Origin of the sequence: Rothia mucilaginosa (assembly GCF_001548235.1) — a bacterium.
GTDB classification, from domain to species: domain Bacteria; phylum Actinomycetota; class Actinomycetes; order Actinomycetales; family Micrococcaceae; genus Rothia; species Rothia mucilaginosa_B.
Window position 1 is genome coordinate 1,960,831 of record NZ_AP014938.1, and the last position, 115,343, is coordinate 2,076,173.

The following is a 115,343-nucleotide window of genomic DNA, read 5'->3' on the forward strand; positions in this document are numbered from 1 at the left end:
TGACGGCGATATTGCTAAGGCTCAGCGCGGCATCATCTACATTGACGAGATTGACAAGATTGCCCGCAAGGGCGGCGAGAACCTCTCCATCACCCGTGACGTGTCCGGTGAGGGTGTGCAGCAGGCGCTGTTGAAGATTATTGAGGGCACCGTGGCGACCGTACCACCGGAGGGCGGACGCAAGCACCCGGCACACGCGAACATTGAGATTGATACCTCGAACATTCTCTTCATCGTGGCCGGCGCCTTCGACAATATTGACGACCGCATCGCAGCCCGCGTGGGTGCCGGCGGTATCGGTTTCGGCGCTGAACTGGGCGGTTCCGTGAAGAACCCGCTGGACCAGATTATGCCCGAGGACCTGGCGCACTACGGCATTATCCCCGAGCTGATTGGCCGCTTGCCGGTCATCTCGACCCTGAGCGAGCTCAACGAAGAAGAGCTGGCTCGCGTGCTGACCGAACCGAAGAACGCGCTGCTCAAGCAGTACCGTCACCTCTTCGCCCTGGACGGCGTGGAGCTCATCATCGACGACGCAGCAGTCGCGGCTATTGCGCGCCTCGCCGCTGAGCGCGGTACCGGTGCCCGCGGCCTGCGTTCCATGATGGAGCAGATTCTGCAGCCGATTATGTTCGACATCCCGGACCGCACCGATGTGGTGTCCATCGTCATTGGTGAGGACACCGTGCTCAACGGCACCGAGCCCCGCTACGTGCTGCAGGCACCCGACCCTGAAGCGGAGACCACCCGCGCTGTGAAGGGGGAGGCGAAGGCCGCCTCCGTGAAGGACGCGGACCGTCAGGCGGCATAACCGAATACTTCCAGCCGACAGGCTAGGGAATAAAGAAGCCGTCGCCCCGGTTATGCGGGGTGACGGCTCACTAGCAGGTACCGCTCTTGTTGGCATGCCCTGAAGAGTGTGTGCTGAAGAGCGTGTACCGAAGAATAAGCGCCGGCTCATAGAAGCGGCTGGCGCAACCGTATGAGAGAGGAACACTCATGGCTGAGAACGCACCCGCACAGGTTGATTTCTGGTTCGACCCGATTTGCCCCTGGTGCTGGATTACCTCCCGCTGGATTGGTGAGGTGCAGAAGGTCCGCAACGTTGAGGTGACCTGGCGCCCCTTCTCCCTGTCCATGCACAACCAGGGCCGTGACCTGCCCGCCGACTACCAGGCAATGATGGACCAGTCCTGGGCGCCGACCCGCCTCATCACCGCTGTGCGCGAGCTGCACGGCGACGAGGTCATCAAGCCCCTCTACGATGCTCTGGGCGAGCAGATTCACCACAACAGCAACAAGGCTGATTCCTACCGCGATGCAATCGTCAAGGCACTGGAAGAGGTCAACCTGCCCGCAGAGCTGGCGGATGTCGCCTTCACCGATCAGTACGATGAGCAGATGCGCGCCTCCCTGGACCTGGCGCTGGAGACCGTGGGCGGCACCGACATCGGTGTTCCGCTGATCTCTATTAACGGCACCGCTTTCTTCGGCCCGGTTATCTCCCCGAGCCCCGCCGGTGAAGAGGCAGGTAAGCTCTTCGACGGTGCCCTGGCGCTGGCTTCCTACCCCGGCTTCTTCGAGCTGAAGCGCCCCCGTACCGTGGGTCCGATTTTCCACGGCGAAAACGGCGAAGCCTAAGAACCCTGCACTGCGCGCAGGCTCGGTAGAGTCTGCGGATGCAGAGCATAAAAGTACCGCCCGGTCATGTACTGACCGGGCGGTACTTTTCTATTTACTCTGTTGCCCTGAGGCGTGTAAGCCCTGAAGCATGCAATCCCTAAAGCGTGGATTCTATGCGCGGTGAGTGCGGCCCGCAGCGGTAGCCTTGCGTGCCTACTGTGCTTTCTGTGCCTTCTGCACTTTGTGCGCCTTACGCTGAGCCCTGTGCTCGAGAACCTTCGGGTGCGTTGCCCGCTGCACAATCTTCGTATCACGCATATGGAAGGTGCGGGTTGCCGTGTACTGAACCGCCGCGTCCGAGGTGAACGCCAACATAGCAAACACGGCAACGCCCAGCTGGAAGAAAATCGTGGACAGCGGCAGGGACTGGTGCCCCCACAGCACGCCGCCGGTAATCGCCGCGAAGTTCAGTGCCGTCAACAGCAGAGCCAGTCGGCGCGCCTTCGACGAGCCTCGCAGCGTACTCCACAGCAGGAACAGATGCACCGCCGAATAAATCGCCACAAAACCAACCAGCACCGTACCGGTAATGGTCAGCAGCACGTCGCTATCTGCCTGATCGAAGAGGTTCAGCAACTCAATGTCGTTGCCGGAGCCATCCTCCAACAGCTCGGCGCGCAGTGCTGGGCGGCTGAGCGCCAGAATGACGCTGTTGATAATGTCTGCGAGGGTCACGGCAATGAGCATACCCGAACCGACCAGCAGACTCAGCGGCATGCGGTACGCCAGGTCGTGCGCGCTAGAGAGGTGAATTTCTTCCTGCTTCTGCGGCTCTAACCCCTCATTGTTCAGCACGATGACCGGGAGCGCGCCGTCCGTGCGAATCGCGTCACCGCCTCCGTTGCGGGCGTGGTAACCGGAAGAAAAATCGTGCAGAATCTCAACGTGAGTTTCCGGGTGAGCGTACTGAATGGACTCCACAATGTAGTCGCGTTCAAAGTCGGTTTCAGCGTCAATGCGGTGCGTGACCTGCAGGGTGAAGAAGCTGAAACCCACACCGGAGTCGTACGTGCCCGCCGCCAACCAATCTACTCGGTGACCGCCCGGCAACAACCAGCCGTCAGGGGTTTTCCAGAAACGCACGTGGTGGCGTTTCTCGGGGTTGCCGTCCACTTCCTGTTGGTAGGCGAAATCCTGCGTCCTACCAAAAATTTTCAGCGGGGAGACCGGCGCCTCCGCGTAGGAACGGCGGGTGATGGTGGAGAGAATAATTTTCCAGGAGGAGACGAGGGTGACGCCGTCAGCGCGGGTCCATCCCGCATTCTGCATGACCTGGTGAATCTGCTCCTCGGTACCAATCAGACCGATATTGACCGGGTCGCCGAGCAGGCCGTCCGGGGTGCGGGTGCGCCCAATAAAGTAGTCGGGCACGTAGATGCGGGTCATGATGGCGTGAAAACGCGGTAGCGTCAGGTACGCGGTGACCGCCCAGAAAATGAAAGCGATGGGGACGCCCCAAAAAGAGTGGCCGACCGTATTCACCAGAATCATGAAGGTCAGCACGAGGGCCGCGACGCCGGCGAAGATGAAGAAGAGAGTGTCCCAGAAATTGACCCAGAAGCTGCGCGGGACGAGGTCTTGCGACTCGCCGCGCGTGTCAATATCACCACGGTAGACCGGTGGCGAGGTAACTGGGGGAGCGACGTCGCTACGTATAGGCCGCAGGACGCGTTTTTGGTGGGACATTCCCGCCCTTTCTGCAACATAGTGAGGGTCTTTGAATATCCATAACTATAGCAAGGGGCAGAATGTGCGAAGTATGCATTCCGGGCAGGGCTTAATCGCTTGGCTCGATTGCCCTGCCACAGAAAAACCGCAGAAAAACGCGGTACAAACACTGAGTGCTGGCGTTGCCGCGCGAAAGAAATATAGGGTGTGCCCCTACTCGGGGAGGGGCTTAGCCTCAACCGCGGCACGTGCAGCCGCAATGGAGCTTTCGTGGTGCAGCATATCGCGGCCTTCACGCATGAGGCGCACCCACTTGCGGGTCAGCTCTTCGAGCTTCTGAGCGCTCAAAGAGCCGGAGGCGATGCTCGCCTCATCGGTGGCGGCGCTGGTGGAAATATGCTGATGCCATAGTTCGTACACTTCGTTGGTGTAGTTGGCATGTAGCGTCTGGGCGTATTCGCGTGCCTGGCTGATGTATTCGTTCAGGCTTGTGTGGTAGTGCTGAAGCTGGTCGGGGGAAATGTTTGCTTGCGCTCCTGGCGGTGAGCTCGGGGTTGAGCTCTGCCTCGCGTGCGGGTTATCGGGGGAACCGGAAGGTAATGAGTGTGAAGTCATGATGATATAGGGTGCGCCTACTTTGGCGCGGGGTCAGAGTCAGGTGGCATCGCTGCCCCCGGACTGGTTGAGTTCTTGTCGTGCGGTTGGGCGGTTATGTCTATGTTCGTACCGGTGAATTGTCTGTTGCTGAAGTTGAATAGAGGGTTGTTCCTGGCGGTAAAACCCTCGCATCAACAATCATACATAAAGTGACAGTCAATCTCATAAGGTTGATTATGCTCTTTGCACATTGATGAATATAAAAATGGGTTGGGAATTCCGCAGAATACCCACAGGCAAACACGCTAAAACCCACATCGTTGGGGGAGGCGCTGGTGAAGATTCTCAGAGGGCTGGAGCAGGCATCCACGGGCGAAGTTCGGACAAAGCCCATAGTCAGGGCCGTAGCGGCCAACCGCCGGGGTCTCACACCCGGCGAGCTGCAACGAACAACAGGCACAGAAAACGGGGCGGTACCGTCAACCGGTACCACCCCGTCCTCAACGCTCAGGCAGCGTCATAAATTTAAGCGAAGAACGCTCAAAATTAGGCGAAATTATTCAGCTGCTTCTTCCACAACGAGCACAACATCGCGAACCTCCAGCTCGCCCTCGGCCGCCACCAGAGACAGCTCACGAGCGTTACCGGCAGCCTTCAGATCAGCCAAGCCAGCGGCAATGCGATCCAGCTGAGCCTGCGGAGCCGCAATGGTTGCGGACTCAACCTCGGTGCGCTGCTTAACCTTCGCGTCGCTCTTAGCCTTACGCAGACCACCCAGAGCCTCAGCAACATCCGGCAGGATCTGCTTCAGCGACTCGATCTGAGCCGGGTCAGCGTCCGCCAGGACCCACTGAGCAGAAATGCCGGCAGTCGGGTTCTGTGCAGAGTACTCAGCCAGCAGGGTGCCTTCCAGGATGGGCAGTGCCTGCGGCCACTCGGCGCGGTGCACGCTACCTGCACGCCACCAGGACCAAATCTCTTCGGTCACGAACGGCAGGAAGGGCGCGAACAGGCGCAGCAGAGCATCCAGGGTGGTTGCCAGAGCGGCCAGAACAGAAGCCTGCTCCTCCTCGCCGCGAGCACCGTACGCACGGTCCTTAATCAGCTCAACGAAGTCGTCGGTGAAGGACCAGAAGAAGCTCTCGCAAATCTGCAGGGCACGAGCGTACTCGTACTTCTCAAATGCGGCGGTTGCCTCTTCAATCAGGTACGCCAGGCGAGCCAGCAGGGAACGGTCCAGAGCGTTGATCAGCACGCGGCCCTGAGCCTGAGAAGTGATGACGGATTTCTCGGTAGCGCCCAGGTTCAGCACGAACTTGGATGCGTTCAGCAACTTGATGGCAAGGCGGCGGCCAATCTTCATCTGGCCTTCGTCGTAGGCGGTGTCAGCACCCAGGCGAGCGGAAGCAGCCCAGTAGCGCACAGCGTCCGAACCGTACTTCTCCAGAACCTCGTTGGGGACCACAACGTTGCCCTTAGACTTGGACATCTTCTTGCGGTCCGGGTCGAGAATCCAGCCGGAGAGCGCGGTGTTGTACCACGGCACGGAGGAAGCCAGGGTCTCCGCGCGAACAGCGGTGGAGAACAGCCAGGTGCGGATAATGTCGTGACCCTGCGGGCGCAGATCCATGGGGAAGGTCTTCGCGTGCAGGTCCGGGTTCACGCCCCAACCGGTCGCAATCTGCGGGGTCAGGGAGGAAGTAGCCCAGGTGTCCAGAACGTCCGGGTCAGCGATGAAGCCGCCCGCTACGCCGCGCTGATCCTCGGTGTAACCGGGAGCAGGCTGAGATGCGGGGTCAACCGGCAGCATCTCTTCGGTCGGCAGAATCGGGTTCTCGTAGTCCGGCTCACCCTCAGCGTCCAGCGGGTACCAGACGGGGAAGGGAACGCCGAAGAAACGCTGGCGAGAAATCAGCCAGTCGCCGTTCAGACCCTCAACCCAGTTCTCGTAGCGGCTACGCATGAAGGAGGGGAACCAGTTCATTTCACGGCCGCGCTCGATGAGCTTCTCGCGGCGTGCAGCGTCACGGCCACCGTTGCGGATGTACCACTGGCGGGAAGCAACGATTTCGAGGGGCTTGTCGCCCTTCTCGTAGAACTTCACGGGGTGGGTAATCGGCTTGGGGTCGCCGTCCATTTCGCCAGCTTCAACCAGCATTTCCACGACGGTCTTCTGTGCGGTGAAGACGGTGGTGCCTGCCATGCGCTCGTAGCGCTCGCGGCCCTCGGGGGAGGTGATCCACTCGGGGGTTTCGCGGGAGAAACGGCCGTCGCGACCGATGAGGGCGCGGGTGTCCAGCTGCAGTTCACGCCACCAGGTGACGTCGGTGGTGTCGCCGAAGGTACAGATCATGGCGATACCGGCACCCTTGTCGGGCTGTGCCAGCGGGTGCGCCTTGATCTCAACCTCAACGCCGAACAGCGGGGAGGTGACGGTGGTGCCGAACAGAGGCTTGTAACGCTCGTCGTCCGGGTGCGCCACGAGAGCCACACAGGAGGGCAGCAGCTCGGGGCGAGTGGTCTCAATCCAGACCTTCTCGCCGTTGGGGCGGTGGAAGCTGATGCGGTGGTACGCGCCGGGGCGTTCCTTGTCTTCCAGCTCAGCCTGTGCCACTGCGGTGCGGAAGGTGACGTCCCACATGGTCGGTGCTTCAGCCATGTAGGCGTTGCCTGCTTCCAGGTCCTTCAGGAAGGCGAGCTGGGAGACCTTGCGGGAGTGTGCGTCGATGGTGCGGTAGGTGCGCGACCAGTCAACGGACAGACCCAGGGTGGTGAAGAGGTTTTCGAAGACCTTCTCGTCTTCAACCGCGAGCTCTTCACAGAGTTCAATGAAGTTGTTGCGGGAAATGCGCGGCCACTTTGCTTGGCTGCGGTCGGGCTTGGGGGTGCCGTCTGCCTTCCAGGTGATCAGGTCGCGGAAGGAGTCGTTGTCTGCCACGGAGGGGTCGCAGAGAACGCCGTAGTAGTTCTGAACGCGGCGTTCGGTGGGCAGGCCGTTGTCATCCCAGCCGAGGGGGTAGAACACGTTCTTGCCGGTCATGCGCTGGTAGCGTGCAATGACGTCGGTCTGAGTGTAGGAGAACATGTGACCCACGTGCAGGGAGCCGGATGCGGTCGGCGGCGGGGTGTCAATGGAGTAGACCTGTTCGCGAGTGGTGTTCTCGTCGAATGCGTAGGTCTTCTCGTCGGCCCAGCGCTGCGAGAGCTTCTCTTCGAGGCCTTCGAGGGCGGGGCGGTCGGGAACGTTAATCTGTACGGGCGAGTCTGAGCCCAAAATGTTTTCAGCCATAACGGCTATTTTCTCATATTCACGGCATTCTCTCAGCTCCAGGGGAATTCTGCGCTGTGCTGTTCTGTTCGTACTGCTCGATGGCGGCTTCTAGACGCGCCAGGAGGTGCCGGTACCGGCGTGCGAACTGCGCCCTGCGTGCGGCGGCGCGTACCCCGCGGGAGGCGGTGAGTTCCTGCCAGCTGGCGGGGTCCAGGTAGCTCTGCCCGAGTAGTAGGTGCACCTCGGAACTGTAGGGGGTTCCGGTGGCGGCACGGATGCTGCGTGCCCGCTGCTGGAGCGCTTGGCGCTGCTCGTGTAGTGCGGTGATGCGCTGGCGTGGTGTTGCTGTCATGTGGGGGTTCCTATAGGAGGAGTAATCGGCGGTTCAGCGGAAAACTCAGTGGTAAGTTCAGCGGCAAACTCAATGGAAAACGGCAATGGGGGAGAGCCCCTAAAATACTGCCCTCGGTCATCTGCAGTGTAGGCGCGAAAATCTGCGGTATCAACAGTGACAGTATCAATAGTGACAGTATCAACAGCCGGTGAATCCTTCTCAGCGGCGCGGCGGCGGCGTAGACTGAAAGTACACGACCTTTGAGGAGTTGCCATGAGTTCTCTGAGTATTTTCGGTTTGGGCACGTCTGAAACTGTTCTGCTGATACTGCACCTGGTGCTGGTTGCGTTGTGCATCTGGCATTTGACGGTGTGTAGCGGTTACGGTGAGGCGCGCATGCGTTTCGTCCTGCCTCTGATTGTGTTCATGCCGGGCGCCGCGATTCTTTATTTGATGTCGGCGCGTGAGGGTACGGTCCCTCCGGATACGATCAAGACCGGTAGTAGTTCGCCCGTGTATTTTGAGCACCGCCTCGGATTCCGTGACGGTGGTAGGAGCCGCTGGGGTCTGCCTCGCCGCCGCAAGTAGCGGCCTGACGGGGTGCCGGGCGGTTGTGGTACCGGCACCTATCTCACTTCTCACTATCGCACTATCGAAAATTTCAAAATATATGCCCGCGAGTTTGCTTGAACAGAGCACCCGCGGGCATCGCTCTACTAGGATTAAAGTATGACTGAGAACACCCACATTCCTGCATCTCCTTTTCTGCCTCATACTGGCGACGGCAAAGTTGCCGTGGTGACCGGTGCATCCAGCGGTATTGGTCGTGCCACCGTACAGCAGCTGGTAGCAACCGGCTGGACCGTCTACGCTCTGGCGCGTCGCACCGATCGCCTGTACACCCTCTATGCGGAGACGGGCGCTCACCCGGTGACCTGTGACGTGACCGACGAGCATTCCGTGCGCTTCGTTGCCGAGCAGATTCTGGAAGAGCAGGGCACCATTGACGCCCTGGTCAATATTGCCGGCGGCGCTATTGGCGTGGATAAGGTTGCCGACGGCAAGTCTGATGATTATCTGAAGATGTACCAGATGAATGTGCTCGGCATCCTGCACATGGTGCGCGCCTTCGCGGAGGCGCTACGCCTGAACGGTCACGGCACGATTCTGAACCTGACCTCCACCGCAGCGGAACATGGCTACGAGGGCGGCGCCGGATACAACGCGGCGAAGTTTGGCGCTCGCGGTCTGACCGAGGCGCTGCGCCTGGAAGAGGCGGAGCATAATGTGCGTGTGATTGAGATTTGCCCGGGCATGGTGCACACCGAGGAGTTCTCCCTGAACCGCCTGGGTTCCAAAGAGGCTGCCGAGCGCGTCTACGCGGGCGTTGAGAAGCCTTTGACCGCCGAGGATGTGGCGCAGACCGTGACTTTTGCTCTGAACGTTCCGCACCACGTGAACCTTGACCGCATTACGATTCGCCCGGTGGCTCAGCCCAGCCAATTCAAGGTGATTCGTAAGGAGAGCTAAGCTTTGCGCTCTTGCGCTCGCTGATGCGGGGGTTATTATGCGTGCCTCGCCCGTATTCCAGATTCTTGGGATGCGGGCGAGGCTTTTTGTGTGCGCGCCCGGTAAATCTGTGGCTTGTGTGGAGCTTTGGTTGGGGTGCCGTGCGGGGCGGGAATAGGTAGGGGAGAGATATCAAGGAGCACTTGATGAAACTATAAAGTGGTACGTGAGACTTTAAGGTTCACCATAGTGAAATGGTTGGGGTGAAATTATCCACGGAAAGTATCATATTTTCTTCAAACGCAATCAAAATGTAGGTTTGCCGGTGCTCATATGTCGACATATGACCGCAAAACACCACAATTGGTCTGTATTAACTCTCAGCTTGAGGGGTGGTTTTATAACGATTTCATTACAGTTGCTTAAAGTGGGCATTAAGAGGATAGAAGACTCAGGGTCGGGTGCTAGCCTTTTAGCAGTCACACCCGCATGTGAATCTGCGCGCCCTTCAAAGACGGAGGCGCACCGTGTAGGTTCACCACCGATAATTCAGAGATCGAGGAAAAATGTCGAAGACTACCCGTCGCGTTTACAAGATCGCAGCTGCGGCAGCCTTTACTGCCGGTTCCGTGGCAGCAATCCCGGCAACCTTTGCGGCAGAAGCACCCGCCGATCAGCAGCAGCAGGTTGTTGATCAGAAGGCAACCGCCCAGGCTTCTTCCCTGCCTGGCGGCAACGCAACCGAGACCCCCAAGGCTGAGGCTCCGAAGACCGAAGCTCCCAAGGCTGAGGCAACCGAGGCTCCCAAGGCAGAGACCCCCAAGGCTGAGGCTCCGAAGACCGAAGCTCCTAAGGCAGAGGCAACTGAAGCACCTAAGGCTGAGGCAACCGAGGCTCCTAAGGCTGAGGCACCGAAGACCGAAGCTCCTAAGGCAGAGGCAACTGAAGCACCTAAGGCAGAGACTCCCAAGGCTGAAGCACCTAAGGCAGAGACTCCCAAGGCTGAAGCACCTAAGGCTGAGGCTACCGAGGCTCCGAAGACCGAAGCTCCTAAGGCTGAGGCAACCGAGGCTCCCAAGGCTGAGACTCCTGCCCCCACCGCTCCTGCAACCCCCGAGCCCTCCACCCCCTCCACTCCGGCACCCGAGGCAAAGCAGGCTGACCCCTCCATCGTTATCGAGGATGCTCGCTTCCCCGGTAACGCACAGCTGAACACCGTGAGCGTTGTTGGCACCGGCTTCTACGGTGAGAAGGTCAGCCCCGGCGTACAGGTCAGCATCTACGCACTGGACGCAGACAACCAGATCACCGGTGAGGCTCTCGCTACCGTTGTGGTACCCGCAGAGCAGATTCAGGACGGCACCTTCAAGGCTTCCATTACCGTTGAGGCAAGCAAGCTGCCTGCTGGCGCATCCTACGCACTGGCTGCTGTCAGCAACCCGCAGGGTCAGCCCAACGAGAAGCTCGTGGCTATCTCCTCCTTCAAGGTCACCGAGTCTACTTCGCCCGAGGCTCCCAAGAACGAAGAGACCCCTGCGCCCGTAACCCCGGCACCCGAGGCTCCCAAGACTGAGACCCCCAAGGAAGAAACTCCTGCTCCGGAAGCACCCAAGGCTGAGACTCCGGCACCCGAGCAGACCGAGACCCCCGCTCCTGAGGCTCCCGCGGCACCCGAGAATGCAACCCTCACCACCGAGGATGCTTCCCTGGATCCGAACGACCAGTACAACGTTCTGACCTTCAACGGCTCCGGCTTCACCCACGAGTCCGTCGCTAACGGTGTCCAGATCGCAATCTACCGTCTGGATGCAAACGGCAACATCACTGGCGAGGCTCTGGCAACCCACGATATTCCCGCTTCTGAAATCGTGAACGGCACCTTCCGCGTCAAGGTCAGCGTTCTTGCTGAGCTGCTGCAGCCCGGTTACGCTTACGCAATGGTGGCAACCAGCGACCCCAACGGCCTGGTACACCAGGTGGCAGTCACCACCGCTACCGTGAGCGATGCGAACAACCCCGCACCGACCCTGCCGGCAGCTACCGAGGGTGACAACACCACCGTTCGCGATAATGGCGACGGCACCACCAGCGTCTTCACCGCTGAAATGCGCGAAGACGGTTCGGTTGTCGTAACCGAGACCCGTATGCCTTCTTCTCAGGCACCCAAGGCTAAGGTTGGCAACGCATCCGCTGCCACCTCCTCTAGCTCCAACGGCCACACTGTAGGTGTCTCCGGCACCAAGGGCTCGACTTCGACCTCTTCTTCGGCTTCTTCGAAGCCGCAGCTGGCTAACACCGGTGCTGAGGGTGTTGCAGGTATCGCAGGCGTTGGCGCCGCAGCTCTGATTGCTGGTGCTGCACTGATGCTCCTGCGCCGCCGCAGCCTCTAATAGCTCAGCCTTATGGGCTAGGCTCTGAAAATCTGATGCTCACCGCAAGGTGAGTGAAACGAGTGCCGCCAATACTCTAGAAAGAGTGTTGGCGGCACTTTTGCGTGTCAGTAGTTATGCGTGCTAGTAGATTTGCGTGCCAGCGGTTTTGCTGAGCTGTTCTGCTGGGCTACTTTGAGTCTGAGCGAGGGCGTGTGCGGCAAAGTGTGTGTTGCAGGCTGGGGGAGGGGTGTGGGTGTTCCCTTCCGTGTTGGGGTGCAGACATGTTGGGGTGCAGGGCGGTGCGGTGGTGTGGTTCTGCGGAGGTTTTTATTGGGCAATTATTGGTATGCACGTTTTTAGTGAATGCGCCGGGAAAAGCGGTGTGACCTGCTATTTTTTCACTTAAAAGAAATAAATTAAATGCATGAATGTGCAGAATATTTTTATCTCAAATCCGTTAAAACTGCATATGCATGCAATAAAACCTTGAGCCTCAAGGGAGAGTTGAGAAATTTTACCTAGTCCATGCAGTTTGAATGCTCTTGATGCTGTTCCGAAGAGTAAAAAATATTCTGTGTGGGTTATTGCACAGGAAAACACTTGGAAGGTAAAGCGGATTTACCGCAATAAACGCAAAAGTATTGTTAGTGTGGAATTACCGATAAATAGAGCGATTCCCTTCGCGGTAACTTCCACCATTACATGAACGTTATGACTAGTCCGTACGTTATAGCGTTCAATCCCGAAGAGGCACCTGTCCACCTTCGATCCGTGGCACCCTCCGGAGGGTATCGTTCACACTCACAGAAAAGGTGTGTTCCATGCCCGAACCCGCTCACTCAAAAACTCGTGCAACAGCCGCTATTGCTGCTTCCGTCCTGTCCGTCACCGGTGTTGGTGCTGCGCACGCAGATGTGCAGGTGCAGAATACTGGAGGGGTGGCTTCAGCGACCACGGTGGAGTCTGATAATCCTCCCTCCGAGGAAGATGTAACCCCCATCGAAAACGTTGCTACCCAGAATTCCCCGCAGGTGTACGTAGAGCAGGGCGTTGTCATTAACCCCGCACGCTCCCAGAGCATCACCGTCAGTGGTGAAGGCTTCACCGGCGGCCCTGTTGAGCGTTACGGCGTGGCGGTCTACGTGAGCGAATACCGCCAGTACCCCCTCTACGCGTTGGCTCGCGGCTCCGCCGTAGCGATGACCCTCGTACCCGAACTCGACGTGGAGGGTGGTCGCTTCAGCACCCAGCTGACCCTGCCCGCAGGCACCCTCGACCCCAACCAGCAGTACGTCGTCGCGACCGCAGTGGTTGACCCCGGCAAGGGCTACGCAACGGAGGATCCCTCCTACAACTCCTCTGCACCCTTGGAGCTGCTGCCTGCAGACACTCAGAATGAGCCGCTCAACGCTCAGATTCTTTCGGGTCAGTTGGAAATCCCGCAGGAAAAGAACCTTGTCGTCTACAAGGTCACCGGTCTGGGTGAGGCGCAGGCTTTCGAGGTGATGACCTATGCCTATGCTCTGGATAGTCAGGGTAACCGCATCCTGCTCGCTGCCTCTCCCGCACGTGCCGACGTTATGAACGGCACCCTCTTGGATGGCATTGAGGTGCCCGGGTCCAGGTTGGAAGAAGTGCAGGCTGTTCACGAAGATCTGCGCTATGTGCTCAGCGTTGAAATCGCGCCCTCTGCGGCTAATGGTTATACCGCCCAGGAAGTTGAGGTTCCCTTCATGAATGGTTGGAATGCACAGAATGGCTCCGCTCCGGTTGCTACCGCTGAGCGCGCAATGGCGGAGCAGGCACAGTCTGAGAAGAAGCAGTCTGAAGAGGATGTACAGTCCGAGCAGAGCGCCCAGGCTGAGTCTGCACAGGTTGAGTCTGGTCAGGCTGCCTCGAATGCCCAGTCTGAGCAGGCGGTTGCCGTGAGCCCCGTCGAGCAGTTCGATCGCGTACTGCCCGAGGATGATCCGCGCCGCCACTACGACCTGCCGCGCAACACCGTCTTTGACCGCGTCCATGACACCACCGAAGAACAGAACAACACCTCTAACCCCGTGATGACCGCCCGCCTGCACGTAGAAGAAACCGTAGTTCCCGAAAACGACTCCGAGAAGGCTCTGACCGTGCGCGGCGAGGGTTTCACTGGCGTCAGCTCGGTACACCTGATGGTTAGTGCTGTCGACGAATACGGTGTGGCACGCGATGGCGTAATTGCCTCGGCTGATGTCTCTGAGATTGACGCCTCCGGTGCTTTTACTGCCCAGGTGCAGATTCCCGGCTCGGAGCTCAAGCCCGGCACTACCTACCGTGTGAGTGCTGTGGCGGAGGATGAGCAGGGCACCGTGCGCATGGTCAACGGTGGCTTCACTGTTGAGCGCGATAGTGTGGATAACGTGCCTGCAACCCCTGAGGCGTCGGAGTCTGAAAGCTCTGCGCCTGAGGTTAATGCGCCTGATGCTACCGCGCCTGCTGAGGCTACCGCTCCTGCGGCAGATCAGCAGAAGGCGGGGGAGAGCGCTACCGACCAGAAGGATGATACTTCGGTTCCGGTTCAGAATACCGGTGCTCAGGATGCGTCCGCTCAGAAGGTCGAAGCTCAGGAGGTTGAACCGCAGAAGAGTGGCGAGCAGAAGGCGCAGGCCTCTGGTTCTCAGAAGGTTGCCGCTGGTGCCCAGCAGAAGCGTGAGCAGTTGGCGGCTACCGGCGCCTCCAATATGCTGGTCATTAGCGCTGCTGGATCGCTGTCACTGCTTGCCGGTATGCGTTTGAGCCGCCGTCGCCGTAGTGAGATGCAGCTCAGTTCTCGCCGCTAAAACAGGTCAATTATTGCCCCACTAGGCAAAACATGCACATAGATGTAGGGATGTCCGAAATGCAAGATTCGGGCATCCCTACATCTTTAACTTTTTCTAAGGTTATACCTATAATTTAGAGTGCTGTCATAGACGGTACTATCACTCTTACCACCCCGTTCACCCGGGGTAGGAGTCGCTGTGAAGCGCCTCCCGGTCACCGATATCAGAGAACCGTTATTCTGCGCCTACTTCCGACCTTTGGGCGCAGGAGTCACACAACGATTCATCACACTCACTCACGAAAATAGGTGACCATGTTTTCCACGCAGCGTTCCTGCCGCGGCGCGGCGCTAGTAGCGTCTGCCGCCCTCGGTTTGGGCGGCTCCGTCGCGCCTGCAACTCTGGCCCCCGCTACCTTCGCATCTGCCGCTTATGCGCAGACTCAGCTGTCTCCGAAGCCTGAACTTCCCATTACTGTTGCCGCCGACGTCGTTCAGCACAGCATCACCTTGGATCTGCTGGCTCAGACTAGCGACTACACTCTCCTGCAGGTCAGCGGTGTAACTTCCCTGGATCAGGTGAAGGTTCGCCTGTCTGCCATCTCCGTTGAGGATGGCATTGTCGCCACTATGACCGTACCTGATGCTCAGCTGACTGCCTCAAAGAATGAAGAAGGCAACATGGAGCTGAGCATTCACCAGCGCCTCAATGTTGAGCAGCCGTACATGGTCGAAATTGAGAATCTAAGCAACGGCGAGACTGTCTCCGTTGAGTTTATGCCTGAGCATGGTGTAACAGCCGATGAGATTATGGCTAGCCGCCAGAACATTTTCTTCCCCGACACCCCCGGTGTTCCCCGCGCTAACCGCGTGGAGGCGAACCCCGCCCCCGAGGTGTCCCTGAGCCCCAGCGCATCCCCGAGTGCCGCGAAGGATAGCCCGCGCCCGACGGTTGCCCCGGCACCTTCTGAGGCGCCGTCTGCTTCGCAGAGCGCTTCGGCACGTCCTTCCGCGAGTGCATCTGCTAGCGCCTCGGCGAATGCGTCGGCGAGTGCATCCGCGAGCGCGTCTGCCAGTGCTTCTGCCTCGGCGAGCTCTTCTGCTGATGATGCGGCGCCTGCTGAGGTGACCGAGGACCGCCTGCTGGTGCACTCCCGCTCTGATCAGGCTCCCGCGGAGACCCGCGAGGCGACCCTGGAAATTTCTACCGCAGAACTGCGCGGTTCGGATGAGGTGCAGCCGATTAGCGTGCGCGCTAAGAACGTGGCGGAGAGCGGCTTGGGTTATGACGTGATGGTCTTTGAAATGCCTGCCGACGGTGGTGCCGTGGGTTCGCCGCTGGCGACCACGCATGTGAGCCCTCAGCAGGTGGCTGATGCTTCTTTCTCTGCTGATTTGAAGGTTCCCGGCACTTCTTTGAATGCGGGTAAGCGCTACCGTGTGGTTGTGGTGGGTGGTGACTCCACTGAGGAGCTGAAGCTCATGGCGACCAGCACTTTTGGTGTGAGCGTGATTCAGCGTGCTGTTCCTGTTGATCCGGCTCCGAGGCATACGAATACTGTTGTTCGCCCGCTGGCCCCGGTGATTTCTGAGGCGAATCAGCGGGTGAGCCCTTCGGCTCCTTCGGGCTATGTGAGCCCTGCGGGCTCTTCAGATGCCTCTGCAGACGCTCAGGGTTTGGTGACTGATTCTGTCGCTAAGATTCCGTCGGCGGATGGCGCTCTGGGCTATATTATGCAGGCGCAGCAGTCTGCGCGTGCGATTACCGCGCAGGCTCGTAGTTCTGTGGCTGAGACTGCGGTGGTTCCTTCGACGCTGGTGATGTCTGGTTATGCGGTGATGCTGCCCGGTCGTACCGTGGTGAACCTGTTGGGTTACCAGCCTCTTGAGGGGGAGACGGTGACTGTTTCTTCGCCGCAGGAGAATGCGGGTGCTGCGGGTTCGGGTAGCTTCTATACGCGTAGCTCGAAGTCGCGCGGTGATTCTTCCGGTTCGAAGCTGGAGGCGAGCGCCCAGGATAACGGCCCTCTGCCGGAGGGTACCTTGCCGCTGAGTATTGCCCTGCTGGGGTCGGTTGCCTTTGTGGGTACTGCTGTGGCGGTTAATGTGTATCGTCGTCGCCTTGAGGGCGCTGAGGAGCTGGGAGCTGAGTAGCCCTGCTTGAGTAGTTCCAGCTTCTGGATCTTCGCGCGTGAGGCGTGTGTGACTCTCTGTGGGGGAGTCGTTGAGTGGGAGGCGCTCTGCCGGGTGCGTGCTGATGGGGTGCGTGTTCGGTGGGGCGCCTTCTGCGTGCCTGGTTGTCTGTGTACCTGGATGTCGACCCTGTTGTGTGGTGGTCTGTTGCGCTTTGGCCTGTTGTGCCTTGGGGCGGTGTAAAAAATCTCTTTTTCGTGCACTTGTGGGAATATTTATGGCATTCGAATTTTGCGTTATTTATATCTCAGTAAAGTATTTAATTCCCTTTTATTTCGGCAATTGTTGCGGCATAAAGTTTTAGCACATGAATGCAATGCAACATTTAGTGCAATATCTATGTTAGGCTGGGATATAACCGACGTACTGGTGCGCAAATACCTGGATAGAAACACCGGCTTGTGGTGAGCCTTCCCTAGTCCACGCTTTGCGTCTACATCGATTGAAATGGCACACATGACTATCACTCGACTTCCGAAACGCATTCATGCTCTTTCGCTTGCTGCCGCTCTAGGCGCAAGCGCTTTTGTGCTTCCTGGCGCCTCCGCAACCGAGGCTGAAGCAATTAATGTGAATGATTGTCTGGCGGCTCTAGTTAATAACGAATTTGATTCGAGTTGCCCTTATGAAGACCTTGAAATTGAGGTCGATACCATCGAAATTCGCGTGCAGTCCATTAAGGATGGCAAAGCGACCCTGAAGCTTGCACCCCTTTACGAGGGTGGCTATGTGGGTGACGCATCCAAGGTCTACTTGGTGTTGCAGTACTACAGCACCACCGGCGCGGTGCTCGGATCTGACACCTACGAGCCGTCTGCCCTGCAGGTCGAGCGCGCTGATGACGGCACAATGCTCGTCACCTTTGAGATGCCGCAGACGCCCCAGGAAGGCTACTACTCCATTAGTGCCATGGATCTGATGACCTCCGACGCGGGTTACGGCGAATTCATGATTTCTGGAGGCTCCCTCGCACCGCACACTATTCCCGTTGAAGATGACTCTGACGAGGTTATGGTGGATAAGGTGGATAAGAAGGAGAGTGCCCACCATGTGCCGACCATTGATGAGCTGAAGGCGCTGGAGAAGCTCCGTGAAGAGGAGCAGAAGAACCAGCAGGCTGCAGATCAGAAGGGTAGCAAGGATAGGGTCAAGGTAGAGATTCCCTCTGATTCTTCTGAGCAGCCGAACCTTGAAACCCACACTCAGAAGCTGGAACAGGTCCCCGGCGGATCGACCTCTTCTCGTGATACTCAGACCCTGAGCGTTTCGGAACTGAAGGTTGCGTATGCTGAGGTTCGCTCTGATAAGGAAACCAAGCCGGTGACCATCAGTGCAGAGCGCCTGCCCGCAAACGCGGCTGGCTACGACCTGATTGTGGTTGAAACCGATATGAGTGGCAACCACAAGGGCGATGCGCTGTCCATTACGCACATCAGCTCTAATCGCATCGTCAATGGCGCGTTCAAGGAAGAGATTGGTATGCCCGGTTCTCTGTTGAAGACCGGCTCGGTGTACACCGCTTACCTAGTCCGTGCGGACGATACTGAGTACGCGGAAGAAGTTGTCTCGGTGCGATTCAAAGTCAGCGGTGAGGCGACCGGTAGCGCAACCTCCTCGACGAAGGATGAGATGCCCAGCCAGGATGCCAACGCATCGCTCACGCCCAGCACTAATGCGGCAGAGTCGACCGGCGCTACTCAGGGTAGCTCCTCCTCGGCTACTAGCTCCGTCTCGACCCGCTCTGATGCAACCCAGTCGGGCTCAGGCCAGTCTGCCACGAGTGCACCCCGCTCCACTCTGGATGCGGTGAGCGCCATGTCCAAGGCAAAGGAAGCGAAGGCGGAGCGTCAGCGTCAGGCCCTTCTGGCTTTGGCTCAGGCACGTACGATAAGTCCGCGTTCGGCTTTTGAACCGACCCGCACTAACCAGATTTCGGCGTACAGCTCGGGGTCTGACCCGGCGTCGATCGCTGTTGCTGCGAACATGGATGCTCTGACGGATGAAGAAAAAGCGGCGTCGGCAGCTTCTGGTAGTGGCAATAAGGGTTTCACTCCCGTGGTTCACTCCGAGTCTAATACTCGTTCCGCGACGGTGAACTCGAACGTCACCCAGGTGCACTCCAACGCGAATGCTGATCGTCAGGATGGCGTGAAGGCTGTAGCTTCCGCAGCATCTCCTGCTGGTGAAGAGGTTGCGCAGCACGGTGTAGCTTTCTGGGTTCTTGGAGGCGCCGGCTTGATGCTGGTGGTTGGTGCCGCGTGGATGGCTCACCGTAGGGGAGTCCTCGGCGGCTAATGCTCCTCATCAGTGCTTTTTGAAGGCTCTGTATATGATGTTCTTTGTTTTATGAGGAATGTTCGCCCCCGCTATCTGTAGACGCAGATAGCGGGGGTAATTCGTATGTTCAGGGTGTTCAAAAAAACTCTACCTCGCATGAATAAACCTTAAGGTTCGTGATAGGGTTGAAATAACCGATAAATAGATGCGAGCTATTGTCAGGTCGTCACCACCTGAAATACGACGCGGAGCGTGGTACGACGAGCCCGGGCGCATGACGCTCCCGAAGGGCTCCCCGCGGCACGTGAAGAACGAGCAGTAGTGCGCACAATTCCACCACGAAAAGACGCATTGCATGAGTATTTATTCAGCGAAGCACCGTATTGTCACCGCAACCATTTTGGTTGCGGGGCTTCAGTGTGGGCTTGTTGTACCCTCCGTCGCAGCGGAAGCCCCCGTCACGACGCACTCTGCTATGCAGAAACCCTCCGCATTGAACGCGGACCAGGCTGAAGACAACCAGAAGGCGCAGAGCGCAGCCTCCACAATCACCATGAAGGCGCAGCTTAGGGATGGCGGCTACCTTCTACGTTGGACGGGCTTCCCTGAAAATCTGGAGGCCTCCAGTGTTCTGGCTGACGTGAACTTCTACACCCCTTCCGGTGAGTACGGTGGCTCCGTGCTGGAAAGCCCGACCCTAACTGAGGGGACCAAGGAGGGGGAGTTCCGCCTGCTGATGAGCCCGGCAACGGACTCTAACGTCGTGTACGTCATTGTTCTGGAAGATACCGTGCACGGCGTCTCCTACGAATTCTTTGTGACCGAGCGGGACAACCGCCTGGTTGAGGCCGCTGACCCACGCAACGGTAAGGCAAAGCCCACCGAACCGCCGGTCGACATTGAGCGCGAAGAAGCCGGAACTGCCGAGGCGACTCCTCAATCAACCCCTGAAACTGTAAACCTGCCTTCGCCCACCGCCATCTCAACTACCGCCACCTCATCCACCGATACGTTACCCACCGATGCGGGCGGTGACACGGTTCGCCGTACCGTAGACAACCGGAAGAACAAAGATTCTGGTCAGTATGGTATCTCCGAAGACACCAGTATGCATGACCCGATGAATCAGCGCGAGGGTAAGGCGCACATGTCCATTCAGGACTCGCAGGGTAACTCTCAGGATGACACAAAGCCCGTCACGGTCCGTGCCACGAACTTCCCTCAGAACGAGAAGGGTTACGACCTGATCGTCATGGAAATCGACTCCAACGGCAACACTGTGGGTGATGCGCTCGCCATCGTGCATGTGGGTCCGGAATCCATTTCTGCCGGTGCTTTCGAGGCTGTGATTGGCGTGCCCGGTGCGTCCTTGCAGATTGGCAAGACGTACCTGGTGGCAGCATTTGACGCCGCCAATGATGGCAACCTTCAGCTGAATACGGTTCGTTTTACGGTGACTCAGGCATCTGTCGAGAATGGTGGCTCGTCGTCTGATTCTTCCTCTAAGAACGAGAGTGAATCGGCTGCGGAACCTTCTGCGAATCCTACGATTACCACTGATTCTGCAGGTGCATCTGGCGCGAGCACACCCGCCGCAGGATCTAGGTCTAAGACCCGCGGTATTCAGGCTGATACCGCCATGGCTCCGGGCACTAAGGACGCCACGATTTCTGTTCCGCGCCCCTCGGGTGGTTCTGTTACCGAGTCTTCCTCGGCTCTGGGGTACCGCACTGAGGAGGCGCAGCCTGTTCAGGTGCCGACCCCCGACTCTAATCTGCCTTCGGGTATCGGCTCGGCGGCGCAGTCTCGCCGCGCCGCGATTCTGAACGGTTCTTCCACTCAGGTTCGTACTGAGCCCGGGCCGCAGAACGGCGTGAAGGCAATGGAGGCGCAGATTACCCGCAATATGGATACGAGCTTGCCTCTTCTGCCGATTTTGGTAATTTTGGGTGGCGGCCTGATTCTTGGCGCCCTGGGTGTGTCGCGTGTGCACGCTCCGAAGAAGGATTAGTTGCGTAGATTAGTTGCGTAGGGGCTGGGGGAGTGGTGGCCCCCGGTGCTTGGGCGGCGTGCTGGTGTGGGCTAGTTGTATCCCCGTCAGTGTGCGGTGGAGTGTTTTGTCATAAAACGGTTCACTTGGTGTGTATCTTGAGAAATACTCATACTGTCGATATAGTAAGCCTGTCCTAACAATGTCGATAGTATGGATACACACCAATGAAGATTTTCACATCTAGCACCCGCTTCTCCAAGGGAGCCTGCGCCCTCGCCGTCGCTGGCGCTGTTGCCCTGCCCCTGGCACCCGTTCTCGCCGAGAACATTAATATCGCCGCCCAGAACGTTGCCGCACAGAACGTCGCAGCAGGCGACCAGGCAACCGCTGGCGCGTCCTTCGGTTGGGGCGTGCGCGCCTCCTTCCTGTCCTATAACGGTATGCCCCGCGAAATGACCGACGGCGCAGCCTGGGACGCAACCGCAAAGCAGTTCACCTTCACCCCGACCTCCACCACCGTCTCTGAAGACGGCAAGCAGGTCACCCTGCAGGCTGCCGGCCGCCTCTGGTTCACCGGCCACTGCGCCGAAGGTCAGGATCCCGAAACCGGTTGTGCCCTGAACCTCACCTTCTCTAACCCCCGCGTGGAACTGAACCTCGCTGACGGCACCGGCTCCCTCTACATGACCGTGCGCACCAAGAACTACGCCAGCGGCAAGTTCGAGGGCCCCATGGAAGTCAAGATGGCTACCCTGAGCACCGGCACCGCCAAGCAGAGCGATAAGGACGGTGTGGTCAGCATTAGCGGCATCTCCGCGAACCTGACCGCCGACGGTAACCACGCCTTCTCCGACTTCTATAACGAAGGCGCCAGCCTCGACCCGCTGAGCATCTCCTACACCGGTAGCGCAGCGAACACCACCAAGAGCGCCTACAGCGTCGCCGAGTCCTACAACACCGGCGCGGGCGTGAACCAGCCCCAGAACACCGCACGTCTGGGCCAGAACCACATCGTGCACGTGGCACCCCCGAGCTTCAGCGGCGACACCACCTACACCGTGCTGAACAGCTCCAACCTGAAGATGACCGACACCGGCGTCCTGAAGGCAATCAAGGGCGTTTTCGCTGTGGACGCTGACGGCAACCGCATGCTCGTCATCGGCAGCGAAAGCAACAAGCCCGAGCTGTACACCGTGACCGCTGAGGGTAAGCTCGTCTCCTCCGGTATCTACTCCGACGCGGAGCTCGGTGCCACCACCGTCAAGGCAATTGGCTACAACCCCGCCAACAACACCTGGGGCATCCTCAGCATTGACGGCCAGGGCGGCGGCAAGCTGACCATTATTGACGCATCCGGCAAGGCAACCTCGCAGGCTCTGCCGAAGCCCGACTCCATCGACCCGCAGGTTGTGAACGCCTACTCGCTCGACGAGTACTACGGCGACTCGTTCTCCAACAACACCGTGACCCTCGCGCCGCTGCCCGACGGTAGCTTCGTGTACGCGCCGTCGACCTCCATCTACGATGCGTCTGGCGAAAAAGTGGTCCAGAAGGGCCACCTGCTGCACCTGAGCAGCAACGGCGTGTCCCTGGTGCCGAACTCCTCGCCCGAGGGCTACACCACCACCCTGTCCTCGACCCTGGTCAGCCCCAAGGGCTACATTTACCGTTGGAACAACTGGTCCGGCGGTAAGGTCCAGGTCCTCAAGTACGAGAACGGTGCTTTCAGCGTGGTCCGCGAGTCCTCAACCCTTGAGGGCTTCGAGAAGACCGAGGTTGCCACCATGTTCCTGACCCGCGCGGGTAACGTGGTCGTGGTGGACGCATCCGGCTCCCGCCTGGTGTTCATGGATGACACCCTGAACAAGGTGAACGAGGTGGTGCTCTCCTCGATGCGCAAGACCGACAAGAGCGGCGGCTACAACGCTCTCGAACTGCCCAACGGCGATATTATCTACCCGACCAGCTTCGAGAACCCGAACACCTACGAGGATCAGCTGTGGCTGAACCGTCTGGCAGTGAACTCGGCACCGGCACCGGCTCCTGAGCCGACCAAGTCTGCTGAACCGACCGTTGCTCCCACCGAGGCACCTACCGCTGAGCCGACTGTTGCCCCCACCGCGGAGCCGACTAAGTCTGCTGAGCCGACCGTTGCTCCCACCGCTGAGCCTACCGTGGCACCCTCTGCAACTGCAGAACCCACCATGACGCCTTCTGTAAGCGCTGAGCCTACCGCGGAGCCTTCGGTAACGGCTGAGCCCACTGCGACCGCAGAACCGACTGCTGAGCCTACCGTGACCGCTGAGCCGACTGTTGCTCCGACCGTGGCACCCTCTGCAACCGCTGAGCCCAGCGTGACCGCAGAACCCACCGCAGTGCCTTCGGAGGAGCCCACCTCGCCGTCTCTGCCGACCGCGTCCGTGGCGCCTTCTGCAACCCCGAGCGCGTCTGTAACCCCGAGCGCATCGGTGAGCGCATCCCCGACCGCGGTTCCGAGCGTTCCCGCCGTGACCCCCTCGGCGACCGTGTCCGCATCGGCGTCCGCTAGCGCGTCTGCTTCTTCGAGTGTTTCTGCGAGCGCGTCGAGCTCCGCAAGCAGCTCCAGCAGCGCATCGGCGAGCGAATCGGCATCTTCGAGCGCCTCTGCTTCCGCGAGTGCTTCCGCTTCTGAGAGCAGCACCGCCGACCAGAACACTGCCGGCCACAAGGGCGGCTCCAACGGTGGTTCTGATACTGGTTCCGGCACCTCCGACAACTTGGGTGTGAGCGGTTCCAACGGTGGTTCCTCTAACGGTGGTTCCTCTAACGGTGGTTCCTCCCTCGGTGGTGGTTCTTCCGCAGGTAGCTCCTCGACCTCCGGTAGCTCCTCCTCGAAGCTGGCTCAGACCGGCGCATCCGGCGCTATGTTCGCCGCAGCAGCCGGTGCCATCACCCTGGCTGCAGGTACCGCACTGGTTGTGGCACGCCGCCGCAAGAGCTAAGATTTAGCCTTCGCGCAACACCCCGCTTCGCCACTCGTGTTTATGAGTGGGGGAGCGGGGTGTTCCTTTCATACAATGGAAATATGACTATTCTGAATGTAATCGCAACCTCGCACGGCACCGACTCGGTCGCCGGTCGCGAGGCTATCACGCTGATTCGTGAGCAGATTAAGTTCCTGCTCGCTCAGCGTAATGACGGTGTGGAGTACCGTGTCCACGCCGCATATGTGGATGTGGAATCTCCCAGCGTTGATGATGCCGCAGCCTCCCTGCCCAATGATGAGCCCTGCGTGATTGTGCCGATTCTGCTGTCGACCGGCTTCCATACTCAGGTGGATTTGCGCCGTGCCGCACGCAATAGCGGTATTGAGCGTATCAGCATTGGCGAGTCTTTGGGCCCGGATGCGCGCCTTGCCGCGCTGACCCGCGCTCGCTTGGAGGAAGCTGGCTGGACTCCCGGCGACGGCCCTGTGGTTCAGGGTGCTGCCGGTTCTTCCCGCCCTGATGGTCGCGCGGATATGAGCCGTGCCGCCGAGCTGCTGGCTGAGGAGTTGCACGTTCCGGTGCATCACGGCTTCATTGCCGCGATTGATCCGAAGTTCCACGAGGTGGTTGCCGAACATCAGCCTAAGTTCGCTGCGACCTACCTGCTGGCGGAGGGTTTCTTCGCCGGTAAGATGCGCCGTGATGCTGAGTCGACCGGTGTGCCGGTGAAGGTTGCCGCGCCGCTGGTGAACGCGCAGGGTGGCGCTTCTGCTGCCGTGGTGGCGGAGTGCTTTATTGACCGCATGGATGCGGCTATTGCCCAGCTGGACGCCGCCTAGCGCGTCCGCAGTTCACCCCGCCTCATCGGGGCTTCTGAAAGAGCAACACAAAAACCTCGGGACGTTATGTTCCCGAGGTTTTTGTGTTGCTTCGTTTGTTAGCCTTCGCCTGTTAGCCGTAGGCGGCTGAGAGTTTAGGCGGTCTTGAGGTAGACGTCGCCGTCGCGGACCTCTACGGGGTAGACCTTGATGGAGTAGGAGGGGTCAGAGAGGCACTCGCCGGTGGTCAGGTCGTAGACCTCCTTGTAGAGGGGGGAGGTGATGGTGGGGTTGCCGTTCTTCTCGCCGACGATGCCGCGTGCGAGGACCAGTGCCTGGCTGTGCGGGTCGAGGTGGTCGCTGGCGAAGATGCCGTGCTTGGTCTTGTAGATGGCGTACTGGTAGCCGTCGACCAGGGCGACTTCACCCCAGTTTTCTTCGAGGTCAGATTCGGCGCAGATGCGTACCCAGTTCTCAGCCATGGGGGTTTCCTTTCGAAGTGGTGGTCTGCGCCGCGCGGGGTGCAGGACACAATAGCGGTTCGTGTGTTCTTTGTTTGGAGTTTACCTTATGAAACCCACATTTGGAAATGGGGCGCGCGGAGGGTGCTAAAGGTTATTTTTACCCTAAAAGATGACCTTGAATTTTATAGATTAGCCTTACCTAAATTAAGTCTAGATAAGGTAAGAATACCCTATTCCAGCCCGGTATTCCGCGGATTTTTTTGGAAAATTTTCCCAAAAAATACGGATTTTCGATACGTCAACCCCGCGCTAGCGTGTACGATAAAAGTCGTAGTTTAAAACGCCTTTTGACTGCCTGAAAAAACAACATAATCCCACACAAAAATGTTTCGTAATTTTCAGATGCATTCTAAAGAAGCGGGCGCTCTAACTACTCGGTACGCATCAGATACGAGCCCAACGGCACGGAAACTAGGAGTTCCAACGCCGGGCATGATTCGGTCGCACACTGAGGGTAGATAAGCGCCATGAACTACCTGCATTACAACTAGGAAGGAAAATCCATGTCGCACACCCCCCGCAACATTCTCGTTGTCGGCGCAGGCCCCGCTGCGTGGCGTTTTGTACGCGCGTACCACGAAGGCGCTGAAGCTGCCGGTCGCGCAGCGGACACCATCACCGTCCTCAACGACGAGCCCTACATCCCCTACGACCGCGTTGCTATCGAGCAGATTTTCAAGGACACCGAGAAGGACCTGACCCTCGGCGATCCCGAACTGTGGAATGCAGAGAACATCAACCTGGTCAACAACTGCCACGCAGAGAAGCTTGACCGCACCCGCCGCGTCGTCACTGACACCGAGGGCAACGAGTACCCCTACGACGTGCTGGTTTTCGCAACCGGTTCCCGCGCGGTTCGTATCCCCATTCTTAACTCGGACGCCGCACACGTCTTCCGCACCATCGACGACGTGAAGAACATGGTCTCCGAGGTCAAGCGCCTGCAGTCCACTCTCGGCCGCGCGCCCCGCGGTATCGTCGTCGGTGGCGGTCTGCTCGGCCTCGAAGCAGCTGAGGGTCTGAAGGACCTGGGCGCAGAGCCCACCATCCTGGACGTGGCTCCCTGGCTGCTTTCCGTTGAGGTTGACCAGGGCGGCGGTTACGCCGTGAACGCCCAGATCAAGGCAACCGGCATTGATATTGAGACCGGCGTGTACATCTCCGGCATCAACAAGGACGCTGACGGCAACGTCGTCTCCGTCTCCATCGCAGACTCTCCCTCCGAGGACGCAGAAATCCGCACCCTGCCCGCCGACATGGTGGTCTTCGGTGCCGGTATTCGCCCCAACGACGAACTGGCACGTGACGCTGACCTGGCACTGGGTGAGCGCGGCGGTATTCTCGTCAACGACGCATGCCACTCCTCCGACGAGCACATTTGGGCTATCGGTGAGGTCGCCTGCGTGCTGGGCCGCACCTGGGGCCTGGTCGCACCGGCAAACGCTATGGCTGACGCTGTGGCAGCTAACCTGCTCAACGACAACGAAGAAGCTCAGGTTGAAGAGTTCGACATCGCAACCAAGCTGAAGTTCTCCGGCGTTCAGGTGGCTGGCTTCGGTGACCGCCGCGGCACCACCGAGGGCTGCCTCGAGGTTCTGTTCGCAGACCCCGCACGCGGCATGTACCAGAAGATCGTGACCAGCGGCGACGCAAAGACCCTGCTCGGTGGCGTGTTCGTCGGTGACACCGCTCCCTTCGACTCCCTCAAGCCCCTGCTCGGTCGCGAACTGCCCGCTGAGCCGAACGTCTACCTGACCGCAGCTGGCGGCGGCGACGGCATCCCCGACACCGAACTGCCCGACGACGCAATCCTGTGTTCCTGCAACAACATCAGCTTCGGTGCTGTCCGTGAGGCAATCGTAGACGGCAACCACGATGTCGCATCCCTGAAGTCCTGCACCACCGCGGGTACCCAGTGTGGTTCCTGTGTGCCGATGCTGCAGAAGACTCTGGAACAGCAGATGAAGAAGATGGGTCTGACCGTCTCCAAGGCACTGTGTGAGCACTTCGACTTCTCCCGTGCAGAGCTGGCTGAGGCTGTGCGCCTGACCAACCTGGACGACTTCGACTCCGTGCTGGCACGCTTCGGTCGCGGCGGCGACGGCTGTGCAATCTGTAAGCCGACCGTTGCGTCGATCCTCTCCTCCTTCCGCAACTCCTACGTCCTGGATGCAGGCCGCGGTGGTATTCAGGAGACCAACGACCGTGCACTGGCAAACATGCAGAAGAACGGTACCTACTCCGTCGTTCCGCGTATTCCCGCAGGTGAGATCCCCGCTAAGAAGCTGGGCGTCATCGCAGAAGTTGCTGAAGAGTTCGGCCTGTACGTGAAGATTACCGGTGCACAGCGTATCGGTATGTTCGGCGCTCGCCTGGAGCAGCTGCCCTACATTTGGGAGCGCCTGGTGGATGCCGGCTTCGAGTCCGGTCAGGCATACGGTAAGTCCCTGCGTAACGTGAAGTCCTGCATGGGTTCGACCTGGTGCCGCTTCGGTGTTCAGGACTCCACCGGCATGGCAATCCAGCTGGAGAACCGTTACCGCGGCCTGCGCTCCCCGCACAAGTTCAAGTTCGGCGTTTCCGGTTGTAACCGTGAATGTGCCGAGGCACAGGGTAAGGACGTTGGTCTGATCGCAACCACCAACGGCTGGAACCTGTACCTGGGCGGTAACGGTGGTGCAAACCCCGCTCACGGTCGCCTCTTCGTCAAGGATGCCTCCAGCGAGGACATCATCCGCTACATTGACCGCTACCTGATGTACTACATCCGCACCGCAGACAAGCTGCAGCGTACCGCTCGCTGGCTCGAGGATCTGGATGAGGAGCACGGCGACGGTCTGGCACACCTGCAGTCCGTCCTCATTGAGGACTCCCTGGGCGTGTGCGAGGACCTGGAACGCGACATGCAGCGTCACGTTGACTCCTACGAGGACGAGTGGGCAGCAACCCTGAAGGACGAGCGTCGCCTGCGCCGCTTCCGTGCCTTCATCAACGAGCCCAACGGCAGCGACGAGGGTTCGCACCTGTACGTGCTGGAGCGCGAGCAGATTCGCCCCGCAACCCCCGAGGAAATTGCGGCGGCAGAAGCTGGCGAGTCCAACACCGTCCTGCTGACCGGTGCCAAGATTCCCGTGGGTAAGCCCAGTGACCTCAACCCGGTCCCGGCAGCATAGTATGTGCCCGAAGATTCCTCCGTTCCCGCCCCGCGAGTTCGCCACTATTGACGAGGTACTCGCGGGCGGGGCGCCCGGGCACACCCTGGACGATAGCGTGACGGAACGCGGAATTCTTCTGCCCGGCGAGCCCGCCGAGAACCCCGGCAAGGTCTACATTGTGGGCGGTGGCCCCGGTGCCGCTGACCTGCTGACCCTGCGTGCGGCACGTGCCTTGAGTGAGGCTGACGTGGTCCTTCTGGATCACCTCGCCCCGCAGGAGTACGGCGAGTATGCACCGAACGCCCTCATCGTTGATGTGGGCAAGGTTCCCGGTAAGCACGCTGTTCCGCAGTCTCGCATTCAGCAGCTCATGATTGATTACGCGCTCTCGGGTAAGACCGTGGTGCGTTTGAAGGGCGGCGACCCGTACGTGTACGGTCGCGGCGCTGAAGAGCTGGATGCGTGCATCGCCGCCGGCCTGGAGGCTGAGGTTATCCCCGGCATTACCAGTGCTATTGCGGTTCCTGCGCGTGCGGCTATTCCGGTGACCCTGCGTAAGGTGTCCTCGATTTTTACCGTCATTTCTGGTCACTCCGGCCTGTCGGAGACCGAAGTGTCGGCTGTTGAGGCGACCCTGCGCGCCCAAGGCACCGTGGTGCTGCTGATGGGCGTTCGTACCCTGCCCGATACGGTGGCGTCTCTGCTCTCTCGTGGGATTGAGGCTGACACGCCGCTGGCAACCATCGAGAACGGTTTCTCTGAGAAGGAGCGCGTGACTGTCACGACCCTTGAGAACGCTCAGGCGGATTGCGCATCGGTCAAGGCGCCGGCTATTACCGTCATCGGTGAGGTCGTGCATTATGCTCGCGATGATCAGAACCGCTTTGTGAGCGAGGTTCACGAGCGTCTGCGTGAGCGTTCCACCTCCTAGAGACGGTGCGCTAGATAGCACGGTGCATTAGATAATATTGCGCAGCCCCGCATCCTTGGTTTTTCCTAGTTGCCGAGGAGCGGGGCTGTTGCTGTGCCGGCTGGTGTTGCTGTGCCGAGTTGTATTGCTGTACTGGGTCATATTGCCGCGCCGGGAAACGATGCGGCACAAAAACACTGGCATAAAAACAGCGGCGCAAAAACATGCGAAAGCGGGGCGGGTATCAGTTGATACCCGCCCCGCTTTGTCGTGGGTGTTGCTCTCAGTGCCTAGAGCCTCAGTACCTAAAGTCTCTGACCCTAGATCTTGAAGTCGTTGCCGCTGCCGGAGCTAGAGCCACTGGAGCCGCTGGACTTGCTGGCAGAAGCCGACGCGGAGGGACCCTCAAAGACCTTGCGGAATTGGTCGCTGTACTGGGATACGAAGTACTCGCGGCTGGTCACGCGCCACTTGCCCTCGGCGTACACCACGTAGATAACGACATCCAGGGTGCTTGCCTTCTGAACCTCACCGGTGCCCTTCTGGTAGATGGTGTATTCCTTGACGACATCCCGGCAGGGGAACGCCACAACAGCCAAATCGGTAGAGGCAAGAGCCTTCCCGTCCTTATCGTCACGGATGCTCAGCTTGCTCTCGTAGTCCTTAGTCCAACCGCCCGCGGCGTAGAGCTTAGCAATAGCCTTCAGGTTGTTGACCAGGCCGCTGTCAGCGCCGTGGACCAGACCCTTGAGGTACTGCAGGTCGCCGTTGTACATCGCGGCAATGTACGCGCTCTGGTAAGCAGCCAGGGTCTTGTAAGCGCCTTCGAGGCTGACGGTACGCTGAGCCACCGTATCAATGACCGGGATCGGAACGTTCTTTGCGGGGGAGGTGTCGGTCGGCTCAACATAGTGCGCAATGGCGGGCTTGTACTCGTACTTGACGTCGCCAATGTACTTCTTATAGTCCTTCAAGAACTCGTCGGACGGAATAATCTTCGCGTTGTTGCGGCTTGCCGAGGACGAAGATGACGACGAAGCGGATGCCGAAGCCGAGGCAGACTCAGAAGGCGAAGCCGAGGCTGAGGGAGAAGCGGAGGCGCTCGGGGAGCCGGAGAAAGTATCGCCGGTACCGGTGGGGCGAATATCCTTGTTGAAAGCGCATCCTGCTAGAGCCAGAGCACCGGCGGTCAGGCCGCCAAAAAGAACGGTGCGGCGGGTCAATCCGTTTCGGTCGTTAGCAGAGAGGCTGGCGTGTGCACTCGGCCGGAAGGACATGGTATCTCCTGAAAAGTGGTTGATCGAGGTAGCTCGCTTCACAACGCTGTGATGCGTACGAAAGGATCCGCCTCATCGTTTTTGTATGGTGCGCGGTACCAAGGGGGTACCGGGATACGAGCGTGCCGGAGCGTGAACTGCGGCGGTATGAAGTATCCACTTCCCACTATAGAAGACAGGTTTTAAAACTTCGTCAAAAAACCCTGGACGTTGTCTTTAAGGCACAATAACCCAAAGTCGGTGAGGTGCAGGGGTGATTGTGCCTCAACGACTTTGGGTTATGGGCTATTGGACTGATAAGACGGGGCTACTCTCAACCGGAGATAAGACCGGGGAAGGGGTGGTAGGCCCCTGCGGTGCTAGACCTTAGTGGAGCCGCGACCCGAGGATGAAGAACCGCTAGAACCGGCAGAGCCGGAACCTCCAGAACTAGAAGAACCGGAGCCAGAAGAGCCGGAAGAGCCCTTGCCTCCAGCAAAACGCTCGTCCAGATAGCCGGTACTAATGCGCCACCACTTACCCTCGGTGTAGAGCATGATGTGCGAAACGGATACCTGAGTAATCGCCGGAACCTTGCGTTCGGTGCCATCCGGCTGATGGATGGCGGTGGCAGAATACTGGGAGTCCACCAAGATTTCTACGTAGCCGTCACCGTCCTTCACTGCACTGTCCGGTTCGGTATTCCGCATGGAAATGCTGCATGTGAACTCCATGTACCAGCCGTTCTTCTCGTACAGTTCCTTGACCGCCTTGACCTCATCAATGGCGCTCTTATCAGCCGGGTAGGTCAGCTCAATCGCCTGATCCGCGTAGCGACCGTCCTTGAGTGCGGCGATCTGGGCGCTGTAGTAGGCACGCAACGTCTCGTAGGCGCCCTGGAAGGTCGGCTCCTCACGGTGCGGAACGCTCTTGAGGGGCTTGGGTACGTTCTTCGCCGGGGAAGAAGCAGTTGCCGGCTGGTACTCGCCCATGTACTCGCCGGTCAGCTTCAGGGGTCCGGGGTACTTCTGCCAGCCCTCGACCAGCGCATCCTCGGAGACGGGTACGCGTGCCGCGCTGGACGAGCTGCTTGTGGCATTTGCCGAAGCACTCGCGGAGGAAGTAGCGGTAGCAGATGCCGAACTAGATGCAGAGGGCGAAGCGCTCGCGGAAGGGGTGGGGGAGCCTACCTTAGCTTTTGCTTCTTCGCTCAGCGGGCGAATATCGGAGGCGCAACCAGCCATGAGGGAAACCGCGCCACCGAGCAGCAGGGTACGGCGGCTTAGGAGGCGGGAAGCGGCGGAACGGGTGCTCGAAGAGGGTGAGAGCATCGGTGAACTCCTTGATCTTTTCCGAGGCGGGCTCGGGGCACCCGGCGGCGGGCGCGTGGTTATATGGCGTGTTAGGTGAGGTCGTGAAAGGGGTAAAAACTTTAGGCAAATGCCGCGGTTTCAGACTCCGTTCCGGAAGTGACCTCGGGTGTACCTCACGCCGTGGGCGAGGGGTACTGGTGAACTCATCGTTGAGACAGCTGTTCTGAGACTGCTGCGTTTACACCCCGGTGAGAGGGTGGATGCTGTCGAATCATCATTGATGTGTTGCACGATTCATTTTAGACTATTTTGAGGTCAAAATGCACGAAAAAGCACCTTAGTAATCCCTGGGAGTCTATAGGGTGCTCAAGATATCAATCACTGTAAAGTATTGCGACCATATCCTATTGACGGGGAGCTATGTGATGGAGAAGGGCGCCCAGTGAAGGGTGCACGCACATGCCAAATTAAGTGATTTCAGTCATATTTATGGCTTGAAAAATGAAAGAGTCACACCTCAGCGCTCCCAAAAGGTGGGGGAGGTGAAGGTGGTTGATTCAGCCTTCTGCCCGCGAGGAAGCCTTCAATACTTCAAAAGAAATACCCGATTCAATAAGGGAAAAACCGCTCAACAAGCCCCAAATATGCACTCTATTCACCCACTATGCATTGCTAGAAAATCCAGAAAAACCGGTTCCCACACGGGATGCCGAGGGGAAGAAAACTTGCAGGGGTGAATATCTAGTGGAATGACATCGGTGTTCACCCCATATCTTGTGGTTGCACTGGGGGTAATCCCGCAGGTTCCCCCAAAAAAATTGAAACCCACTTAAAGCAACACTTGAAGAATGTAAAAACATACATCCTTAAACACGCCCGAGTGCGGGGTGAGGCAAGACCCCTTAAGCCCCCTACTCGCTCTAAATATCGCCGAACGAAGAACCATTCTGTTTTACGCCTCCAGCATTGGCGCATCAGAAAAGTGCTGTTCAAACCCACACCTCGCGGGGTTGCATACAGACACAAAAGCCACATAAACTATTAGTGTTTGCAACGACCCGGCCATCACCGGCGAGCAATTCGGAAGAACGGACCGCACCTGCGGACACCCGCCAATCGCTGCGGCGAGGGTGTCTTAGCGGAAGAGATGTAGTCCCAGTAGAACCGGACGGTTAAGCCCGATATAGCTGTAATAAGCGACTGATACCCGCCCAACGCGCCGCTCTTCCGGTGGCTAGGTATCGCGGACATACGCCGCGGCACCCCGTAGCCCCGGGAGGGTTCGGTGCGTTGAGCTGTTAAATCAGTAAGCAAGGTGGTACCGCGCCGCATCCTGCCCCCGGCACAGCCCGGATCAGTCAGCGATGCCCAGGCGTCCTTGCACCCGTCATGTCAACCCTCACCCGCTGAAACGGTGCGGACGACGAGTGCTACGTACCCTGTCGCCCCGCCTCTCAGCGTTGAGAACAACAGATAAGGGCGCACAAACACATGTCCCATGTATACCCCAAGGCGAGCGCCTTCGAAGCCGCAGGAAGCGGCGTCACCGCATCGCCTAAGTTCCCCGCACTTGAAGAAGCAGTCCTCGACTACTGGAAGAAGGACAACACCTTCGCCGCATCCGTCGAGAACCGCCCCGCAGGCGAAAACGGCGAAAACGAATTCGTCTTCTACGACGGCCCTCCCTTCGCTAACGGCCTGCCCCACTACGGCCACCTGCTCACCGGCTACGCCAAGGACCTCGTCGCACGCTACCAGACTCAGCGCGGCCACAAGGTAGAACGCCGTTTCGGCTGGGACACCCACGGCCTGCCCGCAGAACTCGAGGCCATGAAGCAGCTCGGCATGACCGACAAGCGCGAAATCCTCGAAATGGGCATCGACAACTTCAACGACGCTGCCCGCGCATCCGTGCTCAAGTACACCAACGAGTGGGAAAAGTACGTCACCCGCCAGGCACGCTGGGTCGACTTCGAAAACGACTACAAGACCCTGAACGTCGAGTACATGGAGTCCGTCATCTGGGCGTTCAAGCGCCTCTACGATAAGGGCCTGACCTACCAGGGCTTCCGCGTGCTGCCCTACTGCTGGAAGGACGAGACCCCTCTCTCCAACCACGAGCTGCGCATGGACGACGACGTGTACAAGGACCGCCAGGACCAGACCGTCACCGTCGCATTTCGCCTCACCGCAGACACCGCCCTCGGTGCTGACGAGAAGGTTGCCGCAGAACTCGACGGCGTCGAAGCACTCGCATGGACCACCACCCCCTGGACTCTGCCCACCAACCAGGCGCTCGCCGTTGGACCCGAGATTGAATACTCCGTCGTACCCGGCGCAGGCAAGTTCGAGGGCCGCTCCTTCCTGATTGCCTCCGAGCTGCTCGGCTCCTACGCTAAGGACCTCGGCTACGAAGGCGACCAGCCCGAACAGGACGCAGCTGCAGCCGTCACCGCACGCTACACCGGCTCCCAGCTCGAGCACGTGCGCTACACCCCGCTCTGGGATTACTTCGCAGACACCGAAAAGTGGGGCACCGAAACCTCCTGGCAGATCCTCGTCGCCGACTACGTCACCACCGGTGACGGTACCGGCATCGTCCACCAGGCACCCGCCTACGGTGAAGACGACCAGAAGGTCTGTGAAGGTTACGGCATCCCCGTGATCCTCTCCCTCGACGAAGGCGCAAAGTTCCTGAACCTCTTCGCCGAGCCCACTGCCTCCGGCTCCACCGCCCTGGCTGAGATTGCAGGCGTGCAGGCATTCGACGCGAACCGCACCATCATCAACGCCCTCAAGGCAGATGACGTGCTGATCCGCGAGAAGTCCTACGTGCACTCCTACCCGCACTGCTGGCGCTGCCGCACCCCGCTCATCTACCGTGCAATCACCTCCTGGTACGTGAAGGTCACCGACTTCAAGGACCGCATGTACGAGCTGAACAAGCAGATCAACTGGATCCCCGAAAACGTGAAGTACGGCCAGTTCGGCAAGTGGGTTGAAAACGCACGCGACTGGTCCATCTCCCGTAACCGCTTCTGGGGCTCCCCGATTCCCGTGTGGGTTTCGGATGACCCGAACTACCCGCGCATGGACGTGTACGGCTCCCTCGAAGAGCTCAAGGCAGACTTCGGCCGCCTGCCCCTGAACAAGGACGGCGAACCCGATCTGCACCGCCCGTACATCGACGAGCTGACCCGCCCGAACCCGGACGACCCGACCGGCAAGTCCACCATGCGCCGCGTGGAAGACGTGCTCGACGTCTGGTTCGACTCCGGCTCCATGCCCTACGCACAGGTGCACTACCCCTTCGAGAACCAGGAATGGTTCGAGAACCACTACCCGGCAGACTTCATCGTCGAGTACATCGGTCAGACCCGCGGCTGGTTCTACGTGCTGCACGTGTTGGCGACCGCGCTCTTCGATCGCCCCGCGTTCAAGAACGTCATCAGCCACGGTATTGTGCTCGGCTCGGACGGCCAGAAGATGTCCAAGTCCCTGCGCAACTACCCGGACGTCTCCGAGGTCCTCGACCGCGACGGCTCCGACGCAATGCGCTGGTTCCTGATGTCCTCCCCGATCCTGCGCGGCGGCAACCTGATCGTGACCGAGCAGGGCATCCGCGAGGGTGTTCGCCAGGTCATGCTGCCGCTGTGGAACGTCTACCACTTCTTCGCCCTGTACGCTAACGCCGCCAACAACGGCGAAGGCTACAGCGCAAAGCTCAAGTACGACTCGCAGCACGTGATGGACCGTTTCATCCTCGGCAAGACCCGTGAACTCATCGAGCAGGTCACCGCAGCGATGGACTCCTACGACATTTGGAACGCCTGCGAATCCCTGCGCCAGTACGCCGACGCACTGACCAACTGGTACGTGCGCCGCTCCCGCGAGCGCTTCTTCAACGAAGACACCGACGCATTCGACACCCTCTACACCGCACTGGTGACCGTGTCGAAGGTCGCCGCGTCCCTGCTGCCGCTCAGCAGCGAGGAAATCTACCGCGGCCTCACCGGTGAACGCTCCGTGCACCTGGCTGACTGGCCCGAGGCATCCGCTTTCGCTGACGAGTCCGACCTGCTGGCTCTCATGCAGACCGTGCGTGAGGTCTGCTCCGCCGGTTCGGCACTGCGCAAGGAAAAGAAGATCCGCGTGCGCCAGCCGCTGCAGAAGATGACCGTGGCAATCGCCCCCGAGCAGTTCGCAGCCCTGGGTACCGCTTTCGGTGAGAAGGGCGCGGAGTACTTCGCGAACATCGTCGAGGACGAGCTGAACCTGCGCCAGGTGGAGCTGGTCAGCGCCGACACCGTCGACCCCGCCGACTACGGCATCTCCCAGCAGCTGAAGGTCAACGCACGTGCGGCAGGCCCGCGCCTGGGCAAGCAGGTGCAGGTTGCTATTAAGGCATCCAAGTCCGGTGACTGGACCGTGACCGAGGACGGTACCGTCCTGGTCGGCGTGGCAGCTCTGGACGGCGGCCTGGCTCTGGAAGAGGGCGAATACGAGCTGGCAACCGTGGTTGCCGCTGACGCTGAGGGTGCTGAGCACACTGCGGCTGCGGTTCTGCCCGGCGGCTTCCTGGTCCTCAACATTGAGCTGACCGACGAGCTGGTTGCCGAGGGTATCGCTCGCGACACCATCCGCGCTATTCAGCAGGCACGTAAGGACGCCGACCTGAACGTTGCGGACCGCATCAACCTGAGCATCGCGGCACCGGAGGAAACTCTGGCAGCTCTGCGCGCCAACGAAGCACTGGTGACCGGCGAAACCCTCGCCGTGTCCCTGCAGCTGAGCGAAGCAGCCGAGCTGAGCATTAGCGTAGCCAAGGCATAAAACGCCTGAATCGTACGGCCGTCCCGCCCCCTTGACCGGGCGGGGCGGCCCGTCGTCTATCCCGCCGCACGGTTATCCTGCCGCACGGTGGGCCCCTGCCGGCACCGACCGGCTATCCCAGTGAGGAGAACAATGAGCGAGAAGAATTACCCCGCAATTCCCGACCCCGAGGGCGTGGAGCGGGTCTACGGTGAACTGCTGGCGCGAGCACCCGAAAACAAGATGGCACCGCGTCTGGATGCCGTAGCGCGCGCCGTCGAAATCCTCGGCGACGTGCACCGTGCCGCGCCGGTCATCCACATCACCGGCACGAACGGCAAGACCAGCACCGCCCGCATGATTGAGGCGCTGCTGCTCGGCCACGACCTGCGCGTGGGCCGCTTTACCAGCCCGCACCTCGAAAGCGTCACCGAGCGTATCTGCATTAACGGCGCACCCGTACCCGATGCCACCTTCGTGCGTATTTGGGAGGAAATCGCCCCCTACCTGCAGATTGTGGACGCGGAGATGACCTCCCGCGGCGAGCCCGCCCTGACCTTCTTCGAGTCCGTTACCGTGCTCGCCTTCGCGATTTTTGCGGACGAGCCGGTGGATGTGGTGGTGCTGGAGGTCGGTATCGGCGGCACCTGGGACTCCACGAACGTTGCCGACGGCGTGGTTTCCGTGGTCACCCCAATCGGTCTGGACCACACCGATATGCTCGGCGATACCCTCGCCGAGATTGCGACCGAAAAGTCCGGCATTATCAAGCCCGGCGGCTTCCTGATTTCTGCCGTACAGGACCCGGAAGCGGCGGACGTGCTGCTCGCCTCCGCCCGCGAGAAGGAAGCATCCTTCGCCTTCGAGGGCGTGGAGTTCGGCGTGGTCTCCCGTGAGCTTGCGGTCGGCGGTCAGCTGCTGACCCTGCGCGGCCTGGCGGGCGAGTACCCGGATGTGCCGCTGTCCCTGCACGGTGCGCATCAGGCGCAGAACGCCGTGGTGGCTCTCGCCGCCGTGGAGGCGTTCTTCGGTGGCCAGCGTCAGCTGCCCGAGGACGTGGTGCGTACCGCGTTTGAGACGGTGCGCTCGCCGGGCCGTCTGGAGGTTGTGCGCACCGAGCCGCTGACCATCCTGGACGCGGGCCATAACCCGCACGGTGTGCGCGCGTCCGCGGCTGCGCTGACTGAGGCGTTCAAGCTGTCGCACCTGCACGCTGTGGTCGGCATCCTGGGCGAGAAGGATGCCCTGGGCATGTTTGAGACCATGCGCGAAGAGTACGTGGACGCTTCGGACGGCACGTTCCGCCTGTACTTGGCGGCGTCGGATTCGCCGCGTGCGATTGCGCCGGAGCGTCTGCATGAGCTGGCGCTGGATGCGGGCCTGGACGAAGACTCGATCGAGGTGTTTGAGCACCTGGACGAGGCGATTGCCACCGCCATGGAGAACGCCCTCTTTGAGCAGGAGTCGGCGGGAGTACTGATTACCGGTTCGATTACGGTCATTGGTGAGGCGCGTACCCTGCTGGCGGCGCATGAGGAGGCGAAGACCCCCGGCGCTGAGGCTGAGGAGCTGCCGGATGAGCTGCCCACCGAGGGTGCCTATGCGGGTTCTGCGGGTGCGGCGTCGGCTTCGACTCTGGCTGCCGCGGCGGCTGCGGCTGCCTCCGCTGAGCCGGATGAGCTGCTGGACGGCATCATGGCTGAGCTGGGCGGCGAGTCTGCGGCGGGTTCTTCGCTGGAGGATTCGCTGGGCCTGCCGCTGGGTGACTCGTACACCGATGATTTCTTTGGTGATGGTGATTCCGAGGACGACGCGGATCACTAAGGCGACCTGTTGAGGTTGCAGATATGAGGCGGGGCGCCGCCCCCTAGTTGGTTTTGCCGGCTGGGGGAGTGGCGCCCCGCTTTTTGTGCCTTCGCTTTTTGCGCCTCTGTCTTTTTCGATTCTGCCCGCATGCGCTACCCTCATGCTCCCACTCGAACACATGCGCTCTCACGTGTTCCCATGGGCTCTCACCTAACCCCAATTGCGCGAGGTTAACCGGCATCATCCGCTTTCATCCATCCAAACCCACCCAAAAATCGAAAAAAACGAAAATTTTCGGGCATTGGGGTACAAAACCGGGCACGCCGTCGCGTCCCGGTGCTATATTCGCTGAGGCGCCGGCCCCACTGTCTGAGGCCGCACCAACACACCCGCACACATACGCATACCAGCGACGGTATGCCACATAGTGAAAGGCACCCATCATGCCCGCACCCTTCACCGATTTGATCGGCACCGATTCGTTCACCGAGTCCCTACGCCAGGAGAACCTCGCCACCTGGCTTTCCGCCACGAATCACCGTTTTGTTGCTGAGCTTTTTGACGGCTCGATTGCCCCGCAGGTCATGGCGGGGTACCTGGTGCAGGACTACCGCTTCCTCGATACCTTCCTCGCCCTGATTGGTGGCGCGATCACTAACGCCGATACTCTCGCGGGCCGCCTGCGCCTCTCCAAGTTCGCGGGTGAAATCGCCGGTGACGAGAACACTTACTTCCTGCGCTGCTTTGAGACTCTGGGCGTGACCGAGCATCAGCGTGAATCCATGCCCGATACGGAGGCGACCACCGGCTTCAAGCGCCTCTTCCTGGATGCGGCGGCAAGCGGTAGCTACGCGGCAATCCTGTCGGTGCTGGTGGTGTGCGAGGGCCTGTATCTGGATTGGGCGTCCAAGGCTCCCGCCAAGCGCCCCGATTCTTTTGTGCACCACGAGTGGATCACCCTGCACGACTACCCGGAGTTCCGTGAACTGGTTGATTTCCTGCGCCGCGAACTGGACCGTGTGGGCCCGTCGGATGCGCAGCGCGCCCGCGAGTTCTTTAGCCGCGCGGTGGAGCTGGAGCAGCTGTTCTTTGACGAGTCGTACACCCACCCGCTGCCCTAAGTAATACCCTTGATGAAACCCCCGGAAGGTTCCGCCCGCCGCTGAGTTGCGGGCGCCTCCCGGGGGTTTTGCGTGCTGAAGAGGCCCCGAAAGCGCCACGAACGTGCCCCGAAGGCGCCCCGAGAGCGCCACGAAAACGCCCCGAAAGCGCGCCCATCTGCGTAAAATAGTGCGTCATAAAACAGAACATTTAGGCTGATGGTGTGCCATATGGTGGTGTAAGAAGCTAGGATAAATGAGGTACCGCTTCCGGGGTGCTGGCTATGCCGCGCCGGTAAGTACCACCGTAAAACACTATCTAAAGGAGTCGTATGAGTACCGCCGCATCGAGTACTACCGAGCCCACCCGCGCTGAAAAAGAAGCGCAGCACGGGCACGCGGGAACCCCGGGCAGCTACTCAGACCGACAGCTCGGATTCTGGTTGGTTGGCGCCGGCCTAATCGCACTCATTTCTTCAGCGATTCTGGTGTACGAGCGCCTGCAGATTTACATTGATGCCGGCCACTCCACGGTCTGCGATATCAACGCCCTGCTCAGCTGCGGCACGGTGATGCGCACCCCGCAGGCGGAAGCTTTCGGCTTCCCGAACCCGTTCATTGGTCTGGTGGGCTTCTCGATTGTGGTGACTATCGGTGCCGCGATCATGGCGGGTGCACAGTTCAAGAAGTGGTTCTGGGTCTGCATGAACATTGGTCTGGCTGCGGCAACCGCGTTCATCATGTGGCTGTGGTACCAGACGACGTTCCAGATTAACGCTCTGTGCCTGTTCTGCATGATCGTGTGGGTTATGACCATCACCCTGTTTGTGAAGACCACGGTCCGCAATATTTCGGCGGGTGTTATTCCGGCGTCGCAGTCGATGCGTGAGAGCGCTCGTGGCTGGTCGTGGTTTGCGATTAGCCTGTGGCTGATCCTGATTTTCGGCATTATTGTGATCCGCTTCTTTGAGGTCATTGTGAATATGATGCGCTAAGCGTTCATCTCTGAGCTTGGTTTGAGGGTCGATGCCCCGAACGTGCAACGCCCCGGTACTTGTTGGTGCCGGGGCGTTGTTGCGTCTGCGGGCGGGTGAGGCTGCGCAGAATATGCCGGGCTGAATACGCCAGGCTGGGGCGCCGGGTAGCGGGGGAGGCGCCGGTAACTTTGCCGGTGGCAGTCAGCGGGGAGGCGGCGCGGGTGCGTATAATGGTCAGGTATATTCTTGAGCGGCGTCAGCTGGAGCCGTCCGCGGGTTTTGCCTGCGGCGTTGACTGCCTGCCGTTCTGCTGGACACTAGATTCTTGATACCCCTTCGAGGAGACCCGTGAAGACTGCCGGAATTGCCGCAATGGGCGCTGCTGCCGTTATTTTTCTGACTGCCCTGCTGTTGCTGACCGCCGGTCACTTCTCGCTGCTGTGGGTGATTCTGCTGGTGGTTTCTCCGTTTGTTTTCATTCTGGGCGTTCCGTTTGCGACCGGTTCCGGTCCGGAGTACCTGCCGACCGACCCGAAGCTTGCTCAGCAGGCTCGTGAGGCGCGCGATGCGGAGCTGGGTCTGGACTAGCCCCTCCTCTGTGAAAGTTTTTGAAGCCGGGTGGTGCGTAGTGGCACGCCCGGCTTTGCTGTACCCGCAATGCGTCCGCCGCAGAGTGCCCGCGGTATTGTGCCCGTGCATCCTGCCGGGAGGTGAAGCCCAGATAGGATGGGCGGGGTGGCTTAGAGGTACCCTCTACCGGGTATAATGGAACACGGTGTCTTGTGCGCCCCGCACGCGCATAAAGATCCCCACCAACGCATCGAGGGAGAGTACCCGAAGAGCGCCGGCTATAAGCCGCGGAGCATAACTGTCGCACCGCGCGGGCCGCCCGCCTCGGCGAAGAAACCCGAAGACCGGCAGAGCACCCAGGAAGGGTGTGAGCGTGCCGTGCTCGAGAGCGAGGTGGCTGTGACCGTCGCGGCGCGCTCTGCGTTCCGCCCGCTCGCCCCCTACGGCAGAAGCACTGAATGAGATAGTGCCCGCGAAGAACGCGCACCGTAGGGTGAGGCTTGAGCCGCGGTGGCAGCAACTAGGCTTTGCGCTGTATGCGCGCTGTTAAAATCCTTGCGGTGCGGAGCAGGGTGTAACGAAAGAAGATTAATGTCTGACGAGAAGAACGTCGAACTTGGGGTTTTTGAGGCGCTGAACGCCCTCGCGGAGGAGAAGAACGCCTCTGCAGAGACCCGTGAAACTCTGCGTAAGAATGTTCGTGAGAGCTCTGAGGCTCAGCAGGGTGCTGAGCGCCGCCGTCCGGGTCGCCCGAAGAAGGAGAAGGCTCCTGAGGTTCCCCTGGATGAGGCGATTGCTGCTGGCCTGACCAACCTGCGTAATGCTAAGGCTAAGCACGCGCCGGCACCGAAGGTTGCCGCTCCCGTTGCGTCTGAGACCGAGGTTGCTTCTACCCTCGATAGCCTGTTTGCGGCTGCTGAGAAGAAGGCGGCTGAGCCTGCTGTTGAGGAGAAGACCGCAAAGGTCGAGACCGTCGAGAAGACCGCGAAGGTTGAAGAGGTCGCCAAGGTTGAGAAGGTTGCTAAGACCGAGACCGTGGAGAAGACCGCGAAGGTGGAGGAAGTTGTTGCCCCCGCCGCTGAGTCTGCCGAGCCTGCCGTTGAGGTGAAGGAAGAGACCGCCAAGGTTGAGGTCGTAACCCCCGCACCGGCTGAGAAGGCTGAAGATCCCGCTGAAGAGGCTGCCGCAGAGCAGCCCGCCGAGGCTGCTGCGGTTGCTGAAGAATCCGCAACCGAAGAAGCTGCACCTGAGGCACCTGCCGCAGAAGAGTCTGCTGAGGAGCCCGCGGCTGAGGAGCCCGCAGAAGCTCCCGAGCCGGTAAAGACCATTAGCGACCTGCAGCGCGAGAAGCTGCAGGAACTGCGCTCGCGTACCCCCATGGGTGCGATGCCGCTGTTCATGGCGCCCGAGCCGGAGGAGCTGAGCGAGCTCGCTGTTGCCGCCAAGCTGGAGCGTGAAGCACGCCGCGCCGCTGCCGAGGAGCAGAAGCGTAAGGAGCGCATGGAGCGCCGCCGCGAGGAGGCTGCCGCTGAGGCTGAGGTGACGAGCCACCGTCGCCGTCGCCGTCGCCGCGGTACCGAGGATATTGAGATTGAGGGCGGCGTTGATGATGACGTTGAGACCGTCACCAAGGTGCGTGCGCCGCGCCTGGCTGACTCTCACGCATCCAACACCGTGACCGGTGTGCGCGGTTCTACCCGCCTGGAGGCGAAGCGTGTGCGCCGCCGCGAGTCCCGCTCCCTGGGCCGCCGCCGCCACATCGTGACTGAGGCTGAGTTCTTGGCTCGCCGCGAGTCCGTGGACCGTCAGATGCTGGTTCGTCAGAAGGACGGCCGCATCCAGATTGGCGTGCTTGAGGACGGCGTGCTGGCTGAGCACTTCGTGTCCAAGACCCAGCAGGATTCCCTGATTGGCAACGTGTACCTGGGTAAGGTTCAGAACGTTCTGCCCTCCATGGAAGCTGCGTTCGTTGACATTGGACGCGGCCGCAACGCTGTGCTGTACGCGGGCGAGGTCAACTGGGATGTTACCGGTCTGGACGGTGCGCCCCGCAAGATTGAGAACGCCCTGAAGCCCGGCGATTCGGTTCTGGTGCAGGTCACCAAGGACCCGATTGGTCACAAGGGTGCCCGCCTGACCAGCCAGGTTTCCCTGCCCGGTCGCTTCCTGGTGTACGTGCCGGGCGGTTCGATGACCGGTATTTCCCGCAAGCTGCCCGACACCGAGCGTGCTCGCCTGAAGAAGATTCTGAAGGACAAGCTGCCCGAGGGTGCTGGCGTGATTGTTCGTACCGCGGCGGAGGGTGCTTCTGAGGAGGAGCTGACCCACGATATTAACCGTCTGCGTGCGCAGTGGGAAGAGATTCAGGAGAAGGCTAACTCCCGTAAGGTACTGGCTCCGGAGATGCTCTACCAGGAGCCCGACCTGATGATTAAGACCGTGCGTGACGTCTTCAACGAGGACTTCACCGCGATGATTGTTCAGGGAGAGAACGCCTGGGATTCCATCGAGGCGTACGTGACCTACGTGGCGCCGGACCTGGTTTCCCGCCTGCAGCAGTGGGATGGCGAGGATGACCTCTTCGACCACTACCGCATCAACGAGCAGCTGGCGAAGGCTCTGGATCGTAAGGTGTACCTGCCTTCGGGTGGTTCGCTGGTGATTGACCGCACCGAAGCCATGACTGTGGTGGACGTGAACACCGGTAAGTTCACCGGTAGCGGCGGCAACCTGGAGGAGACCGTCACCAAGAACAACCTGGAAGCTGCTGAGGAGATTGTCCGCCAGCTGCGTCTGCGCGATATCGGCGGCATTATCGTCATTGACTTCATTGACATGGTGCTTGAGTCGAACCGCGACCTGGTTCTGCGTCGCCTGATTGAGTGCCTGGGCCGTGACCGTACCAAGCACCAGGTGGCTGAGGTGACCTCGCTGGGTCTGGTTCAGATGACCCGTAAGCGTCTGGGTACCGGTCTGCTTGAGGTCTTCTCGGAGCCCTGTGAGCAGTGTGGCGGTCGTGGCCTGGTGGTTCACGATCAGCCGCTGAGCGGTCGTAGCGGTGGCGCGTCGGATTACATTCACCGCCATGAGCGTAATGACCGTAAGCGTAGCCGTGCGGCTGCCCGCGAGGATTCTCGTGACCAGCAGAAGCAGGATGCTCTGGAGTCGAAGAAGGCTGAGCGCCGTAACGCTATGGCTGCGGTGGCTGCCGCATCCGCTCACAGCGAGGAAGCTTCGGAGGAGACCGCTTCGACCCGCAAGAAGCGTAAGCGCCGCAAGCGTTCGCGCCGCGCGGAGACCGCTGAGCTTTCGCTTGAGCAGGAGATTCAGGGCATTGCCGAGGCCGCCAGCGAGCAGGCTCACGCGGAGGTCGCTCAGCGTGAAGACAAGGTCGCTGAGGTCACCGAGGGCAACTGGGTTGGCGAGCAGGGCGGTTTCTCCCTGGAGCAGCTGGCGAGCGCGTTCGACCGCGTGGAGGAGGAGTCCGCTGAGGGTTCCTCGAAGGACTCTGCTGAGGGCCGTTCGGATCAGGAACGTTCGGAGGAGCGTCGTTCGTCCAAGCGTGGCGAGAAGAAGTCTTCTCGTAACCGCCAGCGCCGTGAGCTGACCGATGCGGATATTGCCGCTGTGGAGGGTTCCGGCGCGGGTGCGCTGGAGGACGAGCACCACGTTGACCCGGAGCTTGACCCGCGCTTTACCCGCTCTTCGGATCGTTTTGAGGCGATTCGCGCCGGTGAGGCGAAGGCTCGTGCTTCTCAGAAGGCTGGCCGTCTTGCCCGTGCTGAGGGTGAGTCGTTCCGTTCGGGCCGTGAGGATCGTTTGGAGGAGCGTCGTTCGTCCAAGCGCCAGAGCCGCGAGCAGCAGAACGCTGAGGCAACCTCCGCTGAGGTAAACTCGGGTGTGCAGAAGGCTCAGGATTCCAAGCGTGTTGAGCGTGAGGACCTGCGCATTGAGGATGTTCGTGAGACTCCGCGTGCGTCCCGCCGCCGTGCTCGTCGCGCCGCTGATGAGAAGCGCGCTGAGCAGGCAGCCGCAAAGTCTGATAAGGTTGAGAAGTCTGAGCCTCGCACGGTTGTGACCGGCGTGATTGGTGCTCCGGCTGTGACCGGTGTGGTGGGCGCAGCTCCCGCAGTGGTTGAGGCTGAGGTTCCGGTTGGGGAGGCTCAGAAGCCTGCGGCTCAGGTGCCCGGTTCGACCCCGCGTAAGCGTCGCACTCGCCGTGCGGCTTCGAGTGCCGGTGCCGGTGCTCAGGTCGTGACCGTGGACGCTTCCGAGCGTGCTGAGGGTTCCGTGGTTGCTTCCGCTTCTGTTGCGGATGTGGTTCCGGTGTCTGATGACGATTCGGCCCCTGTCTTGTTCGGCATTGGCGTTGCTGCTGCCGACATTAAGCGTGAAGGTAAGGACGATTAGTCTTTAGCTTCCGATCATCGGAATTCCGATGGTGTGTTGTATATGAGATAGCCTCGGTAGGGCGAGCCGGAACTTCCCTACCGAGGCTATTTTTTTCTGTGCGTGTGCTGCGTCATTTTAAAGGCGCTATTAAGAGTGCGGTGCAGTATTAGAGGAGCATCACGTGCCGACTTCGAGCGTTCCGCAAAATTATCTATTGCGCGGCGCGTAGATCATGCCGTATCCTTAAGGACTGGTGTTTATCTCAGTGAAGCCCTATCGACGCAGGGCCAGCGGGAGACACCGCTCCCACCCGCATCGTCTTCGGCGCGGTCGAGCATTCGGCTGAGTTTGGAACGTGCGGGAGAGAGACACCACCGGTGAGCCTCGCGTGTTGGCTTCGGCGGGCAATCCCGTCGGAACGCACGGGCCGTTCCTCCTTGTTCGCGGTTATTCGACTGGCGGGGGAGGGCGCACAGCAATGAAAGCGCAGGCTGCTCATTCGTGTGAGATTCAAGAAGCAAGTTGTCGAGAAAAGTGAGTCCCATAGTGGCATACGCGATTGTACGCGCTGGCGGCCGCCAGGAGAAGGTTTCCGTAGGCGACCTCGTTACCCTTGACCGTGTTGCAGGCGAGCCCGGCAGCACCATCGAGCTGCCCGTGCTGCTGCTCGTCGACGGTGACAAGGTCACCGCTGACGCAAAGTCCCTGGCTTCCGCCAAGGTTGTTGCTGAGAAGGTTGAGGACCTGCGCGGTCCGAAGATCGTTATTCAGAAGTACAAGAACAAGACCGGTTACAAGAAGCGTCAGGGCTTCCGCGCCGAGCTGACCACCGTCAAGATTACCGCTATCAACGCGTAATCGAAACGACCGGAATTCAACCCTAAGGTAGGAATACAGAATGGCACACAAGAAGGGCGCAAGCTCCACCCGTAACGGCCGTGACTCGAACCCCCAGTACCTCGGTGTTAAGCGCTACGGCGGCCAGTCCGTCAACGCAGGCGAGATTCTCGTTCGCCAGCGCGGCACCCACTTCCACCCCGGCCTGAACGTTGGCCGCGGTGGCGACGACACCCTGTTCGCTCTGGCAGCAGGCACCGTCGAATTCGGTACCCGCAAGGGCCGCAAGGTCGTTAACATCCTGGCAGCAGCTGAGTAATACTCACCGCTAGGGCAGAGGGGGTAGGCGTTAGTCTACCCCCTCTCGCTATGACCTCGAATGCCGTGGATGCCAGCCTGTGCTGGGCTCCACGATGAGGCGCACCCCAACCCGGTCGCGCCTGCCGCCGCATCCGCAGCATGATTGGTGTGTGCCGTGCGGTGGCGAAGTGAAGATTTTCCAAGATAAGGAGAACCCGTGGCAGAATTCGTGGACCGCGTGGTCTTGCATGTATCTGGCGGTCGCGGAGGTAACGGCTGCGTCTCCGTGCGACGTGAAAAGTTTAAGCCCCTGGGCGGCCCTAACGGCGGTAACGGTGGTAATGGTGGCGCGGTGATTTTGCGCGTGGATAACCAGACCACGACCCTGCTGGAGTACCACCACAGCCCGCATCAGCACGCCCCGAATGGCGATATTGGTCGTGGCGATATGCACCACGGTTTTAACGGTGAGGACCTGGTTCTGACCGTGCCGCAGGGTACTGTGGTGAAGGACCGCGAGGGTAATGTTTTGGCTGACCTGCTGCGTGTGGGCGACGAGTATGTTGCTGCCCGCGGCGGTATGGGCGGTCTGGGTAACGCTGCGTTGGCTTCGGCTAAGCGTAAGGCTCCCGGTTTTGCTCTGCTGGGCACCCCCGGTGAAGAGGCTGATATTGTTCTGGAGCTCAAGTCCATTGCGGATGTGGCTCTGGTGGGTTACCCCTCGGCGGGTAAGTCTTCGTTGATTGCTGCGATTTCTGCGGCGCGTCCGAAGATTGCTGATTACCCGTTCACCACCCTAATCCCGAACCTGGGTGTGGTGCAGGCGGGCGATGTTCGCTACACCGTGGCGGATGTTCCGGGTCTGATTGAGGGCGCTTCGGAGGGCCGCGGTCTGGGTCACCGCTTCCTGCGCCATGTGGAGCGTTCTTCGGCTCTGGTGCACGTGATTGACTGCGCTACTTTGGAGCCGGGCCGCGACCCGATTAGTGACTTTGAGGTGATTCGCGGCGAGCTGCAGAACTATGAGGTTGACCCGACTGCGGGTGTGACCGTGCCGCTGCATGAGCGTCCGCAGATTGTGGTGCTCAATAAGATTGATGTTCCTGAGGCTCGTGAGCTGGCGGAGTTTGTTCGCCCCGAGTTTGAGGAGATGGGCTTCAAGGTCTTCGAGATTTCGACGGCTTCCCATGAGGGTCTGAAGCCCCTGATCTTTGCGATGGCAAAGCTCGTTGAGGAAGACCGCGAGGCTCGTGCCGCTGCCGAGAAGGAAGCGGAGCGCGTGGTTGTTGAGGCTCCTGTGGTTCGCCCGAAGGGCTTCCGCGGTAAGAAGAAGCAGGAGTTCACTATTCGCCGCGAGGAGCGTAACCTTGAGCCGCTGTTCCGCGTGATCGGTGAGAAGCCTGAGCGTTGGATTCAGCAGACTGACTTCAATAATGATGAGGCTGTCGGCTACCTGGCGGACCGCCTGGCGCGCCTGGGCGTTGAGGATGAGCTGTTCAAGGCTGGTGCTCGTGCCGGTGACGCCGTGGTGATTGGCGAGAACGACAACTCGGTGATCTTCGATTGGGAGCCGACCATGGTCGGTGGCGCTGAGCTGCTGTCCTCCCCGCGCGGTACGGACGCCCGTCTGGAAGAGATTATTCGCCCGACTCGTGCGCAGAAGCGTGTGGAGTACAAGGAGCGTATGGACGCGAAGGCGGAGGCTCGTGCCGAGCTGGAGTCCGAGCGTGTTGCAGGCGTGTGGACCGAGTCGGTTGAGTACCGCAAGAAGTTGAAGGAAGGCAAGGTCGACGAGAATATCGACATGCCGAACATCGACGACTAGTAGCCAAGCGTTAGCTGTTGCCTAGACAGTGAATGGTGCCGCGCACCGGGGTTTGCTCCGGTGCGCGGCGCTTTCTTATATGCGCAGCGCTTTCTTGGGTGCTCTGCGGTTGCGGTTATGGTTACCTCTCGTACCGGATGTGTGCGTCGGAATATGCGGGTGAGCCTGCGGTGAACCTGTGGTCGGGCGTGCTGGCTGGGTATTCCACTGGCGGCTTAGCTCACCCCCGTCATTTCGGTTTTTTTGACCGCAAGCAGGTAGCATAGAGGGGAATGTACGCGGGCCGTTTTCGGTGTTGCGTACCTTCTGTGTAACCTGCCCGCATCCGCACCTGTGGTGGCTCCTTAAGCTGCTGTGGTGCGGTCTCTGTCCCCAGCAAGGACGGCATTTGTGACTGACCAGCCTGTTCACCTTGATTTTGGTGCTCCGAGCACCGAATCGATTCCCCCGCGCATTCCCGGTCGGGTGCGTCTGGGCGTGATGGGTGGAACTTTCGATCCGATTCATCACGGACACCTGGTGGCGGCTAGTGAGGTTGCCGCCGTGTTCGATCTGGACGAGGTCGTGTTCGTTCCGACCGGTCAGCCCTGGCAGAAGGTGGGGGAGCGGCACGTGAGTGACGCTGAGCATCGCTACCTGATGACGGTGATTGCGACCGCGTCGAACCCGCGTTTTACGGTGAGCCGTATTGATATTGACCGTGGCGGCGCCACCTACACCTTTGATACGCTTAACGAGCTGCGTGCCCTGCGCCCGGACGCTGACCTGTTCTTCATTACCGGTGCGGACGCGATTAGCCAGATTATGACCTGGCGCAATGCCCATAAGCTGTGGGATTTGGCGACTTTTGTGGGCGTGACCCGCCCCGATCATGAGCTGGATCCGCCGATGGCTGAGGGTCGTCATATTACGACCCTGAAGATTCCTGCGATGGCGATTTCTTCGACCGATATTCGTCGCCGCGCAGCTGAAGACGCCCCCATCTGGTACCTGGTGCCCGATGGTGTGGTGCAGTACATCGCTAAGTACGGCCTGTACAAGAAGGACGCCTTGACCGCGTACCGTGACGGCTTGCCCCGCGTGAAGGATGAGTCTGGGCAGGCACCCCAATCGACGAATAATGAGGGAACACATGAGTGAAGCTACGGGTTCGAAGCCCTATAGCGAGGACGAAGCGTACCTCTACGAGACGTACGTGACCGAGGACGGCATTGAGGTGCCGCCGCCTACTAAGGTGATGGGTCCGCGCCGTCTTGCCCGTTACCGTGAAGAAGTTGCCGAGTACCTGCGTGCGGCCCGCCGCGGTGAGCCCGCGAAGCCTGTTGAGAACATGGGCTCCGTGATTTATACGAATGCTATTGACCCGCAGGTTCTGGCTGTTCAGCGTCGTTTTGCGGCACTGGCGGCTCAGGGCAAGATTGACACTGAGGCGAACGATGAGGAGAAGCTGCACGAGCCTGCTCCTCTGACCAGTAGCCTGCGTGTTCTGCGCCCCGAAGAGATCGCGCAGAATCGTGTGGATGCGACCAGCCCCTCCGCGGTGAATAACCCGATGACTTCTTCGATCCCGGTTATCGCCGTGGTCAAGGAGGAGAAGCCGGAACCCGAGCTGCACCAGTACCTGGTGCGGGATGAGCCGAAGGTTGAGGAGCTGGACAGCTCTGATATTGAGGCTGAGCAGACCGAGGCTGCTTCCGTTGAGGAAGAGGCCGTTGAGGTTGAAGAGTCTGCTGATGAGCTACCCACCCGCGTGAGCGCGGTGAACGCGCAGGGTCTTGACCTGAGCGTGCTGGATAGCGCCTCCGCAGGGGATACCGTAGATTCGGTGGACGGCGACCCGACTGTAGCTCTGAGCCCGGATGAGGTTGAGGAGCTGCTGCAGCGCATGGTGGATCGTCAGGATCCCGACGAGGCACTGGTCGAGAAGACTGCCGAAGAGTCCGACAAGGGCTCCGAGGATGAAGAGTCTAAGTCGGCTGAGTCGAAGTCTGCTTCGGTTGCTTCTGCTGAGGCTTCGAAGGAAGCCGAGTCAAAGGAAGCAGCGTCGAAGGAAGCTGAGTCGAAGAAAACTGGGGAAGACTCTGCTTCTGAGAGCGCTGTTGAGAAGACTGAAGAGGTTCTGCAGCCTGCACAGAAGCCCTCCCTGGCGTGGCTGTGGATTGTGCTACTGCTCGCCCTGGTCGTTGTTGGTCTGATTATGATTTTTGGCCCTAAGTAGGCCGTGAACAATGCACCCCTGTTGCGGGTGTTGCCGGCGGGTGTTCTGCCGGCAAGAAAGGAAAATATGACTGCTGCACAGTCCTCGATTGAGGCTCTGCGCATTGCCGCCCGCGCTGCGGAGGAGAAGCAGGGAACTAACCTGTTCGCTGTGGATGCATCCGACGCGATGGGTCTGATTGATGGCTTCCTGGTGGTTTCTGCCCACAATGAGCGCCTCGTGAACGCTGTTGCGGATGAGGTTGAGGACGCTCTGCGTGAGCAGGCTGACCTGAAACCGGTTCGCCGTGAGGGTCGTTCCTCGGGTCGTTGGATTCTGCTGGACTTCGGTGATATTGTCGTGCATGTTCAGCATGAGGAGGACCGCGAGTTCTACGCTCTGGATCGTCTGTGGGCTGAGGCTCCGCGTATTGAGCTGGGTGTTGAGAACGAGGCTCCCTTCGACATCGAGGGTGAGACTGAGGAAGATGCTGCACGCATCATTCCCGCTCAGGATGAGGCGTAGGCTTCCGTTTGATTTTTAGCTGATGAGGGGTGGGCTCTGTTGGCGCCGTATGGTGCCGCGGGGTCCGCCCCTTTCTGCGTATTTCGAGGGTATTTCTGCCCGCCCGGGTGCCCTTTCTGATGACCTGATTGCCCTTTCTGCCTGCCTGGTTGCCTCGGAACTTTTTTAGATTTTTGTGTGCGCTGGTTTGCATCGTTGTCCGTGGTGTGTGTAATATATTCATGTTGCCTCGTTGAGGTCACTAACAGAATATGGGGATATGGCGCAGCTGGTAGCGCACCTGCATGGCATGCAGGGGGTCAGGGGTTCGAGTCCCCTTATCTCCACGTTTTCCTCGGTTGAGGAGCTTTTCGCCCGGTTCTTGTGAATCGGGCGATTTTGCTATCTGCCGATAACTTTCGATAGTCGACAACGCAGTTCATAGTTGAGGAGAAGCGCATGGGAGCGCACGCACATCACGGCCACCACGGGCATCACCATGGGCACGACCATTCGCATGCCCCGAGCCCGGAGGACGCCGCCTCGATGCGTCCGCGCCTGCTGATTGCGTTCAGCTTGGCGGTCGTTATTGTGTTGGCGCAGGCGATTGGTTCGTTGGTTACGGGAAGTCTTGCGCTGCTGACCGATACGGCGCACGCGCTGGCGGATGCCTCGGGCCTGCTGGTGGCGCTCGCTGCGGCTTCGCTCATGACGCGCCCCGCGACCTCCCGCCGCACGTGGGGTTTCCGCCGTATTGAGGTACTTGCCGCCCTCGGGCAGTCGGTGCTGCTGCTGGCGGTGGGTATCTACACGGCGGTGGAGGGCGTGCATCGCCTGTTCGCCCCGCCAGAGGTGCCCGGCATTGAACTGCTGATTTTTGGTGTGGTTGGCCTGGTGGCGAACGCTATTGGTATTGCGGTGCTGGCTACGGCGAGGAATGCGAACTTCAATATGCGTGCCGCGTTCCTGGAGGTGCTCAATGACGCCCTGGGTTCGCTGGGCGTGATCGTGGCGGCTATCGTGATTTGGCTGACCGGCTTCTACCAGGCGGACGCCCTTGCCGGTCTGCTGATTGCGGCGCTGATTGTGCCGCGTGCGGCGCGTCTGATGAAGCAGACCACGGCGGTGCTCATGGAGTTCACCCCGGACGGCCTGGACCTGGACGCGATGCGTGAGCATATCTTGAGTGTTGACGGTGTGGTGGAGGTGCACGATGTGCACGCTTCGACGGTGGCGACCGGCCTGCCGGTGGTGACCGCGCACGTGGTGGTTGCCGATTCGTGCTTCCGTGACGGTTCTGCGGTGGCGATTCTGGACCGTATCCGTTCGTGTGTGGCGAGCCATTTTGAGGTGTCGGTGGAGCACTCGACCTTCCAGCTGGAGACTGCCGAGCTGGGCGGTCGCGAGCCGGATTCGGTTCGCCACCCGTAAGCCACCTGAACCCCTAGACCACCTGAAAACCTTGCGTGTGCGATGTCTGCGTGCCGAAATAGCGGGGGAGTACCGACCGTTATATTTGGTGGCTTCAACACGCAAAAGATACACTCTTTAGGGAGCAAAAGGCGCTCCTCACCCACACACTTTGACAGGCTCGCTGGCAGACTCTTTAGTTTGGTAGCCGCGGCAGCCTGCAACGATGAGCGCCTCAGCCTAGCCGAAACGGAACAGTGGGCGGGCGCATCCTGAAATTTTTGACGAGAACAACCACGATTAGCAGCAGATACGGAACACTATGCATTCACCTATTGCCACTTACCTGACCGAGACCCTCGAGTCGGTCGCTTCTGATACCTCCGGTGAGTTGGCAAACTACATTCCGGAACTTGCCGCCGTGGACCCGGACAAGCTTGCCGCGTCCATCGCTATGGTTGATGGTGAGCAGTACGCCGCCGGTGACTCCGATGTGGAATTCACGATCCAGTCGATTTCTAAGCCGTTCGTGTACGCCCTGGCGCTCGCGGACCGCGGCTATGATGACGTGCTTGCGAAGGTGGGCGTGGAGCCTTCCGGTGAGCCGTTCAACGAGCTGTCCCTGGAGGACGGCTCCGGTAAGCCGCTGAACCCGATGATTAACGCCGGCGCGATTACCACCCATTCGCTGGTGGGCCCTCCCGGTGCGACGCAGGGCGAGCGCATGGAGCGCGTCATTTCTGGTCTGTCTGCGTTTGCGGGCCGCCGCCTGTCGGTGAATGAGCGCGTGTACGAGTCTGAGCTGGAGCACGCGCACCGCAACTACGCGATTGCGCACATGCTGCGCGGCCACGGCATCCTGACCGGTGACCCGACCGTGGCGGTGCAGGGTTATACCCGCCAGTGCTCGCTGATGGTGACGGTCAAGGATTTGGCGTTGATGGCGGCGACTTTGGCGAACTATGGTGTGCATCCGGTGACGGGTGAGCAGGTGGTTCCTAAGACGGTGGTGCGTCAGGTGCTGAGCGTCATGTTCACGTGCGGTATGTATAACGCGGCGGGCGACTGGGCGACCCAGGTGGGTGTTCCGGCGAAGAGCGGCGTGGGCGGCGGCATTATTGGTGCGGTGCCCGGTCAGCTGGGTGTGGCGACGTTCTCGCCGCGCCTGGACGGTCACGGTAACAGTGTGCGCGGCGTGGAGCTGTTCGAGCAGTTCTCTGATGACATGGGCATGCACGTGATGAACGTTCCGACGGTGGCTCGGTCGGCGTTGCGCGCGAACTACCAGATCGGTTCGGGGGACGAGTCGATGCGCCTGATTCAGTTGCAGGGCCGCATCCGTTTTGCGGGTGTGGAGCGCGTGATTCGTGAGATTGTGGAATCCCCGATGGAGGGTTCGAAGATTGCCCTGGACGTGACGCGCGTGTACGCGGTGGATGAGGTCGCTCAGAGCATGCTCCTGGAGCTGATGCGTCGCCTGCGGAATGACGGGTACAAGGTGTATCTGATTGATAATGACGAGACGATCACGAACACGGATGCGCTGCGCAGCATGGGTGTGAAGGTTCTGACGAACCCGGCGGCGGTGACTTCTGCCGAGTCGGATGCTGAGCGTGTGGCTGAGGCTGACGCTGAAGAGGCTGCGGAGGCGGCGGCACTGGAGGCGCTGAATGCGCTAGACCCCGCTGAGACGGTGCAGCCTGCTGTGGTGGACCAGCCCGCTGAGGCGCAGCAGCCGGTAGCTTCGGAATCCGAGTAGGTTTCTCTCCGCCTACTTGGCCGTTTCTGCGTACTTGGTCGTACGGTTGCGTGAACTTATGTATTGGGGCCCCTTTCCCGGGTGCGTTGTGAATGCGTTCTGGGGGAGGGGCCTTGCTGTACTTAGAATTGCACCTTGCGCTGTGGTTGGAGCTGTAGCTGTAGCTGGATTGCCTGGGCTACTTGGAATACCCGGATTACCTGGCCTGCGGGTAGTTTAGTGCGCTGAGCATGGTCTTCGGCGAGCTTCATTGAGCGAGTGGAACGAATGCGTGTAAAGGTTCTTTATTCGCGGCGCTATTAATCATTGCGTAATATTTTGAATTTTTCGATATCTAACGGTGGTCTCATCATACACTCATAATATGAACACTGTTCCACACTCAGAAACACCTATTGCTCCTCGTCAATCCGCTATCGTCAACCCCGCTACTGACCGAATGGTATCGGGCGACTCTGCCCGCGCCTCCATAGGGCGACGGGAACTTTTGCGGCATGTTGGTACCTTTGGTCTGGGCGCGGTGAGCTTCGGCGTGCTGGGTCTTGGAATGACCGGCTGCACCCCGTCCGCGGCGGAAGGCACCCACGGAGCGTCGGCTGGCGGGTCAGCCTCAGGTAGTGCCTCAGGTAGTGCCTCTGCGACTGCTTCGGCAAGCTCTGCGGCTACCCCGTCCGCATCTGCGGCTGGCTCCGCAACGGGTGCTGCATCCCCGACCGCCGAGGTGTCTAAGACCGCTTCTGCGACTGCGACCTCGTCGAACCCGGTTCCTGCAGCGCGTGCCTGGACTGGCCCGCAGACCGGCCTGCCCGGTGAGGGCAAGTATATTGCGTGGACGGTTGATGACGGCGCCGACCCGGAGGTGGTGCGCGCCTACGCGGAGTTTGCTCACCGTACCGGCACGCGCCTCACTTTCTTTATTAATGGTCAGTACCCGGCGTTTAGGCAGTATCGTGACCTGTTGTTGCCGCTGGTGAAGAGCGGTCAGTTGCAGATTGCGAACCATACGTATAGTCATGCGGCGTTGACGAGCCTGACGGATGAGCAGATTGTGCGTGAGCTGACCCGTAATGATGAGGAGATTATGCGGCTTTTTGGGGTGTCTTCGAAGCCGTATTTCCGCCCGCCGTACGGGTATTATGATGAGCGCGTGTTGGCGGCTGCGGCGTCGTGTGGTTTTACGCGCCCGGTGCTGTGGTACGGGTCGTTGGCGGATTCGTCTAATATTTCTTCGGCTGAGGTGTATGCCTATGCGGAGAAGTACGCTTTGGCTCAGCATATTGTGATTGGGCATTTGAATTATCGGGGTGTGGTGTCTGAGCTGGACCGTATTCGGGGTTTGTTGGATCGGCGCGGTTTGACGACGGTGACGATTCGTGACTATTACGGGTAGTGCGGGGGAGTCCTGGCGGGGGTTCCGGTGGGTATACTGGGAGGCATGATGAAGCTTCCTCAGAACCCTATCCTTCGGCAGGTGCACCGTTTCCGTGAGTCGTTGCTGCTTCTGCTGTATTACTCGCTGTCTTTTTTGGGTGTGCGGTGGGTGCGCTCGGGGCATCCGCGTGTGGCGGCGGTGTGGTCTGTGGGTTTGTGGCTGAATTTGGTGGTGCGCGGTATGGGCCAGCTGGTGCGTATGCTGGTGCCGGTCCTGCAGGATGCGGAGGCGCGCCGTGCTCGCGCTGAGCGTGCCCGCGCCTACCAGCCGCGCTAGCCCTGCTGCCCGCAGGTTCTTACCCCGCGCGGATTCTAAGCTGATATGACGAAGCCCCCTCGTACTGGAAATAGTACGAGGGGGCTTTCGCTATAAGAACGGGCAGAAGCCTAGTGCTTCTTCTTTGGCTCGCACGCCACGCCGTCACCATCGGAATCAAGACCAGGACGGTAACCGGGCTCGCCACGATGCAACGGTGCCGCACCAGCTGCACGTACCGCATCACAATTCTTGTAATAAACACTCGACTGCGCCGGAGCCTGCTGAACAGGCTGAGCCGGTGCCTGCTGAGCAGGAGCCTCAGCCGCCGGAGCCTGCGCGGGCACCTGCTGGGCGGGCGCCTCCGTAGCTACCGGCGCCTGCTGAACAGGTTCAGCCTGCTGCGCGGGAGCCTCAGAAACCGGAGCCGCCGGAGCCTGCGCGGAAGGTACCTCAGCAGCCGGAGCCTGCGCGGGAGCCTCAGTCGTCGGAACCGGAGACTCCGAAGGAGTTGCGGACGCACTCGGCGTCGGAGAAGAACTAGGGGTAGCCGAAACGGAAGCGGACGCAGAAGCAGACGTCGACGAAGCAGAGGGCGTGACCTTCGGAGCACGGACAGACGAAGAGCAGCCGGTCAGCAGCAGAGCACCCGCAAGAACACCAGCGGTCGCGGCGTGAATTTTCAACACAATATTCCTTTATAAAGTGAGTGGACAAGGGTGTTCACCGTAGAACACACACTCAAGTGTAAAGGAAAACTATCCCACCCGCAGGCACTATTGAGCCTTTCAAACATTCTGACAAGGGAAGAAACACCAACCCGGCACGGCAAAGCCCCCTTGTACCGGTTCATACAAGAACCGGCACGGGGGGCTTCGCTATATATTCGCTATATCTGGGAGGGGGCACCAGCCGGAGGCGCTAGGGGAGTAGCGCCCCCACTGGGATAGCTCTAGCGGGCAGCACTAGCCAGAACCGTTGCCCAGAGCCGCCGCCGCTAGGAGCAGTTGCCGTTCACATCGCAGGACGCGCCAGCAGTAGCCGAGCCTGCCTCCGCGGTACCGTCACCCGCCGTGTTACTCGAGGCGCCCGCTAGGGGGTTCAACAACTCAACCTGATGGGTCTGCTCCCACACATGACGCAGCGCCTGCACCAGCGCCTCCGCAGGCTGCGCACCATTCACCGCCCACTTCGACTCAAACAAGAAAAACGGCACACCGTTAATACCCAGCTGGTGCGCCAACTGCTCATCAGCACGCACCTGCTCCGCGTAACGGTCGCTCTTCAACACCGCCTCAACCTCGGCGGTATCCAAACCAATCTCAGAGGCGATATCCAGAATCGACTCGTGATCCTGCACCGACCGGCCCTGCGTAAAGTACGCCAGCTTAAACGCCTCCTGCGCCGCCGACGCCAAACCCTGCTCCGCCGCATACTGAATCACGCGGTGCGCATCAAACGTGTTACCGTAGCGTGCCTGCCGCCAATTGAAATCCAAACCTACCTCGCGGGCACGCTCCGCCAACGACTCCTGGCTCGCAATCGCCTGCTCCAAGGGCATGGAGTACTTCTTAGCAATCATCTCAGGTAGCGAACCGGCAGGATGCTCCGTAGCCGACGGGTCCAGCTCAAAACTATGCCACACCACCTCAACCTCGTCACGGTGCTCAAACTCGGCGAGCGCCTGCTCCAGGTTACGCTTGCCCACGTAGCAGAAGGGGCACACAATATCGGACCAAATATCAATACGCATGTTATCTATTCCTCTCATACTCGGATGCGGCACACTGCCGCCTGTATGCTCACCTAACGCCCTGGCTGCCGTGTTTATTCCCGGCTATTCCCCAGCGGGTGTTCCCCAGGGTTTATTCCCGCCGGGTACGGCAAAGCCCCCTCGCGCCGGTTCGTACAGAATCTTCTGCACAGGAATATCCGTACAGGAACCGGGTCAAGGGGGCTTAGCACACGCGAAATACGCGACCCTATCGGCGGGCAGCCGCCGGTGCGGTAGTGGCAGTAGCCGCAGGTGCGGCGGTCGCACGAGCCGGCGGAGCCGTAGTGGTTGCCGCCGCAGGTGCAGTCGTAGCCTGCTGGGTAGCCGCTACCTCATCCTCATAGCGGGTAGTCGGCGCCTGAGTCGGAGCCTCAGTAGTCGGCTCCGGGGTAGGGGCCGGCGCCTCCGTAGTCGCCTCGGGGGAGGGGGTGTTCTCCTCCGGGGTGGGGGTCGGCGAAGGAGCCGCCGCCTTAATCTCTTCCTCGGATGCGTCACCGTAGTAGTCACGAACCGTCACCGCAGTCAGGCCGCGGTCATCGAGCAGGCCCTTCACCTTATCGAGGATCGGGATGATCGTCTCGTAGTTCAAGTGACCCAGCACAATCTGCTGCGGCAGCATGTAGCGGATGCAGCGCATGTAAATCACACGGGAGCTGGTCTTCGCCTCGTCGCCGGTAGTGCCGTTCCACATGACCGGGCGGGTAAAACCAATCTCACCGGCAGCCTTCAGCACCGCATCGTTGTAGCGGCCGTACGGCGGGCGGAAGTACGGCTTCGACGAGACACCGAACATGCTCATAATCTCGTCTTCGTTACGCTGCAGCTCTTCCTTCACACCCTCAGCATCCAGGGTGGTCAGGTCAGCGTGGTTGTACGTGTGGTTCGCAACCTGAATCTGGCCACTCTGAACCAGCGGACGCAGTAACGACACATGCTCCTTAAAACCGGTGTAAGAAGCGTTAATGAAGAACGTCAGGCGAGTATTCGTACGCTTCGAGAACTCAGCGTAGCCGCGAATCGCCTCCGGGCTTGCGCCGTCATCAACAGTCCACGCAACATACTTGCCGTCACCAATGAGGGAGTTGCCGATGCCGGGCCATTCGCGCGGCTTATCAACCGGGTTGCCAGCAGCGGCAACCGTCGGCGAATTCGTGGGTGCGGGGCGAGTAGCAGCAGAGGTCTCGCCGCCAGCCTGATACGGAGTGAAATTACCGCTGGTGCCGTCGTAGTCATTCGACTTCTTCGAGCAGGCAGCAATCAGCGGAAGCATAGCAGTGCCGAGCACAAAAAGTCGGCGGTTAGGCTGTGAGTGGGTCATACTCTCCAGGATAACGCCCCCACCTGCAAGGAACGAATCTGAACAGCGAATACACCCTAAATAATGTGCACATCACACCCTGCGCTCAGCACCACAGTATTAATAGGTATAAAAACTAGGTATAAGAACACAAAATCCTAAAGCCGCAAGCCGGTAACGCTCCGCTACACTAGTGGGATGGAGAATTTGGGCACTCACGAACTGCGCAACCTTGTGAACGATGCTGCCGACGAGGCAGTCAACATCGGCTATCGCGTTGCAGACCGGCTGCACAGGTGGCGCGAAAAGCGCGCCATCGCCGCCGGTCGCGAGCCTATCCTCGTGCCCACCGAAGGCTACGGACGCGCCGCCTCCGAAGGAAACCCCGGCTGGGTCCGCATCATCGCCCGCGCACTCTACAAGACGGTCAACCTCGAACGCCTGCTACAGGTCGTAGAAGGCACCCAAGACACCGCCAACCCCATGCGCGGCTGGCGCTCCTTCACCGCAACCGCAATGTCCGACGCGCCCGTCACCATCGTCATCGACGGCACCAAGTATGAGGCGTACACCGACCGCGGCGGCGTACTCGACGTCAAACTCAGCATCGACCTGGACCCTGGCATGCACGAAGTCATCATGTACGTGCCCGGCTCCCGCGCCGTAGCAACCAGCGTCTACATCGTTCCCGAAAGCCAGAAGCTCGGCGTCATCATGGACGTCGACGACACCGTCATGGTCACCATGCTGCCGCGCCCCCTCGTCGCTGCCTGGAACTCCTTCATTCTCGACGAGCACGCACGCATCCCCACCCCCGGCATGGCGGTCATGACTGACCGTATCCGCCGTAGCCACCCGGATGCGCCGTTCATGTACCTGTCCACCGGCGCCTGGAACATCACCCCGACCCTGCGCCGCTTCCTCAGCCGCAACGGCTACCCGCGCGGCACGTTCCTGCTCACCGACTGGGGCCCCACCCCCGACCGCTGGTTCCGCTCCGGAACCAACCATAAGGTCGAGTCCCTGCGCCGCCTCGCCGAGGAATTCCCGCAGATGAAGTGGATCCTCGTCGGCGACGACGGGCAGCGCGACCCGTACATCTACAACGGCTTCGCGGTACGCTACCCGGACAACGTGGCGGCAATCGTCATCCGCAACCTGACCGTGGGGGAGACCATGCTCGCCTCCGGCCGCGTGTGGAGCGACTACCGCGCCGAACAGATGATGCGCTCGCCGCTGTGGATTGAAGCCACCGATGGCGTAACGCTCAGCAAGAAGCTGCGCGAGCTGGGCCTGATCGATTTCTAGCCGGTTACTGCTCACCGGTTGCTAAAACCAGCATGGATACCCAGTAAACCCACCGCAAATACCGCGAAATGCCGGTATATGCGGTGGGTTTTGGTGTTTCAGCGGAATTAACCAACTTAAACCCACGACACACCGGCTGCTGAAAAAGAGTTAAAAATCTTTTCTACAGCCTTAATCACATAGCTTAAACCCGCTCGAAGGGGGTTAACCCCCGCCTTTAAGAAAGTCCGTTCTGCTTTAAAACCGCGCCGTTCCGCGCAAGAACGGGTGAGAGCGGAAATCTCTTTAAAATCAAGCCCGAATCTGCCGGGTTTTATGCCCCCAAACGCATACATGAGGTTAACTGAACCTCAACTCAGCGGGCGAATGAACCCTTAAAAATCCTGACCAACTTAAACCCCACCTGTGGATAACCCGGCACACCCCGCGAAAATACGGCGAACTAGCCCCGCGGCAGGGTGTGGATAAGCTGTAGACACCCCCTCTTAAGTGGGTTCAACTGTGGGTTTATCGAACGAAACACGACCCTCGCACCACATCATCTTGTGGTGCAGAAAAATCTCGACACTAGATGTAGTATTAATACTCGGTTCCACCACTACGGCACTTTTAGGCGCCCTGCCCCAGAGCAGGAAACCGCCACGCCCCACTAGGAGGGGGCAGTGGACGGCACAGCGCCCGCCGTAAATAACACGTGGTGAACCACCGACGAAACACGCCAGATTCATTCACGAGATAAGCCCGCCCGAGCGGGAGAAAGTAAGAGGCACTCCCATGGTAGTGACCGTGTACACCAAGCCCCAGTGCGTCCAGTGCAACATGACCTACCGCGCCCTCGACGCGAAGGGTATCAGCTACACCAAGGTTGATATCACCGAAGACGCTCAGGCCCTCGAAATGGTCAAGTCCCTCGGCTACATGCAGGCACCCGTCGTCATTGCAGGCGACGAGCACTGGTCCGGCTTCCAGCCCGACAAGATCAACGCTCTGGCAGCGTAACAACCCTGCCGAAACCCGTACAAACGGAAAATCGGCACGGAACCACACCGGCCCACGAGAATAAGGAGTACAGATTGAGTACCGCCCTCACGCCCAACCCCGTCGACGAGCACGCAGAAATCCGCAAGATTCTTATGGATGCACGCAATGCTTCCGAGGGTCGAGCGACCGCGGACGAACTGGACGATACAGCGCCACTCATCGTGTACTTCTCCTCCATCTCCGGTAACACCCACAAGTTCGTGGAGAAGATCCGTGCCCGCCGCCTCCGCCTGCCGCTGCGCACCGGCGAAGACACCCTCATTCTTGATGAGCCGTTCGTGCTCGTCGTCCCCACCTACGGCAAGCCTGAAGGCGCCGGTAACGTTCCCCCGCAGGTGGTTAAATTCCTGAACGTGGAGCAAAATCGCCAGCATATGCTCGGTGTGATTGGCTCCGGCAACACCAACTTTGGTCCGCTCTTCGGTATCGCGGCAGACATTGTCGCCAAGAAGTGCGAAGTGCCCGTGCTCTTCAAGTTTGAGCTCATGGGCACCGATTCAGATGTAGAAAAAGTCAACGAAGGATTGGAAGCATTTTGGACGCAAAACTGCCCTCAGCACTAGAAACTCTCGGTGCGAGCCACAGCGGCAAGAGCGTGCCCGAGAAGTTCAAGGGTATGAGCTACCACGAACTGAACGCACTGCTGAACCTCTACGATGAGAACGGCCAGATTCAGTTCGATGCAGACCGCCAGGCTGCACGTCAGTACTTCCTGCAGCACGTCAACAACAACACTGTCTTCTTCCACGACCTGGAAGAGAAGATCGAGTACCTGATCGAGAACCAGTACTACGAGCCGGAACTCTTCGACAAGTACAACTTCCAGTTCATTAAGAACCTGTTCAAGCGCGCCTACGCCGTGAAGTTCCGCTTCCCGACCTTCCTGGGTGCCTTCAAGTTCTACACCTCCTACGCGCTCAAGACCTTCGACGGTCAGCGCTACCTGGAGCGTTTTGAAGACCGCGTCTGCATGGTCGCACTGCTCCTGGCAGAAGGCAACGAGAAGCTCGCCGAAGACATCGTGGACGAGATCATCTCCGGCCGTTTCCAGCCGGCAACCCCGACCTTCCTCAACGCAGGTAAGAAGCAGCGCGGCGAGCTCGTCTCCTGCTTCCTGCTGCGCATGGAAGACAACATGGAGTCCATCGGCCGCTCCATCAACTCTGCACTGCAGCTCTCCAAGCGCGGCGGCGGCGTGGCATTCGCCCTGACCAACCTGCGCGAATCCGGTGCGCCCATTAAGAAGATTGAGAACCAGTCCTCGGGCGTTATCCCCGTCATGAAGCTGCTGGAAGACGCCTTCTCCTACGCAAACCAGCTCGGCGCACGTCAGGGTGCCGGTGCCGTGTACCTGCATGCACACCACCCCGACATCTACGCCTTCCTGGACACCAAGCGTGAGAACGCTGACGAGAAGATCCGCATCAAGACCCTCTCCCTGGGCGTTGTCATCCCCGACATCACCTTCGAGCTGGCGAAGAAGAACGAGGACATGTACCTCTTCTCCCCGTACGATGTGGAACGCATCTACGGCGTGCCCTTCTCCGACATCAACGTCTCCGAGAAGTACTACGAGATGGTCGACGATGCACGCATCACCAAGACCAAGATCAACGCGCGTGAGTTCTTCCAGACCATCGCAGAGATCCAGTTCGAGTCCGGCTACCCGTACGTGATGTTCGAAGACACCGTCAACCGCGCGAACCCCATCGCCGGTAAGGTCATCATGTCCAACCTGTGCTCCGAGATCCTGCAGGTTTCTGAGCCGTCCACCTACCACGCTGACCTCGGCTACGAGACCGTCGGTAAGGACATCTCCTGCAACCTCGGTTCGCTGAACATTGCACTGACCATGGACGGCGACGACTTCGGCAAGACCGTGGAAACCGCGATTCGTTCGCTGACCTCCGTCTCCGACCAGTCCGACATCCGCTCCGTACCCTCCATCGAGCGCGGCAACAACATGAGCCACGCCGTGGGTCTGGGCCAGATGAACCTGCACGGCTACCTGGCACGCGAGCACGTCTACTACGGTTCCGAAGAAGCACTGGACTTCACCAACATGTACTTCTACACCGTCGCCTACCACGCAATCCGCGCCTCCATGCAGATTGCTAAGGAACGCGGCCAGCGTTTCGAGGGCTTCGAGAACTCGAAGTACGCATCCGGTGAGTTCTTCGCCAAGTACATTGAGAAGGAATGGGCACCGCAGACCGAGCGTACCCGCGAACTGTTCGCTAAGCACCACATCCCCACCCGTGAAGAGTGGATTCAGCTGGCTGCTGACGTGGCACAGTACGGCATGTACAACCAGAACCTGCAGGCTGTTCCGCCGACCGGCTCCATCTCCTACATCAACGGTTCGACCTCTTCGATTCACCCGATTGCTTCGAAGATTGAAATCCGCAAGGAAGGCAAGCTCGGCCGCGTCTACTACCCGGCGCCGTACATGACCAACGACAACCTGGAGTACTACCAGGACTCCTACGAAATTGGTTACGAGAAGATCATCGACACCTACGCTGTGGCAACCCAGCACGTGGACCAGGGCCTGTCGCTGACCCTCTTCTTCCGCGATACCGCAACCACCCGCGATATCAACCGCGCCCAGATTTACGCATGGCGTAAGGGCATCAAGACCATCTACTACATCCGTCTGCGTCAGATGGCTCTTGAGGGTACCGAGGTTGAAGGCTGCGTATCCTGCATGCTCTAGCCCGAATGCTGTGACGCATTCAGCTTGAGCTGGCACACTATAACTAAAGACTGGAAGGGGCGGTTACGGTGAACACGCAAACCGCCTGCGCGACCGGTTGGGCGCGCGTGGGACCGTAACCGCCCCTTAAGAATCGGAGAATTACTAATGAGCGAAAAGGTGAAGCTCGTCGACCACGTGATCGAGGCTATCAACTGGAACCGTATTGAGGACGAGAAGGACCTTGAGGTTTGGGATCGTCTGACCGGTAACTTCTGGCTGCCGGAAAAGGTGCCGCTGAGCAACGACGTGCCCTCCTGGAAGACCCTGACTGAGGAAGAGAAGCAGCTGACCATGCGCGTCTTCACCGGTCTGACCCTGCTGGACACCATCCAGGGTACTGTCGGTGCCGTGTCCCTGCTGCCGGACGCTGTGACCGCGCACGAAGAGGCCGTGTACACCAACATTGCGTTCATGGAGTCCGTGCACGCGAAGTCGTACTCCTCGATCTTCTCGACCCTCGCCTCCACCAAGGAGATTGACGAGGCGTTCCGCTGGGCTTCTGAGAACGAGCACCTGCAGAAGAAGGCGAAGATCGTTCTGTCCTACTACATCGGTGACGACCCGCTGAAGAAGAAGGTTGCTTCCACTCTGCTGGAGTCCTTCCTGTTCTACTCTGGCTTCTACCTGCCCATGTACTGGTCTTCGCACGCGAAGCTGACCAACACCGCTGACCTGATTCGTCTGATTATTCGTGACGAGGCAGTGCACGGCTACTACATTGGTTACAAGTTCCAGCGCGGCCTGGCGAAGGAGTCCCCGGAGCGTCAGGCAGAGCTGAAGGAGTACACCTTCAACCTGCTGTACGAACTGTACGAGAACGAGGTGGCGTACACCCACTCCCTGTATGACGGTGTGGGTTGGAGCGAGGACGTGAAGAAGTTCCTGCACTACAACGCTAACAAGGCTCTGATGAACCTGGGCTACGAGCCGATGTTCCCGGCGTCCGTGACTAACGTGTCCCCGGCGATCCTGTCGGCACTGTCCCCGAACGCTGATGAGAACCACGACTTCTTCTCCGGTTCAGGCTCTTCCTACGTGATCGGTAAGGCTGTGAACACTGAGGACGAGGACTGGGACTTCTAAGCCCCCTCTCGCCCTGCGATATAAGGCTGAGATAAACCGTACGGAACCCCCGCGTGTCCACTGTGGATGCGCGGGGGTTCCGCCGTTTAACCGCTAGGTCAGTACTGAATAAAGGTCGGATACGATAATTAGCTAATCGGTAGCCGTTGCGGCATATCTTAGTCACCTGCATATTTTTTGCAGTAGTGAACTGGTCTGTATAAGGTGTAGAGCCCTGCCACTATCAGCAATGATAGCAACAGGGCTCATACGCAGAGATTCTAGTTATCTATTAGATCTTGGTCTCCATCGGAGACCCTCGGGGGAAAGAGCAGCATCTACGATTGCCTTAGCCTTAACGCAGGCATTATCAGCATCTATGATACTTTCTCTAAGGAGAGAACCAGAACCATATCTAGCATCAACTGATGCACGATGTAACTGCTCATATGCGAATGCCTTTGATGGATACAAGGCTTGGATAACCTGATTCTGACCTATACCGCGACCGCTATATCGATGCCCGCTATGGTGTGTAGCATATCGCGAATCCTGAATGAGACCCGGTGCATTGGTAAGTCGGTTAATCTCGTCATCGCTCTTATCTAAGATTGGGTCGGTTAGTATGGCAAAGCGCATGGCGTGGTAAGCAGCATAAAAGGCACAAATTTTTGCGACAACAGGGTCGTCAACTTTGTACTTCTCAGCACTCTCCAAAAAATATTTGGCTTTTCCCTTGTGGTAGTCCACACTAGGCTGACTGTTCATATGCAAATATGTCCTAAGCCATTGCGTAGGTTTTGCTCTTGGAGTTGTGATTTTCGGTAGTAAATACCGGGGAGTCAGTAGCAAAAAAACGCAAATCTAGCATGGTTTCACTAGCGAAGAGGGGAACAATCTCGTCGATGTACTTGAGGAAAATATTTTCCATAGTCTCGTCGGTCTGTTCTCGCAGAGCAACATGAATGATAGTCTGCTGCAACGCAGGGGTGTATTCGACAAGGAGGTTTTGTAGATTCTCCTTGCCGAAATAGAGAACACAGTGCTCACCGATACTGGTAACAAGTGCTTGGGAATCCAAGGTTTCATCAGTCATCTTGCTGGTCTCCTTTCTTGGTATCTCAACGCCACTCCACACACTATGCTGTACTCTCCGAACTAACTTTCAGTGTTCGAGTTCCGTTGTCTCTTAGTAACTGTAACCTACCATAGGCTTACCTTGAGTCATCTCAGGTTACACCACCGAGACCCGATAATCCTCATTTTATTGCCGAGATTACTTTTATGTCCTACCTCTGGCAGGCAGACTTATAGCTTAACATGCACGATACGACTACCCTCTTCAAAACTACTATAGAGCGGGGAATCTAGTCTGAAGTATGCTCAGCTTTAGCTCGGTTATAGCTGCTAAACGTTGAAAATTGTGACGCTGTGACCTCATGTTTTCTGGACGAATACCCACCTGGAAGGCGCGGGGGTTCCGCCGTTTAACCGGGCTATTTACCCCGGCAGGATGCGGCGGAGAAGTTGCGCAGAAGCAGTGCAGAAGCAGGGGAGCGGGAGCTGTTTTGCCGGTCCCGACGGTTCCAACTGCCGGAATTTTTGTCTTCACCCCGTAGCATAAAAAATTATTGATATATCGGGGCGCGGGGCGTACTGTTGGATTACTATCCCACAATCCCGAAAAAGGAACATCATGCGTTCAGTTGTTATGGAAGCCCCCGGCAAGGTCGTCGTCAACGAAGTTGAGAAGCCGACCCTCCTCGAACCCACCGACGCCATCATCAAGCTCGCAGCATCCTGCATCTGCGGCTCCGACCTGTGGCCCTACCGCGGCGCAGACGCAAAGCCCGTCGACCACCGCGCAATGGGCCACGAATACATCGGCGAGGTCGTAGAAGTCGGCTCCGAGGTCACCACCGTAGCCCCCGGCGACTTCGTCGTAGGCTCCTTCTGCATCTCCTGCGGCGAGTGCGAAACCTGCACCGCAGGCTACCCCTCCCGCTGCCTCAAGGCAATCGCAGCAGGCGACACTTACATCGGCATGCGCTCCAACGGCACCCAGGCAGAATACGCCCGCGTACCCTTCGCAGACGGCACCCTCGTCAAGACCCCCGCAGCCCCCACCGAAGAGCAGATCCCGCACCTGATGGCGGCATCCGACGTGCTCGGCACCGGCTGGTACGCAGCAGACGCAGCGCAGGCAGGCCCCGGCAAGACCATCGTCGTTGTTGGCGACGGTGCAGTCGGTCTGAGCGCAGTCATCGGCGCTAAGCAGCTCGGCGCGGAGAAGATCATCATCATGTCCCGCAACCCCGAACGTCAGGCGCTTGCTAAGGAATTCGGTGCAACCCACATCGTGGAAGAGCGCGGCGAAGAGGGTATCGCCAAGGTTCTGGAGCTCACCGACGGCGTGGGCGCACACGGCGTTGCGGAGGCTGTTGGCTCCCAGCAGTCCTTCGACCAGGCACTCGGCTGCGTACGCCACGGCGGTTACATCGGCTTCGTGGGCGTGCCGCACGACAGCGCCATCGGCACTGATAAGCTCTTCGACAAGCAGGTTCACCTGGAGGGCGGCCCCGCCCCCGTGCGCAAGTACCTGCCGACCCTTATCGACCTGATTTACAAGGGCGAAATTGAGCCCGGTAAGGTATTCGACCTGGTTCTGCCCATCGACGAGGCAGCTAAGGGTTACGAGGCAATGGACCAGCGTACCGCCACCAAGGTTCTGCTGACCATGCCGTAATAGCCGCTCGTATCGCCGGTTCTTGTACTTTCTTGTACTAGCAACCCGGCGCGTATACGCTACTAATCCCCGCACCGACCCTGTTCACTCCATGTGAGCGTAGGGTACCGGTTGCGGGGATTCGTGCATTAAAAATTGAGTTTATTTGTCGGAGTCCGGCGAGGTGAGGGACAAATGCGTGAGCCAAGGCATAGAATAAAAGAGCATGATTCGTACAACTCGAAGGATGACAATGACGAAGAAGCCTTTCCCTTCCGACCTCGAAATCGCACTTGCCGCCGATCTTTGGCCCATTAACAAGATTGCAGCGGACAACGGCATCAGCGAAGATCGCCTTGAACCCTACGGTAAGTACGTGGCTAAGGTCCTCCTCGACGAAACCACCAACGCAGAGACCGCCCGCAAGCGCGGCTCCAAGTACATCGTGGTTACCGCAGTCACCCCTACCCCGCTCGGTGAAGGTAAGACCGCAACCTCCGTCTCGCTCGCACAGGGCTTCGCACAGACCGGCCGCAAGGCAATCCTGGCTCTGCGTCAGCCCGCAATGGGCCCAACCTTCGGCATTAAGGGCGGCGCAGCGGGCGGCGGCTACTCCCAGATCGTTCCCATGGAGAAGCTGAACCTGCACCTGACCGGCGATTTCCATGCCGTCACCGCAGCACACAACCTGCTTGCCGCAATGATTGACAACCACCTGCACCACGGTAACGAGTTGCGCATCGACCCGCGCGCAATCGAGTGGCGCCGCGTTATCGACATGAACGACCGCTCCCTGCGCAACATCGTCGTGGGCCTGGGCGAACGCATGGACGGCGTGGTCCGCGAGACCGGTTTCGACATCACCAGCGCCTCCGAAATCATGGTGATTCTCTCGCTGGCAACCTCCTTCAAGGACCTGCGCGAGCGCCTGGCAAAGATCGTGATCGGCCTGAACTACGACGGCGAGCCCGTCACCGCAGCCGACCTGAAGGCTGACGGTGCAATGTCCGTCATCCTGGCAGACGCCATCAACCCGAACCTGCTGCAGACTCTGGAGCACACCCCCGCACTGATTCACGCGGGCCCCTTCGGCAACATCGCAACCGGTAACTCCTCCGTGGTCGCCGACTACGTTGGCCTGGAGTACTCCGACTACGTGATTACCGAGGCTGGCTTCGGTGCCGACATGGGTGCGGAGCGTTTCTTCAACGTCAAGTGCCGCGTCTCCGGCCTGAAGCCCGACGCAGCAGTGCTCGTCGTGACCGTGCGCTCCCTGAAGTCCCACTCCGGCCTGTACAAGATCGTTCCGGGCAAGCCCCTGCCCGAGGGCATGCTGCAGGAAAGCCCCTCCGACGTGGAGAAGGGCGCAGAGAACCTGAAGAAGCACATCGAGATTGTGCGCAACTTCGGTGTTCAGCCGGTCGTGGCAATCAACGCGTTCCCGACCGACTTCGAGTCCGAGCACGAGACCATCCGCCGTATCGCTGAGGAGGCTGGCGCTCGCGTCGCTATTCACCGCGGTGTGGCTGAGGGCGGTAAGGGCACCACCGACCTGGCAAACGTAGTTGCTGAGGCATGTGACGACGTTTCGGATCTGAAGTACACCTACGATCTTGAGGACTCCATCGAGACCAAGATCGAGAAGGTCGCCACCAAGGTCTACGGTGCGGACGGCATCTCCATTGCTCCCGCTGCCGCTAAGCAGCTGAAGCGTTTCGCTGAGCTGGGCTACTCGCACCTGCCCGTGGTCATTGCGAAGACCCACCTGTCCATCTCTTCGGATGCAACTCTGAAGGGCGCACCGACCGGCTGGACCCTGCCCGTGCGCGAGGTTCGCCTGGCTGCAGGTGCCGGCTACGTCTACGCTATCTGCGGCACCATGCGCACCATGCCGGGCCTGAGCAAGAGCCCCGCAGCTGAGCGCATCGGCTTCGATGAGAACGGCGTGATGATCGGCCTGTCCTAAGGCGACTATTCCGGCTGATCTATAGCTAGTGGAGGCGGCGTTCCTTCCCCACAGCGGGGGAGGGGCGCCGCTTTCCTGTGCTCCAGTGGTGGCAGGTACCGGGCGGCAGATGGGGTGAATGCCGGTGTGATTGCCAGTGAAAAGGCTGAGCATTGGGGTTTTGGGTGCTGAACGGTGCTGAATGGCGGGGGAGTGAAGGATAGTGGAACCCCTAGTGGAGGGGTCTTTCACCCTTTCCTTGAAGGCTTCCCGAGTGCCCCTCCGGAGGGCGGAATTGGTACGTGCTGGTTAATAATTGGGCTCTATTTATGCTTGAAAGTCAGTTTTTATTAAACAATCTGTAGAGATTGATTTTTTAGTGACACACTGTCTTGCATTTTGTGAAAATATGATATTGACTAGGTGTTTTATTTTTTGACAGGGGTTTCAATGGGTGTGCTCAGTGAACCTGAAGGCGGGGCTGCTGTTATCGTTTTGTTATAAAAGTTCTACTTTAGGGGGTGCCTAATGGGATCAAGCAGACCAATTGATTTTTCCCTCGCGTGTATACCTGAACATGTTTTGAACAGTGTGCGGCACATTTTTTCCGTTTCATGAAGTTGCAAGAGCTTGAAGATAGTTTGACCTTAACCCTCTACTTCCGCGGAATACCGGGTTGAAACCGGGTATTAAGCCTTCAAAATTACTGAGTGTGAAGCTCAGGTTAAAGGTGCACTGAAGTGCCAAATGAGGGAAAATCTAAAATTATTTTGAGTGAAATAAGTCACGCTAAAACTCGAAAAAAATGAAATTGGTACGTATGGATAGCCTAAAAAACAGCTATTTTTATTACAGAACGATTACATTGAGGCGCGGGTCACTAAAACCGGCTCTCCGTACCAAATTGAGCGGTAAAACAGCCCCCAAAAAGTTCGCTACTATTGAGTCATCAAGTAATCGTGAGATTTCCAAAGTCCTCGGGTTGCTTGTGTTTGAGTGAGTGATAGATACCCCTGGGTGTCATGAGAAGCGACTGCGTATCGATGCGCAGTCGCTTCTCTGTTTAACTTTTGAATTTCGCTGCTTGAATTTCAATGGAGCCTCAGATAGGCGGGACCTTGGCTAGAGCCTGTACCGAACGTGCTCCAGAGTCTGTTCCGAAGGCGCCCTGAACATGCATCCCGAACATGCATCCCGCACATTCAACGCCGAATGCGCTCGGAATGCGCTCATAGGGAAGTGCTCTATATGGGTGCCTGCCGCATCATGGGAGCCCCTACACTGGAACTATGACTACTTACCCCGAACCCACCCTCATCTTTGAGAACCCCGAACTGACTGTCCGTGCGTTCAGCGTCTCTGAGATGGACAACAGCGTCTACCTCATCACCATGCGCGCCACCGGTGAGCAGGTGCTTATCGATCCCGCGGACGATGCAGAAGAACTCTACGCCTTCACTCTCGATGCGCTCCTGAATGACTGCCCGCAGCTCGAACTGGCAGACGGTGAAGAACGCCGCGTGCGCGTTATGGAGAGGGATGAGGACTTCAATTCCCTCAGGCCTCGCGCGATCGGTTTGACCGGCATCCTGGTCACTCACGGCCACTGGGACCACATTCGCGCTATTAAGGAGCTTGACCGCCTCACCGGTGCCGTCACCTCCGCGGGTGCAGCTGACGCAGCCGCCATTAAGGAACAGGAAGACTACACTGTCGAAGAGGAGCTGACCGGCGGCGAAAGCTTCGACTTCTATCTCTCTGACACCGTCATTCGTGCCCTGCACGTGCCCGGCCACACCCCCGGATCCATCGTCTACACCCTCGAAACCACCTGGGAAGACGGCACCCCCGCAACCCTGCTGTTCACCGGCGATACCCTCTTCCCCGGCGGTGTGGGTAAGACCGACTCCCCGCAGCAGTTCGGTGAGCTCTTCTCCAACGTGCTCGAAAAGCTCTTCGGCGGCTTCGAGGACGACGCTATCGTGCTGCCCGGCCACGGCCGCTCCACCACCCTCGGCGATGAGCGCCCCCACCTGGAAGACTGGGGAACCCGCGGCTGGTAAATCGCCCCTGTCAACCCACCTCATATATCCGCCTCATATAAGTACTGCACCCTCATACCTTCACCTGCCGCATAATCCCGCTGGTGAAAGGTGTGAGGGTGTAGAATTTAAGTTCGAAGATAAGACGAAAGGATTTTCGATGACACCCCGCCCGGCACACGGTAGCACCGCACTCAAAGCGAACGATCTGACCAGCATCCGGGTTCAGGGTGCCCGCGAAAACAACCTCAAGAACGTAGACCTCACCATTCCGCGTGATGCGATGGTCGTCTTCACCGGCCTCTCCGGCTCCGGTAAGTCCTCCCTCGCCTTCGACACCATCTTCGCGGAAGGTCAGCGCCGCTACGTTGAGTCGCTGTCCTCCTATGCGCGTATGTTCCTCGGACAGGTCGATAAGCCCGATGTAGACTTCATCGAGGGCCTCTCCCCGGCGGTGTCTATCGACCAGAAGTCCACCTCCAAGAACCCGCGCTCAACCGTCGGTACTATCACCGAAATCTACGACTACATGCGTCTGCTCTGGGCACGTATCGGTCACCCGCACTGCCCTGTCTGCGGTGAAGAAATCACCCAGCAGACCCCGCAGCAGATCGTGGACATTCTGCAGGAATACCCCGAACGCACCCGCCTGCAAATCCTCGCGCCCGTCGTCAGCGCACGTAAGGGCGAGTTCGTGGACCTCTTCAAGGACCTGCTCACCCAGGGCTATTCGCGTGCCCGCGTGGACGGCCAAACCGTGCAGCTCTCCGACCCGCCCAAGCTCGCCAAGCAGTACAAGCACACCATCGAGGTGGTCGTCGACCGCATCGTCATTAAGGACGGTATTCACCAGCGCCTCACCGACTCCATCGAAACCGCGCTCAAACTCGCCGACGGCCGCGTGCTCATCGACTTCGTGGACCGCGAGCAGGACGACCCCGAACGCACCCGCTCCTTCAGCGAAAACCTCGCCTGCCCCAACAACCACCCGCTGCAGATCGACACCATCGAACCGCGCGCCTTCTCCTTCAACTCGCCGTTCGGCGCATGTAGCGCCTGCGACGGCATCGGCTCGCGCCTGGAAGTAGACACCGAACTGCTCGTACCCAACCCCGACCTGACCCTCGGCGAGGGCGCTATCGCCCCCTGGTCGCAGGGCAAAGCAACCACCGAATACTGGCTGCGCCTGCTCGCAGGCCTGGGGGAGGAGCTCGGCTTCGACCTGAACACCCCCTTCAAGGACCTGCCCGCCAAGACCCGCGCCGCCATCCTGGACGGCAAGGACTACAAGGTTGAGGTGTCCTACCGCAACCGATTCGGCCGCGAACGCCGCTACACCTCCGGATTCGAGGGCGTGAAGGCGTACATCAAGCGCAAGCACGAAGAAACCGAATCGGACTTCGCCCGCGACCGCTACGAACAGTACATGCGCCAGGTCCCCTGCCCCTCCTGCGGTGGCGCGCGCCTGAACCCGACCATCCTGGGCGTGAAGGTCGGCGGCAAGTCCATCGCAGACATTACCGACCTGTCCCTGGCTGACGCACTTAGCTTTGTGCGCGGCCTGCAGCTGACCGCCCGCGAAGCCAAGATTGGTGAGCAGGTCCTCAAAGAAATTGATGCCCGCCTGCAATTCCTGCTGGACGTGGGTCTGGACTACCTGACCCTCTCACGCTCCGCCGGTACGCTTTCCGGCGGTGAGGCGCAGCGCATCCGCCTGGCAACCCAGATCGGTTCGGGCCTGGTCGGTGTGCTGTACGTGCTCGACGAGCCCTCCATCGGCCTGCACCAGCGCGATAACCGCCGCCTCATCGAAACCTTGACCAAGCTGCGCGATATGGGCAACACGCTTATCGTGGTTGAGCACGACGAAGACACCATGCGCGAAGCCGACTGGATCGTGGATGTAGGACCCGGCGCCGGCGAGCACGGTGGCGAAATCGTACACTCCGGCAGCTTTGAGGAGCTGCTGAAGAACACCAAGTCCATTACCGGCGACTACATGGCTGGCCGCCGCAGCATTGAGGTACCCGCATCCCGCCGCCCCGTGGACAAGAAGCGTCAGCTGACCGTGCGCGGCGCCCGCGAAAACAACCTCAAGAACGTGACCGTGTCCTTCCCGCTGGGCGTGTTCACCGCGGTGACCGGTGTATCCGGCTCGGGTAAGTCCACCCTCGTCAACGACATTCTGTACACCTCCCTGGCGAACAAGCTCAACGGCGCCAAGCAGGTACCCGGCCGCCACAAGAGCATCGACGGCCTGGAACACCTGGACAAGGTCATTCACGTGGACCAGTCGCCCATCGGCCGCACCCCGCGCTCGAACCCCGCCACCTACACCGGCGTGTTCGACCACATCCGCAAGCTGTTCGCAGAGACCAGCGAAGCGAAAATGCGCGGCTACACCCCCGGCCGATTCTCCTTCAACGTCAAGGGCGGCCGCTGCGAGGACTGCTCCGGCGACGGCACCCTGAAGATTGAAATGAACTTCCTGCCGGACGTTTACGTGCCCTGCGAAACCTGCCACGGTAAGCGCTACAACCGCGAAACCCTCGAGGTGCACTACAAGGGCAAGACCATCGCCGACGTACTCGAAATGCCCGTGGAAGAGGCCGCCGAGTTCTTCGCCGCGTTCACCCCGATTGCGCGCCACCTGAACACCCTCGTGGACGTGGGCCTGGGCTACATTCGCCTGGGCCAGCCTGCGACCACCCTCTCCGGCGGTGAGGCGCAGCGTGTGAAGCTCGCAACTGAACTGCAGAAGCGCTCCAACGGCCGCTCCATCTACGTGCTGGACGAGCCGACCACCGGCCTGCACTTTGAAGACATCCGCAAGCTGCTCGCCGTGCTGCAATCGCTGGTTGACAAGGGCAATAGCGTTATCACCATCGAGCACAACCTGGACGTGGTCAAGTGCGCCGACTGGATTATCGACATGGGCCCCGAGGGCGGTAGCGGCGGCGGCACCGTGATCGCTGAGGGCACCCCGGAACAGGTGGCTCAGGTGAAGGGCTCGCACACCGGCGCGTTCCTTGCTGAGATCCTGAACTAGTCGAGAACTTGAACCAGAGGAAACCTACGTGACTGATACTCAAGGAACCGCACCTGCCCGGGGAGCTCAGGCAATCCGGGGCGCTGTGAACCGTGGCCCTGTGAACCGCGGCGCTGTGACCACAGCGGACCGTGCCCGGCACATCCTGCACACCCAGCTGGAGGCGGACTTCTGCCAGGCACCCGGATCGATTAGCCGCGCCCTCGAAGAGCTACGCGACTACCCGGAAGCCGAGAGCCTGCCGCTACTCGCCACCGTGCAGCCTCCCTCCGAAAAGATGGGTGCCGCACGCCGCCGCAACGACGACATCTGGGAGCTGCGCGTCGCCAACTACGCGAGCGTCGGAATTCTCTGCGCCAAGCATCCGCGCGTGCTGGAGAAGGCCATCGACTACATGCTAGGCGACCAGTCGAACTGGCTGGGCGACTACGCGCAGCTGCGCCAGCTCAACGAACTGCTCACCCCCTACACCCAGCAGGTCAGCGGCACGAGCATTTACTACACGCCCGGCCGCGCCCTGCTGAACTCGGTCGTACCCGAGGGTGTGCAGGCGCAGGAAGTGAAGTGCGCCGTGCCCGGTGTGGGTATGATGCGCCGCGTTGACCCCGCCGAGCTGAAGGCTGCGCTGCTTGCCGAAATCACCGGCGAGCGCACCATCCGCAGGGAGGCAAACGCCTCCGCGGGTGCGCTTGAAGTTGATCCGGAAGACACGGAGGCGCGCGTAACCCGCCTGCGCGTGGAGCTGCTGGACGCTGAGCAGTTTGAGCGCTTCCGCGGGGATAAGCGCTACTCGAACGCGCTGGGCTTTAGTGTGACCCGCCCGGATGTGCTGGTGCTCGCCGCATACCAGGTGGAGGAGAACGCATCTAAGGCATCTGAAGTAGCCGCGGCGGGGGAGAGCACCCCTGCGCTCGCAGACCCTATCGCTATGGTCGGCATGAGCGACGATTCGCCGATTATGCGCCAGATCGGTATTGATGTGTTGCCCGCCTGGCGCGGTGCCGGCATCGCCAGCGTGCTGGTGCGTGATGCGGCACGCCTGACCCTGGCGGAAGGGTACCTGCCGTTCTACGGTACGAGCCCCTCGCACATGCTGTCGCAGAGGGTTGCGATGAATGCCGGGTTGGTGCCGACCTGGTGGGAGTATGTCTCTACCAGCCTGAACGACCTACCTATGGACTAGATTTGCCCGTTCGCCCGCGCTAGGCATAACGGACATGCGCAAAAGCCCCCGAGATTTGGAGTCTCGGAGGCTTTTTATGTGCTCATTTCGCGGGGTTCATTCCACGGGGTTCAGAGCCTAGAACCTTAGCGTCTAAAACCTTAGCTTCTAAAGCTCCGCGCCGTTGCTGGCAATCACCTCGCGGTACCAGTGGAAAGACTTCTTGCGGTAGCGCGCCAGGGTGCCGGTGCCGTCGTCGTTGCGGTCCACGTAGATGAACCCGTAACGCTTGGACATCTGCGCGGTGGAGGCGCTAATCATGTCGATGCAACCCCAGGTGGTGTAGCCGAGCACGTTCACGCCGTCCTCAATCGCCTCACGCACCGCATGCAGGTGCTGGCGCAGGTAGTCGATGCGGTAGTCGTCTTCCACAGTGAGCTCACCATTCACCTCGACCAGTTCGTCACGGGCACCCAGGCCGTTCTCCACGATGAACAGCGGCTTCTGCCAGCGGTCCCAGTACTGGTTGAGGACCACGCGCAGACCGGTCGGGTCGATCTGCCAACCCCATTCGCTGGCGGGCAGGGTCGGGTTCGCCACGCCGCCGAGGATGTTGCCTTCGCCGCGCTCGCCGCGTGCCGGGTCGCTGGTCGCGCAGGTGGACATGTAGTAGCTGAACGACACGAAATCCACGGTGTTCTTCAGGTCCTCGCGGTCCTGCTCGGTGATGTTCAGTTCCACACCCTTTTCACGCAGGGCACGCAGGAAGTAGCCGGGGTATGCGCCGCGCACGTGCACGTCACCGAACGCGAAGTTTGCCTGTTCCGCCTGCATGGCGGCGAGGACGTCGGCGGGGTCGGGGGTGAGCGGGTAGGTGGGCATGGCTAGAATCATGCAACCGACCTGTGCGCCGGGTGCCAGTTCGCGTGCCGCGGCGGTGGCGCGTGCGGAGGCGACCAGCTCGTGGTGCATCGCCTGGTACAGGTCGGCGTCGCTGAGCTGATCCGCCGGGGTGTTAATGCCGCCGGACATGGACGGCAGGTGCAGCATGGAGTTGATTTCGTTGAAGGTCAGCCAGTACTTCACGCGCTTGCCGTAGCGGGCGAATACAGTGCGGGCGTAGCGTTCGTAGAAGCCGATGAGTTCGCGGCTGGTCCAGCCGTCGTACTGCTCGACCAGGTGCAGCGGGGTTTCGTAGTGGCTGAGGGTGATGAGCGGCTCCATGCCGTGCTTTTCGAGCTCGTCGAGCACGCGGTCGTAGAAGGCGAGGCCTGCCTCGTTCGGGGTTTCTTCGTCGCCGCGGGGGAAGATACGCGACCAGGCGATGGAGAAGCGGAAGACCTTGAAGCCCATCTCCGCGAGCAGGGCGATGTCTTCGCGGTAGCGGTGGTAGAAGTCGATGCCCTCCAGCTTGAGGTTGTCCTCGGTGGGTTCGGCGGTGCGCGGGTACAGACCACCGGCGGGCAGCACATCCTGCAGGCTGGGGCCCTTGCCGTCTTCGTTCCAGGCGCCTTCGAACTGGTTGGCGGCGGTGGCGCCTCCGAAGAGGAAACCGTCGGGGAAAGCGCCGAGCGGCTGCGGCTCGGTCAGCGCAGGGTTGGCGTGCTGCTCAATGCTGACGTGGGGCAGCGCGGCGGTTTGGGCGGTGATGTGCTGGTCCTGATGCACGACATCCTCCAAGGTGTTTTGGGTCTTTCTTCTACCCTAGCGGAGGGGGTGGGGGATTACTAGGTTTTAGCTACCCGGGTGGACATTTCCGTATTGTGGGGAGGCGTAGGAGCTGTGGCGGGCGTAACCGTAAAATAGGAACGTGCAGATTATTCGAGAGACCGGCCCCGAGTCCGGCGATATCCTCATTCACCACGACCAGACGGTGCAGATGCTCCGCGAGGTGGCAAGCGGGCAGCGTGAAGCCACCCTACGCATGTATCAGCCGAACCCGACGGTTGCGTTCGGCCGCCGTGACGAACTGAACCCCGGCTTTGCGGATGCCTCCGCGGCGTGCGCCGAGCACGGTTTCGAGATGCTGGTACGCAAGGTCGGCGGGCACGCCGCCGCCTACCATCAGGGGTGCCTGGTCGTGGACCATTTTCAGCCCGCCTCCGACGCGCGAAGCGGCAACACCCTACGCTATGAACTGTTTGGTTCCATGTACGCGCAGGCGCTACGCGAAGTCGGCGTGGACGCGCGCATGGGCGAGATCCCGGGGGAGTACTGCCCCGGCGAGTATTCGGTGCACGCGCAGCTTCCCGCCTCCGCAGGTGGTGGCCGCATTAAACTGGTCGGCACCGCCCAGCGTGTGGTGACCGGCGGCTGGTGGTTCAGCACCGGCATCGTGGTCTCCGATTCTGCACCCCTGCGGGCGGTCACCGCGGATGTGTACCGTGCCCTCGGCATGGACCTGGACCCCGCCACGGTGGGTGCGGCGCAGGACGCGAACCCCGAGCTACTCATGGAAGACCTGGAAGACGCCATCGTTGAGGTGTACGCTCAAAACGGTTTTTGCTGAGTGATACGCTGGGCGGATTTCACTCATTTTTATCCCTGACTTTACCCATAGACTTTTACCCCTAACCCACCCCGAATTACCCCCCCCACCTGAAGCACTATCCCCACCTGAAGCGAAGGAGCATCCATGCGTTGGGCACAGATTAAGGACTCGAAGGGCAGCCGCGCGGTCTGCTTCTTTGAAGAGACCGTGTACGAGCTTCCGGCGAAGCTCAGCCCGCTACTGAATTTCTACAGCCGGTTCCGCCTGAACTTTGGCGACCCGAAGAACGCCCTGGCGATTCTGAAGGAGAACGGCGCGACCGTCATGGGTCACGGTGAGGAGCTGTGGAACTCCCTGCCCTTTATTCGCCCGCTGGATAAGCCCGGCAAGATTGTGTGCGCGGGCCTGAACTATCGCGACCACGCCGCGGAAATGAACCTTGAGGTGCCCGAGCATCCGGCGCTGTTCGCGAAGTTCCCGAACGCGCTGATTGGCCCCGGCGAGCAGATCCGCATGCCCGCCGATGACGGCACCGGCAGCACGAAAATCGACTGGGAGGTTGAGCTGTGCCTGGTCGTGGGCGCTCGCCTGCGTAACGCCACGGAGGAGCAGGCGCTCGAGGCGCTGATGGGCTACACGGTCATGAACGATGTGTCGGTGCGTGACTGGCAGGGCCGTTCCTCGGAGTGGTTCCAGGGCAAGAACTGGGATGCGATGACCCCGTTCGGTCCGGTGATTGTGAGCCCCGATGAGGTTGACCCGGTTGCCGGCCTGGAGCTGGTGTGCGAGGTGGACGGCGTGGTGCGTCAGCGCGGCACGACGGCGGATATGGTGTTCACCCCGGCGCAGCTGCTGTCTTATATTTCGCGGTTCATGACCCTGGAGCCGGGCGATCTGGTGGCGACGGGTACCCCGGCGGGGGTTGGCTTGTCGCTGCATCCGCGTCAGTGGTTGAAGCCGGGCCAGACGGTGCGCACCCGCATTGAGGGTATTGGCGAGTTGGTGAATGTCTGCTCGGAGGCGGGCGCCCTGTAGCTATCCGGTAGCCCTGCGGGTGGTTCTGCGGGTGGCCCTGTAGTTATCGGGCAGCTCTGCGAGCAATCGCGATTGAACCCATGTGAACCCACGTGAACCCACTGAGGCGTCTGCGGTGCCTGCTATTGGGTGCACTAGAAGGCACCCATAAATGAATACTTATGCACCCCGCATGTGTTTTTGAGGCACATGCGGGGTGTTTCTATACCTTTTTAAAGCTCCCGGTGGGTGGCTTGGATTTCTTGGAATGCACGGCGAAGAGCGTCCTGTGCGGGGGAGTGTGGCGCATGCATGGTTACACGCTGCCAAACACACAAAAACTTTAAGATTTGACCTAAATCTTAGGGTTTTGGGTGGGTTTTGTGGGTCTATAGGGGTGAAGCAAGGGGGTTCCTATGGGCGCGGCCCCTGCTTGAAAGTTGCTGATCTGGCATACGGGAGCCCCTGTTTCGGTGATTGAGACCATATCTACCCCGGTGCAGAATCTCAAATTGTGGTCACGTGTGAGGAATTCAACAGGGGGTTTCGGCGCGTCATTCCGAGAAGTTTGTGGTTGAAGGTTTAGTTTTCCGTGCGCAATTTTCGTTTTTCTCAAGTTACCCTTGCTCGACTAGGGGTAAAACTCGAACACTGCGGTGCAAATTTTGAGAGACTGAACATCTACTTAGTGCACACAGGTGTAAAGAAATATGAGTCTAAACCTGAACTTTTAGCAAAAAATCGGTGCCCCAAGTCACAAACTCGTTTTGCGTTCGCCCCAAAGACTATGTAGGGTATGGGGATTATCTGAGAGTTTCCTGAAAATTCCTGCCAGAAGATCAGGACCCACCCGGGCACACCCTCAGATGCATATTTCACTCACGTCCGTGTTTGTTCATACAAACGCACTCACTCAAACAAGCCGACACGAACGGAAGAAAAACATGACCACAACTGCATCCAAAAATCCGGCACAGCGCCCGACAAACCGCCGCCGTGCCACCATCGCTGTCTCCGCAGCACTGGCAACCGTCATCACCGGCGCGAACCTCCCCGCGACCTTCGGTGCCACCGCCTCCACCCGCAACGTATCCGGTACCACCTGCGTCGACGCAGGCTACCGCACCGTGCCGACCCTCGCGAACATTACCAACGTCGCGCCCGGTCCGACCTGCTACTGGAACCCCGACCAGCAGGCACAGACCATCGACACTCTCGCACCGGTCAACTCCTCCCTCACCAAGGAACAGCTGACCACCACCGAGAACACCTCGCCCCTGAGCGGCAAGCTCGCCAGCGACTCCTTCGCAGCCCAGAAGCTCACCGGCACCGAAGCCGTCGCGCCCAACAGCAGCGAAATTAGCCGTACCTTCCTCGAATACAGCGGCGATGCGGGCAACCACCCCGTCACCACCGCCATCAACGGCGGTACCCTCAAGAAGATTCGCACCCAGACCGTCGGCGGCCATGAGAACATCCCGACCCTCGCCGTGAACTCCGCGAACCCGCACCAGGAGTACGTCGAGGTCGTCTCTCGTGACCAGCGCGTCAACGCTAATCCCGAGAACAAGCGCATTCTCACCGGCGGCATCCCGATCCCGAACTGGCTTGCTGAGGACCACGGCCTCTCCGGCGACCAGTCCATCGCCCTGTACGACGAGGCGACCGGCATCTGGCGCTCCTACTTCAAGTTCGTCAAGGATGCAGACGCACAGACCTACACCAGCACCGCCCGCGTGCAGGTGGGCGGCGGTAACGCATCCACCCCCAAGAGCGCCAAGATTCAGTACGACAACGTTGGCCGCGGCAACGCGGGTCAGACCGTCACCATTAAGGCACCCGTGAGCATCGATGCGAAGTCCGGCAATGCCCGCACCTCCTACCCGATTGCTCGCGGCGCGAAGTTCCGCCTGGCAAAGAACGTGCCCGGCGCGTCCATCAACGAAACCACCGGCGAGATCACCTACAAGATTCCGGCAGGCACCCGCGGCACCGTGGACATCCCCGTTGCGGTTGACTACCCGGCGACCTACCACGTGTCCTCCGGCGGCTACATGCTCGCTAAGCCGAACTTCGGCGGCGTGGGCGAAGACAACTACTGGCTGACCCTCAAGAACGGCACCTCCTCTGTGGTGGGCCTGGCAAACGAGCTCACCCAGATCGGTGTAGACGAGCTCAAGGCAGGCAAGATCAACCACATGGTGTCCATCACCGCGGCTGACTACGCGGCGATGACCGCCTCCTTCCCGGCGAAGGGCACCGACGGCAAGATTAACCTGAGCAAGTACCCGAACGCACCCCGTGCGGGCCAGCGCGGCTTCCTGCCCGCAAGCTTTGACGTGGAAGAGCACCTGGCAAACACCGGCCACGCCGACGACCAGCTCACCCGCATGATCCTGACCGCGATGAAGGAATACGGCTTCATCCTTACGGACCACAACCTCTTCACCAACGCATTCAACCTGGAGGCGGCAAGCTCCTACGCGCCCTACGCCCGCCAGGGTAAGAACGTGTACAAGGAAGACCCGCAGCTGGCGGCAATGTTCGCGAACTTCGTTCCCAGCGGTTTCACCGGCAACCAGTTCCCCTGGCAGCAGGTGCAGTGGATGCCCGTGAACTACACCGAGTCCGCTGAGAATACCGCACGCCGTGAGGGTACCCAGGTTCTGCCGCAGAGCAACAACCAGGCGACCGACTCGAACGCTGAGGCACACAAGATTGCACGCCCCGTGACCGTGCGCCGTTCCGCCGTGCGCACCCCCAACGCTGACCGCATCAGCGACGCCGAGACCCAGAACGCGGCAGTGAACCAGTCTTCGGACGCCGTGAAGTTCAAGTACCCCTCGGACGCTTACGGTAAGACCGGCACCGGCTCCGGCGTGATTTATCAGCCCGCCGAGCACCACGCCACCGTCTACTCCGGTGAGACCGCAGTCGCGCAGAGCGTACACCAGTCCCACAAGACCTCCCCGAACTACCGGTACGCCCGCGACTACAACTTCCAGGAAATCGAGCAGACCCCGAACTTCCGCCCCAGCCGCTGGGTCAACAAGGAGAAGGTCAACACTGCTGGCGGCCAGTTCTCCAGCGCGGAGACCGGTATCCGTTTTGCCTCCAACGGCAAGACCGGCACCTACTCGATTGACCTGAACACCCACGACGTCACCGGCACCACCTGGGACCTGCGCCGCGATAAGGGTACGAGCATCACCGTGAACCGCACCGGCAAGGCACCGGCACGCATGTCCGATGTGAAGGCAAAGAAGGGCGCAGCCGCGCAGCTGTACTCGATCCCGCTGAAGGTGCACGTGGTGGACAAGAACAGCCCCATCGCACGTGAGGACTCCGTCTCCCTGTACTCGGGCACCACCCAGAACGTGGCAGTGCTGAACAATGACGAAGCATCCTTCGGCGCGTACCGCCGCGGCGAAACCGTGAAGAAGCTGGAGCTGCTCAACCAGCGCGGCCAGGCCGTCAGCGCATACAGCGACGAATACGGTACCTACCGCGTGGTGACCCTGCCGAATGGCACCCAGGGTATTGCGGTTTCTGCTAAGAATAAGCAGGGCTTCGCACCGCTGGTCCGCTACCGCGCAGTGACCGACAAGGGCGTAAAGTCCGCTGAGGGCTACCTGCAGGTGGCAGTCGCTAACCGATAGCGGCCGCGCATGTAGTATTAGCGCACTTCAAGAGCGCACATAGGGGAGAGGGGCACGCTCAAGAAAGCACGCCGCACAGGCATCACTTTCTTGACGTGCCCCCTTTCCTGTACATAAGGTGAAAATACTATGACTCAGAGCCAGCACACAGACCACACCGAAACCACCCACGCTAACTACGCTACCGAACAGGTAGCAAAGCACGTAGCCGAGCATTCCGCAGAGCATGCCTCAGCGCACGCCCACGAGGCGCCCACCAACGCACCCCGCATCGAAGGCAACAGCCCCAAAGACTGGGAGGAACAGTTCGGCGGATCCGTCGCGATTTTCTCGGCGCTCGCTAACCCGCTGCGCCTGGCGCTTGCACACCACCTGATGCACCGCCCGCACAGTGTGAGCGAACTGCACACCTGCCTGGGCATTTCGCAGCCGCTCGCCTCGCACCACCTGCGCATCCTGCGTGAGGCGCACGTGATTGACCGTGAGCAGCAGGGCCGCACCACCATTTACCGCCTGAAGGACGACCATATTAGCCACATTGTGGTTGACGTGTATGAGCATACGCGTGAGCATCATGCGGACTAGTCTGCCCTCAAGCTGAGCGTTGGCTGGGAGCCGTTGTAAGATGGTGCGTGTCCGTGCACCAGTACAGTGCGGAATAGTATGCGCACCCGCGGCGCCCCGAGCGGCACGCTTGCGCCTGAGTTAAGGAGACTTATGTCTGCCGCTGAATCTTCAGCAATTGTTATTAGCGTTTCTGGTGAGGAGCGCGAGGTCACCGCGAAGACTGCCGCTGAGCTGTTCGCTGACGACCCGAAGATCGTTGTGGCACGCGTGAACGGCGTGCTCGTTGATCTCTCCCACGAGCTGTCTGCTGGCGACTCCGTTGAGCCGGTTTTCATTCACGAACCGGACGGCCTGAACGTTCTGCGCCACTCCGCTGCGCACGTGATGGCGCAGGCGGTGCAGGAGTACCGCAAGGACGCCAAGCTGGGCATTGGCCCGTACATTACTGACGGCTTCTACTTTGACTTTGATGTGGCTGAGCCGTTCACCCCGGAAGATCTGAAGAAGATCGAGAAGTCGATGATTAAGATCATCAAGTCCGGTCAGCTGTTCCGCCGCCGCGTGGTCACCCACGATGAGGCTGTTGCTGAGATGGCGAACGAGCCGTACAAGCTGGAGCTGCTCTCCCTGACCCAGGGCCCCGGTTCTGGTGCGGATGCTGCCGAGGGTGCATCCGTGGAGGTCGGCGAGGGTGAAATCACCATTTACGACAACGTGAACGCGAAGACCGGCGAGACCGTCTGGAAGGACCTCTGCCGCGGCCCGCACCTGCCGAACACCAAGCTGATCGCTAACGGTTACGCCCTGATGCGTGCCGGTGGCGCGTACTGGCGCGGTTCTGAGAAGAACCCCATGCTGCAGCGTATTTACGGTACCGCTTGGCCGACTAAGGACGAGCTGGTGGCGTACAAGGAGCGCATCGCTGAGGCGGAGCGCCGCGACCACCGCCGCCTGGGCCGTGAGCTGGACCTGTTCTCCTTCCCGAAGAACATTGGCCCCGGCCTGCCGGTGATTCACCCTAAGGGTGGCGTGATTAAGCGCGAGATGGAAGATTACGTGCGTACCCGCCACATTCAGGAGGGTTTCCAGTACGTCAGCACCCCGCACATTTCGAAGGAAGACCTGTTCTACACTTCCGGTCACCTTCCGTACTATGCGGACGGCATGTTCCCCTCCATGGAGCTGGATAACGGCAACTATCGTCTGAAGGCTATGAACTGCCCGATGCACAACGAGATTTACCGTTCTCGTGGCCGTTCGTACCGTGAGCTGCCGCTGCGTTTCTTCGAGTTCGGTACCGTGTACCGTGACGAGAAGTCCGGCGTGCTGCAGGGCCTGACCCGCGTGCGCATGATTACTCAGGATGACTCCCACTCGTATGTGACGAAGGAGCAGGCACCGGACGAGGTGCGTCACCTGCTGAAGTTCATGCTGAGCCTGCTTGAGGACTTCGGCATGACTGACTTCTACCTTGAGCTGTCCACCCGCGACACTGAGGGTGATAAGAAGGACAAGTTCATCGGTACCGATGAGCAGTGGGAAGAGGCTACCGCGGTTCTGGAGCAGGTCGCGAAGGAGACCGGTCTGGAGCTTGTTCCGGATCCGGGTGGTGCTGCGTTCTACGGTCCGAAGATTTCGGTTCAGGCGAAGGACGCGATTGGCCGTACCTGGCAGATGTCGACCGTGCAGTACGACTTTAACCAGCCGAGCCGTTTCGGTCTGGAGTACCAGGCTGCGGACGGCACCGTGCAGGAGCCGGTCATGATTCACTCGGCGAAGTTCGGCTCGATTGAGCGCTTCCTGGGTGTGCTGACCGAGCACTACGCGGGTGCGTTCCCGGCATGGCTGTCGCCGGTTCAGGTGATTGGTGTGCCGGTGGCTGAGGCGTTCAACGACTACATGACTGAGATCGCGGATAAGCTGCGTGCGCACGGTGTGCGTGTTGAGGTGGATTACGGTTCGGATCGCTTCACGAAGAAGATTCGTACTGCGTCTACTGAGAAGGTTCCGTTCATTCTGATTGCTGGCGGTGAGGATGCGGAGCACGGCGCTGTTTCGTTCCGTTTCCGCGGCAACAAGCAGGAGAACGGTGTGCCCGTGGATGAGGCTGTGGCACGTATTGTGGAGCATATCCGCAACCGCGTGAACGAAGACCCCAAGCCCAGCACTGAGGCTGCTGAATAGTACTAGGCTTTCTGGTCTAACTCATATATAGAAACCACCCCCTTTGCGGCGACAAGCTGCGGAGGGGGTGGTTTCTTTATGTTTTGAGGAGGCAAGGGTGGGGGAGTGCGGTTGGGTGGAGAAAAGTGTGTTGTGGTGGAGTTTTTCCTAGTCCGGGGGCGTGTCTTCGTGCTAGTGTAAGTGATGGTGCTAACGTTCGTTGCCGTTCGTAAGTGCCGGTAATTGTACGATTCGGATAAGGGTGTCTGAGCGGCAGATGAGTACTGTGTTTGCTGTCCCTGAGGGCTATCCTGGTCTACAAATTCAAGGAGGAATCTATAAGTATTTTTATTAAGGAAAATTATTAATCGTTTCTTAAATACTAGGAGAATTTCATGAGAATTGATTCGGCAAAAATCAGAGGGTATCGATTGTTGGAAGAGGCAGATATTTCTTTTAATAATGAGGGTGGGGCCACAGTTATAGTTGGACCCAATAACTGTGGCAAAACATCCTTTGTAGAGATATTCTACAAGTTCATAGAATCAGGTAATCAAAATGATTTTACTGTAGATGATTTTTCGATTGCCCAGCGCATAAAATTACAGGAATCTGCTACCGATATCCAAGAGTATTTCAAGGAAATAGAGAGGGAGGGTGATTTAGAAGAAAACTTGAAGAAAAAGTTTATCGAATCACTACCAGAGATTTCTCTGGAGGTAAAATTTTCATATCAAGATGAAGATAACATAATTCCTTTGTACCGACTGATTACAAATTTAGATGAAGAAGATAACACTGCTCGACTTGCCTGCAGATATTTCGTCGCTGATTCGAGTAAGCTATTTGATGAATATAAAGAGTATGTTCTGAATAGGAGCGGAGAAAACGATGGGCTCGGGTGCGATATCCTCAAGTTTATCTCTCGTAGAAAGAATACGTTCAAAATTGAATATGCCGCAATAGAAGAAGGGGCAGAATATTATAAAAAAACTGTTCCTGATTGCGGAGTGTACAAGAAAGTTGAACGGTCGGCAGTTGAAAATGCAATTAAGTGTCATTTTATATATGCACAGAATAGGTTTGATGACACGACACGTGATTCCATGCATGGTCTTTCGAAAGTATTTTATAAATACTTTAGGAGTCTTATTTCGAAAGAACAGATTGATTTGAATGTTTTAGAAGGAAGGGTAAATAAGATTTCTGAGATGCATGACGTACAGTATAAATCATCATTCGATGCAGTTATTGGCAGCCTTAAAGAGATTGGGTACGGAGAATCCCTGCCGACACCAAAAGTTATATCAGACATTGAGTTTGAAAACTTTATGGATAATAATGTAAAAGTTGTATATGGAGATTCCTCAGGTGATTTTTCTGAGGGACATAACGGCTTAGGGTATTCAAAGTTAATATATATCATTCTTCAAGTTTCATTATTTATTGAGAATATTAAAAATATGGAGCCACGCCCTGGAGTTAATGTTATTTTTGTTGAGGAACCGGAGGCTCATCTTCATCCGCAGATGCAGGAGGTATTTATTCGGTATATTGGAGAATATATTGAAAAGCAACTTGAAAAAATAGAGGACAATACTGGAGTGTCCGCACACCTGGTGGTTACAACTCACTCGTCGCATATTATTGCCGAGAATGGATTTACGGGGATTAGGTATTTCAGCCTAATAAACGATAGCATCGACAAAAAAACAATTATTAAAGATTTGGGAGTTTTCTCTAAAAATATAGATAAATACACCCTTAAGTTTCTGAGAAAGTATATGGAGCTTCGACCTTGCGATATATTTTTTGCAGACAAATCTATTCTTATTGAGGGAGTTACTGAGCGTATCCTCATGCCTGAAATGATTAAAAAAGTATCTGATAAAGCACAGGAGAATGGGGGTAGTCGTTTGGATAAAGAGTATATTTCCATTATTGAAGTAGGTGGAGCTCATGCTATGAGGTTTAAGGAGTTAATCAATTTTATTGGTATTCCTGCATTGATTATTACTGATATTGATAGCTCGTGCATGGTATCTGGTAAGTCGCAAAAGTGTGAGCCGACGCAAAAGAATGCATTTACACTGAATCCTACCTTGAGAAGTTTGTATAGTGATATAAAAGAGAAACGAGAAAATGATGAATCAGCGCAACTTTATACTGATACGCTATTGTCTCTTAAATCGGAGGACAAGGTAGCCGAAGGTGGGAATATAAGAGTATCCTATCAAATTCCGGAAAATGGTAGGGAGCCTTCAGGTAGAAGTTTCGAAGAGGCGTTTATCATTGCCAACGCATCTACAATTCATAACCAGAAAGCTACTATTAAGTCAGGCCTTACCAATAAGCTGAGGGAACAAAAAACAGATCATGATATATTGATGAACTCATACATGATAGCTACGTCTATATCAGGTAAAGCAGATTTTGCGTTGGATATTCTAATGCTTGATGGATGGGATGTTCCTAAGTACATCAGAGAGGGTCTGGAATGGCTGAACAAAGCGTAGATCAAAAGATAAAAGAGTGCGTCGACAATAATAAAAATTTTGTGCTTGATGCGGGCGCTGGATCGGGTAAGACAAGCACCCTTACTGAGACTCTTAAGAAACTCCTTAAATGGCGAGGTGAAGAGTATAGGTGTACCGGTCAAAAAATCGTGTGCATCACCTATACGAATGTCGCAGCCAATGAAATTATGAGCAGGATTAACGATGACTCCCGTGTGCATGTTTCAACAATTCACAGTTTCCTGTGGTCGATTATAGGTAACTATCAAAAAGAGTTGAGGGAATCCCTCATAGAGATGAACGGTACGTTGGAAAGTGGAAAAAGGGTGGAAAATTTGGCGACCGAACTAGAATATAAGGATATAAGTTATGTGGATTATAGAGATTTTAGAAAAGGAAAAATAGGTCATGACGATGTAATAGAGCTGTCGTATCTGATGTTTAAAACGCACTCTAAGTTATCAAGAATTGTAGCCGATTTGTATCCTGTTATCTTTATTGATGAATATCAGGACACTAGTGAAAAAGTTATCGATATTATTTTGAATACAATTGGAGATAGATACAAAGATAGAGTATTGATTGGCTTGTTCGGAGATTGGATGCAGAGTATATATGAGTCTGGTGTGGGCAAGGTTAATCCTGAGGACAAGGGCCTGGAACGCATTGTTAAGGAAGAGAATTACCGATCCTCGAATAGGGTTGTTCAAGTACTTAACAAAATTCGAGGTGATATTTGTGGGGATATTTATCAAGCTCCCCACTTGGGTCTTGATGGGCAAGCTAAATTCTATTACAGAAAACAAGGCAATAGTGAGTCCGCTTTAAGGGATTTAAAGATGATGTTAGAGATTGATAGCAGTTGGGGTTCTGAAATGAAAATTCTTGCCCTTACAAATAGGATTGTGGCTATGCATTCTGGGTGGGAAACATTGCGTTCTGTTTATAATGGATATGCTAAGGAAGATGCGCGATTTAAAGTGGATAATCTATTGAGTAACAAAGATCCTTATAGTGATCTTTATGAATATATTGAAAGTATTTTGTTGGCCTATGAGGATAACGATAATGTGGAACTATATAGGATATTCAAAAATCGAATTAATGAAGAAGGGTATATAAATAAATTTGGGTTGTTTAAAAGAGATTTATCTAAGTGTTTATCTGATTTATGGAACTACTGTTCTAATAGTTCAATTGAAGAAGTCTGCTCTTATATTTTGGGTAAGGATATGTTTCCTAAGAATCCTGATATAAGTAGACTACTTCGGGAAGCGCGCTCTGAAATTGTTTGTGCTAGTGGGTCAAAAAATGGTCCAGTTTATTACTTGAAGGATTGTAAATATTCTGAAGTTCGTGCTATGAGGAAGTATAAAAACGAGATGACCCCTTTTTCCACTCAACATGGAACTAAAGGGGCTGAATATAAGAATATTATTGTAATTTTAGATAATGGTAAATGGCATAAATATAATTTTGAATCTGCATTGACGAATAATGGCAATAATAAAACTAGAGAAACCTATAATAGGTCCCTAAATATATTGTATGTCTCTCTATCTAGAGCTCGTAATAACTTGGCAGTTCTTATGGTCGATCCAAATAGTAGTATATTACGTGCTGCTCGTGATATTTTTGGGGAAGATAATGTTATTGAGTTTTAGGGTATAAGGTGCATGTAAACTCTATATTCATAAGATGAGAAAGAAGACCTGGGGGGTGTTACTAAAGTAATACCCACCAGGTCTTCTTCAGATGTGGTTATAGGAAAGGGGCTAGCCCTGCGAACCTTCAAGGTTCTGCAGGAATGCACCTAGCGAAATGCTAGGGTCAGATTCGAGCACCCAATCAGCATTGCCACTCGATGAACTGCCAACCACAAACTTAGATGCAGCAGACTGGCTCGTAAATTCAATTGGAATCACAATTCGCAGGCCATCGAGGCAACCAGCTACACGCTGTTTATCGCGTGCCTCTTCGAGGGCTTCCAGCTCCTTCAGATACCTGGGATCAGCCTTCGTGGGCTTGCGTACAGGTAGAACCTCACCCTCGAAAACTTCGACGTTCACGCGTTCCCCCGGGGAGCCTACGATTCGTGCACGAGCGGGGTTCGCCATCTTCTTGCGCTTGATACGGAACACTGCGTCAGTGAAAGCCGGGTGAGACTCTGGGCGAGAATCGTCGGGAAATGGGGTTGCAGCGATAGGAGTCTCCTCGGAATGGCTCTCCTGTGCGCTCTGTTCTGTCTCCGAATGCGAATTAGTAACACTTGAAGCAACCGTATCCAAGGTCGGGACTGGCTCAAACATGTAGTGACCGCTCGCACGAAGCATCAGAAGAACCTCATGGACGAAGGGACGGAGAATAGCCTTCTTGACCTTCGCGATATTCCCCGAGAACGGTATATTGCCGTTTTCCAATGCGTAGCGATTGGCCTTCTGTGCCTGACGGCAGAATGCGCTCTCCAGGTAGTTGAGTTCTGTCGCTTCCCACGAATTATCGGTAGGGGCAATCAGATATGCAGTATCCCAGAAATCTTTTTGGCGGTCATGCTCACGAATGCGACCCATGAGTCCATTACCGTTTACGCGCTTTGCAGCCTGACCGACATAGATACGCGGATTATCAGCTGAAGAGTTCGTGAGGAAGTAGATACCCGAGAATTGTAGCTCGTCCTCCTCCTTGTACTTATCCAATAGGGTACGAGGCAACTTATCAATCGTGATGTTGCGGTTATATAGCTGGTAGGTAACACGTTCCGTAACATCGCCTTCCCAGAGGGTCGTATGTAGCTGAACGGTAGTGTGAACGGTAGACACGGTGCTCCTTTGCCGTCGTGAGTTAGTAAAAATCTCCACTAGTAATGATACAGCCATGAGGCTTGAGGAAGCCTGCATCAGTCATACACAAAGAGGACCCGGCTTGCCATCCTTTTGGATAGCTCGCCGGGTCCTCTTTTAATGTTGTTGGGGGCGAGGTAGCCCTGAGAACCTTCAAAATTCTGTATGGAGACATCTAGCAAATAACCTGACCAGTAGTTGCAAGCCATGAATTTTGTTGATGTCGAGGCAGCAGGGGCTATTTTCCACAGGTCATCTTTTCTTCGTCATACATAGCTCTAGACTGCTAATGTGGTAGTAATGCAAACATCCATAGCCATGCAGAAAATGGGTAGCTGGATGGCTCTGAGAATGATGTGCTGCTGTTGATGATTGAGGGAGTGTGAGCGTATGAAGTCGAATAAGTATGTTCCTGTTGGGATGCTGTTCTTGATCCTGGCAATTATCTTGAACGTAGTGTCAAATGTGAGTGACCTAGTGATTGGAATTCTCTACGGCATCTCGATAGCAGTATTGATTATTGGACTATTTAATAGTCGAAAATAAGTGCTGTAGCAAGCAAAACGGACCCGGCGGGCTATCTATCAGATGCCCTCCGGGTTTTTCGGGAAGCAAAGTTTGTTGACGAAGAAGTAGCGGGCTTAGCTGTTGAAGCGTATTTGAAAGGGGCAAAGTATGGCAAGTGTTCAGGTGATGAAGGAGCGGGCTCGTATTGCGGGTCGTTTCAACCTGTCTGCTCGCCGAAACCCGGAACATAAGGCACTTGTTGTGCTCGCCGCGCAGAAGGTGGGAGGGGAGTGCCATGTTATCCCCGGTGCTCCCGGTGAAGATGAGACTGACGTGCTCCGCCGCGCACGCAAGGTTGCAGCAGGCGGTAAGCCGGTCATTATCGTGACCGAGGCTGACGGGGAGCTTTCCGCCCGCCTTTTTAATGCAGATATATAAATATCTGCGCTATCATTCAAGAATTTCTATTATTCTGTATATCGAGGAGAATTTGGTGGCTATTAATATGGAAACCACAGCAAAATATATAGCAGACAAAAACCTTTTCTCGAAAGCTTTCTGCGTTTTCGTATCTGCTTACTCTATGTCGGTAATTTACTCTCTTTGGAACCATACAGGACTGAGCGGCCTTATGGGTATTTCAAAATTTCTTGACTGGGTTCATTTTGACGCTCTAGCCAGGCCAGTTGCCGATGTTGCTACTTTCCTTCAGCAAGAATCCTTGCCTGAGTTGCAGAATATAATTTGTATCGCGGGATGGATATGTATGTCTGTTAGTGCTATTTCCATGAAGCAGATTAGGAGTGGAGGACTGCAGATTGTAGCCTTTACTCTATGGGTGTTTGTGCTGTGGGATTTTCATGCATTTAATTTTCTGGGGATTTTTTCTTTAATTTTTCTGGCGGCTTTATCTTTTTCAGAGCAGAATCCGACGTGTTTACGGGATAAGAAGTCGCGTTCTGAAGTATTGGAGAGCATGATTGTGCTGATGTTGTATATAGGGGTTTATGTAGTGTATATACCACTTGTATTTATTGCGATATTTAGCGGAATGTGGTCGTTCAAAAATAAATGATTAGCAAGGGACCCGGCAGGCTAGCACTAAGATAGCCCGCCGGGTCCCTTCCTTTATGCTGCTATGCGCTCAGCCTGTTAGCGGGTGGTGCGTTCCAGCAGCTGCAGCACGTTCTGGTAGGTGTGGCCGGTTGCCTCGGTCATACCCTGCTCACAGGTACGGTTCGCCGAAATATATGCGGCGAACTGCTTCTGCTCGCTCAGCTCCGCAGCCTCAGCCTCCGTAGCGCTCGCCGTCAGCTCGGGGTGCAGCATACCGCGGTCACCAGCGTAACCACAGCAACCCCAGTGCTTCGGCACGTACACGTCGTCACTCATCGCGTTCGCAATCTTCTCAAACGCAGGCTGAGTACCCAGGTGAGTCATCGAACAGGTCGGGTGCAACGCAATCGACGGCAGGGGAGCAGACACGGTCAGCTTATCCAGCATGTTGTCGGCGGCGAACTGCACCGCGTCGTACATGCGCAGACGCGAGAAGTCCGGCTCGCCCGGCTTCAGGCCGTTCACGATCTTGTGCTCAAGCGCCTTAATAACCTTCTCGCGCATCACCTCAAGACCCTCAGTACAGGACGAAGCGTCACACACGACCGGCAGGCGGCCACCGTCAGTAGCCTCCCACAGGGACTTCAACACACGGTCGCTCATGATCGAGTAGCCGTCGGTGAAGCCCTTCGACTTCCACGGGGTAGCACAGCACATCTCACCAATATTGTCAGGGATGCGGTACTTCACGCCCGCACGCTCACACAGGCGAATGAACGCCTGGGTTGCGTTGATCGGGTCGTGCTTGCCGTCGCCGTCCACGCCGCCGAACATGGCGTTCACGCAGGCGGGGAAGAACACAATCTCAGCGGTTGCGTCCTTATGCGGCTTACGTGCCGGGCCACCGACCGGCAGATCCTTCTTGTAGGAAGGAACCATGTCGTCACCCATGACCTTGCGGGCAATGTCGGTGGTGCCGTGCACCACGGGGAACGGCAGCTTCTTCGCCACAGTCAGGGCCTTGCCGGCGACCTTGTCCATGACGCCCCACTGCTGCGCGGCAACCTTCCAGCCGGCGGCGGCCAGCTTGTCCTGGTTCTCAGAACGCAGGCGGCGAATCAGGTCACCGGTGTTAATGTTCACGGGGCAGCGGGTCTGGCACATGCCGTCCACGGCGCAGGTCTCAATGCCGTAGTACTCGTACTCCTTGCGCAGGCGCTCGGCGAGTTCGTGGTCGCCGTTCAACTCGGCCGCGGCAATCTCACGGCGCATCACGATGCGCTGGCGCGGGGTCAAAGTCAGGTTGCGGGAGGGGCAGACCGGCTCGCAGTAGCCGCACTCCACGCAGCGGTCGACTTCTTCCTCGACGGTTTCGGCGACCTTCAGGTCGGTCACGTAGTCGGTGTCCGGCTCGGCGAGCAGAACGCCCGGGTTCATGAAGCCCTTCGGGTCAATGAGGCGCTTGATCTGGCGCATCACGTCGAAGAGCTCGTCACCGAACTGGCGGCTCACGAACGGAGCCATGATACGGCCGGTACCGTGCTCAGCCTTCAGCGAGCCTTCGTTACCGAGAATCAGCTGAACCATTTCTTCGGTGAACTCGCGGTAGCGGTCCAGCTGCTTCGGGTCGCGGAACTGTTCGTTCAGCATGAAGTGGATGTTACCGTCCTTCGCGTGACCGAAAATCACGGAATCCTTATAGCCGTGTGCGTCGAACAGCTTGGTCAGGTCGCTACAGGTGTTACCCAGAACCTCGACGGGCACGACCACGTCTTCAAGCAGGGCGTTCGTGCCGGAACGGCGGTTACCCGCAACGGTGGTGTACAGGCCGCGGCGTGCCGCCCACAGGGCGTTACGTTCAGACAGCTTGCTGGTCATCGACACCGGCGAAGCCACCGGCAGGCTCTTAAACATGGGTGCCGCTGCGGCGGCAAGGTCGCTCAGCTCCTGCTCGGAGTTGCCCTGGAACTCAACCAGCAGGGCGGCCTGCTCCTTCACGTCGATGGCGGCGAGCGCCTCCGCAGCCTGGCCGGTACGCTGAGCCACACGAATACTGGTGGCGTCCATCAGCTCCACGGTTGCCAGCTTGTTAGCGACCAGTTCGGGCACGGAGCGTGCCGCGTCAATGAGGTTGTCGAACACGAGCAGGCCGGTGGAAATGTTCTTCAGAATCGGGCGGGTGCGGTAGGTTGCCGAAGCAACGAAGCCGAGGGTACCCTCCGAACCAATCAGCAGGTGCTGCAGAATGTCGACGGGGGTCTCAAAGTCGACCAGGGAGTTCAGGCCGTAACCCATGGTGTTCTTCATGGAGTACTGCTGGCGGATCTTCGCCATGGATTCGGGGTTCTCAAGCACGCGCTTGCGCAGGCGCAGCAGGCCCTCGTGAAGCTCGGGTTCGAGGGCGCGCAGCTTCTGGTCGGCGTCCGGCTCGGCGGTGTCAATGATGGTGCCGCTGGGCAGCACGAACACCATGGAGTCCAGGGTGTTGTAGGTGTTGTACTTGGTGCCCGAAGACATGCCGGAGGAGTTGTTCGCGACCACGCCACCGATGGTGCAGGCGGACCAGGATGCCGGGTCGGGGCCGAGCTTGTAGCCGTAGGGTGCCAGGTAGTTGTTGACCATCATGATGGTCGCGCCGGGCTGCACACGCACCTTCTTGCCGTCTTCAAGGACCTCGATCTTCTTGAAGTGGCGGCGGGTGTCGACCATGAGGCCGTCGCCGCTGGACTGGCCGGAGAGGGAGGTGCCGCCGGAGCGGAAGGTCAGCGGCAGGCCGAGGTCGCCGGCTGCGCGGAAGATGTTGGCGACGTCTTCGGCGGAGTCGGGGCGGATCAGGCCGGCGGGTACGAGCAGGTAGTGGGATGCGTCGTGGGAGATTGCCAGGCGGTCCAGTTCGGAGACGCTGGATTCGACTGCCTCGGCGCGCGCATCGGAGAGTAGGCGCTTGAGGGTGTCCTCGTAGGGGGAATTGAGGGCTTCAGATGTATTTGACACAACGGTCATAATCTTGAGCTTCCTTACAGATGAAGGGGTGTGTAATGCTGTCTTTCTCAGTATCTTCTTTTGAACGCCGTCTTTTCCGCTTAGCTATGGCTAAGCTTGGCGACTACTTGTCACCATAAAGGGGGTGGGTCATACACCGTGCTGATGGGCAGGTTTGCCGCGTATTTGCTGGTTTTCCGGGGGAAATACGCCCGGGCCTGCGGAGGCGCATCCACCACACTCTGAACGCTGCGGCTGCTCTTAGGCGCGGCCGCCGAGGGCCGTAACATTCCAGTTGGCAGTACTATCAGAAGTCACCACACCACAGAACAGGGGAGACCCCGCCGAAGCGCGCACCCCCAAATCCTCCACAAACACACGCCCACCCGCAGGCACACTACGCTCCTTGCGATCCACACCCGCACAATACACCGTCATCTTCGCACCCGAACGGTTCTCCACCGCAACCGAACCGCTGCCCGATTTCGACACAGTATCGTGCACAAAACCGCGGCTGCCCTGCATCTGAATCTCGCCAACCTCCGCGCTCTGACTCGTCAACGGCACACCATCAGGCGCCTCAAACTCACCCGAAGAACCAACACCCGCCGCACGAACCGACACCATCCACTGCGCATCATCAGTCAGCTGCGACGTCGACGCCGTCACACGCGCCGAACTATACGGCACACTCACCGCACCCGCAGACTTCGCGGAACCGGAACTAGAAGGAGCGGTACCAGAAGGAGCCGGCGCAGACGCGCTCACCGTATTATGAACCCACACGCCCGCACCCTCACCCGAACCGCCAGCAACCACCTCAACCTGAGTGCCCGAACCGTCAGAAACAGAAACCTTCATCGTGCCCTCCGGCTCACCGCGACGCTCAAACTCCACATACGAATAGGAGGCGGGCGCCGCCGGGCCCTCAAAGACCGCCTCCTCAACAGCGCCGCGACCGGCAAACAGGCGAAAACCCTCAGAATCCTGGATTACCGGTGCCGTCGCGTGGCTCGCCGCAGTCGGCTCAGACGAAGCCTCAGCAGACGCAGAAGGGGAGGAGTTCAGGGTTGCGCACCCGCCCAGGGCGGCGGCAAGCGCACTGGAGAGGCACAGGGTAGCGCCCAGCTGACGGAAGCTCGGGTGACGGAAGAAGAAAGCGGTGGTGTGTGAAGGCATAAGGCACTCCGATGTGCGGGGCGGCAACGCTACGGGGCAGTAACACTGCGGGATAGCGCAACCGAGGTGATGGGTACACCACATATTGTGTCAGGTTAAATGCTCGCAGTGCAATGACTGCGGCGTAGCCTAAAGGCCGCCGCTCAAAGACCACAGCGCAATGAAATAGAAACGCAAACGCAACAGCGCGGAGTATCATTCACACTATGGATAAGGCGGAACAGAACCAGGCAGAAAACACGGTAAAGAACGGCACAGCACCCAATACGTCGGCGGGCAATACCTCAGGCAATATCTCGGGGAACAGCCCGGCGGGTGCGTCTGTGCGCCCTGAAACTACCGCATCTGAAACCGCCCCCGCTGCAGCTAGCCCCGCTGCAGCGAGTCCGGCAGAGTCTACCGCCCTGCCCGTAGACGCTGTGCAGATTGATAGCGCCCGCCTGGACAGCGCCCACGCCGTCTACTCCACTGACCTGGACCCCGACGATGACTACGAAGAAGTCGTCGAAGAATACGCCACCACCGACGCGCCGGACGGCACGCATCGCGAGGAACGCCGCATCACCCGCACCACGCATCACCCGCGCGGCAAGGGCGACCAGAAAGCTGGCACTCCGAATACGGGCTCCCCGAAAGTAGGCACTCAGGGCAACCCCGATGATGCCGCCGAGATAATCGATGCGGGCGAACCCGAAACGCACACCACGACTATCCGCACGGTCACCCGCACCGTCACGGACCCGCCGCGTCGCGCCCCGCGCACCCGCCTGTTCCGCACGCTCAGCAAGTACCGCGGCGAGAAGAACCTGGCGGCATGGGAGGAACGCTCCTCCACGCCCATGTTCGTGGCGTCCGTGCTGTACCTGCTCGCGTTCGCCGCGCCCATCATGAGCACGCGCATCCAGGAACCGTACGACGGGTACCTCAACATCATTCAGATGATTCTGTGGGGCCTATTCGCCGCCGACTACTGCATTCGCCTGTACCTGGCGCCACGGCGACTCTACTTCATCACGCATAACCTGATGAACCTGGCGATTGTGCTGCTGCCCGCGTGGCGTATTGTCAGCTTCCTCGCCATGATTCACCTGACCACCAACCGCCAGTACAAGAGGCTCTCAGAGTTGGCGGTGAAGCTCTTCGGATACACCGCGATCTTCATCATCATGTTCGCCCTGGCGATCTATTCGGTGGAGTCCTCCGAGCCGGGCGCGATGATTCGTGACCTGCCCACCGCGTACTGGTGGACGTTCACGACCCTCGCCACGGTCGGTTACGGCGACGTCTACCCGATCACCGGTATCGGCAGGGTTATCGCCGTGGTCGTCATGCTGTACGGCGTGGGTATGGTCGCGGTTGCGACCGGTGCGCTCGCCAGCTGGATTATCGAAAAGATTGGTGGCAGGGAGGAGCAGGAGTACCCCGCAACCAAGGCTGACGTGGACGATCTTCGCCAGGAAATTTCTGAGCTACGTGCCCTGCTAGCTCGTGAGTATGCGCGCCGAGAAGCCCACGACTACACCTTGCGTGAGGTCGTGGATGAAGACGGCGTGCACCCGATTCCTTCGGAGGCGGAGGCGGCACGCCGCGCCGGTTTCGGTGCCCCCGGTTTCGGTGCTGCTGAGTCCGCCTCGGCTGCTACCTCGAACACCGCTCCGGGCGCCGCGCCGAATACCGCGCGGGCTGGTGAACCCGCCGATTCCTCGACCTCTCATGAGGTTGTGGTGCGTGAGCAGGAGCCAATCGCCCTGCTGGAGGAGACTCGCCAGACGTTCACGATTATTCGTGAGAAGTTCGCGTTGCGCTCCCGCAAATAGGTGTTGAGTTCTGCCGAGCTCTGCTGTTGTCTGCAACGAAATTGTGGGTTTGCCGGTGGCGCGGCAGAAATACTGGGGCAGAAATCCAGAAAATTTTCGCCAGATATTATGTTGTGGCTTGTCAAGGCAAAATTAGCCCGCTCAGAGTGCAAATTGGTGCTCTTGCCTGTGAATAACCCCTCAACTTAAGGTCTAATGTGACTAAACTATCTTTTAAAAATGACCGTCACTAGTGAAACTCCTAGCCAGAGCCTATAAACTATCTACCGTGCCAACTATCGAGCACCCTGTAGCCCAATGCGCTACGGGGTGTCGTCGTATGCCCACCTCACTCACGGGCAGGCACCACTCAACTCACAAACTCACTCAAACACACACACTCTGTTAGGACACTTTCGTGGCACCTAAGTCCACCCTGGGCGCGCTCGCTCTACTCGTCAGCGCGCTCTCCCTCACCGCGTGCGCATCCGCACCGACCAATGCTTTTGGCGCCCCTGACGCGCAGAACAGCCCCTCCGCAACCACTGTTGTCGACCAGGCTGCTTTTGAGACGGTCGAACCTAGCGCTGTTTCCGCCCCCGGCGACGACAGCACCGGAATTAAGGCGGCGGCTGGCGTCTCGCAGGACCCGTCGATTCACCCGACCGCAACCCAGCCCACCGAAACCCCCGCGCCGGATAACACGAGCAACCAGGAACCTGTCGTCTCCACTGCGGCACCCATGCCTTCCTCGGCAGCCGTTGCGCGTTCGCAGAAAATCATGGACGGCACCTGGGTTCAGCAGGGCGCTGCTGACCTTGAGAACTACATGGACGCCGTCATTCACGACGGTGTTATCGAGGTGACCTACCACCTGAACCACGAAGAGTTGGCGACCCCCTTCTGGGTTGGCACCTTCGAGGCAAAAGGGGGTAACTTCAGCTACGTTTCGCACGTGGATCGTGCGAAGCTGGCCCGCGCACCCTACGCCTCCGACAAGGAAACCAAGGAATTCACTATGGAGGACGGCGTGCTGAGCTTCCCCATGACCTATGAGGGTGCCACCCGCATCATTCACCTGGAAAAGCAGCACAGCTAAGCGCACTGCCGGGGGAGTCATCTCATATCTGGCCCGCATGGCGGATGGGTCGTTCCCGTTGCCGCGTGCGGGCTATAGAATGGGACTATGAGCGAGAACACGACCCCCGAGCATGGCACCGCAGCCTCGGTGCAGGATTCCTTCGAGCTGCCCAGCGCACCGGACCAGTTCCAGCGCCTGTGGACCCCGCACCGCACCGCCTACGTGAGCGGTGGCCAGAAGGACTACACCGAGAAGACCTGCCCCTTCTGTACTGCGCCCAGCCGCAGTGATGAGGAGTCGCTGATTGTGCACCGCGGCGAGCATGCCTTCGTGATTCTCAACCTCTACCCGTACAACCCCGGTCACCTGCTGGTCTGCCCGTACCGTCACATTCCGTTCTACGATGATGCGACCGAGGCGGAAACCATTGAGATTGCGCAGCTGACCCAGCTCGCCATGAAGGTTCTGCGTGAGGTGTCGCATAATGACGGCTTCAACATTGGCATGAATCAGGGCAAGGTGGGCGGCGCGGGCATTGCTGATCACCTGCATCAGCACATTCTGCCGCGCTGGAGTGGGGACACGAACTTCTTGCCGATTATTGCTCACACCAAGACCATGTCCCGCACGCTGGATGATATGCGTGTGGCTATTGCGGAGGGGTTTGCGCGCCTCAGCTAGACAGCCCGGACTAAATATCCCGGACTAGATAGCCCAGTCTAGATAGTCCGGCGACCCGGTTTGGTAGCTTGGTGAGCTTGAAAATCTGCACCCACTACTTCAATTTGCTAACCAGTGCAGAAAAAACTTGCTTCATAAATGCGTAGATTAGGCGGTCGACGCGTATTTGAATGATGTTATGCCCCTTGGATATGGCAAAGTTTTAACTGCAGCGACGCTGCGGGGAAGCTTCCAGCTTCCATGAACACCGCACAGCTCACCGAAAAATAGCGGTCACCGATCGCTTTCGGGCTTGGCAGGGGAAGCACCCTGCATCAACCACAGAGGTCAGCGCCTCAACTGAGAACCCACCCCGCCGTGCGTGAATGTGCGGCAACACTGCGAGGGGTGCGGATCAGAGTGAAGGCTGCTGGCCTCTTTTGCGCCCCGCGGACGTGCCCCGAGGATGTGCGGCGGGAATGCGCGGAGTGTCTGGGGTGTGCCAAATATTTGGGGGCGCACAACGAACCCGCCAGAGCCGTGAGATGTGCCAGCACTGGATGCGCCAGACCCGCTAGAGTGGAATGCTATGGACTACCCCAACCTGCTTGAGACTGCTTTCGACGAGTTCACTGCCGCGCCTGCTGTAACTACTGCGCCTGCTGTAACTACTGTGCCCGCCGCCGGTAATGAAGCCGGTGCCGCCGGTGATTCTGCAGGCGCACCGCGGCTGCTCATCTGGAGGCAGATCCGCTGGTCCAATCGCCGCCCGCTCATTGAGGTGGAACCTGTCGTGCCTGTAAGTGGTGGAGCCATTGGCGGGGCCGCTGAAGGAGCTCATCACCGGGCATCTCAAGCGGCGGGGGAGAGCGCCCCTATCCAGGAAAGTAGCTCCGCGCAGCTTGGCGTTCCGAGCGGGGTGCGCATCCAGATTCCGTTGACTCCCGGCGCCTACCTGGGGTTGCGTATTCCGCGCGATAGCGAGGGTGAACTCTACCGCTACTGTGCCGGCTACACTACCGGCGTAAGTGGTGATGCCGCCCCCAACGCCGCCTCCGAATCCACCTCCGAATCTGGGGGAGTCTTCGCCGGAATCCGCCGCGTACCCTGCCCCGAGGGCACCCGCATCCAGCGTGGCCAGCAGTGCCCGCGCTGCACCGCCCGCGACGAGTTCACCGCCCTGCACAGCGCGCACCTGTACCCCGGAACGCTCACCGAATCCATGCGCGCCTACGCCATGCTGGAGCACCGCCTCTACATCGCGACGTTCCCGGACGGCACGCACAAGGTCGGCACGAGCTCCCTGCATTCGACCCCGCGCCGCCTGGATGAGCAGGCGGTCGCTACCGCCACCTACATTGCTCTCGCGCCCGACGGTCTGGCCATTCGCCGCGCCGAAGATGCCGTGACCGCCCTCGCGAAGATTCCGCAGGTCAAGCAGGTGGCGAGCAAGTACCGCGCCTGGACGAACCCGCTACCTGGCGCGCAGCTTCGCTCTGCTCATCAGGAGGCGGTCGCCCGCGCCCGCGAAGCGCTCGCCGAACTGGCGCGCACCGAGCCGGAGGTGCCGCTCACCGCCCTGGATGAGCCGTGGATTCCGTCGCTCGCCATGAACCGCCCGTATGCGGCTCTGCGGGCGCAGTCGCCCGAGCCTCTGGCACCGTGTGATTCTGGTCTGGGCGATTCCGGCACCGAGAGCGGGGCGGCTGGCTTCTTCTGCACGGGCGCGGCGGGCCAGTTTTTGAGCGCCCACACCGGCGATGCTGACGCGGCGTTCCTGGTGAATACTGCCGCCTGGCGGAATGTGCTGGTGGAGCCCGCGCAGGAGTTCACGCGGGTGCGGGTACAGGGCTCGCTGTTCTAGCTACCCCAGCACCCCGCCCCGTCCGGCATGAGCGAACGAGTCCCGGCGGACCATTCAGCCGTTGGCGTGCGTGTACTAAAATGGTAAGCATGTCCAAACCCCTCATTCGTCTTCTCGGCCAGGGCGTACGCGCCGCGACTAAGCTTCGCGGTGGCGGCTCCGCCTTCCCCGGCCTTGTCATGGAAAAATTGCACCCCGACTTCGTCGCTGAAGAGCTTGCGAAGCTGCCCTACGGCGTGGTTGTTGTCTCCGGCACGAACGGTAAGACCACCACCACGAAGATGGCTGTGCAGCTGCTTGAAGCTCAGGGTCTGAAGGTTTTCACTAACCGCACCGGTTCGAACTTTGTGCGCGGTGTTGCCGCGGCACTGCTGGGCGAGATGACTCTCGGCGGCAAGCTTGACGCTGATATCGCTGTGCTTGAGCTGGATGAGGCGCACGCCGTGCACTTCGTCAAGGCTGTCAAGCCCGACTACGCTCTGCTGCTGAACGTTCTGCGTGACCAGCTGGACCGCTTCGGTGAGATTGACACGACCCGCCGCATGCTGGCGACCGTCGCCTCCGCAACGACCGGCACCGTGGTGCTCAACCGTGAGGATCCGCGCATCCGCTCCCTCGCTGAGAACGTGCAGCCGGGCGTGACCGTCAAGTACTACGGCCTGGATGAGTCCCTGCGCTCGTACTTCCCCTCGGACGATGAGATGCGCGGCGGCACCGTCGCGAAGGCAACCCTGCCCGATGCAGACGTCACCCTGACCGCGTTCTCCGGCACCTCCGCAACCTTCGACCTGGCGGGTGTGGAGCGAGTCGGCGAGATTAACCTCTACGGAATTTACAACATCTTCAACGCGGCAGGCGCTATGGCGCTGACCCGCGCCGTCATGGGCGAAAAGCTCAACGAAGATAAGCTCATCGCGGAGCTGGCGAAGATTACCCCCGCCTTCGGTCGCGGTGAGACCCTGAACGTGAACGGCCGCCCGCTGCAGCTGCTGCTCGTGAAGAACCCGAGCGGTTTCCGCCTGTCTCTGGCGAGCGCGAACGCTGACGACTACGCCACCATGATCACGATTAACGACCAGTACGCTGACGGTCGTGACGTGTCCTGGCTGTGGGATGTCGACTTCGACAGCTTGAAGAAGACCGGCGTGCAGATGGTTTCGGGTGTGCGCGCCTGGGATATGGCGCTGCGCCTGGATCATGACGGCGTGAAGGTTGACGAGGTCAACGAGAACCTCGCCGATGCGCTCAAGGGCTTCATTGCCTCCAGCGGTAACGCGCCCATGCGTATTTTCTGCACCTACACCGCAATGCTGGCTCTGCGTGAAGAGCTCGCAAAGATCACTGACGTTGAGAGGGTCTCCTAATGACGGCAACTCACACTTTTGAGGGCACCCCCGCGGCAGGCCCGAATAACGGTAAGACTCTGCGTATTCTGCAGCTGTACCCGCTCGACATGAACATTTACGGCGACTGGGGCAACACCCTGGCGTTGGCTCGTCGCGCGCAGGCACACGGCTTTGACGTGCAGATTCTGGACCACAACCCCGGTCAGCCCTTCCCGGAGGATGTTGACATTATTCTGGGTGGCGGCGGCCAGGATTCCGGTCAGTCCGTGATTCAGGACGACCTGCACGCGAACGGTGACACGCTGCGCTCGCTGGCTGAGGATGGCGTGCCGATGCTCGTCATTTGTGGCCTGTACCAGTTGTTCGGCAAGGAGTTCCGCACCCGTGAGGGTGAGGTGCTGAAGGGCATCGGAATTTTTGATGCGCACACGGTTGGCGGCGATGACCGCCTGATTGGCAACATTGTTGAGGAGTCTGAGGAGTTTGGCACCGTGATTGGTTTTGAGAACCACTCGGGTCTGACTTACCTGGGCCCCGGCTGCACCCCGCTGGCTACCGTCACCAAGGGTGAGGGCAACAACGTGACCGACTCGCATGAGGGTGCGCGCGTGCACAATGTGATTGGCACTTACCTGCACGGTTCGCTGCTGCCGAAGAACCCGAAGATTTCGGACTACCTGATTGAGCAGGCGGCTAAGCGTAAGTTTGGCGAGTTCACGCCGAACACTATTGACGACTCGCTGGTGGAGAAGGCACGCGCTTCGGCTGCGTCCCGCCCCCGCTAGCATCCTTCCGGGTGGTGGCGTGCACTTTCTGAGGTGGTGTGCGCCTCCGCTACGGTATAGTTATGTGAGTACAGTACGGTGCGTGGGACGTTTCGCCGTGTCCGCACAGAGGTTTTGACTAAGGGAGATACGAATGTCCGGTCACTCTAAATGGGCGACTACTAAGCACAAGAAGGCTGCTATCGACGCTAAGCGCGCGAAGGCTTTCGCGAAGTTCATTAAGGCAATTGAAGTTGCAGCACGTATGGGCGGCGCTGATATTGCTGGTAACCCCGCTCTTGACCTGGCTGTGTCGAAGGCGAAGAAGAACTCCGTTCCTAACGACAACATTGACCGCGCAATCAAGCGTGGCGCTGGCCTGACCGGTGAGACCATTGACTACACCGAAATCATGTACGAAGCACGCGGCCCGCAGGGTACCGCTCTGTACATTGAGTGTCTGACCGATAACCGTAACCGTGCGGCGTCTGAGGTTCGCCTGGCTGTGACCCGTAACGGCGGCACCATGGCTGACCAGGGTTCGGTTGCGTTCCTGTTCGAGCGTAAGGGCGTTGCTGAGGTCACCAAGACTGACGGTCTGACCGAGGATGACGTTCTGATGGCTGTTCTGGATGCAGGTGCCGAAGAGGTTCTGGACGAGGGCGACGTGTTCACCGTTGTTTCCGCAGCGACCGACCTGCCCGAGATTCGTAAGGCACTGGACGAGGCTGGCCTGGAGTACAACAACGACGACCCGGTCTTCCGCCCGACCATGCAGGTTGACCTGGACGCTGAGGGTGCTAAGAAGTTCATGAAGCTGGCAGACGCTATTGAAGAGCTCGACGACGTTCAGAACGTCTACTCGAACGCTAACGTTTCTGCTGAGGTTATGGCAGAGCTGGAAGCTGAGTAATCGCTCGGATTCTGAATATCTGATGCTTGAAGAAGCCGCTCCTTTAATCGAGCCGCCGTAGGGTGGCTGGTTGGGGGAGTGGCTTCTTAGCGTCTTGGGGATGTTCACGTGTGGTGACTGGTCTTGCGGTGACTAATCTCGTGGCGTGCCCCGGTGCCGGGTGCTAGGATTCTGAAGGGCTAGAATCTAGAGATTCTCTAGGGAGTTTGTCGAAAGGGGAGATGATGGCTGCCGCTCAACCTGCCGCACGCGATAGCATGCGTGAGAACCGCGCCGCCACCGCCGTGGAGCGTGTGCCGGGGGCTACCCGCATCATGGGTGTTGACCCGGGCCTGACCCGTTGCGGTTTCTCTATGCTCGATATGACCGCCGACCGTAAGGCGCACTTCGTGAACGTGGGTGTTGCCGGCACAATCCCGGCGGAGTCCCTGGACCAGCGTATTCTCTGGATTTTCAACGCCGCCTCCCACTGGCTCGACACCTACAAGCCGGATGCCCTGGCGATTGAGCGTATCTTCGCTCAGGAGCAGGTGAACACGGTGATTGGTACGGCGCATGCTTCGGGCGCGGTGATTTCTGCGGCGGCGATGCGCGGCGTGCCGGTGTTCTTCCATACCCCTTCGGAGGTGAAGGCGGCGGTGACCGGTAGCGGCCGCGCCGATAAGGCGTCGGTGGGTCGCATGGTGACCCGCATTTTGGGGCTGGATTCTATGCCGAAACCCGCCGATGCTGCCGATGCCCTGGCGATTGCGATTTGTCACGGTTGGCGTGGCGGCGGCATCGGTTCGGGTATCAATATGTCCGCTCAGACGCAGACTCACCAGGGTTCACGCCCGGCGCAGGCTCGCCGCGGTGGGTCATTGACTCCGGCGCAGCGTGCCTGGATGGAGGCGGAGGCGCGCGCGCGCCGCTAGAGGTGCCTTTGTGGGCCTTTGCGCCCCTGCCGCTGGTTCGCGTATATTCGCTAAAAAGTTCGAATATATGCTTGATTTCAGAAGAAATATTCTAATATACTTGTAGTGTCTCCCTGTCGAACTGAGGGAGTGTGTTCTGTGGGTGCCGGAGTGCCCGGTGCCCTCACACTGCCGCGAGCCTCAAACCGGGGGCGCGGTGTTGAAAGGTGGAGAGAAATGATTGCATCCCTGACCGGTCGTGTGGCGCAGGTGGGCCTTGATCATGCGGTGATTAACGTGAACGGTTTCGGCATGCTCGTGTACGCTACTGCGCGTACTCTCTCCAAGCTGCGCACGGGTGAGGAAGCTACCGTGCTGACCACCATGATTGTGCGTGAAGAGTCGATGACTCTCTACGGTTTTTCGGAGCCTGCCGAGCGTGAAGTGTTCGATATGATGCTTTCGGTTTCCGGTATTGGTCCGCGTATTGCGCTGGCGGTGTTGAGTGTTCACACTGCCGCTGAGGTGGAGCGCGCCGTGGCGACCGGTGACGATAAGGCGTTCACGAAGGTTCCCGGTATTGGTCCGAAGGGTGCCCGCCGTATTGTGCTGGAGCTTGCCGGCAAGCTGATTCTCAGCGATGGCCAGACCGATGAGCTGCCGCTGAGCCAGGGCATTGTCTGGAAGCCGCAGGTGCTTGACGCTCTCACTTCCCTGGGCTGGAGTGAGAAGGACGCTTCCGCCGCTATTGACGCTTATGTGCAGCACAACCCTGCCGCAGAGACCGAGCCGGTGGGTGTGGCTCTGCGCGGTGTGCTCGCCTCCTTGGGTACTCAGAACACGGTGGGCCGCCACTAAGCGGCGCGCCCCGTTCGATGTATCCCACTCAAACTTTTGTGAAAGAAGAATTCTATGAGCCAGAATCCCTATGAGCCGCAGCCCGCGGCGTCCCTGGTTTCCGGCGGGTATTTTCCCGGTCAGGTGCCCGGAACTCAGGCGTCTTCAGCTTCCGCCCAGCGCCTCGTGGCGATGGAAGAAGAGCCTGAAGAGAAGATGATTGAGGCGGCACTGCGCCCTAAGTCCCTGGATGACTTTGTGGGTCAGCGCCGTGTGCGTCAGCAGCTGTCCCTGGTGCTGGAGGCTTCGAAGATGCGTGGCCGTAGCGCCGACCACGTGTTGCTGTCGGGCCCTCCCGGTCTGGGTAAGACCACTCTCGCAATGATTATTGCGGCAGAGATGGAGGCGCCGCTGCGCATCACCTCCGGCCCGGCGATTCAGCATTCGGGTGATTTGGCGGCGATTCTGTCTTCGCTGACTCCCGGTGAGGTTTTGTTCCTGGATGAGATTCACCGTATGAGCCGCCCGGCTGAGGAAATGCTCTACATGGCAATGGAAGATTTCCGTGTGGACATTGTGGTCGGTAAGGGCGCGGGTGCGACCTCCATTCCGTTGGAGCTGCCGCAGTTCACCCTGGTCGGTGCGACGACCCGTGCGGGTCTGCTGCCCGGGCCTCTGCGTGACCGCTTCGGATTTACCGGTCACCTGGAGTTCTACTCGGTGGAGGAGCTTGAGCTGGTGCTTCGCCGTAGTGCGGGTCTGATGGACATGCAGATTACCTCCGAGGGCTTCACCGAGATCGCCGGTCGTTCCCGCGGCACGCCGCGTATTGCGAACCGTCTGCTGCGCCGTGTGCGTGACTGGGCGCTGGTGAACGGCGTGGACCGCATCAAAGCGCGTGATGCCGCAACCGCGCTGGACATGTACGAGGTGGATTCGCGCGGCCTGGACCGTCTGGACCGTGCCGTGCTGGAGGCGCTGATTTACAAGTTCGGCGGCGGCCCGGTGGGTCTGTCCACCCTCGCCATTGCGGTGGGTGAAGAGACTGAGACCGTGGAGACGGTTGCCGAGCCGTACCTGGTGCGTGAGGGCCTGATTGGTCGTACTCCACGCGGTCGTGTGGCTCTGCCCGCGGCGTGGGAGCACCTCGGCTTGGAAGCGCCGGAGATTCAGCTCTAGGCCCGCATCAGCTCTAGACCCGCACCAGCTGATAACACAGCAGTTGATGACACAGTAGTAGCCCGTGGGAGGTAGCAACAACCTCCCGCGGGCTTCTCTGTAGGCGCTGTCGGGCTCAGCAGGCTCTATCGGGCTCTGCCGGGCTTCATTGGGGACAGAAAATTACGCCGAGAGAGTCCAAAACTCAGGTTAACCTCACAAAAATGCTGGTTCGGGTCACTAAAGCTCAAGCTCTCGCGTAGGATGGATACGTACTGTATCTACGATTCCACACCTTCTGGTACGCTCAACCCTCGCGGTGAGCGGCACGGGTGCGGATGTGAAAGTGAGACCATGGATTTTAACCTCCTGATTATGTTTGCCATGATGGCGCTGCTGGCATGGATGATGTTCTCTGCGCAGAAGCGTCAGCGTAAGCAGATGGAGGAGCTGCAGGCAATGCGACGTGCGCTCGTCCCTGGTGATCAGGTGATGACTGCTTCCGGCGTCTATGGCACCGTTGTCAGCACTGACCTTGAGAACAACAAGCTGCAGCTTCAGATTGCAGAGGGCGTTGTGATTACTGCGTCCATGAACGCGATCCTGAACCTTGTTGAGGAGGAAGCCCCCGCAGCGCCCCTGACCGAGGACGTGTACGAGGCTACCGCATCCGAAGCTCCCGCTTCCGATACCTCTTCTGATACTGCTAAGTAATTCAGAGCGTATGAGCCCGGCGCCCATGAGCGGCGTCGGGTTTTCGCGTTACGGAATCTGTAGAACACTCAATACTATTCACACGAAGAAGGAACATTATGGCTAAGCGTTCACCGCTTGCAGCCGCGCGAGGGGCGCTCCTCTCGATGGTCCTGCTCATGGTTGTTATGGCTGCCGGTATTTTCGGTAGCACCTACTCGGGAGGTTCTTGGGCACCGAAGCTCGCCCTGGACCTTTCGGGTGGTACTCAGATGATTCTTTCTCCGAAGGTCAATGGCTCTTCGGACGGGAACGTCACCCAGGAGCAGTTGAACCAGGCGGTTGAGATTATTCGTCAGCGCGTTGATGGTGCCGGCGTTTCGGAGGCGGAGGTTACCACCTCCTTCGGCTCGGGTAATAACGTGGTTGTTTCGGTTCCCGGAACGATTAGCGCTGAGACTCGTCAGCTGATTCAGGCGTCTGCAAATATGACGTTCCGCCCGGTGCTGCTTTCTGGTGCCGGTACTGCGGTGGCTGAGGACGCCCGCACTGCGGACGATAAGCTGCCCAAGCCCTCCGCGGAACCGACTAATGGTTCGGACCGCAACTGGATTACTGCGGACCTGTACAAGCAGTACGAGGCGAAGGACTGCACCGCGGCACGTAATGAGGACGCCGATAGTGCCGACCCGACTAAGCCGATGGTGGCGTGTTCCACTGACGGTAAGGAGAAGTACATTCTGGGTCCTGTGGAGCTGAGCGGTAGCGATATTTCTACCGCAAGCCATTCGCAGGAGACGAGCGGTCAGGGCGTGACGACGGGCCGTTGGGCTGTGAACATTCAGTTCAACGATGCTGCCCGTGAGAAGTTCCAGAACATTACTTCTCGCCTGAACGCGATTCGTGCGCAGAACGCAAATGATCCGCGTGCCCGCTTCGCGATTCTGCTGGACGGCAAGGTGCTGTCCTCCCCGGTGTCGCAGGCTGTGATTTCTGATGGTAAGCCGCAGATTACCGGTAACTTCACCGAGCAGGAAGCGAAGGCTCTCGCCGATCAGCTCAAGTACGGTGCCCTGCCGATTAGCTTCACGATCCAGTCGGAGCAGCAGATTTCTGCGACCCTGGGTTCGGAGCAGCTGCGTGTGGGTCTGCTGACCGGTCTTATTGGTCTGCTGCTGGTGTTTGTGTACTCGCTGTTCCAGTACCGTCTGCTGGGTTTTGTCACGATGATGTCGCTGATTGTGGCTGGCATTATTTCGTATGAGGCGATTGCGCTGCTGGGTTGGGCGTTGAACTACCGCCTGTCTCTGGCTGGTGTGGCGGGTCTGATTGTGGCGATTGGTGCTACGGCTGACTCGTTCATCGTCTACTTTGAGCGTATCCGTGATGAGATCCGTGCGGGCCGCACAATCCCGTCGGCGGTGAACCACGGTTGGCAGCGCGCATCCCGCACTATCTTGGCGTCGAAGGCTGTGAACCTGCTGGCTGCTGTGGTGCTGTACGTGGTGTCGGTTGGTTCGGTGAAGGGCTTCGCGTTCACCCTTGGTTTGACGGCGATTGCTGACCTTGTGGTCGTGTACCTGTTCACCCACCCGATGCTGACCCTGCTGGCGAATACCCGCTACTTCGGTGAGGGTCACCGCCACTCGGGCCTGTCGCCTGAGTCGCTGGGCGCTACGCCGCTGTACCGTGGTGCCGGTCGCCTCCGCAGCCCGGAGGAGAAGCAGTTGAGCATTGCTGAGCGTCGCCGTGCAGAGCGTGCCGCCGCTGAGGCTGACGAGTCTGCTTCTGATGAGAAGAAGGAGAGCTAAGCATGGCTACCGATGTGAAACCTAATGCTTTTGCCCGCTTCGGTAATGACCTGCATTCGGGTGCCCGCTCGTACCCGTTCGTGGGTAAGCGCCGCCTGTGGCTGGTGCTTGCGGCTGTGCTGATGGCGGTTTCGGTTCTGATTCCGGCTGTTGGTGGCGGCTTCAACCTGGGTATTGATTTCCGTGGCGGTTCGGAGTTCGTGGTCTCGAAGACCGCGCATGTTGATACTGCTACGGGTGAGCGCATTATTCACGAGAAGGCGAAGGACGCTTCGGATGTTCGCGTGACCAATATTGCGCCGGGTACGATTCGTGCCCAGATGAGCAAGCTCAGCGATGATGAGACTCTGCAGGTGAAGGCGGCTCTGCAGGAGGGTTACGGCGTGTCTGAGAATGACGTGACCTCCTCGTTTGTGGGCCCGACCTGGGGTGCGGATGTGACCCGTCAGGCGTTCTGGGGTCTGATCGCATTTGTGGTGCTCGCGCTGATTGGTATGGCGTTCTACTTCCGCACCTGGAAGATGTCGCTGGCGTCTATTGCGGGCCTGTTCTTCACCGTGGTGGTGACGGTTGGCCTGTACGCTGCGTTCGGCTTCGAGATTACTCCGAGTGCAATTATTGGTTTCTTGACGATTCTGAGCTACTCGCTGTACGACTCGGTGGTGGTGTTCGATAAGATCCGTGAGAACACCGAGGATGTGCTGGAACGCCGCGACACGACCTTTGCCGAGCAGATTAACCTGGCGGTGAACCAGACCCTGGTCCGTTCGATTAACACCGCTATTGTGGGTGTTCTGCCGGTGGGCGCAATCCTGTTCATTGGCGCGTTCATCCTGGGTGCGGGTACTTTGCAGGATCTGTCCCTGTCGCTGTTTGTGGGTATTCTGGTGGGCATGTTCGGCACGCTGTTCGTGTCTGCTCCGCTGTATGCTTCGCTGCGTTTGGGTGAGCCTCAGATTCGTGAGCACACCGCGAAGGTGGAGAGCGGCAACTTCAAGGATGCTGACGAGGCTGAGGGTGACTCTTCGGAGGAGCCCGCCGAGGCTGAGAAGGATGCGAAGCCCGCGAAGGCTGAGGAGTCCACGGATTCCGCAGAGGACGAGAAGGCGGCCGAGAAGCCCGCTAAGAAGCCGGCACGTGCAACCATTGAGATTCACCGCGTGAACCTGAACGGTTAGCCAGCGTTCCGCCAGTGCTACTAGTGCTACTGGCGTTGCTAACGATAGGGGAGTCGATACCGAGAGGTGTCGGCTCCCCTTTAGCGTGCCCGATTATTTCCCACACAACGCGCTCTGGCGTGTTAAAACGTCGCATAGTTTGGCGCGTTCCAGGCCGCTGGGTAGGATAAGAAGTGAAGATACTGTGCGCTCGCGTTTGAGCCAGCTGAGCGGGCTAGGGGCCGGTTTGGCCGGTATAGCCCTCAACGATGAGGAACCTGAGTGTGCGGCTGATTATCTTGAGTCCGAAGGAGCCTGGAATGAGTGCAGAACCTGCCGTGAACACCAACGCTGAGAACCCTGCAGGGACCGCCGAGAAGCCCGCGGTTCGGCCCGCTGGCCCGATTCCTCTGCCTGAAACTGATTCGTCTGACGCAAAGAAGAAACGCGGCTCGCACCGCGTCATGGCTGCTGGCGGACGTGTGCCGAACCGCCTGGTCTTCGGCAGCCGCAGCAGCAAGATGGAAGCCTCCGACTCGCACGGCGGCACCATCCGTTTCTCCCCGATGATCGCGCCAGTCGTACGTGCCGTGCGCCGCTACCACCCGGACGAAGACATCCAGGTGTTGCAGCGCGCCTACGAGGTGGCGAACCGCTGCCACGAGGGTCAGAAGCGTAAGAGTGGCGACCCGTACATCACCCACCCGGTGGCTGTGACCGCGATTCTTGCGGAGATGGGCGCGACCGGCCCTGTGCTCGCCGCCGGCCTGCTGCACGACACGGTGGAAGACACCGACTACACGATGGAGCAGCTCACCGAAGAGTTCGGTGAGGAGGTCGCCTACTTGGTCGACGGCGTGACCAAGCTGGACAAGATGACGTACGGCGAGAACGCCTCCATTGAGACGATCCGTAAGCTCGTGCTGTCCATGAGCAAGGACATCCGCGTGCTGCTCATCAAGCTTGCCGACCGCCTGCACAACGCGCGTACTTGGCGTTTTGTGCCGCAGGCTTCTGCCGCGAAGAAGGCAGAAGAGACCCTGAAGATTTACGCGCCGCTCGCGCACCGCCTGGGCCTGAACACGATCAAGTGGGAGCTGGAGGACTTGTCCTTCGCCGCCATGAGCCCGGAAATTTACGCCGAAATGGTGCGCATGGTCGGCGAACGCACCCCCGCGCTCGAAAAGTTCCTGAACGAGGCGCGCACCAAGATTAAGGAACGCCTGGCACAGGTCGGTATCGAGGCAACCGTGACCGGCCGCCCCAAGCACTACTACTCGATTCATCAGAAGATGAAGACGAAGGGCCGTAGCTTCGACGAAATTAACGACATCCTCGCGGTGCGCATCATGGTTGAGGAAGAGGCGGAGTGCTACACCGTGCTCGGCCACGTGCTGTCCCTGTGGCCGTCGATGACCGGCCGTTTCAAGGACTACATTAAGAACCCGAAGAACAACAACTACCAGTCGCTGCACCTGACCGTGTACGGTCCGGGTAACCTGCCGCTTGAGATTCAGATCCGCACCTACAAGATGCACGAAGAGGCCGAGTACGGTGTGGCGGCGCACTGGCGCTACAAGGCGGCGTCGCGCGGCGAGAAGGTCGCAGCTCGTGGCGGCGCGCCCGCAAAGGACCCGAAGGAGCCGGGCACCCAGACCTCGGCAATGATGAACGTCGGCATCCTGCAGTCCATCGCCGAGATTTCGAACTCCAACCCGGAATCGGAGAAGTTCTACGAGTCGCTGGCTGACACCCTCGACACCGACGAAATCGTTGTACTCACCCCCAACGGCGAGGCAATCGCCCTGCCCAACGGCTCCACCCCCGTGGACTTCGCCTACGCCATCCACAGTGAGGTCGGCGACCGCACCGTCGGCGCGAAGGTCAACGGCCGCCTAGTGCCGCTACACACCGTCCTGCCCACCGGCGCCACCGTGGAGATTATGACCACGAAGAACGAAGACGCCGGACCCAGCGAGGACTGGCTGAAGTTCGTTCGCTCCTCGCGCGCTCGCACGAAGATCCGCCAGTACTTCGCGAAGGAACGCCGCCTGGAGGCGCTGCTCGCCGGCCGCGAGATGCTCACCAAGAGCATGCGCAACAGTGAGCTGCCGCTGCAGAAGATGATGAGCCCGGAGATTATGACTCAGGTGGCTCAGCTGCTGCACAAGAACGATGTGGCGTCGCTGTACCGTGCGATTGGTGAGCACGAAATCGCGCCGAAGCAGGTCATTGACACCCTGGTTGAGGTGCACCGCGGCGACGAGCCGGCACCGGAGGTTGAGGTCAGCGACTTTGATGAGACGCTGCTGAAGTCCACCCGCAAGGCGATTGGCGATAACGGCGTGATTGTGCCGGGTGCTGAGGGTGTGCTGACGAAGATTGCGCGCTGCTGCACCCCGGTCCCGCCGGATGACATTATCGGCATTGTGACCCGCTACAACGGCATTTCGGTGCACCGCCGCGACTGCCCGAACATGCGTAACGCTGATGAGGAGCCGCGCGTGACGACGGTCGAGTGGGCGTCTTCGCCGACCGCTACGTACCGTGTGCAGATTCAGGTGGAGGCGCTGGACCGTAAGGGCCTGCTGAGCGACCTGATTCGCGCGATTTCTGAGTCGGGCGTGAACATCCTGGATGCGCGCGTGCACACGTCGGAGGATCGTACCGTGGTGGACCGCTTCGCCCTGGAGCTGGGTGACCGCTTCATGCTGGAGCACGTGCTGAACGTGGTCCGTAACGTGACGGGCGTGTACAAGGCGTACCGTCTGACCGGCGCGAAGCCCTCGGAAGCGTAGGCTCTTTCATACGCTGACTTACGCTGAGAAGCCACATGTGTTTCGAACACATGTGGCTTTTCGCCGTTTAGGGGAGGGGCGGAGGAACTCTCGATAGGTTAGTGTCTTCACTACGGGTTAAAGACCCACGGCGAAGACACTAACCTATCGAAACGGCCAGTTACCCGCCGCCGGTGAAAATTCAGTAATGACTTAGCAATTTCAGTCATGACTTAGCGTCTTTAGCAATGGTTAAAACCCCAGCCTAGAGTTACTAACCCATCACCGAAAACACTAAGTCATTACCTGATCCCGCCTACCCGGCGCAGACACAAATTCGGTCATGGTTACGGATTCGTGCCATAGGTTAGTGTCTTTAGTCGTAGTTAAAAACTACGGTCGAAGACACTAAACCATGGCCCAAATTCTGCAGGCGCGGCAGCCCCTTATCTTGTCAGGGGTGCCCCGTACTTTTTGTGGTAAAGAACAACGATGCGTTCTCGCCTCCGCCGAGCGACCAAAGGAGCCCCTCATGTACACGGTTGGTTACTACAATGACGAAGGCCTCCGCGCCTTCTACTCCGGTCAGGATGCCGCCAACATTGACGATTTCTTCACTGACAACGGCGAATACCTCATGGTGT

General features: G+C 58.9%; 78 protein-coding genes and 1 tRNA gene (2 of these 79 only partly in view). 64 read left to right on the forward strand and 15 right to left on the reverse strand.

Annotated features, from left to right (window positions below):
* A protein-coding gene (gene clpX / locus RM6536_RS07675) for an ATP-dependent Clp protease ATP-binding subunit ClpX (protein WP_081094668.1) crosses the window boundary here: on the forward strand, positions 1–811 show its 3' portion. It extends 557 nt beyond the left edge of the window; the window shows 811 of its 1,368 coding nt (coding positions 558–1,368); the start codon falls outside the window, past its left edge; the stop codon is at positions 809–811.
* 188 nt (positions 812–999) lie between these two features.
* Positions 1,000–1,641, forward strand: coding sequence for a DsbA family oxidoreductase (locus RM6536_RS07680; protein WP_060824670.1), 642 nt, complete (start codon positions 1,000–1,002; stop codon positions 1,639–1,641).
* A gap of 195 nt (positions 1,642–1,836) precedes the next feature.
* On the opposite strand, the gene RM6536_RS07685 is transcribed toward RM6536_RS07680, so the two are convergent.
* The 4 genes from RM6536_RS07685 to RM6536_RS07700 form a co-directional block, all read right to left on the reverse strand.
* Positions 1,837–3,369: an LssY C-terminal domain-containing protein gene (locus tag RM6536_RS07685; RefSeq protein WP_060824671.1), complete on the reverse strand. Its 1,533-nt coding sequence runs from the start codon at positions 3,367–3,369 to the stop codon at positions 1,837–1,839.
* 195 nt (positions 3,370–3,564) lie between these two features.
* The gene (locus tag RM6536_RS09045; RefSeq protein WP_145974247.1) at positions 3,565–3,966 is read right to left on the reverse strand and encodes a hypothetical protein; all 402 of its coding nucleotides are present in this window, start codon (positions 3,964–3,966) and stop codon (positions 3,565–3,567) included.
* A gap of 538 nt (positions 3,967–4,504) precedes the next feature.
* A complete protein-coding gene (valS, locus tag RM6536_RS07695) occupies positions 4,505–7,237 on the reverse strand; it encodes a valine--tRNA ligase (protein WP_060824673.1) in 2,733 nt (910 codons plus the stop codon).
* 19 nt (positions 7,238–7,256) lie between these two features.
* Positions 7,257–7,571: a hypothetical protein gene (locus RM6536_RS07700; protein WP_060824674.1), complete on the reverse strand. Its 315-nt coding sequence runs from the start codon at positions 7,569–7,571 to the stop codon at positions 7,257–7,259.
* Positions 7,572–7,826: 255 nt separating this feature from the next.
* Between RM6536_RS07700 and RM6536_RS07705 the strand changes: the two genes are divergently transcribed.
* The 9 genes from RM6536_RS07705 to RM6536_RS07745 all read left to right on the forward strand — a co-directional run bounded on the left by RM6536_RS07705 (position 7,827) and on the right by RM6536_RS07745 (position 24,499).
* Entirely contained in the window at positions 7,827–8,141 is a 315-nt protein-coding gene (locus RM6536_RS07705) for a hypothetical protein (RefSeq protein WP_060824675.1), read from the forward strand.
* Positions 8,142–8,282: 141 nt separating this feature from the next.
* Entirely contained in the window at positions 8,283–9,083 is an 801-nt protein-coding gene (locus RM6536_RS07710; protein ID WP_060824676.1) for an SDR family oxidoreductase, read from the forward strand.
* Positions 9,084–9,628: 545 nt separating this feature from the next.
* On the forward strand, positions 9,629–11,452 hold the full coding sequence (locus tag RM6536_RS07715; RefSeq protein ID WP_060824677.1) for an LPXTG cell wall anchor domain-containing protein: 1,824 nt from the start codon (positions 9,629–9,631) through the stop codon (positions 11,450–11,452).
* Between the two features lie 803 nt (positions 11,453–12,255).
* Entirely contained in the window at positions 12,256–14,250 is a 1,995-nt protein-coding gene (locus RM6536_RS07720) for a hypothetical protein (protein WP_060824678.1), read from the forward strand.
* Positions 14,251–14,546: 296 nt separating this feature from the next.
* The gene (locus RM6536_RS07725; protein WP_060824679.1) at positions 14,547–16,385 is read left to right on the forward strand and encodes a hypothetical protein; all 1,839 of its coding nucleotides are present in this window, start codon (positions 14,547–14,549) and stop codon (positions 16,383–16,385) included.
* A 495-nt stretch (positions 16,386–16,880) separates the two neighbouring features.
* Entirely contained in the window at positions 16,881–18,719 is a 1,839-nt protein-coding gene (locus RM6536_RS07730; RefSeq protein WP_231917955.1) for a hypothetical protein, read from the forward strand.
* Positions 18,720–19,056: 337 nt separating this feature from the next.
* Entirely contained in the window at positions 19,057–20,712 is a 1,656-nt protein-coding gene (locus tag RM6536_RS07735; protein ID WP_060824681.1) for a hypothetical protein, read from the forward strand.
* A 206-nt stretch (positions 20,713–20,918) separates the two neighbouring features.
* Positions 20,919–23,675, forward strand: coding sequence for an HtaA domain-containing protein (locus RM6536_RS07740; protein ID WP_060824682.1), 2,757 nt, complete (start codon positions 20,919–20,921; stop codon positions 23,673–23,675).
* A gap of 83 nt (positions 23,676–23,758) precedes the next feature.
* Complete coding sequence (locus tag RM6536_RS07745; protein ID WP_171840183.1) at positions 23,759–24,499, forward strand: sirohydrochlorin chelatase; 741 nt, start codon at positions 23,759–23,761, stop codon at positions 24,497–24,499.
* A 134-nt stretch (positions 24,500–24,633) separates the two neighbouring features.
* Here RM6536_RS07745 and nirD read toward each other — a convergent pair whose 3' ends face one another.
* A complete protein-coding gene (gene nirD / locus RM6536_RS07750; RefSeq protein WP_060824684.1) occupies positions 24,634–24,960 on the reverse strand; it encodes a nitrite reductase small subunit NirD in 327 nt (108 codons plus the stop codon).
* Positions 24,961–25,505: 545 nt separating this feature from the next.
* On the opposite strand from nirD, the gene nirB reads away from it, so the two are divergent.
* Positions 25,506–28,175 (forward strand): nitrite reductase large subunit NirB, encoded by a 2,670-nt coding sequence (gene nirB, locus RM6536_RS07755; RefSeq protein ID WP_060824685.1) that lies wholly within the window; start codon positions 25,506–25,508, stop codon positions 28,173–28,175.
* A 1-nt stretch (position 28,176) separates the two neighbouring features.
* The gene (cobA, locus tag RM6536_RS07760; protein WP_005509079.1) at positions 28,177–29,088 is read left to right on the forward strand and encodes a uroporphyrinogen-III C-methyltransferase; all 912 of its coding nucleotides are present in this window, start codon (positions 28,177–28,179) and stop codon (positions 29,086–29,088) included.
* Positions 29,089–29,387: 299 nt separating this feature from the next.
* On the opposite strand, the gene RM6536_RS07765 is transcribed toward cobA, so the two are convergent.
* Positions 29,388–30,344: a DUF6318 family protein gene (locus tag RM6536_RS07765; RefSeq protein ID WP_060824686.1), complete on the reverse strand. Its 957-nt coding sequence runs from the start codon at positions 30,342–30,344 to the stop codon at positions 29,388–29,390.
* A gap of 359 nt (positions 30,345–30,703) precedes the next feature.
* Positions 30,704–31,654 carry a DUF6318 family protein gene (locus RM6536_RS07770; RefSeq protein ID WP_060824687.1) on the reverse strand — a complete coding sequence of 317 codons (951 nt, stop codon included), beginning with the start codon at positions 31,652–31,654 and terminating at the stop codon, positions 30,704–30,706.
* Between the two features lie 1,473 nt (positions 31,655–33,127).
* Here RM6536_RS07770 and ileS point away from each other — a divergent pair.
* The 17 genes from ileS to RM6536_RS07860 all read left to right on the forward strand — a co-directional run bounded on the left by ileS (position 33,128) and on the right by RM6536_RS07860 (position 55,833).
* On the forward strand, positions 33,128–36,469 hold the full coding sequence (gene ileS, locus RM6536_RS07775; RefSeq protein WP_060824688.1) for an isoleucine--tRNA ligase: 3,342 nt from the start codon (positions 33,128–33,130) through the stop codon (positions 36,467–36,469).
* A gap of 132 nt (positions 36,470–36,601) precedes the next feature.
* Positions 36,602–38,272, forward strand: coding sequence for a bifunctional folylpolyglutamate synthase/dihydrofolate synthase (locus RM6536_RS07780; RefSeq protein ID WP_060824689.1), 1,671 nt, complete (start codon positions 36,602–36,604; stop codon positions 38,270–38,272).
* A 425-nt stretch (positions 38,273–38,697) separates the two neighbouring features.
* Complete coding sequence (locus RM6536_RS07785) at positions 38,698–39,375, forward strand: TenA family protein (protein ID WP_060824690.1); 678 nt, start codon at positions 38,698–38,700, stop codon at positions 39,373–39,375.
* Between the two features lie 311 nt (positions 39,376–39,686).
* The gene (locus tag RM6536_RS07790) at positions 39,687–40,349 is read left to right on the forward strand and encodes a vitamin K epoxide reductase family protein (RefSeq protein WP_060824691.1); all 663 of its coding nucleotides are present in this window, start codon (positions 39,687–39,689) and stop codon (positions 40,347–40,349) included.
* Between the two features lie 330 nt (positions 40,350–40,679).
* A complete protein-coding gene (locus RM6536_RS07795; protein WP_005505761.1) occupies positions 40,680–40,919 on the forward strand; it encodes a hypothetical protein in 240 nt (79 codons plus the stop codon).
* 573 nt (positions 40,920–41,492) lie between these two features.
* The gene (locus RM6536_RS07805; RefSeq protein WP_060824692.1) at positions 41,493–45,311 is read left to right on the forward strand and encodes an Rne/Rng family ribonuclease; all 3,819 of its coding nucleotides are present in this window, start codon (positions 41,493–41,495) and stop codon (positions 45,309–45,311) included.
* 528 nt (positions 45,312–45,839) lie between these two features.
* A complete protein-coding gene (gene rplU / locus RM6536_RS07810) occupies positions 45,840–46,151 on the forward strand; it encodes a 50S ribosomal protein L21 (protein ID WP_005505764.1) in 312 nt (103 codons plus the stop codon).
* A gap of 40 nt (positions 46,152–46,191) precedes the next feature.
* On the forward strand, positions 46,192–46,449 hold the full coding sequence (gene rpmA / locus RM6536_RS07815) for a 50S ribosomal protein L27 (RefSeq protein WP_005505766.1): 258 nt from the start codon (positions 46,192–46,194) through the stop codon (positions 46,447–46,449).
* A 198-nt stretch (positions 46,450–46,647) separates the two neighbouring features.
* Positions 46,648–48,255: a GTPase ObgE gene (gene obgE, locus RM6536_RS07820; protein ID WP_060824693.1), complete on the forward strand. Its 1,608-nt coding sequence runs from the start codon at positions 46,648–46,650 to the stop codon at positions 48,253–48,255.
* Positions 48,256–48,645: 390 nt separating this feature from the next.
* Positions 48,646–49,395, forward strand: a complete 750-nt coding sequence (nadD, locus tag RM6536_RS07825) for a nicotinate-nucleotide adenylyltransferase (protein ID WP_060824694.1) — start codon at positions 48,646–48,648, stop codon at positions 49,393–49,395.
* The gene (locus RM6536_RS07830; protein WP_060824695.1) at positions 49,388–50,473 is read left to right on the forward strand and encodes a sulfite reductase subunit alpha; all 1,086 of its coding nucleotides are present in this window, start codon (positions 49,388–49,390) and stop codon (positions 50,471–50,473) included. The genes nadD and RM6536_RS07830 overlap by 8 nt, the downstream gene beginning before the upstream one ends.
* A 66-nt stretch (positions 50,474–50,539) precedes the next feature.
* The gene (rsfS, locus tag RM6536_RS07835; RefSeq protein ID WP_005505774.1) at positions 50,540–50,977 is read left to right on the forward strand and encodes a ribosome silencing factor; all 438 of its coding nucleotides are present in this window, start codon (positions 50,540–50,542) and stop codon (positions 50,975–50,977) included.
* A 253-nt stretch (positions 50,978–51,230) separates the two neighbouring features.
* Positions 51,231–51,303, forward strand: a tRNA-Ala gene (locus tag RM6536_RS07840).
* A 112-nt stretch (positions 51,304–51,415) separates the two neighbouring features.
* Positions 51,416–52,387 carry a cation diffusion facilitator family transporter gene (locus RM6536_RS07845; protein WP_060824696.1) on the forward strand — a complete coding sequence of 324 codons (972 nt, stop codon included), beginning with the start codon at positions 51,416–51,418 and terminating at the stop codon, positions 52,385–52,387.
* Positions 52,388–52,688: 301 nt separating this feature from the next.
* On the forward strand, positions 52,689–54,125 hold the full coding sequence (locus RM6536_RS07850; protein WP_060824697.1) for a glutaminase: 1,437 nt from the start codon (positions 52,689–52,691) through the stop codon (positions 54,123–54,125).
* Positions 54,126–54,612: 487 nt separating this feature from the next.
* Positions 54,613–55,515, forward strand: a complete 903-nt coding sequence (locus RM6536_RS07855) for a polysaccharide deacetylase family protein (RefSeq protein ID WP_419865835.1) — start codon at positions 54,613–54,615, stop codon at positions 55,513–55,515.
* A 45-nt stretch (positions 55,516–55,560) separates the two neighbouring features.
* Positions 55,561–55,833, forward strand: coding sequence for a hypothetical protein (locus RM6536_RS07860; RefSeq protein ID WP_231917957.1), 273 nt, complete (start codon positions 55,561–55,563; stop codon positions 55,831–55,833).
* A gap of 110 nt (positions 55,834–55,943) precedes the next feature.
* On the opposite strand, the gene RM6536_RS07865 is transcribed toward RM6536_RS07860, so the two are convergent.
* The 3 genes from RM6536_RS07865 to RM6536_RS07875 all read right to left on the reverse strand — a co-directional run bounded on the left by RM6536_RS07865 (position 55,944) and on the right by RM6536_RS07875 (position 58,904).
* A complete protein-coding gene (locus RM6536_RS07865) occupies positions 55,944–56,501 on the reverse strand; it encodes an excalibur calcium-binding domain-containing protein (RefSeq protein ID WP_060824699.1) in 558 nt (185 codons plus the stop codon).
* A 308-nt stretch (positions 56,502–56,809) separates the two neighbouring features.
* A complete protein-coding gene (locus tag RM6536_RS07870) occupies positions 56,810–57,565 on the reverse strand; it encodes a DsbA family oxidoreductase (protein ID WP_060824700.1) in 756 nt (251 codons plus the stop codon).
* 229 nt (positions 57,566–57,794) lie between these two features.
* Positions 57,795–58,904: a polysaccharide deacetylase family protein gene (locus tag RM6536_RS07875; RefSeq protein ID WP_060824701.1), complete on the reverse strand. Its 1,110-nt coding sequence runs from the start codon at positions 58,902–58,904 to the stop codon at positions 57,795–57,797.
* Between the two features lie 177 nt (positions 58,905–59,081).
* On the opposite strand from RM6536_RS07875, the gene RM6536_RS07880 reads away from it, so the two are divergent.
* From RM6536_RS07880 to nrdF, 5 genes are all read left to right on the forward strand, one after another.
* A complete protein-coding gene (locus RM6536_RS07880; RefSeq protein ID WP_060824702.1) occupies positions 59,082–60,191 on the forward strand; it encodes an App1 family protein in 1,110 nt (369 codons plus the stop codon).
* Between the two features lie 774 nt (positions 60,192–60,965).
* A complete protein-coding gene (nrdH, locus tag RM6536_RS07885; RefSeq protein ID WP_005505794.1) occupies positions 60,966–61,190 on the forward strand; it encodes a glutaredoxin-like protein NrdH in 225 nt (74 codons plus the stop codon).
* 74 nt (positions 61,191–61,264) lie between these two features.
* Positions 61,265–61,795, forward strand: a complete 531-nt coding sequence (nrdI, locus tag RM6536_RS07890; RefSeq protein WP_060824703.1) for a class Ib ribonucleoside-diphosphate reductase assembly flavoprotein NrdI — start codon at positions 61,265–61,267, stop codon at positions 61,793–61,795.
* Positions 61,768–63,948, forward strand: coding sequence for a class 1b ribonucleoside-diphosphate reductase subunit alpha (nrdE, locus tag RM6536_RS07895; protein ID WP_060824704.1), 2,181 nt, complete (start codon positions 61,768–61,770; stop codon positions 63,946–63,948). Before nrdI ends, nrdE begins: the two co-directional genes overlap by 28 nt.
* Positions 63,949–64,095: 147 nt before the next feature.
* Positions 64,096–65,073 carry a class 1b ribonucleoside-diphosphate reductase subunit beta gene (gene nrdF, locus RM6536_RS07900; protein ID WP_060824705.1) on the forward strand — a complete coding sequence of 326 codons (978 nt, stop codon included), beginning with the start codon at positions 64,096–64,098 and terminating at the stop codon, positions 65,071–65,073.
* 760 nt (positions 65,074–65,833) lie between these two features.
* On the opposite strand, the gene RM6536_RS07905 is transcribed toward nrdF, so the two are convergent.
* Positions 65,834–66,148, reverse strand: a complete 315-nt coding sequence (locus RM6536_RS07905) for a hypothetical protein (RefSeq protein ID WP_060824706.1) — start codon at positions 66,146–66,148, stop codon at positions 65,834–65,836.
* Positions 66,149–66,748: 600 nt separating this feature from the next.
* Between RM6536_RS07905 and RM6536_RS07910 the strand changes: the two genes are divergently transcribed.
* The 5 genes from RM6536_RS07910 (at position 66,749) to RM6536_RS07930 (ending at position 75,996) form a co-directional block, all read left to right on the forward strand.
* Complete coding sequence (locus tag RM6536_RS07910; protein ID WP_060824707.1) at positions 66,749–67,798, forward strand: zinc-dependent alcohol dehydrogenase family protein; 1,050 nt, start codon at positions 66,749–66,751, stop codon at positions 67,796–67,798.
* A 232-nt stretch (positions 67,799–68,030) separates the two neighbouring features.
* Positions 68,031–69,743 carry a formate--tetrahydrofolate ligase gene (locus RM6536_RS07915; RefSeq protein ID WP_060824708.1) on the forward strand — a complete coding sequence of 571 codons (1,713 nt, stop codon included), beginning with the start codon at positions 68,031–68,033 and terminating at the stop codon, positions 69,741–69,743.
* A gap of 1,268 nt (positions 69,744–71,011) precedes the next feature.
* On the forward strand, positions 71,012–71,785 hold the full coding sequence (locus tag RM6536_RS07920; protein WP_060824709.1) for an MBL fold metallo-hydrolase: 774 nt from the start codon (positions 71,012–71,014) through the stop codon (positions 71,783–71,785).
* 139 nt (positions 71,786–71,924) lie between these two features.
* A complete protein-coding gene (gene uvrA / locus RM6536_RS07925; protein ID WP_060824710.1) occupies positions 71,925–74,813 on the forward strand; it encodes an excinuclease ABC subunit UvrA in 2,889 nt (962 codons plus the stop codon).
* Positions 74,814–74,841: 28 nt separating this feature from the next.
* Positions 74,842–75,996: a GNAT family N-acetyltransferase gene (locus RM6536_RS07930; protein ID WP_060824711.1), complete on the forward strand. Its 1,155-nt coding sequence runs from the start codon at positions 74,842–74,844 to the stop codon at positions 75,994–75,996.
* 147 nt (positions 75,997–76,143) lie between these two features.
* Here RM6536_RS07930 and RM6536_RS07935 read toward each other — a convergent pair whose 3' ends face one another.
* On the reverse strand, positions 76,144–77,643 hold the full coding sequence (locus RM6536_RS07935) for a glycoside hydrolase family 1 protein (protein ID WP_060824915.1): 1,500 nt from the start codon (positions 77,641–77,643) through the stop codon (positions 76,144–76,146).
* 142 nt (positions 77,644–77,785) lie between these two features.
* Between RM6536_RS07935 and RM6536_RS07940 the strand changes: the two genes are divergently transcribed.
* From RM6536_RS07940 to RM6536_RS07970, 7 genes are all read left to right on the forward strand, one after another.
* Positions 77,786–78,484, forward strand: a complete 699-nt coding sequence (locus RM6536_RS07940) for a lipoate--protein ligase family protein (protein WP_060824712.1) — start codon at positions 77,786–77,788, stop codon at positions 78,482–78,484.
* 126 nt (positions 78,485–78,610) lie between these two features.
* Entirely contained in the window at positions 78,611–79,501 is an 891-nt protein-coding gene (locus RM6536_RS07945) for a fumarylacetoacetate hydrolase family protein (RefSeq protein ID WP_060824713.1), read from the forward strand.
* Positions 79,502–80,424: 923 nt separating this feature from the next.
* Positions 80,425–83,139 carry a Rib/alpha-like domain-containing protein gene (locus RM6536_RS07950; protein ID WP_060824714.1) on the forward strand — a complete coding sequence of 905 codons (2,715 nt, stop codon included), beginning with the start codon at positions 80,425–80,427 and terminating at the stop codon, positions 83,137–83,139.
* A gap of 129 nt (positions 83,140–83,268) precedes the next feature.
* Complete coding sequence (locus RM6536_RS07955; protein ID WP_060824715.1) at positions 83,269–83,724, forward strand: ArsR/SmtB family transcription factor; 456 nt, start codon at positions 83,269–83,271, stop codon at positions 83,722–83,724.
* A 132-nt stretch (positions 83,725–83,856) separates the two neighbouring features.
* Positions 83,857–85,890 (forward strand): threonine--tRNA ligase, encoded by a 2,034-nt coding sequence (thrS, locus tag RM6536_RS07960; protein ID WP_060824716.1) that lies wholly within the window; start codon positions 83,857–83,859, stop codon positions 85,888–85,890.
* A 374-nt stretch (positions 85,891–86,264) separates the two neighbouring features.
* The gene (locus RM6536_RS07965; RefSeq protein ID WP_060824717.1) at positions 86,265–88,385 is read left to right on the forward strand and encodes an ATP-dependent nuclease; all 2,121 of its coding nucleotides are present in this window, start codon (positions 86,265–86,267) and stop codon (positions 88,383–88,385) included.
* Positions 88,367–90,049, forward strand: a complete 1,683-nt coding sequence (locus RM6536_RS07970) for a UvrD-helicase domain-containing protein (protein ID WP_060824718.1) — start codon at positions 88,367–88,369, stop codon at positions 90,047–90,049. Before RM6536_RS07965 ends, RM6536_RS07970 begins: the two co-directional genes overlap by 19 nt.
* Positions 90,050–90,160: 111 nt before the next feature.
* On the opposite strand, the gene RM6536_RS07975 is transcribed toward RM6536_RS07970, so the two are convergent.
* Positions 90,161–91,204 carry a GIY-YIG nuclease family protein gene (locus RM6536_RS07975; protein ID WP_060824719.1) on the reverse strand — a complete coding sequence of 348 codons (1,044 nt, stop codon included), beginning with the start codon at positions 91,202–91,204 and terminating at the stop codon, positions 90,161–90,163.
* Between the two features lie 696 nt (positions 91,205–91,900).
* Between RM6536_RS07975 and RM6536_RS07980 the strand changes: the two genes are divergently transcribed.
* Together RM6536_RS07980 and RM6536_RS07985 are read left to right on the forward strand one after the other, a co-directional pair.
* A complete protein-coding gene (locus tag RM6536_RS07980; RefSeq protein WP_060824720.1) occupies positions 91,901–92,170 on the forward strand; it encodes a hypothetical protein in 270 nt (89 codons plus the stop codon).
* A 55-nt stretch (positions 92,171–92,225) separates the two neighbouring features.
* Entirely contained in the window at positions 92,226–92,807 is a 582-nt protein-coding gene (locus RM6536_RS07985; protein ID WP_060824721.1) for a hypothetical protein, read from the forward strand.
* A gap of 77 nt (positions 92,808–92,884) precedes the next feature.
* Here RM6536_RS07985 and RM6536_RS07990 read toward each other — a convergent pair whose 3' ends face one another.
* Together RM6536_RS07990 and RM6536_RS07995 are read right to left on the reverse strand one after the other, a co-directional pair.
* Positions 92,885–95,791 (reverse strand): FAD-binding and (Fe-S)-binding domain-containing protein, encoded by a 2,907-nt coding sequence (locus RM6536_RS07990; protein WP_060824722.1) that lies wholly within the window; start codon positions 95,789–95,791, stop codon positions 92,885–92,887.
* A gap of 240 nt (positions 95,792–96,031) precedes the next feature.
* On the reverse strand, positions 96,032–96,949 hold the full coding sequence (locus tag RM6536_RS07995; protein ID WP_060824723.1) for a hypothetical protein: 918 nt from the start codon (positions 96,947–96,949) through the stop codon (positions 96,032–96,034).
* 206 nt (positions 96,950–97,155) lie between these two features.
* Between RM6536_RS07995 and RM6536_RS08000 the strand changes: the two genes are divergently transcribed.
* The 15 genes from RM6536_RS08000 to RM6536_RS08070 all read left to right on the forward strand — a co-directional run.
* Positions 97,156–98,766: a potassium channel family protein gene (locus RM6536_RS08000; protein ID WP_081094669.1), complete on the forward strand. Its 1,611-nt coding sequence runs from the start codon at positions 97,156–97,158 to the stop codon at positions 98,764–98,766.
* 397 nt (positions 98,767–99,163) lie between these two features.
* Positions 99,164–99,844: a hypothetical protein gene (locus RM6536_RS08005; protein WP_060824724.1), complete on the forward strand. Its 681-nt coding sequence runs from the start codon at positions 99,164–99,166 to the stop codon at positions 99,842–99,844.
* Between the two features lie 87 nt (positions 99,845–99,931).
* Positions 99,932–100,507: an HIT family protein gene (locus RM6536_RS08010; RefSeq protein WP_060824725.1), complete on the forward strand. Its 576-nt coding sequence runs from the start codon at positions 99,932–99,934 to the stop codon at positions 100,505–100,507.
* Between the two features lie 568 nt (positions 100,508–101,075).
* Complete coding sequence (locus tag RM6536_RS08015; protein ID WP_060824726.1) at positions 101,076–102,350, forward strand: hypothetical protein; 1,275 nt, start codon at positions 101,076–101,078, stop codon at positions 102,348–102,350.
* Positions 102,351–102,430: 80 nt separating this feature from the next.
* Complete coding sequence (locus RM6536_RS08020) at positions 102,431–103,714, forward strand: Mur ligase family protein (RefSeq protein ID WP_060824727.1); 1,284 nt, start codon at positions 102,431–102,433, stop codon at positions 103,712–103,714.
* Complete coding sequence (locus tag RM6536_RS08025) at positions 103,714–104,481, forward strand: type 1 glutamine amidotransferase (RefSeq protein WP_060824728.1); 768 nt, start codon at positions 103,714–103,716, stop codon at positions 104,479–104,481. Before RM6536_RS08020 ends, RM6536_RS08025 begins: the two co-directional genes overlap by 1 nt.
* 133 nt (positions 104,482–104,614) lie before the next feature.
* Positions 104,615–105,373 carry a YebC/PmpR family DNA-binding transcriptional regulator gene (locus tag RM6536_RS08030; RefSeq protein ID WP_049345517.1) on the forward strand — a complete coding sequence of 253 codons (759 nt, stop codon included), beginning with the start codon at positions 104,615–104,617 and terminating at the stop codon, positions 105,371–105,373.
* A gap of 224 nt (positions 105,374–105,597) precedes the next feature.
* A complete protein-coding gene (ruvC, locus tag RM6536_RS08035) occupies positions 105,598–106,287 on the forward strand; it encodes a crossover junction endodeoxyribonuclease RuvC (RefSeq protein WP_060824729.1) in 690 nt (229 codons plus the stop codon).
* Positions 106,288–106,503: 216 nt separating this feature from the next.
* The gene (gene ruvA / locus RM6536_RS08040) at positions 106,504–107,124 is read left to right on the forward strand and encodes a Holliday junction branch migration protein RuvA (RefSeq protein ID WP_005505871.1); all 621 of its coding nucleotides are present in this window, start codon (positions 106,504–106,506) and stop codon (positions 107,122–107,124) included.
* A gap of 171 nt (positions 107,125–107,295) precedes the next feature.
* Positions 107,296–108,282 carry a Holliday junction branch migration DNA helicase RuvB gene (gene ruvB / locus RM6536_RS08045; RefSeq protein WP_171840200.1) on the forward strand — a complete coding sequence of 329 codons (987 nt, stop codon included), beginning with the start codon at positions 107,296–107,298 and terminating at the stop codon, positions 108,280–108,282.
* A 333-nt stretch (positions 108,283–108,615) separates the two neighbouring features.
* Positions 108,616–108,975 carry a preprotein translocase subunit YajC gene (yajC, locus tag RM6536_RS08050; RefSeq protein ID WP_060824731.1) on the forward strand — a complete coding sequence of 120 codons (360 nt, stop codon included), beginning with the start codon at positions 108,616–108,618 and terminating at the stop codon, positions 108,973–108,975.
* Positions 108,976–109,073: 98 nt separating this feature from the next.
* The gene (gene secD / locus RM6536_RS08055) at positions 109,074–110,765 is read left to right on the forward strand and encodes a protein translocase subunit SecD (RefSeq protein WP_060824732.1); all 1,692 of its coding nucleotides are present in this window, start codon (positions 109,074–109,076) and stop codon (positions 110,763–110,765) included.
* A 2-nt stretch (positions 110,766–110,767) separates the two neighbouring features.
* The gene (gene secF, locus RM6536_RS08060; RefSeq protein WP_060824733.1) at positions 110,768–111,943 is read left to right on the forward strand and encodes a protein translocase subunit SecF; all 1,176 of its coding nucleotides are present in this window, start codon (positions 110,768–110,770) and stop codon (positions 111,941–111,943) included.
* Positions 111,944–112,242: 299 nt separating this feature from the next.
* Positions 112,243–114,720 carry a RelA/SpoT family protein gene (locus RM6536_RS08065; protein WP_060824734.1) on the forward strand — a complete coding sequence of 826 codons (2,478 nt, stop codon included), beginning with the start codon at positions 112,243–112,245 and terminating at the stop codon, positions 114,718–114,720.
* 511 nt (positions 114,721–115,231) lie between these two features.
* Positions 115,232–115,343: the beginning of a hypothetical protein gene (locus RM6536_RS08070; RefSeq protein ID WP_060824735.1), read on the forward strand. It continues 137 nt past the right edge of the window; the window shows 112 of its 249 coding nt (coding positions 1–112); the start codon lies at positions 115,232–115,234; its stop codon lies beyond the right edge, outside the window.

Excerpts from the sequence above, each read along its gene's own strand:
- RM6536_RS07680 (WP_060824670.1), top strand. The coding sequence starts at position 1,000 with ATGGCTGAGAACGCACCCGCACAGGTTGATTTCTGGTTCGACCCGATT.
- RM6536_RS07685 (WP_060824671.1), bottom strand. The coding sequence starts at position 3,369 with ATGTCCCACCAAAAACGCGTCCTGCGGCCTATACGTAGCGACGTCGCT.
- RM6536_RS09045 (WP_145974247.1), bottom strand. The coding sequence starts at position 3,966 with ATGACTTCACACTCATTACCTTCCGGTTCCCCCGATAACCCGCACGCG.
- valS (WP_060824673.1), bottom strand. The coding sequence starts at position 7,237 with ATGGCTGAAAACATTTTGGGCTCAGACTCGCCCGTACAGATTAACGTT.
- RM6536_RS07700 (WP_060824674.1), bottom strand. The coding sequence starts at position 7,571 with ATGACAGCAACACCACGCCAGCGCATCACCGCACTACACGAGCAGCGC.
- RM6536_RS07705 (WP_060824675.1), top strand. The coding sequence starts at position 7,827 with ATGAGTTCTCTGAGTATTTTCGGTTTGGGCACGTCTGAAACTGTTCTG.
- RM6536_RS07710 (WP_060824676.1), top strand. The coding sequence starts at position 8,283 with ATGACTGAGAACACCCACATTCCTGCATCTCCTTTTCTGCCTCATACT.
- RM6536_RS07715 (WP_060824677.1), top strand. The coding sequence starts at position 9,629 with ATGTCGAAGACTACCCGTCGCGTTTACAAGATCGCAGCTGCGGCAGCC.
- RM6536_RS07720 (WP_060824678.1), top strand. The coding sequence starts at position 12,256 with ATGCCCGAACCCGCTCACTCAAAAACTCGTGCAACAGCCGCTATTGCT.
- RM6536_RS07725 (WP_060824679.1), top strand. The coding sequence starts at position 14,547 with ATGTTTTCCACGCAGCGTTCCTGCCGCGGCGCGGCGCTAGTAGCGTCT.
- RM6536_RS07730 (WP_231917955.1), top strand. The coding sequence starts at position 16,881 with ATGACTATCACTCGACTTCCGAAACGCATTCATGCTCTTTCGCTTGCT.
- RM6536_RS07735 (WP_060824681.1), top strand. The coding sequence starts at position 19,057 with ATGAGTATTTATTCAGCGAAGCACCGTATTGTCACCGCAACCATTTTG.
- RM6536_RS07740 (WP_060824682.1), top strand. The coding sequence starts at position 20,919 with ATGAAGATTTTCACATCTAGCACCCGCTTCTCCAAGGGAGCCTGCGCC.
- RM6536_RS07745 (WP_171840183.1), top strand. The coding sequence starts at position 23,759 with ATGACTATTCTGAATGTAATCGCAACCTCGCACGGCACCGACTCGGTC.
- nirD (WP_060824684.1), bottom strand. The coding sequence starts at position 24,960 with ATGGCTGAGAACTGGGTACGCATCTGCGCCGAATCTGACCTCGAAGAA.
- nirB (WP_060824685.1), top strand. The coding sequence starts at position 25,506 with ATGTCGCACACCCCCCGCAACATTCTCGTTGTCGGCGCAGGCCCCGCT.
- cobA (WP_005509079.1), top strand. The coding sequence starts at position 28,177 with ATGTGCCCGAAGATTCCTCCGTTCCCGCCCCGCGAGTTCGCCACTATT.
- RM6536_RS07765 (WP_060824686.1), bottom strand. The coding sequence starts at position 30,344 with ATGTCCTTCCGGCCGAGTGCACACGCCAGCCTCTCTGCTAACGACCGA.
- RM6536_RS07770 (WP_060824687.1), bottom strand. The coding sequence starts at position 31,654 with ATGCTCTCACCCTCTTCGAGCACCCGTTCCGCCGCTTCCCGCCTCCTA.
- ileS (WP_060824688.1), top strand. The coding sequence starts at position 33,128 with ATGTCCCATGTATACCCCAAGGCGAGCGCCTTCGAAGCCGCAGGAAGC.
- RM6536_RS07780 (WP_060824689.1), top strand. The coding sequence starts at position 36,602 with ATGAGCGAGAAGAATTACCCCGCAATTCCCGACCCCGAGGGCGTGGAG.
- RM6536_RS07785 (WP_060824690.1), top strand. The coding sequence starts at position 38,698 with ATGCCCGCACCCTTCACCGATTTGATCGGCACCGATTCGTTCACCGAG.
- RM6536_RS07790 (WP_060824691.1), top strand. The coding sequence starts at position 39,687 with ATGAGTACCGCCGCATCGAGTACTACCGAGCCCACCCGCGCTGAAAAA.
- RM6536_RS07805 (WP_060824692.1), top strand. The coding sequence starts at position 41,493 with ATGTCTGACGAGAAGAACGTCGAACTTGGGGTTTTTGAGGCGCTGAAC.
- rpmA (WP_005505766.1), top strand. The coding sequence starts at position 46,192 with ATGGCACACAAGAAGGGCGCAAGCTCCACCCGTAACGGCCGTGACTCG.
- RM6536_RS07830 (WP_060824695.1), top strand. The coding sequence starts at position 49,388 with ATGAGTGAAGCTACGGGTTCGAAGCCCTATAGCGAGGACGAAGCGTAC.
- rsfS (WP_005505774.1), top strand. The coding sequence starts at position 50,540 with ATGACTGCTGCACAGTCCTCGATTGAGGCTCTGCGCATTGCCGCCCGC.
- RM6536_RS07845 (WP_060824696.1), top strand. The coding sequence starts at position 51,416 with ATGGGAGCGCACGCACATCACGGCCACCACGGGCATCACCATGGGCAC.
- RM6536_RS07850 (WP_060824697.1), top strand. The coding sequence starts at position 52,689 with ATGCATTCACCTATTGCCACTTACCTGACCGAGACCCTCGAGTCGGTC.
- RM6536_RS07860 (WP_231917957.1), top strand. The coding sequence starts at position 55,561 with ATGATGAAGCTTCCTCAGAACCCTATCCTTCGGCAGGTGCACCGTTTC.
- RM6536_RS07870 (WP_060824700.1), bottom strand. The coding sequence starts at position 57,565 with ATGCGTATTGATATTTGGTCCGATATTGTGTGCCCCTTCTGCTACGTG.
- RM6536_RS07875 (WP_060824701.1), bottom strand. The coding sequence starts at position 58,904 with ATGACCCACTCACAGCCTAACCGCCGACTTTTTGTGCTCGGCACTGCT.
- RM6536_RS07880 (WP_060824702.1), top strand. The coding sequence starts at position 59,082 with ATGGAGAATTTGGGCACTCACGAACTGCGCAACCTTGTGAACGATGCT.
- nrdH (WP_005505794.1), top strand. The coding sequence starts at position 60,966 with ATGGTAGTGACCGTGTACACCAAGCCCCAGTGCGTCCAGTGCAACATG.
- nrdF (WP_060824705.1), top strand. The coding sequence starts at position 64,096 with ATGAGCGAAAAGGTGAAGCTCGTCGACCACGTGATCGAGGCTATCAAC.
- RM6536_RS07905 (WP_060824706.1), bottom strand. The coding sequence starts at position 66,148 with ATGACTGATGAAACCTTGGATTCCCAAGCACTTGTTACCAGTATCGGT.
- RM6536_RS07910 (WP_060824707.1), top strand. The coding sequence starts at position 66,749 with ATGCGTTCAGTTGTTATGGAAGCCCCCGGCAAGGTCGTCGTCAACGAA.
- RM6536_RS07915 (WP_060824708.1), top strand. The coding sequence starts at position 68,031 with ATGACGAAGAAGCCTTTCCCTTCCGACCTCGAAATCGCACTTGCCGCC.
- RM6536_RS07920 (WP_060824709.1), top strand. The coding sequence starts at position 71,012 with ATGACTACTTACCCCGAACCCACCCTCATCTTTGAGAACCCCGAACTG.
- uvrA (WP_060824710.1), top strand. The coding sequence starts at position 71,925 with ATGACACCCCGCCCGGCACACGGTAGCACCGCACTCAAAGCGAACGAT.
- RM6536_RS07945 (WP_060824713.1), top strand. The coding sequence starts at position 78,611 with ATGCGTTGGGCACAGATTAAGGACTCGAAGGGCAGCCGCGCGGTCTGC.
- RM6536_RS07950 (WP_060824714.1), top strand. The coding sequence starts at position 80,425 with ATGACCACAACTGCATCCAAAAATCCGGCACAGCGCCCGACAAACCGC.
- RM6536_RS07955 (WP_060824715.1), top strand. The coding sequence starts at position 83,269 with ATGACTCAGAGCCAGCACACAGACCACACCGAAACCACCCACGCTAAC.
- thrS (WP_060824716.1), top strand. The coding sequence starts at position 83,857 with ATGTCTGCCGCTGAATCTTCAGCAATTGTTATTAGCGTTTCTGGTGAG.
- RM6536_RS07965 (WP_060824717.1), top strand. The coding sequence starts at position 86,265 with ATGAGAATTGATTCGGCAAAAATCAGAGGGTATCGATTGTTGGAAGAG.
- RM6536_RS07970 (WP_060824718.1), top strand. The coding sequence starts at position 88,367 with ATGGCTGAACAAAGCGTAGATCAAAAGATAAAAGAGTGCGTCGACAAT.
- RM6536_RS07980 (WP_060824720.1), top strand. The coding sequence starts at position 91,901 with ATGGCAAGTGTTCAGGTGATGAAGGAGCGGGCTCGTATTGCGGGTCGT.
- RM6536_RS07990 (WP_060824722.1), bottom strand. The coding sequence starts at position 95,791 with ATGACCGTTGTGTCAAATACATCTGAAGCCCTCAATTCCCCCTACGAG.
- RM6536_RS07995 (WP_060824723.1), bottom strand. The coding sequence starts at position 96,949 with ATGCCTTCACACACCACCGCTTTCTTCTTCCGTCACCCGAGCTTCCGT.
- RM6536_RS08000 (WP_081094669.1), top strand. The coding sequence starts at position 97,156 with ATGGATAAGGCGGAACAGAACCAGGCAGAAAACACGGTAAAGAACGGC.
- RM6536_RS08010 (WP_060824725.1), top strand. The coding sequence starts at position 99,932 with ATGAGCGAGAACACGACCCCCGAGCATGGCACCGCAGCCTCGGTGCAG.
- RM6536_RS08015 (WP_060824726.1), top strand. The coding sequence starts at position 101,076 with ATGGACTACCCCAACCTGCTTGAGACTGCTTTCGACGAGTTCACTGCC.
- RM6536_RS08020 (WP_060824727.1), top strand. The coding sequence starts at position 102,431 with ATGGTAAGCATGTCCAAACCCCTCATTCGTCTTCTCGGCCAGGGCGTA.
- RM6536_RS08025 (WP_060824728.1), top strand. The coding sequence starts at position 103,714 with ATGACGGCAACTCACACTTTTGAGGGCACCCCCGCGGCAGGCCCGAAT.
- RM6536_RS08030 (WP_049345517.1), top strand. The coding sequence starts at position 104,615 with ATGTCCGGTCACTCTAAATGGGCGACTACTAAGCACAAGAAGGCTGCT.
- ruvC (WP_060824729.1), top strand. The coding sequence starts at position 105,598 with ATGGCTGCCGCTCAACCTGCCGCACGCGATAGCATGCGTGAGAACCGC.
- ruvA (WP_005505871.1), top strand. The coding sequence starts at position 106,504 with ATGATTGCATCCCTGACCGGTCGTGTGGCGCAGGTGGGCCTTGATCAT.
- ruvB (WP_171840200.1), top strand. The coding sequence starts at position 107,296 with ATGGAAGAAGAGCCTGAAGAGAAGATGATTGAGGCGGCACTGCGCCCT.
- yajC (WP_060824731.1), top strand. The coding sequence starts at position 108,616 with ATGGATTTTAACCTCCTGATTATGTTTGCCATGATGGCGCTGCTGGCA.
- secD (WP_060824732.1), top strand. The coding sequence starts at position 109,074 with ATGGCTAAGCGTTCACCGCTTGCAGCCGCGCGAGGGGCGCTCCTCTCG.
- secF (WP_060824733.1), top strand. The coding sequence starts at position 110,768 with ATGGCTACCGATGTGAAACCTAATGCTTTTGCCCGCTTCGGTAATGAC.
- RM6536_RS08065 (WP_060824734.1), top strand. The coding sequence starts at position 112,243 with ATGAGTGCAGAACCTGCCGTGAACACCAACGCTGAGAACCCTGCAGGG.